Origin of the sequence: Metabacillus idriensis, assembly GCF_009674765.1 — a bacterium.
GTDB classification, from domain to species: domain Bacteria; phylum Bacillota; class Bacilli; order Bacillales; family Bacillaceae; genus Bacillus_P; species Bacillus_P idriensis.
The window spans coordinates 57,672-173,014 of the sequence record NZ_WKKF01000003.1 but is presented as its reverse complement, the minus strand read 5'-3'; the positions used below and the strand labels follow the sequence as shown (position 1 = coordinate 173,014).

Here is a 115,343-nt window from a genome sequence, read left to right as displayed (position 1 = left end):
ATAAATACAAAAAAGATAAAATTTTGTTGGATGTATTTGATGACAATTATGCAGCACTAGCATGGTATGAAAAGGAAGGTTTTAAGAAAATTTCAGCCACAAATTGGTATTTAGGGAATCAACAAGCACATGTTTCTAAGTCGTTTGAATGTTTAGTAGAGAATTATCCTAGTGCACAAGCTGAGCAGAGACTCTATTATTTCTCTAATTTGAAAATTAAAACTGATACAGCTCTTTATGATATTGGTCGAATAAAAGAAACATTTTATCGAATTACCAGCGATCGTATTTTAGAGGATACAAGTATTTTAAATGGATTATATTGGATGGACCCTGTCAGAGAACTTATAATATTAACACAAAAAACGAAACTGTCTGGTTTTATAAATATCTGCACCAGTAATAGAATGGAAAAAATAAAGGAAGGAAGAGGGAATATAAAATGAGTTATTTAACTTTTAATAGCGCAGAAGCAGTGCGCTGGTATGACTATTACAACTTATTAGATCCCAATTTCCAGGATATTTATTTCACTCCTGAATATTGTGAAGTTTATGAAAAAAATGGAGAAGGAGAAGCCGTATTATTTATTTACCAAGAAGGTGAAAAGTTTGTATACTATCCTTTTTTAAAAAGAAAACTTTCAAAATTGACGCATCTTAGTCTCTTGAAATATTACTTGAATGATTTTTTTGATATTACAACTCCTTATGGTTATGGCGGTCCATTAACAAATAAACCAGTGGATGAACAGTTCTTGAAAAACTTTAATGAACAATTCCGGCAGTATTGTGACGATATGAATATAATAACTGAGTTTGTGAGATTTCACCCGTTGATGCAAAATCATTCCTTGTATAAGGAGGTCAAGCCTGCATGTATACGAAAAACGGTATACATAGATTTAACATTAGATTACAGTGAAATTTGGATTAATTATGATTCAAAGAACAGAAATAGGATAAAAAAGTCAAAAACTTATGATTTAGAAATTAGACATCGTCAAACAAATGATCTAGATGACTTTTTAACTCTATATTACAGTACGATGAATAGAAACGATGCAGATTATTATTATTACTTCTCACGTGAATTTTTCAACAATACATCCTATTTACTGAACGAGAAGTTAGAGTTGGTAGAAGTGCTTCATAAGGGAGTCACAATCTTTTCATGCTTTATTATGTACAGCAGGAACTACCTGCATTACCATTTATCAGGATCGAATAAAGATTATCAAAGTTACGCTTCTAATAATTTTTTAATTGATTATTTAGTTCAATGGGGAAAAGAAAAAGGGATAAAATATTTTCATTTAGGAGGAGGTTACTCTGGTGATGACAGTTTGTACAGTTTTAAAAAGAAATTTAATAAAAATGGAGACTTGTCTTTCTTTATAGGAAGAAAAATTCATAATACAGAGGTGTACAATAAGATTGTAAATGAATGTAAGTATGTAAAAGGAGATTATTTTCCCCAATACAGACATCCTGATTTGTTGTCTGATGATAAGCTTAGTCAAACAATAAATTAATTCTTTTAAAACTTGTTTACTAGGAGGAAAGCATATGATCCATAATAATAAAAGAATTTATCTTTCTTCACCTCATATGAGCGGCAAGGAAAACCATTATATTGATAAAGCATTTGAAACGAATTGGATAGCTCCACTAGGTCCAAACGTTGATAAATTCGAACAGGACTTGGCAGATTATGTTGGAGTGAAAAGTGCCATAGCACTTACATCAGGCACTGCCGCTATACATCTCGCTTTAAGACTTTTGAATGTGGAAGCGGGCGATCTGGTTTTTTGTTCAACACTTACTTTTATAGCAAGCGCTAATCCCATTTTATATCAAGGAGCAACTCCTGTTTTCATAGATTCGGAATATGAAACTTGGAATATGTCCCCATTAGCACTTGAAAAAGCTTTTTTAGATGCAAAAAGGGATGGAAACCTTCCTAAAGCTGTTATTGTTGTAAACCTTTACGGACAAAGTGCAAAAATGGATGAAATCACAGAATTATGCAATTTTTATCATGTGCCTATTATAGAAGATGCAGCTGAATCTCTTGGTTCAACTTATAAAGGTGCTATGAGTGGAACATTCGGGCGGTTTGGTATCTACTCTTTTAATGGGAATAAAATTATCACTACTTCAGGCGGGGGGATGTTAGTTTCAAATGATGAGGCATCAATCCAGAAAGCAAAGTTTTTATCTACGCAAGCCCGAGATCAAGCACCCTATTATCAGCATAGCGAAATGGGGTACAATTACAGGCTTAGTAATGTTTTAGCAGGAATCGGGATCGCACAGTTGGAAATGATTGAACAAAGAGTTAGTCAAAAAAGAACTATATTCCAAAAATATGTTTCTGAGCTTGGAAAAATACATGGTGTTAATTTTATGCCAGAATTAAAGCAATGCAGGCATAATCGTTGGCTAACGACTGCTATATTGGATTTTGAGAAAATTTCGCCTTTAGAAGTCGTTAAAGTTCTTGAGGAAAAAAATATTGAGGCGAGACTAGTTTGGAAACCGTTGCATTTACAGCCCATTTTTAAAGATTGTAAATATTACCCTCACTCAGATCAGGTAAGTGTAGCTGACTATTTATTTGAAAAAGGCATTTGCTTCCCGTCCGGAACAAATATGAATAATTCCGAAATCGATTATGTCATTAAAGAAGTTACAAATCTTTTAGCTGCTCAAATCACTGTAAAGACTCAGTTGCATGCATAAACATCTATTATTGTTATCTTTTCGTTCGTTATAAAGGATTGTTGGAATCTTTTTAGTGAATACTTTATTTGAAGTGAAGGAGATGAAGCTCTATGAATCTTCATAATCGATTTCTATCATTCATGGTTATTGATTCTTTAATCGTATTTACCACTGCTTATTTATGCAGTTATTTTCTTTACTTTGATAGTGGAGTATTTACTGCTCCATTACTTATATTATCTGTAACGCTTATTACCAGTCATCATCTTTTTGCTTATCTTTATAAGCTTTACAAGCGAGCTTGGGAGTACGCAAGTGTAAACGAGATTGTTATCATCACAAAGGCTGTTACTTTTTCAGTAGTAGTTGCAGCTTTTATTCAATTCATTATTTTAAATGATGTTTACTTAAGAGTTTTAATATCCACTTGGATGATGCAGATGTTGCTAATTGGCGGATTCCGTTTTTCATGGAGGCTCTTTAGAGATAAGCATATGCTTACTAAACATGCCGCTAAAAAAAGAACCCTAATTATCGGAGCTGGCTCTGCAGGTAATTTAGTTGCCAGACAATTGAAACAAAGCAAAGATTGTGAACTTTATCCTGTAGCTTTTGTAGATGATGATAAAAGAAAACATCATTTGGAGGTATTAAGTATCCCGGTTATTGGGGGATTGGATAATCTTCCAGAGAAAGTAGAGCGCTTAGGAATTGAAAATATCATTATTGCTATTCCTTCATTAAATAAGAAAGAGCTTAACAGAATCTATTTAGAGTGTAAAAAAACGAATGCAAAAACTCAAACAATTCCTATGTTTGAAGATCTTGTAACTGGAAAGGTAACGGTTAATGAAATACGAACTGTGGAAGTTGGAGAGCTTCTAGGAAGAGAGCAGATTGAACTTGATACAGAATCTATTGCTGAATATATAACGGATAGCATTGTTTTAGTGACTGGTGCTGGTGGTTCAATCGGTTCAGAAATATGCAGACAAATATCTCAATTCAAACCATCTAAACTCATTTTATTAGGACATGGAGAAAATAGCATTTATTCTATTGAAATGGAATTAAAGAATACTTATAACAATATTGAATATGTAACTGAGATTGCAGATATTCAAGATCAAGGAAAGATGTTAAATATTATGAAACAGCATAGACCAAGAACTGTGTTTCATGCAGCTGCACATAAGCATGTTCCATTAATGGAAAGAAATCCGGAAGAAGCAGTAAAAAATAATGTTTTAGGAACTAAAAATGTGGCAGATGCAGCAGATGTCTATAAGGTTGAGACATTTGTGATGATATCAAGTGATAAAGCAGTAAATCCAACAAGTGTAATGGGAGCAACAAAACGAATGGCAGAAATGATTGTTCAAGATATGGATAAAAGAAGTCAGACAAGGTTTGTCGCCGTTCGGTTTGGCAACGTATTGGGAAGCAGAGGAAGTGTCATTCCACTATTTACGGAACAAATTAAAAACGGAGGACCTATTACTATTACGCACCCTGATATGAAGCGGTACTTCATGACTATTCCTGAAGCGTCAAGATTGGTGCTTCAGGCAGGAGCCCTCGCTAGGGGGGGAGAAGTATTTGTACTTGATATGGGAGAACCAGTGAAAATATTAGATTTGGCCAAAAATTTAATTCGCCTAAGCGGATTTCAAGAGGAAGAAATTGAGATTAAGTTCACTGGAGTCAGAGCAGGAGAAAAGTTATTCGAAGAGCTTCTTGGAGATAACGAAGTACATGAAGATCAAATCTATCCTAAAATTTACGTTGGAAAATCAGTAGAAATTGATATGGAAACATTAGAAAATCTTCTTAAGACCTATTGGTCACTAGAGAAGGAAGAGATGAGAGGACAAGTACTTGCAATAGCTAATACTAATAAAATCGTACATGAACATGAGCTTTTAGTGATTTAATAGTAGCTTATTAAGGGGGATTATTAATTGAAATCAAAGAGCAAAGATATACTTTTGGTAGCACCTTTTACAATTCTTCCAGGTGAAAAAGGATTTAACCGCTTTACTTATATAGCTGAGCAATTAAGTCAAAAAGGCCATCAAATCACATTAGTGACTAGTTCGTTTCAACATAATGATAAAGAATTTCGCAATTTAAATGATATTGAACAATTACAAAAAAAAATAACATACAAAGTAGTTTTAATTGAAGAGCTAGGTTACATGAAGAATATTGGAATTGACAGAATCAAAAGCCACAGACATTTTGCTAACCAGCTCAGCAAGTACTTAAAAACATTAAAAAACAAGCCAGATATGATTTATTGTGCATATCCGATGATGGAAACTGCTTATATAGTAGGAAAGTATTCGAAAGGAAATAAAATTCCGTTATTCATGGATATACAAGATGTTTGGCCGGAATCAATTAAAAATGCATTACCATTGCCGGAAAAAATAGTTGATGTTCTCCTATATCCCCTCACTATTTATGCAAATTCAATATATAAAATGGCAGATTACGTTGTTGCTGTTTCTAAAAGCTATATTTATAGAGTGCAGAGAGTGAACCACCACGCTAAAAGCTACTTGCCTGTGTTTATAGGTACAGATTTGGGTTATTTTGATATGAACAAACAAGAAGGTGTTCGTAAAGTCGAAGGTGAGTTCTGGATTACCTATATAGGGACACTTAGTTATAGCTATGATCTTGAGACAGTGATTAGAGCTGTTGCGGCTTTAAAGAAACGAGGAATGCATCAGATTGTATTTAAGGTAATAGGTTCTGGTCCTTTAAAGAATAAATTTGTCGATTTGGCAATCGAATTAGATGCTCCTGTTGACTTTATGGGCCATCTAACCTATGAGGACATGATACCATATTTATCACATTCAGATATTGCTGCAAATGCGATAACTAAAGGTGCTCAACAAAGTATCACAAACAAAATTGGTGATTTTCTTGCTGCAGGTCTTCCAATTCTTAATAGCAGTTTAAATGAAGAGTTCTCACAAATCATTACCGAGAAAAACATTGGATATAACTACTTGCCAGGTGATTACAATCATTTAGCTGATTTGATTATTGACCTTCAGAAAAATGAAAATAAGCGTATTGAGCTTGGAAAAAACGCTAGAAATTTGGCAGAAGACCAATTTGATAGAAGATACACATACAATGATATCTATCAATTAATTGAACAGTGTTGAATTTCAAGGCATTTATAGGTTTAAGATGATGATTAACTGTAATGATAGAGTTAGGCATCTCTTTAGTTGGGAGAAACATATGTTTATTGCTGGGCTAAGAGAAAATGATATAAAAAAGAAAAACATCTCTTTAAAAAGAATTGTATTAGTTTGGTGTTTGATTGGAACAGCTATCTGTTTTTATACAGCTGGTGATTTTTTAGTAGTAAACGAAAAACCAGAAATGGCTGATGTGATAGTTGTTTTGAGCGGAGAAGAGTTAGCTCGTATGGACAAAGCAATCTTTCTATACAAAAAAGGGTTTGCAGACACAATTATTCTATCTAATGCCCGCCATAAGAGAATGTTAGAAATTGCAGAAAAAGAGATTCCTTCAAATTCAATTATAAAAGAAACAAGTGCTGCGAGTACAATTGATAATGCGAAATTCACCAGCGAGTTAATAGAAGATTTCAATTTTAAGAAAGTAATCGTGATTTCATCAGATTACCACATGAGAAGAGTGAAGATTAATTTTGATCGAGTTATGAAAAACAAAGACATTACTATTAAGTATGTATCAAGTGATAGTCCTTATAACCATCTTCATTGGTGGAGTAGCAAACATGATGTAGGTATTACTCTTAACGAGTACATCAAACTAATAGGCAATGTCTTTGGTATACATGGATCAGAAGCCAAGGAAACATTATATCATTTAGACAATTATTTTTTCAGCGATTAAACGGGTACTTAGGAAGAGGAGGGCATTTTGTGCAAAAAAATCTAATAAATGAAATATTTATATTACGGACGTTTGCCTGTATGAGCATACTTTTGCTTCATTCACTAGCTAGAGGTTTCCTGGATGAAAATGATATGGTAACTATGTTTTCCTTATTATTAACTTTTGGTACCCCAACATTTGTTTTTATTTCTGAGTTTATCCTGTCAAGAACATATAGAGACTCTCTGCCTTCTGCTTTTTGGAGTAAAAGAGTTAAGTATGTCATTCTTCCGTATCTTATTTTTGGTACTTTTTACGCTATAGTCAAAGGTTTTGAACAAACTCTTGTAACAGGAGAACCTTTCATACAAGCTGCTGGCCAACTTTGGTGGAGGCATTTGTTATTAGGAGATTTTCATGGGTACTTCATCTTGGTTATTCTTCAATTTTATGTCCTTCACTACTTTTTGGATAAGTATCTCAAAAACATGAATCCAATCAAGGTTATATGTACTTGTCTTGTGATCAACTTACTATATTTGGGTTTTTTCAACTTTGTTCAACCTTATCCAAATGAGATAGGAATATATATTTGGGAGAAGTTTTATTGGATTCCTTTCTTAGGGTGGATCTTTTATTTCTCTATCGCTTATTATTGTGGCCGTTATTACTCCACATTTATTAACCAGCTGAAAAAACATTCGAAAATAGTAATACTAGCACCGCTCCTTTTGGGAGTTGCATGTATTTATTTATATGAAACTAATATCATTACAAGCTTTTCTTCAAAAAGAATAGATATGCTTTTTTTCTCAACCAGTTTAATTATTTCTTTGTATTATCTATCTTTGAAAATTAGACAAGTTCCAAAAATCATTATTCTAATAAGTCAGTTCTCTTTTGGAATTTATCTTTTTCACCCACTATTTATGGCGATTATGGCAATAGGATTCAATCTGATTCCATGGATTGCTGATCCAATTACAAAAACAATCTCATATTTTATGGGCAGTCTTGTTTTATCTATAATATCAACATATCTATTTAACAGAATTCCGTATGGGCATTTTTTTTCAGGGAAAATCGGTGTGGGCCTAAAGCCAATAAAACAATCTAAAACTGTTCCTATTCCACCCAAAACAGCTGAAGGGAAAATTTAATTCTTATGTAGGTGAAAAGATGATTGGAGAAAGATTGAAGAAAATTAGGCAAGCAAAAAAGATGTCAATGACGGAACTTGCAGAAAAATCTAAGGTAGCCAAATCATATATAAGTTCAATAGAAAGAAATATTAAAGTGAATCCATCCATACAAGTTTTAGAAAAGATATCAAAAATATTAGAAGTACCACTGAATTATATCCTTAGTACCGATGATACTCCTGATGAAATAGATGAAGAATGGGTTCATTTAATGCAAAAAGCAATTTCTTTAGGGGTAACAAAAGAACAGTTTGAAGAATTTTTGGTTTATAAAGAATTAGAAAAAAAGTTTAATTCATAGAATAAAGATGAGCCCTCCTAATTTACGGGAAGGGTTTTTTATGTTCGCGTTTTCATTTGAGTCAATAATTGATTAAGCTCGATCCTTCGTTTAAACTGAAACAAACCACAAACACAAATCCTAACTTGAAGGGGAATATCAAGCTATTGGAGAGAACATACAGATGAAGATTCAGCAAAATTATTCATACGAGATCATGGAGGTTTGTCTGCTTGCCGGAAAAATCATGCTGATCAGCGGAGCTGAAACGTACCGGGTCGAAGATACAATGATGCGGATTGCTGCATCTTACGGTGTGAAAAGTTCGCATAGTTACGTAACGCCGACAGGCATTATTTTTTCGATTGAGTCTGATCAGCCGACAAAGACGAAGTTAATTCGGATTATGGAACGGACAACGGATTTAGATAAGGTGACGAATGTAAATGCCATTTCAAGAAAAATAAGCAATGGCGAATTAAATGTTGATGAAGCTTATGATCTGTTAAAAGAGATTGAGGATGCAAAGTCTACGTATTCTCTTGCCTTGCAGGTGATAGCAGCAGCGATTGCAAGCGGCTGCTTTCTGATTATGTTTCAGGGGCAGTGGTCTGATTTTTTTCCCGCTGTTTTTGCAGGCGGGCTCGGCTTTATGGCTGTTATCTATTTTCATCGCCTGGTGCCGATCAAATTTTTCTCGGAATTTCTGGCATCCTTTGTTATTGGTCTTCTTGCTTATTTATTTGTAAGGACCGGCCTCGGGACAGAGATGGATAAAGTCATTATTGGTTCTGTCATGCCTTTAGTTCCAGGTCTTCTTCTTACAAATGCAGTCAGGGATTTAATGGCTGGCCATTTAATATCCGGGCTTTCAAAAGGAGCGGAAGCATTCTTAACTGCATTTGCCATCGGCTCTGGGATCGCCGTTGTTTTTTTACTATTTTAAGACAGGAGAGATGGAGACATGTGGATACTTGGACAGCTGGTGACAAGCTTTATATCTACAGCTGCATTCGGTATTATCTTTCAGGCACCCAAGCCCTCCCTTATTAAGTGTGGATTGGTGGGGATGTGCGGGTGGCTGATTTACATATCTTTGGTTGGCTATGGATTAGACGCAGTTCCAGCGACTGTAGTTGCTGCTGTTTTTGTAGCCGTTACAAGTCAGGTTTTTGCAAAAATCTATAAAACTCCGATTATTATTTTCAGCGTAGCCGGCATTATTCCATTGGTTCCTGGTGGAATGGCGTATGACGCAATGAGGAATTTCGTTGAGAATGACTATAATACCGCGATTACATTAGCTGCAAAAGCATTTATGATTTCAGGTTCCATCGCGATCGGACTTGTTTTTTCTGAAGTGATTAATCAAGTCATTAGAAGATCACAGCTTCGAACAAAGGTTAAGTAAACGGGGGGATTGACTTGAAATTGCAGACACCGCTCAGGCGACTTGGGGAGACGGAGCTTATGGTCTCCGCGCTCGGACTTGGCACGTGGCAGTTCAGCAAAGGCAGCGGCTGGTCGGCAAGTTTTGGCTGGAAGCAGATAACCAGGCAGTTGAGGAAATCGTGCAAATCAGCCTTGAGGGTGGTATTAACTGGTTTGATACAGCTGAAATTTACGGGAACGGAAAATCTGAGGAAGCCCTGGCTGACGCTTTGATAAAAATACCCAAGCTTTCAGAAGAAGCATTGATCGCTACTAAATGGTGGCCGATGTTCCGCACGGCAGGATCCATTACAAAAACAATCGATGAAAGGATTCAGGCCCTTAAAGGCAAAACCATCGATTTATATCAAATCCATCAGCCGTTTTCGTTTTCCAGTGTGCGAAAGGAAATGAAACAAATGGCCTCACTGATTGAGAGCGGAAAAATTCGGTATGCAGGTGTCAGCAATTTTGATGCGGCTAAAATGGGAGAGGCCCACAATGTGCTTAAAAGCCATGGCTTCACGCTTGCATCCAATCAGGTGAAATACAGTCTTGCAGATAGAAGAATTGAAAGAAACGGTGTTCTGAATACAGCGAAGGAGCTCGGGATTTCGATTATCGCCTACTCGCCGCTTGAACAGGGAATCTTAACAGGCAAATTTCATAAAAATCCTGATTTGATCAAAAAGATGTCTGGCCCCCGCAAGCATTTTTCTCACTTTAAACCTGCAGCCTTAAAGCGCACACAGCCGCTAATTGATCTGCTGGATAAAGTGGCGCTTGAATACAGCGTGTCAGCCAGTCAAATCGCTCTGAACTGGACTGTGCACTATCACGGTGAAACCGTGGTTGCCATTCCGGGAGCTTCAAAAAAACACCATGCCGAAGAAAATATAGGCACGCTCGCTTTTAAGCTCAGTCAGAAGCATTTAGATGAGATTGACAGAGTATCTAAAGAGTGTGCGTTGAAATAGTTCAGTACATAAGAAAAGGATACCAATTGCGCAGCAATTGGTATCCTTTTTTGTGTTTCATTGAAAAGAATTTTGAAGCAATGCTTGCTGAATGGGAGGAATCAGAGGCAAGCTATGAGTACCCAAAACAATATAGCAGTCCTGCAAGAGCATCCTGCACCCGCACTGGTCCCTAAAAATCCGCCATTTCCCAAGGTAGTTTCTAAACGATTTCTATATTTTACAAATCCCTAACATTTCCTTCATATTAATCTACATTATCTTCATACTGGGTTTACCTTGGAGAGGTATGATGAATCTCGTGAAGGACAAGTGAATATAACCAGGTTGAGATATTGAGAAACCATAAAAAAACATAGGTGATAGATAAAGCCCAAGTTTTTTTATGGTTTTTATTTTTATAGAAGGGGCTGAAACAGCCATGGATACCCACCAGGAATTCATAAAGCGTCTGCATGAAGATCGGCTGATTGCTGCGATTAAGGATCCGAAAAGCTTTGACCGGTTTATGGAAACGGATATTCAGTCCGCGTTTTTGCTCATGGGCAATATAAGTGTGATCAAGCGGTATGTTGATTTGCTGAAAAAGCATGATCGACACGTTTTTTACACTTGGAAAAGATTCCTGGCATCAGTTATGACCGTGAAGGTCTGAAGTTCATTGCGAAATTTGTAAAGCCCACTGGAATCGTCACAACAAAGAGCTCTCTGATTCAATTTGCCAAAAATGAAGGCCTGCTTGCCATCCAGCGGCTCTTTCTCATCGATACGGATGCTGTTGCAAATGGATTGAAAACCGTAAATGAAATCCAGCCGCACGCACTGGAAGTAATGCCTGGACTTATTCCTGAAATGATAAAAAAAATAAAGAAAGAAACAGATCTTCCTATTATTACTGGAGGGTTGATTCAGCATGCAAGGCATATTGAAGAGGCTTTATCAAGCGGGGCTGTCGCAGCTTCGACAGGGAGATCCTGGCTTTGGAAGAAATACGAAAACGCGGAATTAACCGGGAGGAGTGAGGATCATGAAAAAAGTAGAATTGAAGAATGTTTCTAAATCATATGACACCAAAAATAACGTCATAAAAGATATAAACGTTGTGATAGAACCTGGAGAGTTTTTCGTATTAGTCGGTCCATCAGGGTGCGGGAAAAGCACGATGCTGCGGATGATTGCAGGCCTTGAGGAGCTTTCTGGCGGAGAGTTGGTCATCGGGGACAAAAAAGCGAATTCTCTTCCTCCGAGCAAGCGGGATCTTTCAATGGTCTTCCAAAACTATGCGCTTTACCCTCATTTGTCAGTTGAGGAGAATATCACGTTTGGCCTGCACACGAAAAAAATCAAAAAGGCTGAACAAAAACAGCGATGCGAAGAAGCAGCTGAGATGCTTGGTTTATCAGATTTATTGAAGCGAAAGCCAAGGCAGCTTTCAGGAGGGCAAAGACAAAGAGTTGCACTTGCAAGGGCAATTGTAACGCATGCTCCCATCTGTTTGATGGATGAGCCGCTTTCTAATTTAGATGCAAAGCTCAGAGCAAAAATGCGCTCTGAAATCCGCCAGATTCAGCGGAAGCTTGGCATTACAATGATCTATGTGACGCATGATCAGACAGAAGCCATGACAATGGCTGATCGGATGATGATTTTAAACAATGGGGATATTCAGCAGATCGGAAAACCCCTGGAAATTTATAATCAGCCGGAGAATACGTTTGTAGCTTCTTTCATAGGAGCGCCTCCCATGAATTTAAAAACCGTAAAAATCAGCGGAGGTTCTATTCAGATTGATGGACAGAAAACCATTCCTTTTAAAGGGAATGTAATTCCTGATCAAATGGAAGCGGTCATCGGCATCAGACCTGAAAGCATCCAGCCTGCCGCATATGGTAAAGCGACGATGACAGCTGAGGTCGCAAATGTCGAGATCCTTGGCACAGAAACACTCATTTCATTCTATATCGAAGAAAACGAGCAATGGCTTGCGAAATGGAGTGGACAATGGGATGTGAAGGTTGGAGATCAAGCAGAGTTTTATATTGATGAATGTGATCTTTTTCTTTTTGACCATCAATCAGGCGATTGCATTTATTCACAGCCTAAGCAATCAGGCCGTGTTCTGAATCAGCAGGAGGCATCCGTATGAACGGTGTAAATGAGGCTCCTGCAGCGTTTGCAGAGCAAAAAGTGAATCATGAAAGCAATAGAGAGCTGCGTTCTTTTGGAGCCGGTATGCTTTATTTACTGCCATCTATTCTTTTATTCTCTGTTTTTCTTTTCTATCCTATGATTCGCACAATCTATCTAAGCTTTTTTTTAACAGACGGACAAGGGGTTCCTTTGAGTTTTACGGGTTTTGAGAATTTTACATATTTGTTTCAGTCTCCTTCTTTTCAAAATAGTATGAAGGCCACTATGCTTTTTGTGGTTTATACAGTTCCAGCAGGAGTTATTCTTGCATTATTTTTAGCATTAATCGCCAATGAAAAACTGCGGGGAATCGGTTTTTTCAGAACCGTTTTTTCATCGACGATGGGAATGAGTGTCGCCGCTTCGTCTGTGATTTGGATGTTTATGTACAACCCGGCAATCGGCGTCATAAACAAGGTTGTCGGAGGCCTCGGGCTGACTGAAATTCAGTGGCTTCTGGATCCCAAATATGCTCTTTTGGCAGTTTCTGTTTCTACGATTTGGATGAATGCCGGCTTCGCTTTTCTGATTTTGCTTGGAGGCCTTCAGAATATTGATGAACAGCTCTATGAGAGTGCAAGAATATCAGGTGCGGGCTATTTTTATCAGCTTAAAAAAATTACGATTCCCATGCTCTCCCCAACGCTGTTTTTTGTCATCACCGTTTCATTTATTAATGCCTTTCAGACGTTTGGCCAAATTGACATTTTGACAAAGGGCGGACCGATGGAATCAACAAATGTCATTGTGTATTCCATCTATAAAGATGCTTTTATTAATTACAACATCGGTTCAGCAAGTGCGCAGGCTGTTATTCTCTTTTTAGGCATTTTGGTTCTGACGGTTCTTCAATTCAAGATAGGCGAAAGGAAGGTGCATTATAGGTGAGCACAGCAAAGAAAATCGTTGTTTATGCACTGCTCGCAAGCTCTGCCCTCCTGATGATGTTCCCGATTCTTTATGCTTTTTCTATCAGCTTCATGAAGGGCGGGGAAGTGCTGCAGGGGAATCTCATCCCTGAAACGGTCACTCTTGATAATTATAAAGCGGCCTTCGAAAAAGTCCCACTACTTCACTTTTTATTGAACAGCTTTTTCGTCTCAATAGCCGTTATGCTTGGGCAGCTCATTGTATCAAGCTTAGCCGCCTTTGCTTTTGTGTTTATTACCTTTAAGGGGAGAAATGCCATCTTTATGCTTTTTATTTCCACCATGATGATTCCGTGGGAAGCGACCATGGTGCCAAACTTCCTGACTGTACAAAAGCTTGGCTGGATTAATGAGTATACGAGTTTGACGATTCCGTTTTTCGCGCTTGCTTTTGGAACCTTTTTGCTTAGGCAGCAGTTCAAAACGATTCCTCTGGAGCTTTATGAGGCTTCGCAGGTGGCTGGAATCAGCCGGTTCCGTTTCTTTTGGAAGGTTGTTCTGCCGGTGTCAAAAACAAGTTTAATTACACTGGGCATTTATAGCTTTTTAACAACTTGGAATATGTATTTGTGGCCCCTGCTTGTTACGAATAATGAGAAGGTGCGGACGGTTCAGATTGGACTGAAGCAAATGCAGTCTCAGGAAATTTCTTCACAATGGGGGGTGGTGATGGCAGCAGCAGTTGTTGTAGTACTTCCGACATTATTGATTTTATTCATAGGGCAAAAGCATTTCCAAAAAGGGTTAACTCAAGGTGCGATCAAATAAAAGGAGCGAATCAAATGAAGAAACTACTGCTTGTTTTATCGTCTTTACTTTTAATTATCTTAGGTGCATGTTCAAATTCAGCAGGCACTGATGAGGGCGGAGAAGCTTCTGCCGAAGGTTCATCCGGGAAAACGGAGGTCATCTTCTGGCATGCGATGAGCGGGGAGCTGGAAACCGTGTTAAATGATCTTGCAAAGGACTTTAACGAATCGCAGGATGAAGTCGAAGTAAAACCTGTTTTCCAAGGCACTTATGAAGAAGCATTAACGAAATTCAATACAGTTGCAGGAACAGCAGATGCTCCTTCTATTATGCAAACATTTGAAGTAGGCACGAAATACATGATCGACAGCGGAAAAATCCAGCCTGTTCAAAAGTTTATCGATGAAGAAAACTTCGATACATCACAATGGGAAAAAAACATTTCCAACTACTACACGGTTGACGGAAAGCAATATTCCATGCCATTTAACTCATCAACTCCTGTTCTTGTCTACAACAAGGATGCATTCAAAAAAGCAGGACTTGATCCTGAAAAAGCGCCAATGACTTACAGCGAGTTAAAAGAAGCAGCTGAAAAACTGACAGTAAAAGAAGGTTCGAACACATCTCAATATGGTTTCTCAATCTTAAACTACGGATGGTTCTTTGAAGAATTGCTTGCAGCACAGGGCGGAGAATACGTAGATAATGAAAACGGCAGAAAAGGAGACGCAGCAAAAGCAGTCTTTAATGATAAAAAAGGTTTAAATGTATTTAACCTTATCAATGATATGTACAAAGACGGCACATTCTATAATGCAGGACAGAACTGGGACGATATGAGAGCTGCCTTCCAATCAGGAAAAATGGCTATGTTCTTAGATTCATCTGCAGGGATTAAAGCGCTTGTAGACAATGCTCCGTTTGAAGTGGGCGTAGCTTACCTTCCAGTTCCTGATGAAGCGGAACGTGAAGGAGTCATCATCGGAGGCGCATCTCTATGGATGTCAAAAGATATCAGCGAAGAAAAGCAAAAAGGTGCATGGGAATTCATGAAGTATTTATCAACTCCTGAAGTACAGGCTAAATGGCACGTTGAAACAGGTTATTTTGCCATTAACCCTGAAGCATATGAGCAGGACATTGTAAAAGAACAATGGGAGAAATATCCTCAATTAAAAGTAACGGTTGATCAGCTTCATGACACGAAAGCAAGTGCGGCGACGCAGGGAGCATTAATCTCTGTATTCCCTGAATCAAGACAAAAAATTGTATCGGGAATGGAAAGCCTTTATCAGGGAATGGATCCTCAAAAAGCATTAGATCAGGCAGCGGAAGAAACAGATCGCGCTCTTGAAACAGCAGGAAAGAAACAAGGGAAATAATACAGCGAGCTGACGAATCAGTCTCCTCGAGATTCGTCCGTTCCTTTTTTAAAAGAATCTTAGAATGACATCATAGAAAGGAGTATAAAGCCTTGAGTAAGCGAGTTGAAATATATGCACACCGGGGATGCAGCGGAGAGTATCCGGAGAACACAATGGCGGCATTTGAAGCAGCGTGTGAAATTGGAGCGGACGGCATTGAGCTTGATGTGCAGATGACAAAGGACGGAGAAGTTGTTGTCATTCATGATGAACGGATTGACCGGACAACGAATGGGATTGGATTTGTTAAAGACTTCAGGTACAAACAATTAAAGCTGTTTGATGCGGGCAGCTGGTTTCATCCCAAGTATTCGCGGCAAATGATTCCTTCTTTACAGGATGTTTTAGATTTAATCAAAACGAACGGTCCTGAAATGAACGTAAATATCGAACTGAAAAATGACGTCTTTCCGTATGAAGGGCTAGAGGAGAAAGTACTGCAATGTATTCACCAATCTGGAATGGCGGATTCAGTCATTCTCTCATCCTTTCAATTTAAAAGCATGGGGAAAATAAGAGAGCTGGAAAGCAGCATTCAAACGGCCCTTTTATTCGAAGGAATCCCATCTAACATCATCGAAGAAGCAAGGAAGGTTCACGCGAATGCTCTCCACTCTGAAGCTTCTTTTGCCGTTTCAGCTGCTGGCAAGAGAGTTGTTGATGCAGGATATCCTCTTAGAGTGTTTACCATAAATCAGACTGAAAAACTGGAGACTTTGACAAGTTCGGGTGTTTCCGCGCTTATTACTGACTACCCAGAGTTATTTTTAGAGAATAAGAGTGTTCCTTTTTAGGTGCACTCTTTCTTTATGTCACTTTTTTTAACACGAAATGTAAGAAGAAAGAACCGCTATATATATGGGTTGTTTGCGTTTTCACCCTTCTTAAACGCGACAAATGGCACATATTCTATCAAAATAGTGATTGTACAGTTATGACTTATCCCTTATAATCTAAAAAGAAAGAAAATTCAGTATTATGAGGGGGATTTTTATTGGAGGCGTTTGTTAATAGCTTAAACAGTGTTCTCTGGAGCACGCCCGTTATTTACATTTGTTTGGCTGTAGGTTTGCTTTTCTCCATCTTGACCCGATTTATGCAAGTGCGTCATATCAAAGATATGGTGCTGCTGATGTTTCAGGGGAAAAGCTCTGAAGCAGGAGTTTCTTCTTTTCAGGCATTATCCATTGCGTTATCAGGTCGTGTAGGAACTGGAAATATCGCTGGTGTTGCCACTGCGATCGGCTTCGGCGGACCAGGAGCAGTATTTTGGATGTGGGCCATTGCCTTCATTGGAGCATCAAGTGCTTATATTGAATCAACATTGGCTCAGATTTATAAAGTGAAACAGGACGGACAATACCGCGGGGGTCCGGCTTATTATATTGAAAAAGGAACTGGATGGAAATGGTACGGCATTATTTTTGCATTCGCTGCTTTACTTGCGATGAGCTTGCTGATGCCTGGTGTTCAAGCGAACTCCATTGCGCTTGGCCTGGATAATGCATTTGGCGTAAGCCCGTTCATTACTGGTTTAGGACTTATTATTCTATTAGCACTTATTATCTTTGGCGGAGTTAAGAGAATTGCGAGTGTAGCTCAGGTAGTTGTGCCATTTATGGCGCTTGGCTACATCCTGGTTGCTCTTGTCATTATTGCTTTTAATATTACGGAGCTGCCTGCAGTTATTGCCCTTATTTTTAAAAGTGCATTTGCACTGGATTCTGCATTTGGCGGAATCGTTGGAATGGCGATTGCTTGGGGAGTAAAGCGCGGAATCTACTCAAATGAAGCGGGTCAGGGAACAGGACCTCATCCGGCTGCTGCAGCTGAAGTTTCGCATCCGGCAAAGCAAGGCTTAGTTCAAGCTTTCTCTGTTTATATTGATACTCTTTTCGTATGTTCTGCTACTGCATTTATGATTTTATTCACCGGCATGTATAATACACAGGCTCCTGATGGTACGTTCATTGCAAACGGACTTGGAGCTGAAGTTGAGCCTGGGCCAGTCTTTACACAGGCTGCAGTAGAATCGGTTATTCCAATTCCGGGATTCGGTTCAGGATTTGTTGCGATTTCCCTGCTTTTCTTCGCTTTTACAACAATCATGGCGTATTACTATATCGCTGAGACAAACATTGCTTACTTAACCAGGGGGAAAAGCAATAAAATCCCGATGTTCCTCGTAAAAGTCGTACTCCTTGGAGCGACATTCTATGGATCTGTTAAAACAGCATCATTAGCATGGGCTCTAGGAGACGTAGGCCTTGGCATCATGGTCTGGCTAAACCTAATTGCCATCCTGATTTTGGCCAAACCGGCGCTTATTGCTCTAAAAGACTATGAGGCTCAAAAGAAGCAAGGTCTTGATCCAGTGTTTGATCCAGTAAAGCTTGGCATTAAAAATGCAGATTTCTGGGAGCACGAATACAAATATGAAGACCCTGGCACAGATTCTGTGCTGGATAAAAAAGACCGGACGTTGAATTCTTAAATGGCGGGACCTCTTGTTAACGGCAAGAGGTCTTTTCATGTTGATTAAGAGATCACCAGCTTGCGAAGTACTTAATATTGACAGGCTGCTTATAAAAGTGATTAATAAATAGTAAGAATCTGAGACAGGTGGGATCATGATGAAGCTGATCATATTTGGTGCAAGCGGAAAAACCGGAAGGCACATGGTTGCCCAGACGCTTGCTGCGGGACATGAAGTCACTGCTTTTGTACGATCTCCGGAAGCATTCAGTCTGGAACATGAGCGTCTTGCTGTTGTGAAAGGAAACGCGCTGAATAAGGAAGAAACAGAAGCTGCAATTAACGGGCATGATGCCATTGCCTCTTGTCTTGGCGGAGAAGGTCTGGGAAAGTCGTCCGTATTGACAGAGATGACAGTAAACATTTTATCCGGGATGAAAAAACATTCTGTTAACCGGATTTTATATGTTGCCTCTGCAGGCATCCATCAAGAAATCCCGGGCATTACAGGCTTTCTGACACAAAAACTCATTTTGAAAAATGTGTTAAGAGATCATGCAGACGCTGTAAAAAGAATTCGGGAAACCGAGTTTGACTGGACGGTTGCAAGGCCCATGCAGCTTATTGATGGACCCCTGACAAAAAACTATCGGATCGCGCAGGAGGGGATTCCTGAAGGGGGAAGGAAAATCGCCAGAGCCGACGTTGCTCATTTCTTAGTGAAGGCATGGATTCAAAAAGGTTTTATTCATACATCAGCTGGTCTTGCCTACTAATGGATACGCTCATCTCAGCGTATCTTTTTTAGATGAGGTCAAAAACAGGAATGGAAATCTAAATATTCAAATTTTAACCAATAAAGAGTATGATAGAATAAATGAAATTCAAGATATTAGTCTGGCTAAATAAGTACATAGAATGATGCAATGTTTGGAGGCAGCCGTATGTCGAAAGTGTTTTCTTTGCTAAAGCCTTACCGTCTTGCGATGGGTGTGGCCCTGACCCTGATGCTGATTGAACTTGGGGTAGAGCTGCTGCATCCGCTGTTAATGGCGAAAATAATTGATGATGGCATCTTGAAAAATGACTTATCTGTTGTCATCTATTGGGGAAGCGTCATGGTCGGGATTTCCATTGCGGCATTTGCTGCTGGTGTGACAAATTCCTTTTATGCGGCTCATGTCAGTCAGAGCTTCGGATATGATGTACGCAAAGGTTTATTTGAGAAGGTTCAGTCCTTTTCTTTTGCAAATTTCAGCCTGTTTCCTACTTCATCTCTGATTACGAGGATGACAAATGACGTGACTCAGCTTCAGAATACGATCTTTATGAGCCTGCGGATCATGCTCCGTGCGCCCCTTTTAATAGTAGGGGGAACGATCATGGCTCTAATCGTCAATTTTAAGCTGGCCCTCATTCTCTTAATTTCGATTCCCCTTTTAATAGGATTTCTAGTATGGATGATGAAAAAAGGCAGCGGCCTGTTCAAAGCTGTTCAGGACCGGCTAGATTCTGTTAACGGTGTCATGCAGGAGAACCTGACTGGAATGCGGATTATTAAGGCATTTTTGAGAAGAAACTATGAAGTCTCAAGATTTACGCAAGCAAATGAAGAGTTGAAAAGCGGGACCGTTTCAGCACTAAGGCTGATGGAAATTGCCATGCCTGTCTTATTATTAGTCATGAATATCAGTATCCTCGCCATTCTGTGGTTTGGCAGCATCAATGTCGGCACAGGGGATGCAAAGGTTGGGGAAGTAGTGGCGATTGTAAACTATGCGCTGCGAATATCCTCTGTTTTATCCATTTTTTCTTTTATCATCATGGCTTTTTCACGTGCAAAAGCATCAGCCGGACGCATTAATGAGGTTTTAGATACAGAAGCTGATTTGACTGATTCGCTTGACGCAGAAGAAACAAGTGTGATTGAAAAAGGAGAAATTGAATTTAAATCCGTTTCTTTTATTTATCCGGGAACGAATACGGCTGTTCTGAATAACCTTTCCTTTACTGTGAATGCAGGTGAGACGATTGCCCTGCTTGGTGCAACGGGCTCAGGGAAATCGTCTATTTTCAATCTGATACCAAGGCTTTATGATGTGTCTGGCGGGGAGATTTACATTGATGGTAAGAACTTACTGGATATGAAGCTTGAAAGTCTGAGGGGACAAATTGGTTTTGTTCCGCAGGAGTCTCTTTTATTCACAGGATCGATCAGAGAGAATATTGCTTGGGGTAAAGAAGGAGCATCACTTGAAGAAATAAAGGAAGCGGCCATAAATGCACAGATTCATGAAACCATTGAAAGACTCCCTGACGGCTATGATACAAGAGTCGGTCAAAAAGGAGTCAATCTTTCCGGAGGTCAAAAACAAAGACTTTCGATAGCAAGAGCACTTGTCCGCAAGCCTAAAATTCTTCTGCTTGATGACAGCACAAGCGCTCTTGATTTAGCAACAGAGGCAAAGCTTTTAAAGGGGATAAAAGCATATGAATGCACGATCTTTATCATTACACAAAAAATCAGCACGGCTATGGAAGCGAGCCAGATCCTCCTGCTGGATGACGGGGAAATTCTCGCTCAGGGCTCTCATCATGAATTAATGGAAGAGTCTCCGCTGTATCAGCGCATCTATGAATCCCAGTTTGGAGAGGAGGCCCTGCAGGATGTTCAAAGAGCTAAGTAAGCCATTCAAGTATCCAAAAGTAAAACAGGACGAACCTGTTCAGAAAAAAACGGTGAAACCCAAAAACTGGTTTGCGACGATTACAAGAGTCTGGTCGTATCTTTCTTTGAATAAAGGCCTGCTCAGCCTGGTTCTCCTGATGGTGGTGCTCAGTTCTGCTTTGGCGCTGCTTGGTCCTTATTTAATAGGGACAGTCATTGATGATTTTATCGTGACAAAAGAAAGCAGCGGATTTGTGAAATTGCTGATTGCCCTAGTTGGTATCTATATCGTTCAGTCCATCTCTCTGCTGCTGCAGAACATCTGGATGATCGGCATCGCGCAAAATACGGTTTTTACGATGAGAACACAGCTTTTCCGTCATCTGCATAGTCTGCCGATTTCGTACTTTGATAAACGGCAGCACGGGGAACTGATGAGCAGGATAACAAATGATATTGAAAATGTCAGTTCGACCTTGAACAGTTCTGTTATTCAAATTTTCTCAAGTATCCTGACACTTGCAGGAACAATAGCAGTCATGCTCTGGCTGAGTCCGCTGCTTACGCTAATCACTCTTACCATCATCCCAATAATGTTCTTTGGGATGAGGTGGATCACAAATAGAACAGGAAAGTTATTCAAAGCACAGCAGCGGAACTTGGGAAATCTTAATGGCTATATTGAAGAAACCATTTCAGGCCAGCGTATCGTCAAGACGTTTTCACAGGAGCAAAAAGTGATTTCGGAGTTCCTGGAAAAGAGTCAGCGGCTTAAAGGAGCAGGGTTCTGGGCTCAGACGATATCTGGCTTTATTCCGAAGCTGATGAACGTCCTGAACAATTTAAGTTTTGCGGTGATAGCAGGAGTGGGGGGCATTCTCGCTCTGAATGGTCTAGTCACAATCGGGGTCATCGTGATTTTTACTGAATACTCCAGACAGTTCACAAGACCTTTGAATGAGCTTGCGAATCAGTTCAATACGATTCTGTCTGCTGTAGCAGGTGCTGAGAGAGTATTTGAAATTCTGGATGAAGACGCAGAAATGAAGGATGAGAAAGATGCTTCAAGCCTTCAGGATGTGAAAGGAGAAGTAATCTTTGACCGGGTCTCTTTCTCTTATGAAGAAGAACAGCAGACGGTTCAAAACTTGAGCTTTACAGCATCTCCCGGTGAAACGGTGGCTATCGTCGGACCTACCGGTGCAGGAAAAACAACAATGATCAACCTGTTATCCCGATTTTACGATCCTGATGATGGAAAGATTCTGATTGATGGAACGGAAAGCACGAAAATCAGGCGGAGCAGTCTGAGAGAGCACATGGCGTTTGTCCTCCAGGATCCATTCCTGTTTAAAGGAACCATTATGGAAAACATTCGGTACGGCCGTTTGGATGCCGCGGATGAAGAAGTGATCCGAGCTGCAAAAGAAGCAAATGCCCATTCTTTTATCATGAAATCAAAAAATCAATATGAAACGGTTCTCACACAGGATGGAAGCGGAATCAGCCAGGGTCAAAAACAGCTGATATCCATCGCAAGAGCGATCCTTTCAAGTCCTGTTATCCTTGTACTAGATGAAGCGACAAGCAGCATTGATACGATTACAGAGCTCAAAATCCAGGAAGCCCTTCAGAGATTGATGAAAGGCAGAACAAGTTTTGTGATCGCACACAGGCTGAATACCATTCAAAAAGCGGATCAGATTCTCGTGCTTGAGAATGGTGCACTGATTGAAAGAGGAAGCCATGAGTCTCTTCTTCAAGAAAAAGGATTTTATTACGGTCTCTATCAAAGTCAGCTGAAAGACGAGGTCGTATAAGACCTCAGTTTTTAATTAGAGAAACGGTCATGCTATACTGAAACTGGAGGTGGGACAATGCGTTTATCAAATAAAAAAGTCATTGCGCTGGTCAGCGCCGATTTTGAAGATCTTGAATTATGGTACCCTGTGCTTCGTTTACAGGAAGAAGGGGCTGAAGTTCACTTAGTAGGCGAAAAAGCAGGCGAAACCTATATTGGAAAGTATGGCGTTCCGGCAACATCGGATTATGCATTCGGCGATATCCGTTCGGAAGACTATGACGCCATTTTGGTTCCCGGAGGATGGGCGCCTGATAAATTAAGAAGATATCCAGAGGTTCTTCAAATGGTGAAGGACATGCACGAAAAAGAAAAGCCGATTGGACAGATCTGTCATGCAGGCTGGGTTTTGATATCAGCCAAAATCCTTGAAGGCAGAAATGTAACAAGTACACCAGGCATCAAAGACGATATGGAGAATGCAGGTGCAACGTGGCATGACGAAGCGGTTATTGTTGATGGACACATCGTATCAAGCAGAAGACCGCCAGATTTGCCTCCTTATGTTAAAGCATTTGCGGATGTACTTGCTGAAAAAGAATAAGAAGACAAAAACCTTCCGGATGCTCCGGAAGGTTTTATTCATAGTATGAAAATGTATATAGTCTCAGAGCGTCTATGTTCAACCTTTTCTTTTAATCCAGTACTTTTGCCTTCGTTTCTTTTCCAAGAATCAGGACAGCAAGCACCCCGACTAATATGGATACGCAGAAAATCGAGAAGATCGATGTAATGGATGATTCTGCCGCAACGAGGTATCCCACAAGCAGCGGTCCTAAGATTCCGCCGATGCGGCCGAAAGAGGCTGCCATGCCGGCGCCTGTTCCTCTGACGGCTGTCGGATATTGCTCTGGGGTATAGGCGTAAAGCGCGCCCCAAGCTCCTAAGTTAAAGAATGAAAGGAATATTCCTGATGTAAGCAGCAGGGTGAGTGATTCTGCCGTTCCAAAGAAATAAGCGCTGATTGCTGTACCGACTAAATAAGTCGTTAAAACAAATTTCCTTCCGAATTTCTCTATAAACCATGCTGCTGTAAAATAGCCCGGTAACTGAGCAAGAGTCATAATTAGTACATACTGGAAGCTTTTAATTAAACTGAAGCCTTTCAGAACCATGACACTTGGCAGCCATAAAAACATGCCGTAGTAAGAAAAGACGACACAGAACCAAAGTATCCAAAGCATAGTCGTCTGACGGATGTAATCCTTGGACCAAACCGTTTTGATATTTTCCATTATGGAAGGCTTCTGTTCTTTCTTGATCGCTAAAAACTGGGGAGAGTCCGGAAGCTTGATTCGTAAGTACAGTGCATAAAATGCAGGCAGCGCACTTAGAAGCAGAGCCGTTTGCCAACCGTAGCTAGGAATAACAAAATATGAGATAAGTGCAGCAATAAGCCAGCCTGCAGCCCAGAAGCTTTCAAGCAGGACAACAATTCGTCCCCGCTTTTCAGGTGCTACACTTTCAGATACTAGTGTTGAAGCAACAGGAAGTTCCCCTCCAAGGCCCATTCCAACAAAAAACCTTAATATGAGGAAGGCGGTTAATGTCGTTGTAAAAGCAGACAGTCCGCTCCCGATTGAAAAGAGGAGCAATGTAATAATAAAAACATGTTTTCGTCCGATCCGGTCAGATAATAATCCAAAGACGAGGGCGCCGACAGCCATTCCGATTGAATTCATGCTGCCGATCCAGGCCATTTGTTTCACGTTTAAATCCCATTCCGATTGAAGCGCGGCTATAATAAATGAGAGCATTCCAACGTCCATGGCATCAAAAAGCCAGCCAAGTCCTGCAATTCCAAGCAGCTTGCGGGTTGGAAGTGTATTCTTTTTCTCCATCGTATCCTCCTTAACAGCTTTCACCGATAATAGAATGCAGTAATCTTTCTTATTTTAGTCTACCTTCTGAATTATATCTATCTTTGAATGAGTCTAAAGGAGGTTATTTTTAAAAAATAAGTTATCTAAATTTACATATTTTTCAGATAAATATATAATGAGAGTGTGAAAAATTTGGAATTAAGGAGGGTTTGGTTTTTAAAACTTTGGCTCTTTTCGTAAACTTTGTTGCTTTTAGACTAAATGTTAAAACCTAAGTGGATTGTAGCGTAAGGCACTTTACTCCTGCGGGAAATAGAGGAAAATGGGAGACCCGCAGGCATGCCGAGGAGGCTCCCACCCGGACCGCGGAAAGCAACGGACAACATTTATAATCAAAAACAACAGTTTACGCGAAAACAGCCAAAACTATTAACTAAAGGGGGAACAGGTAGTGAGTAATGAAAAGCAGCAATTAAAGTCCGCACAGTCCTCAGTCGATTACACCAAAATTGTTCAGTCAGAATCCTTTCAAAAACTGCTTCAGGCAAAAAGAAGTTTTATCTTGCCAATGTCTTTATTTTTCTTAGCCTTTTATTTTACATTGCCGGTATTAACGGCTTATTCAACTGTACTGAATGAGTATGCAGTCGGCCCGATCAGCTGGGCATGGGTCTTCGCTTTTGCGCAATTTATTATGACTTGGACTTTCTGTATGCTTTATTCCAGCCGGGCAAAGAAGTTTGATCAGATTGTAGAAGAAATTAAAGCCGAGGCAAAAAGGTAAAGGAGGACACTTACAATGAACATGCTGGCATTTTCTCTCTTTTTAGGAATCGTAATTATGACATTATTTATCACTTATTTTGCCTCTAAGCGTACAAAGACTACCAGTGATTTTTATACCGCAGACAGCAGTTTAACTGGCTTTCAAAATGGCCTTGCCATTGCTGGTGACTACATGTCAGCTGCCTCTTTTTTAGGGATCGCAGGAATGATAGCGCTTTCTGGATTTGACGGATTCTTTTACAGCATAGGATTTTTAGTTGCGTATCTTGTGGTGTTATACATAGTGGCTGAACCTCTTAGAAATTTGGGGAAATACACAATGGCTGACATGATAGCGGCAAGGTTTAATAATAGTAAGGTGCGCGGCGTTGCGGCGCTGAATACGATCTCTATTTCGATCTTTTATATGATTGCGCAGCTAGTAGGTGCAGGAGGCCTTATTCATCTGCTGCTTGGCATTGATTATGTGTATTCTGTTTTGATTGTCGGAACGCTGATGACCATCTATGTTGTATTCGGAGGAATGACTGCTACGAGCTGGGTGCAGATTGTAAAAGCTGTTCTTCTTATGATTGGTACATTTATTATTTCGGTGATTGTGTTTGCTAAATTCGATTTCAGCATCATGAAAATGTTTTCTGAGATGCAGACGGCGACACCGCTTGGTGAGAGCTTTTTGAATCCAGGGAACAAGTTTAAGAATCCGCTGGATACGATTTCGCTGAATCTGGCGCTTGTGCTTGGAACAGCCGGACTTCCTCATATCCTGATTCGTTTCTTTACCGTGAAGGATGCCATTACAGCTCGGAAATCCGTTGTTTATGCAACATGGATTATCGGTGCATTTTATGTAATGACTGTCTTTTTAGGTTTTGGAGCTGCAGCGTTTGTCGGCTATGACAATATTGTAGCTGCCAATTCAGCCGGGAACATGGCAGCACCATTGCTTGCAGAAGCGATTGGCGGAGATTTCTTATTTGCCTTTGTTTCAGCAGTGGCATTCGCAACCATACTCGCTGTTGTAGCGGGACTAGTGCTGTCAGCTGCTTCTGCATTTGCCCATGACTTTTACAGCCATATTCTTCGCCGGGGAGAAGCAACGGAGAAAGAGCAGGTTGTGGCAGCCAGATGGGCATCCATCGGTGTGGCTGTTCTTTCAATTCTTCTCGCATTGTTTGCTCAGAACATGAACGTAGCATTTTTAGTTGCACTGGCCTTTGCTGTCGCAGCAAGCGCAAACCTGCCGATTCTCTTGCTGACGATTTTCTGGAAACGATTTAATACAGCAGGAGCAGTTACGGGAATGCTGACTGGTTTGTTCAGTTCGCTGATTCTTGTAGCCCTCAGTCCGAATGTATGGTCACCAGAGGCCGGAGCAGCGATTTTCGTTGGAGAGCCATTGTTCAGCCTGTCTAATCCGGGGATTGTTTCAATCCCGCTTGGATTCCTTGGGGCTTACATCGGAACGATCGTTTCAAGCAAAAAAGAAGATGCGAAGAAATTTGATGAGATTCTTGTGAAGGCTAATACTGGAATGAAATGAGTCATAAAAAATCCTCCTGCTTAGAAGCGGGAGGATTTTTATATAAGGCAGGTAGGAAATTGAGAGATTTGTGCTATCTGGGCTGAAAGATTAATCACTTGAAGATTGATTTTTAGTTTTATGTTTCTTTTTCTCATCTTGCAGTCCGATTTTTACTTCTTCAGTGGGGATTGCATCAACAGTCATTTCATTTTCTCGTTCGATCAATGTTTTTCCGTCACGGCCTGGAATTTGCTCAGGGTTATCCTGTTTTTGTTTATTCTTTTCGGTCATGCCAAAAACACCTCCATGTTTGTACAGATACCTGTTTTACTGGGATTTAAAACATCAATTAAACGTTTGTTTAAATAGTGTGTTAATTCGAAAAACAAAGAGGAGTTATGCGGTTTTTGTCGAATAAGAACTAATAACACAAATATAATTGGGGAAATTACGATGCTTGCAGAGAAGTTAACATTACACGTTTTGATCGTTTTGGTTCCTGTCTTAATTTATACGGTTATTCTTGAAAACAAGCGCATTACGGCATCACCTTACTTCTCCGGAATTATATACGGAATCGCTTCATTTTTGTGCATGATCTTCTCGTTTTATGATTATGGTCTTTATTGGGATTTAAGATATGTCCCAATGGTCCTCGCATTGCTTTATGGAGGTCCTGCTGCCGGCTTGATTGTCTTCATCTTCATTTTGCTCGCAAGAACATACGTAGGCGGGGAAGCAATTTTGTTTGGATATATAAGCGCCTTTCTCGCACTGATTGGACCTTTCCTGTTTTCAAAGCGCTTCAGAAAGTATAAGCCTAAAAAAAGGATTCAGCTTTCAATCATTATTGGATTTTGGCCTGCTGTTGTCCAGCTTTGCATTCTGCTTTCTTTTTTAATCACATCTGATTACACCTTCACCAGCAGTAAGAAACTATTATTTTATGTGTTCATCTTCGGGATTTTACAAGTTATTGCCATTGGGATAGCTGCTAAACTGCTTGAAGCAGGCATTGAGCGGAAGATGATGAAACAGGAGATTATCCGTACGGAAAAGCTTAATACGATCGGGGAGCTTGCCGCATCCATAGCGCACGAGGTCCGTAATCCGCTGACCGTTGTAAAAGGTTTTTTGCAGCTGATGGAAAAAGAAAAGAAGAATGATGAGCAATATATGCGTTTGATTTTGAGTGAGATTGGCCGAGCCGAGTCCATTCTGAATGATTACTTGAATTTTGCTAAGCCGAAGCTGAAAAAAATAGAAGAATTTCAGCTTTCAGAAGTAATACATAGTGTTGTCTATTTATTGAATGCGCTTGCAGTAAAGCAAGGGGTGAGGTTATCCTGCCAGCTGCAGCCGGGTCTTTATATTGAAACCGATCGAAGCCAGCTTAAACAGGCTCTTGTCAATCTGATTAAAAATGCCATTGAAGCGACTCCTGAAGGGGGGAAAGTCAGGGTGCAGCTCTTTTTTAAAAGCGGACATGCGCATACTGTCATTTCAGATACAGGCAAAGGCATGACCGCGGATCAGCTTTCCAAAATCGGCACTGTTTTTTATTCTACCAAGGATAAAGGAACCGGTCTTGGAACAACCGTGTCTCTGCGCATTATTGAAACGATGAAAGGAAGAGTAGCTTATAAGAGCGAGCTTGGTTCCGGCACTGAGGTAACCATGATTCTTCCGATTAAAAACAAAAATAAGCGAGGTGCTCCACAGTAGAATCATACTGTGGTTTTTTCTTTTATTAAACCCCATCTAAAATCCTACTATTAACCTACTAAATAATTATTTAAAAATTCAGACATCAAACGTATAATAAGTTTGTATGTTACAGAAGGGATGATGGCAGATGAAGGCTTTAAGATCGATAATTATTTGGGGGTTAGTCTCCGCACTGGGAGCTGCAGGATTTGCAGTCATCGCTCTCAATCAGGGGGAGAGCATTAACGCCATTTGGCTGCTGACAGCAGCTGTTTGTTCGTATGCGGTTGCTTACCGTTTTTACAGCCGTTTTATTGCTAATAAAGTATTTGAGCTTGATGACAAGCGGGAAACGCCTGCTGAAACACACAATGACGGCAAGGATTATGTGCCGACAAACAAATGGGTATTGTTTGGTCATCACTTTGCTGCCATCGCCGGAGCTGGACCGCTGGTAGGACCTATACTCGCTGCACAAATGGGTTATTTGCCGGGGACGATCTGGATTATTGTCGGGGTTATCCTTGCCGGAGCCGTGCAGGATTTCATTATTTTGTTTGGTTCTATGCGCCGAAAAGGAAAATCATTAGGGGAAATGATTAAAGAGGAAATGGGCAGGGTAACGGGAATCATTGCCATGGTCGGTATACTTGGAATTATGATTATTTTATTAGCTGTACTCGCTCTCGTTGTTGTGAAAGCGCTTGTAGGAAGTCCATGGGGTATGTTTACGATTGCAGCTACGATTCCGATTGCTGTATTCATGGGCATATATATGAGATATATTCGGCCAGGAAGAGTTGGAGAAGGTTCTATAATCGGGGTCGTTCTTCTTCTTTTATCGATCTTCCTCGGACAGCATGTTGCCGAAAATCCGGAACTTGCCAAGATGTTTACATATAAAGGTGAAACGATTGCTATTTTAATGATTGTATACGGTTTCATTGCTTCTGTTTTGCCGGTTTGGCTGCTGCTTGCGCCACGGGACTATCTGAGTACATTCTTGAAAGTCGGAACGATTGTCGGTCTTGCACTTGGAATTATCGTTGTAGCTCCAGACCTGCAGATGCCGTCTGTTACACCATTTATAGATGGCACAGGCCCTGTGTTTGCAGGTAATATGTTCCCGTTTTTATTTATCACAATCGCATGCGGTGCTGTTTCCGGCTTCCATGCTCTAGTATCTTCCGGTACTACGCCGAAAATGATCGAAAGAGAATCACATGCGCGGCCGATCGGATACGGCGCCATGCTGACAGAATCCTTTGTTGCTGTTATGGCGATGATTGCAGCATGTGTGCTTACGCCAGGTATCTATTTTGCTATTAATAGTCCGCCTGCCCTGATTGGCACGGAAGCTGTCCAGGCCGCAGCAACTGTTTCGAGCTGGGGTTTTACAATAACGCCAGATGATTTGATAGCGCTTGCAGATGATGTTGGGGAAGAGACGGTTCTCTCAAGAACTGGAGGGGCTCCGACGCTTGCCATCGGAATGGCTTATATCTTTTCTGAAGTCATTGGCGGTAAAGCTCTTATGGCTTTCTGGTACCATTTCGCCATCCTGTTTGAAGCCTTATTTATTCTGACAACCATTGATGCGGGAACAAGGGTCGGGCGCTTTATGATTCAGGATTTATTGGGTCATATATATAAACCTTTGGCCAGAACAGAATATCTTCCGGCAAATATTCTTGCAACTGCACTTTGTGTTTTTGGATGGGGATATTTCCTCTACCAGGGTGTTATCGATCCGTTAGGCGGGATTAACACACTGTGGCCGCTGTTTGGCATCGCCAATCAGATGCTGGCAGGAATTGCGTTGCTTCTTGGAACGACAATTCTTTTCAAAATGGGCAAAAAAGCTTACGTTTGGATCACTCTTGTTCCGACGACTTGGATTTTAATCGTGACCATGACAGCCGGATGGCAAAAGCTTTTCCATGAAAATCCGAAGATTGGATTCCTGTCACATGCAAATCTGTTTAAAGGGGCTCTTGATAAAGGAGAGGTGCTCGCACCTGCTGCGAATGCGGACCAGATGAAGCAGGTATTGATAAATGACTACGTGGATGCGGCCCTTTGCGCCATCTTTATGATTGTAGTAATAGCTGTCTTGATTTCCGCTATCCGCATCTGGATAAAGGTATTGACGAACAAGGAGACTACTTTGCACGAGGCGCCGTATATTGAGAGATCCGAAGGAGGCATAAGCCACCATGTATAAGAAACTGTCATCCATCCTTAAGTTCAGAAAACAGTTTATCAGTTTGCTCGCGGGTGTTCCAAGCTATGAAAAATATGTGGAGCATATGATGATCCATCACCCAAATCAGCCGGTCCAAAGCAGAAAGGAATTTTTCTGCGAGACACAGGAAGCACGCTACAACGCAAAAGGCGGCAAGGTTTCGCGCTGCTGTTAATTATTAAGAAATCGCTCATCTTTTGGTGGGCGATTTCTTTTTATCTCATAAGCTAACTGATAAACTAATAATAGGTGATGCCGAATGAACGAAGTGCATATATCAGTCAGAGCACTAGTAGAATATGTTTTCAGAGCGGGAAGCATAGATTCAAGGTTCAGGACTTCAGCAACGATGACAGAAGGAATAAAAGCACATCAGGCGATTCAGAAAACCTATGGGGAAGCGGATCAAAAAGAAGTATTTTTACAGACTGTCATCCTGCATAATCATCTTTCTTTTCTAATTGATGGGAGATGTGACGGTCTTTTGTTATCTGAAGAAATGCCATATATTGATGAAATAAAATCAACTGCCGGTGAACTTTCTTTATTAAAAGAGGATTCACATCCGGTTCACTGGGCTCAGGCGAAATGCTACGCATATGTTGTTTTAAAAGAAAGAGAACTTGATCAAATCGGGGTGCAGCTGACTTATGTGAGTGTACAGTCAGGTGAACAAGTCATATTCAGGAACACGTTTTCGTCTGAAGATCTTGATTCTTTCATGAAAGAATTGGTAAAAGCCTATTCTCCCTATGCTGAATTGAGAGCCAGGCATCAAAAGAAACGGGATAAAAGTATTGAAGAGTTATCTTTTCCTTTTGAAAGATATAGAGAGGGTCAAAGAAAGCTTGCTGGAACTGTCTATAAAGCAATCAGCGACAAGACGGACTTATTCGCTCAAGCTTCAACCGGAATCGGCAAAACCGTTTCGACCGTCTTTCCGGCTTTGAAAGCCATGGGAGAAGGCAAATTAGATAAACTCTTTTACTTAACGGCCAAAACGATCACAAGAAAAGCGGCAGAAGATACCTTCTCTTACATGGAAACAAAGGGACTGTGCTTTAATACGGTTACGATTACAGCAAAGGACAAAGTTTGTTTAAAGGATGAGACCCGCTGTCAAAAGGATTACTGCGAATTTGCAAATGGTTACTATGACAGGATTAACGGAGCGGTGCTTGATATCCTCTCAAATGAAACCCGTTTAACATCAAATGTCATTAAGGAATATGCACTAAAACATACAGTATGTCCCTTTGAATTTTCATTAGATCTCGCATCTGCTTCAGACGGCATGATTTGTGATTACAATTATGTGTTTGATCCGCGCGTCTCCTTAAAACGTTTTTTCGATGAACAAAAGAAAAAATCGGTCCTGCTGATTGACGAAGCTCATAATCTGGTTGACCGGGGGAGGGCGATGTTTTCTGCACACTTAAGGAAATCGGATTTTCTTCAGCTGAAAAGAGAGGTTAAACGAGGCGGCATTTTTAAACATGCGAAGAACATAAATGATTATTTTGTTGCCCTTAAGAAACTAGTTGTAAATCAGCCGATGCTGATGAAGGATTTGCCTCATGAGCTTTTGGAACTTCTGGATCCTTTTGTCCAAGAAGCGGAGAAAGAGCTTTTAATGGGAAATCCGTCGCAGCTTCTCCTGGACTGCTATTTCCAGGCTCAGACATTCATGAAAATGTCGAAGCTCTATGATGAGAGATATGTGACGACAGCAGAAGCTGATAGAAAAGAGACGGTGATTAAACTGCTATGTCTTGATCCGTCTTTTCTTCTCGGACAGATAAAAAAACCGTTTCGCTCAAGTATCCATTTTTCAGCTACGCTTTCTCCCATCCATTTTTACATGGACATGCTTGGAGGAACTTCTGATGATTATCAAGTGAAAATTCCCTCTCCATTTGCCAGAGAAAACCTGGGTGTCTTTATTAAGCCGATTTCCACCAGGTATCATGACAGGGAGAAAAGCAGGGAGCCAATCTCTCAAGTGGTTATACAGCTGCTTGAAGAACGAAGCGGAAACCACCTTATTTTTTTTCCTTCTTACGTTTATATGAAGGAAGTTTATGAGTCTTTGACAGAGGTGAATCCGCCTTTTGAAATGATGATTCAGCAGCCTCAGATGACAGAAGCAGAGAGAGAAGCTTTTTTAGATGCATTCCAAGAAAACAGCAGCAAGACAATGATTGCATTTGCCGTAATGGGAGGGATTTTTTCTGAAGGTGTTGACCTGATAGGCAGCCGGTTAAATGGGGTCATCGTTGTTGGAGTAGGTTTGCCTCAGATAGGATTTGAGAGAAATATTATGAAAGCCTATTTTCAGCAGACAGGAAAAAACGGATTTGACTATGCCTATGTTTTCCCGGGGATGAACAAAGTGCTGCAGGCGGGCGGCAGACTGATCCGTTCTGAAAAAGATACCGGAACCATTGTGCTTGTTGATGACCGTTTTTTATCCGACAAGTATCAAATGCTTCTGCCATATGAATGGAAGAACTTTGTGATTTTAAACTGATACCTCTTTTCTATTCATTCAAACTCTCTGTACAAGGGTTTTTAATCTGCGTATAGGGGTAAAAAGGGAAAAGAGGTGATAATAAATGAGTGAATTTTTAAAGGACTTCTTCCTTTTTATAGGCGGATTCTTAAATATCGGAGTCATCCTGATGTTTGTCGTACTTGTTTTTGTCGTAATTGGAGTAAAACGAAAAAATAAACGCAAGGCTGGGCATATGAAAGATCAAAATCACTAATAGGCGGAAAAGATGCACTTCAGACAGAGGTGTATTTTTTTGTGCTTATTGATACAGGGGGCACTAGTCTCATTCTCTCATCTTTTGCAAAAAAGCAGGATAATGACGTAAATTTACAAAATCATCATAAATAGTTAATGTTTCCATAGTATTCTATTTTCGTAATCAATTAGATAAATGAGGAGGAATACCATTTTGCTAAAAAACAAACATGCTGCAATGATCGTAAAACTGGCACTGATGCTTAGTTTTTTTATTCCTATGTTTCAAGTCTCGCCATCACAAGCTTCAACGGGGGACGGGATTTGGACAGCACCATATTCTGTTGCTCAGGCGAATGCCAATCAAAATGCTGCTGTTAAAACGGTTAAAGGATACGTTGTGGGCCAGCCGACTGCCACCAACACAGTAGTGACAGGCAACTATCCCAATGATTATGCACTCGCTCTAGCGGATTCCCCATCAGAAACAAGTACAACTAAAATGATTTATGTACAAATACCATCCTCTTTCAGAACACAATTTGGATTAAAAACAAACCCTTCTCTAAAAGGCACGGAAATAAAAGTAACTGGAAAACTTGCAGCCTATTTTTCGCACACAGGAATAACGGGTACTGCAGCTATGGAAAAACAAACTGGAACCACTGATCCAACGGACCCGGGAGATCCAATGGAACCGACTCCATCTCCTTATGATGACACATATTATCAGTCTGCCATCGGCAAAACAGGTGAAGCATTAAAGACTGAACTTCATAATATTATAGACGAGCATAGAGAGCTTTCTTATGACAATGTCTGGGAAGCACTCAGAAATACAGATGAAGACCCAAACAATCCGAATAACGTCATCCTGCTATATACTGGAAGATCACAAAGCGAGCTTACAAACGGCGGAAATGTGAATGATTGGAATAGAGAGCACGTTTGGGCGAAATCACATGGCGACTTTGGAACAAGTGCCGGTGCCGGGACCGATATCCATCATTTAAGACCAACGGATGTTTCAGTAAACAGCTCAAGAGGCAATCTTGATTTTGATAACGGAGGAACACAGCACTCTGAAGCTTTAGGTAACTATTATGATTCTGATTCATGGGAGCCGAGAGACGCTGTTAAAGGTGATGTGGCCAGAATGTTATTTTACATGGCTGTCCGTTATGAAGGAGACAGCGGCGAGGTGGATCTTGAGCTGAACAATAATGTGAATAACGGATCAGCTCCGCTGCATGGGAAAATGTCTGTTTTGCTTGAATGGCACAGACAAGATCCGGTTGATGCACGGGAAAGAAGAAGAAACGACATCATCTACAAAGACTATCAATATAACCGGAATCCATTCATTGATCACCCTGAATGGGCGGATGCCATCTGGAACTAAGAAATACCTTTAAGCCTCCCAAGCAGCAGCGGGAGGCTTTTAATGTTTGATGGAATAAGAAAAAGGCAAATAGATTACTATAAATGAATTGAAAAGGAGACTGGATCATGCTGAAAGCTCTCTACTTAAATTGTTCTTTAAAAAAAGGAAACGAACCTTCCAACACGGAATCCTTAATGAGACAATCGCAAAAACACATGGTAAATGAACATGTTCAAACGGAAGAATTGCGCATATCGGACTACAATATTGCATTTGGAATGGCAGAAGATATGGGACGAGGCGATGAATGGCCTCTGATTATGAAGAAAATAGCCGATGCTGATATTGTTGTGATTGGCACTCCCCTTTGGCTTGGAGAAAAGAGCAGCATTGCTTCTCTTGTTATGGAAAGACTTTATGCGTCAAGCAGTGAAACGAATGCAAAAGGACAGTCTATTTATTATAATAAGGTAGGAGGCGTGGCTGTAACAGGAAACGAAGATGGCGCGAAGGAAGCAGCCCGTTCGATTTTATACGGAATGCAGCACATCGGATTTCTTATCCCGCCTAATGCCGATGTCTATTGGGTTGGAGAAGCAGGTCCAGGTCCTTCTTACATGGAAGCAGGGAAAGAAAACCCATTTACTATCAAGAATACGAGAACGATGAGTTTAAATTTAGTTCACTTGGCGAGGCTGCTGGCCGAGCATCCAATTCCTGCTGCAGGAAATACACTATAAACTAATTGGGGTGTTTGTTATGATTCTTAATCAATCTATTCAGCATGTGAGTCTTTCTGTAACCAATCTTGAGATGGCAAAGCATTTTTATGAAAACATATTGTGTTTAAAAGAATTGGAAAGGCCGCCATTTGATTCTGACGGTGCCTGGTACGAAATCGGCTCACAGCAGATTCATCTTATTGTGGATGAAGATTCGCAAACGCTGAGAAAGCAGCATACCCTGAATTCCAGAGAAGGTCATCTTGCACTTAGGATCGGTAATTATAAAGAAGCTTTAGAATGGCTTATTGAGCATCATATAGAATATCGTGAAGATGTAAACGGAGTGAGCGGTTTTGATCAGATCTACTGCTGTGATCCGGATGGGAATTTAATTGAGCTGAATGTTGAACAAAACAAGTAAGACGGAGAGAGGCAGTTTATGTCCTCTCTTTTTTTTATTTAGGAATTTAGGAGATTAGTCCAGCTTGTGCGCTAGCCTTACCTCAATTCGACATTTCCTTGGAAATAAATAAAGGTATTTGTAGGTTCCTGTAGAAATTGGAAGGTGGAGGTGGAGAAGAAATGATGAAAGCAAAAGTGTATACAACACCCAAGTTAATAGGTTTGTTTCTTGGGCCGATCAGTTTTTTACTCTTATTTTTCCTAATACCTGAAGCAGAGCTTTCACATGCTCCGCGAGCTGTTCTGGCTGTTACAGCATGGATTGCCATCTGGTGGATTACCGAAGCAATCCCGATTCCGGCTGCATCGTTAATGCCGCTGATCCTCTTGCCTATCATGGGCGGGCTTGATATTGATTCGGCTGCAAAAGCCTACGGGAATCCGACTGTCTTTATGTACATGGGCGGATTTATTATCGCCATAGCGATTGAAAAATGGAACTTACATAAGCGGATTGCCCTATATATTTTAAAAATCATCGGGACAGAGAGTCATAGAATCGTTCTTGGGATGATTTTAGCAACAGCCTTTCTTTCCATGTGGATCTCAAACGCAGCAACTGCCTTAATGATGCTTCCTGTTGCGCTTGCCTTGATAAAAGAGGTAAAAGCAAAGGAAATATTAAAAGGAGAATCCTTTCACCAATTCAGTAAGTCCATTCTATTATCTGTTGCGTATGCCGCTTCTATAGGAGGGCTTGCGACACTTGTTGGATCTGTACCGAATGCAGTATTTGCTGCCATGTCACGGGAAATGCTCGACCGGGAAATTATGTTTTTTGAGTGGTTCTTATTTGGATTTCCAATCACGGTCATTTTGCTTGTGATTCTTTATTTCTATCTGACTAAGCTGCAATTTAAAGTGGAATTTGAAAACGGCAAGGAAACAGATTTTATTAAAAAGGACTTAAAGGCGCTTGGCTCCATGAGTACAGAGGAGAAGTGGGTAGGAATGGTGTTTTTAGTAACCGCTTTCTTATGGATGTTTAAGTTTATTTTGCCATTCGCTGTCTCGGATACTGCAATTGCCATTTTTGGAGCACTGCTTCTTTTCTTGATTCCGAGCAAAAAAGGAGAAAGGCTCCTTGAGTGGAATGACATGAAACAGCTGCCTTGGGGGCTGCTCTTATTATTCGGAGGTGGGCTGTCACTTGCGGAAGGTTTCTCTGCATCCAAACTGACAGAATGGATTGGAAGCAAATTAAATCTTCTTGAAGCTTTTCCATATTTGCTGATTATCATTATCTTAACAGCAGCAATCTTGTTTATGACGGAAATCATGTCTAATACAGCGGTTTCCAACATGATTATTCCGATCACAGTCGGTCTTGGCCTTGCAATCGGTGTTCAGCCTTACGGATTAATGGCTGTAGCTGCACTTGCGTCTTCATGTGCATTTATGCTGCCTATCTCAACACCGCCCAATGCAGCGGTATTTGGTGCAGATGTCCTGAAGATCTCTGACATGGTGCGTGCCGGTTTCTGGATGAACATTGTCTGCATCCTTATTATTGTGTTAGGCGTTTATTTCTGGCTCCCGGTTATCATAAATTAAGGAAAAAGATGTTATGCTAGTTTTTCTGCATCTAACTGCTGTACAATATAATGAAATATTGTATAAGGGCGGATACGTAAATGAGCATTCTTTCTGTAGAGAATTTATATAAAACATACGGTGAAAAAACACTGTTTGACCATATTTCTTTTTCAATTGCTGAAAGGCAGAGAATTGGCTTAATCGGGACAAACGGAACAGGGAAATCAACCCTTTTGAAATATCTTTCAGGGCTTGAGACAGTTGAAGAAGGAAAAATGATTCATGCGAATTCGTTTCATATTGAATACCTTCCTCAGCAGCCAGAGCTTGAGGAAGAATTGACTGTCCTTGAGCAGATCTATTACGGAGACTCGCTCATCATGAGGGCGATGCGGGATTATGAACTTGCTCTTTCTGAGTTGGAAGCAGATCCGGCTAATGAAAAAAAACAGTCCAAGCTTCTTTCCATGCAGCAAAAAATGGACGAAAATGATGCGTGGGAAGCAAGTACGGTTGCGAAAACTGTTCTGACCCGTCTCGGTATTTCCGATTTTTCAAAACCAGTCAGGCTTTTATCCGGGGGCCAAAAGAAACGGGTGGCCATTGCAAAAGCTTTGATTCAGCCGGCAGATCTGCTGATTCTGGATGAGCCTACAAACCATCTGGATAATGAAACAATCGAATGGCTGGAGTCTTTTTTGGCGCAATATAAAGGCTCCATATTGCTGGTGACACATGACCGTTATTTTCTTAACCGGGTAACAAACCAAATTTTCGAATTAGAATATGGCAAGCTTTATGTTTACGAGGGAAACTACGAAGTGTTTCTGGAGAAAAAGGCAGAGCGCGAGTTCAATGCCGAGCAGTCTGAAAGCAAACGCCAAAACCTCCTGCGCAGAGAGCTAGCCTGGCTTAGACGAGGTGCTAAGGCCCGTACAACGAAACAAAAAGCACGCATCGGACGTGTGGAAGACCTTCAGGATCAGGAAGGACCGGCAGCAAAACAGAGCGTGGATTTTGCCATCGGGTCAACAAGACTAGGGAAAAAAGTCATTGAACTTGAAAATGTGTCAAAAGCTTTTCAGGACCGCACCTTAATGACAAATGTAAATTATCTCGTTGTTCCGGGAGAGAGACTTGGTATTATCGGACCTAATGGAAGCGGAAAGTCGACGCTATTGAATATCATAGCAGGACGCATTCAGCCTGACAGCGGAAACGTAGAAATTGGCGAAACCGTCAAAATCGGCTATTACACTCAGGATCATGAGGCAATGGATGAAGATTTGCGCGTTGTCGAATATATCAAAGAAGTCGCGGAGGTTGTGCAGACAGTCGATCATCAGACGATCACAGCCGAGCAGATGCTTGAACGCTTCATGTTCCCGAGATCGATGCAGTGGACATATATCCGCAAGCTATCAGGCGGTGAACGCCGCCGATTGTATTTGCTTAAGGTACTAATGCAAGAGCCAAACGTTCTGTTCCTGGATGAGCCTACAAATGACTTAGACACACAAACACTAAGCGTCCTTGAAGATTATCTTGATCAATTTCCCGGTGTTGTCGTCACCGTATCCCATGACCGTTATTTTCTTGACCGGGTAGTGGATCATCTCCTTGTGTTTGAAGGCAGCGGAGCAGTCAGCCGTTATCAAGGCAGCTATTCAGACTTTATGGATGCAAAGAAAAAAATGAAAGAGGCTGAAAGTGCGGCCCCTGCTCCTAAACAGGAGGCAGCTTCAGCTCCAAAACAGCGAAAAAAACTTTCTTATAAAGAGCAGCAGGAATGGGATGTTATTGAAGATAAGATTGCAGAACTGGAAGAAAAAAGAGAAGAGCTTGAAGGCCAAATCGCTTCAAGCGGCAGCGACTATGGCAAGATTCAGCAGCTCATGGAGCAGCAGCAGGCAATTGATGCTGAGCTTGAAGCAACAATGGAGCGCTGGGAAGAACTTTCGCTTATGGTTGAAGAAATAGAAAATGCGAAGCAGCAATAAGTGGATTTAAAACAGCCCGGAAAGAATTTCTTTCCGGGCTGTTTGCTTTTTTGAGAGACCTGAGAGTGTAGTATTTTGCTGGTTGTAACCAGTCGGTTCAGCTTTTCTTATTGTCCAGCTCCACCTCCTAGCCCCTCGGCCAGAACAAATTCCCCCAAAAAGTCAACCCCGGACTTTTCGGGTGAATTCTTATCTGTCTGTCGGGTCTAACCAGTCGGTTCCGCTTTTCTTATTTCAGATCTTTTTTCGTTTCTTCACTTCGGATGTTGATCTCTTTAGAGAATTCAGCATCCTGCTTCTTGTTGTTCGGGTATTTGTTTTTGGATTCACGATTATCGTTTTTGTTAGTCAAGGTAAACCCTCCTTTTGCACAGATTAGAGGTTTATTTTGGTCCAAATGAAGCTTTTTTATCCGAAAAAACACCTTCTTTATAGAAGGTGCTGCAGGTTAAAGCAATGATTCTGCTCCATCAATATAGACTTCTGTTCCAGTGATATGACTTGATAAATCGGAGGCGAGGAAATAAACGAGATCGGCTACTTGCTCAGGAGAGCCGGCTTTCTTTTCTAAAGGCTGCTCACCCTCTGGAAACTCGACCGGAATCTCCACCTTTTCGATATTTTCTTCTTCAGCAAAGGTATTGCTGTCGATGTTCGTTTCAATGGCTCCAGGACAGATCATATTGACCCGGATTTTATATCCTGCAAGCTCCAGGGCGGCCATTTTTCCGAATCCAACCTGCCCTACTTTTGACGTGCTGTAGGCTGAGCGGCCAAATCCACGGTATAAGCGGTTGCCATTAATAGAACTGGTGATGATGATGCTTCCGCCCTTTTCTTTCATATAGGGAATCGCATATTTGACACTCAGAAAGGTGCTTCTTAAATTCGTGTTGATTGTTTGATCCCAGTCCTCGGGAGAAAGATCCTCAATAGGGGTCCATCTGCCGTTGATTCCTGCGTTAGCAAACACAATATCGATTTGTCCCCAAGTGCTGAAGACTTTTTGATAGCTGCTTTCCATTCGTTCTGCATCGGATACATCGCACTCAACGATGATGGCCTCTCCATTTTTGGCCTCAATGGCCGATTTCACTTTTTTGGCATTTTCTTCTTTTATGTCTAAGAGAGCAATTTTTGCTCCCTGTTCAGCAAGTTTTATCGCGGCAGCTTCTCCAATGCCGGAGCTTGCGCCGGTAACAATTGCAACTTTGCCAGATAGATTCATAGTGGGGATAGCCTCCTTATATAAGTGGTAGTAAGAAAATAGTGCGCTTTTATCTTATTATCCCCTTATTGGCAATTAAGGAAACCACTTTAAAAGGAGGCTGTGACCGGAAGTTTTATGTATGGATTATCTGATAGAAGTGAAGGTCTCGCCATTAATACCATTGTGTTATCTGATTTCACAGCTTGTACTTGCTGTATTTCAAATGCATCTGGAACAAAGTGAAATTCAATTTTTTGAAAAGGTTCAGGAATTTCATCGCATAATGCTGAAAGTGATGGGAGTTTGGGACCTATAACATCGTATAGGTTTAATAGCTGATTTTTCACTTCAAACACAAGCATGCAATTTAACTTGCGGGAATAATAAAGTTTTTCATGCCACGCGGGCTGATACATATTCAAGGCAAACGAAGATTCATAATGAAGCGGAAAGAACACTTCGGAAAGAGGCTGCCGGTTTTTAAATAATGCCATGAATAGGTCCTTTTCAGCAAAAAAATTCATCCTTCTAAGCTCGCTTTGCTTTGGAATATGAGCAAAGTCCAATGCAAAAGTATGTTCTTTTATCACTCTAAATCCAAAGCGGGTGTATAGCTCTGGCTCTTCTGTCATTAAAAATGAATGATCATATCTGGCATCAATTTCAGCAAGCATCATCCGAAAAAGATCCTTCATTAGTCCATTCCCGCGATAGTCTTGGTGGGTCATGACTGACTGAATCCCGGCTGTTTGGACCAATTCTCCATTGATGATGAAAGGCAACTCAAACATGGAGGTGTTTGCAGCCGCACGTCCTTCATGAAAATAAGAAAATGGCTGGTAAGTATCATTCCAATATCCCTTGCTGTAAAAGTCTTCAAGCAGGTAGGATTCAATTCCGAATACTTCTTTAAATAATGAATATAATGCTTCGCGCAGCACCGCGTCATTCGAATAGTTTAAACGAATTTCCATCATTTTTCCCCTTAGGTTGTTTCTTTCATTATAAAGGAAAAAAACAGGTACATCTCATGAAGAAATGCACCTGTTTCTGTTAAGCGCCTTTTCTTATAGCGTCATGCTCATTTTTCTTAAGAAAAAGGTAGTTGAAAACATGGTTTGTTTTTGCTGAAAAAATCGGATTTAAGATGAATAGAGTCAGGAAGTTTGCTGATAACCCCCAGAAGCCTTCATAAACTCCAAACGATAGGCCTGTACCATATACTGTGAATGTTACTGCTAATCCAACGAGCAGACCGATAATGGTTGCTTCCTTCGTCTGCTTTTGCCAGAAGAGGCTGAGTACGATTGCAGGGAAGATCTGAACCATCCCGGAAACACCAAGCAGCTGCAGTGATACAAGAGCTGTCGGAAATAATAACCCGAAGATTAAGGCTAAACCGATGACCAGAAATACCATACTTCTCGTGATTAGTGTAAGCTTTGCAGGCTTTACATTAGGATTGATTAAATCTCTATAGATATTATTGGCGAATAAATTCGATGCGCCAATAGCCATAATGGAACACGGAATGAGAGAAGCAAGGGCAATGGTTGAATAGGCAAGGCCCTGTGCTACCCCGCCATAGGATGTCTGAATCAGCGTCAGCAATGCAAAACGCGGATCCGTATCTCCGGGAAGGACAAGGAATGCAATGAATCCCAAGAAGATGACAAGGATTAAAACAACATTATATAAAGGCAGAAAAATCGAATTCTTGCGAATGGCATCTGCACTTTTTGCTGTAAATACACCTGTAGCAGCATGCGCCCACATGAACAGGGCAAGAGAAGAAACAATGGCCGCACTTGAGAACCACATTAATCCTTTTGGTCCTGATTCAGGAATCGTTAAAAGCTGAGGCGCCTCTGTCACCACTTTATCAATCATCGGTGTCCATCCCCCGAAGTGAATGATAGGAAGAGATGCAACCATGAAAAGCATGATCGCCCATACAAGAACATCTTTAATAATGGCTGTGTAAGTTGGACCTTTGATCCCGCTGAAAAATGTGTACAGTGCAACTAAGAAAAAAGAGGTAATGACAACCACTGTTACATTGATATAACCAGTACCTGCAACACGTAAAGTATCCATAATGCCGCTTAGCTGTAAATCAATATAAGGAATCAGCATAAGTACGCCGACGATGGCAATTAACGATGAAAGAAGCTTGCTGTCAAAGCGCTCGCGTGCATAATCGGCAAGTGTTGTCAGCTGAAATTCTTTTGCCACCTTCCAAAGCTTTGGAAGAAAAAAATAAGCGATAAAGTATGCCAGAACAGAATAAGGAATAGCGAAAAAGGCAATGCTTCCGGCCTGAAAAGCTGTACTGGTTAAACCTAGAAAAGTATAAGCGGTGTATAGATCGGCACCTACTAAAAACCAGACAAGCAGTCCTCCAAATTTTCTGCCGCCAACCGACCACTCTTCAACAGAGCTTCTTGAAGCTTTATCACGTCCGGCTAAAAAACCAATTAAAACAACCGTTAAAATGATGAAAATTGTAATACTGAGTGCTGTAACATTTCCTTGCTGCATTATTCAAGACCTCCCTGTTTCTTTTGAATTCTAAAGATTCCCCACGTGCATAAAGGAGTCAGGGCGATCCACAGGAAAAGCCAGAAGTGCAGGAACGGCAGCCCGAGTATGATCGGATCAATCCTGTTTACAAAAGGAAGCAAGATAATCTGTAAAAATGGGATAAAAATAAGGATTCCAATCAAATATTGTTTTTTCACAAAAATGCCTCCTGTAATTTCATAGTTGAATGTTCATTATGATAACAAGGAAATAAGTATTGGACAAGAGGGAATTTTTAAAATTATGTAAAAATTTAATATATTAGACGAGATAGTAAGGAGAAGTGTGGTCTCATGGCCTGCTACGCCTCAGGTCTTAGTTCAAAATAAAGCTCAGGCTCGTTATGGGAAAACGGCAGGGAAGGTAGGATAGAGATATAGAAAGGAGGAACAGAAAATGAAAAAATTCGGTTTATTGATCGCAGGGGGTATTGCAGCCATAGTCCTGCTTGCAAATTTGGCCCCAATGCTTGCGCTGGCCATCAGTCTTGTTATTCTCTATTACTCGTATAAAGGATTCATGAAGACGGATTCAACTGGAATGAAAGTTTTCTGGGCAATCTTCGGAATTATTGCCTTATGTGCATCGGCATCAAATCTGCCAGCCGTGCTTGGCGCAGTCGCAGCTTACATCCTGTATGTTGTCTATAAAAAGTGGAACAACAAAGAAAAGTCATCTTTTAAAGAATCAAACGACCCATTCACTAATTTTGAAAGACAATGGGCAGAAATGAAAAAAAACCAATAACAGAAAGAGGAGAGGAAATAAATGAGTCATTTATTTACAAGAATCAAGGAAACAATCACTGCAGATTTTCACGAAATACTGGATCAAAAAGAACAGAAGAATCCAATCGCTATGCTGAATCAGTACTTAAGAGAATGTGAGCAGGAAACAGATAAGGTCCGCAAGCTCGTCGAAAGACAGTATTTATTAAAAGAAGAATTCACCCGCGAATATAAGGAGGCAGAGCACCTTACTGAAAAACGCAAGCGCCAGGCAGAAATTGCAGCACAGGCCGGCGAAACAGAACTGCACGAATTTGCAGTGAGAGAACATGACCAATATCAGGAGCGGACAGTAAGACTGAACGAGTCCCTCAAAGAAGTAACCCGTCAATTAGAAGATCTTGAACGCAAGTATGAAGAAATGAAGCATAAACTAAAGGACATGTATATCAAGCGCATGGAACTGATGGGCCATGAAAATACAGCCCGGGCCTCTCACCGCATGAACAAAGTATTAGACAGCAGCAGCTATTCAGCCGGTTCCTATGGACGCTTTGACGAGATGGAAAACTATCTTGACCGCTTAGAGCACCAGGTCAACACAGGCTATCACCGCAATACAATTGATGGAAGAATTGCACAGCTTGAAAAAGAACTTAAAAAAGAAGATTCTATTGCACAATAAAAACATGGTATTCTAAAGAAGGCGTAGATTTCTGCGCCTTTTTAAAACAAGGACGCAAGGAGGTAAGCCCATATGCTCAAAAAAGCGAACGCTGATATGATGACGTATATATTGCTCATTGGAATCGTTCTGTTAATGCTTGAAGTCCTGTTTGATCATGGTGGGCTTATCTTTTTTCTGATTTTCTCATCCATCTGCATCTATCTTGGGAAAAAACGCCTTGCCAGAAAAACGGGGAAACTTCTCTTTTGGTTTGGCTTAATCAGTTTGGTTATCACAGTCATGAATTTATGGGCGGTCAAATTTCTGATTTTCGCAATCGCCATTTATTTATTGTTTCAATACCGTCAATCTAAGAAAACACCTGCGGTTATTACACCTGAAATAAAAGAGTCGATTTTACTGAAAAAAGAAGATGTCCTTTATAAGAAGCCATTGTTCAGCAACAATGTTTTTGGTCAGCAGACTTCTGCTGAAGAAATCTATGAATGGAATGATATTAATATCCAAAGCGGAATCGGAGACACAATTATTGATCTCAGCAATACCGTTTTGCCGAAGGAAGAATGCATCATTGTGATCCGGAATGTTATCGGAAATGTGAAAATCCTCCTCCCATATGAGCTTGATGCAGCGTTTCAGCATTCTTCATGGGCCGGAGCTGTATCCATCTTTGAACATCGAGAGCCAAAGGTCTTTAATCAAGTTGTTTCGTATCAGACAAAAGGCTACGAGGATGCCGTGCAAAAGGTAAAAGTGGTGACATCTTCGATTGTCGGTGATTTAGAGGTGAAAAGGATATGAGCAGCATTTTTCGCCACATGGCTTTAGGTGCAGCCATTTCTTTTTCCGTTCTCGTCTTCTTATCTGTCAGTTTTTTTGTCATGTTTCCGCTGAATGACTGGAGCATCTTATGGCAAAGTGAAATGCTTGATCTCCCTTTTATCTATTTCGTTCCTGCAGTCAGTCTGCTGATAGGCATGTTTCTTGGCCTGCTCTCGGGTATATTTCTGCGAAGCGATATTGTTCAGCTGTCAGATGGACTTTCACAGCTGGAGCAGGGAAAATTCACAGATGCCTCTTTTAACCGAAAGTCAGGAGAATTTGAAAAGCTCTGGCAGCATCTGCGCAATCTTCAAAAGCATATGACAGAGCAAACAAAGCTTTCTCAAAAGCTCGCAAATGAAAAAGCAGAAGAACAGGAGAAACGCATACAGAAAATCGTTTCCGAAGAGCGCAACCGGCTTGCAAGGGAGCTTCATGATTCAGTCAGTCAGCAGCTTTTTGCCGCATCTATGATGATGTCAGCCGTTAATGAATCAGCAGATCATCGCAGCGAAGCAGAAAATAAACAATTAAGCATGGTTGAGCAGATGATTCATCAATCCCAGCTTGAAATGAGGGCTCTGCTCCTGCATCTCAGACCGGCAGCCCTCAAGGGAAAAACGCTCAATGAAGGGATGCAGGAACTCTTAGAAGAGCTGCAGCAGAAGGTTCCGATGGAGATTTCATGGAAAATGGAAGAAATGAAGCTTGATAAAGGAATTGAAGATCACCTTTTCCGCATCCTGCAGGAATGTGTTTCAAATACACTTCGCCACTCAAAAGCAGAAACACTTGAAGTGCTTTTTATTGAACGGGATGATTTGATTTTGCTTAGAGTAATGGATGATGGCGCAGGATTTAAAGTCGATGCTGCAAAAACAGGAAGCTATGGCCTTCAGAATATGCACGAAAGAGCAGCCCTGCTTGGAGGCACGATGAAAATTGTCAGCTTCCCCGGAAAAGGAACGAAGCTTGAAGTGAAAATACCAGTTGTAAGGGGTGAGAATAATGATTAAAGTCTTATTTGTAGATGATCATGAAATGGTGCGGATCGGTGTTTCCTCCTATTTAGCCGCTCAAAGCGACATTGAAGTAGTGGGTGAAGCCGATAACGGCTTTAAAGCAATCGAACTTGCTCTCGAACTCCGTCCTGATATTATCTTAATGGATCTTGTCATGGAAGGAATGGACGGGATTGAAGCAACGAGACAAATCATTGAGAAATGGCCTGAAGCGAAAATCATTATTGTCACAAGCTTTCTGGATGATGAAAAAGTGTATCCTGCCCTTGAAGCAGGTGCAACAAGCTATATGCTGAAGACATCCAAAGCAAGCGAGATCGCAAATGCAGTCCGGAATACATTCCATGGGCAATCTGTTCTCGAACCGGAGGTCACCGGGAAAATGATGATGAAAATGCGTCAAAAACCTGTTCACCATCCTCATGACGAACTGACCGCACGGGAAATGGAAATTCTGCTGCTCGTTGCAGAAGGAAAAACAAATCAGGAAATTGCCGATGAAATATTTATTGCATTAAAAACAGTGAAAACACATGTCAGCAATATCTTAAGCAAGCTTGACGTGCAGGACCGCACACAAGCGGTTATATATGCATTTAAGCATTCCCTTGTTCAATAAAGCTTGCAGGGGTACATAAGGTGAGAACAAAGTGCAGATCGCAGAAGATTTGCGCTTTTTTTATTGTTTTCGGGACTTTAGTTTTATTTTTTTCTGCCGATAGTAGGAATAGAATGTCGTTTTTATAAATTGAACGTTATTTCACTAATTGAAAATAAGGGGTACTTAGCATGCTGACACTTTTCTCAAAAAAACAACCGGCAGAAACATTCAATCCTGTCATGGGATTTCCTGAAGATAAACATATGGTAGTTGTTGAAGATAAAGAATTGTCTTCGAGGCTTGCTTACATGGGTTATACAAATGAACAGCTCGAAACATTAAAGGAACTGAAGCCTGTTGTCATGCCTCTCCTCGATGAACTCCTTGAAACAGTGCTGAATCACTTATACAAGCAGCCTGTACTAAGCAGGATTGCGGGGGACCACTCCACAAGAGCGCGTTTAAAAGCTGTGTTTGTTGATTATTTTAAAAGCCTGCTGAGCGGTGAAATGGATGAACAGTTCTTTGAGATGAGAAACCGCATCGGAGGCACGCATAACAGAGCGCACTTGCCTGTTACATGGTTTTTGGCAACATATTCAGCAATCAGTACTCTGCTGATTCCAAAGGTCGTTCAGGTGCTTCAAACTGAGCCGCAAAAACTCTCTGTGGCACTGCTTGCAATCACTCATGCTATAAATCTTGATTCACAGCTTGTTGTGGATCAATATATGCAAAAAAGAATGAATGAGCTGAATGAGCTGAATGAAGAAAATGTAAACCTGCAAAGGGAGCTTTCTTCTATCAGCCAGGAGATGGCCGCATCTGTTCAGCTTACGGACTCTACCATGAATGAGACAAGCTCAAAGGCTGAACAAATCCGGGAAGAAATTCAATCCACTCAAAAAAGCAGCAAAAACCTTCTTAACTTGACGAACAAAAACGAAGAGCAAATGGACGAAATGGTTTCTGCGTTTGGAGAGGTTATTGCAAAAGTGGAAAGCTCACTTGAGGGAATTGGAGACCTCAAAGGCATTTCGGACAAAATCACAAGAATGACAAAAGAAATTGAAGGAATTGCTGACCAGACAAACCTGCTGGCATTAAATGCTTCCATTGAAGCGGCACGCGCAGGCGATCACGGAAAAGGATTCGCCGTTGTAGCAAGCGAAGTCAGAAAGCTTGCAGAGGATTCCAAAAGAACAAGCAATGAAATCAACGCCCTAATCTCAAACAGCAACAAGCATATGGACACAATCGTCACTATCATGAGCTCAATGAATGAGTCCACTCAAACCTCTCAATCCCAAATCCAGCAAGTACGGAGCGGGCTTGTCACAGTAAAGATGGAGATGGAGAATTACATGGAGATGTTCAGCAGAAACACAGTCGATTTGGATGCTATTGTTGATTCAATTCAGGAAATCAATAAAACAACAGAGAGCCTGTCGGACCTGGCAAATGTTCTTCTTCAAAAAGCGGAGAGTAAGATGTAATTTTGGAAGCCTGCATTTTTATATGCAGGTTCTTTTTGTTTATAAAAACGAAAAGGGGCTGTCCGATAAGTCCCTAAAATAAAGCAGGCAGGAAAACCTTCTGTTTTTCCTGCCTGCTTTTCTGTGAAAATAATTAGTGGCGTCAGTTCTAGTAGCCCTGCCACTTTTAACAGCTCAAGGTCCAGCTAGTGGCATCAAACGCCGTAGTGCTGCCACTTTTGATTGAGCAAGTTCCCAAAAGAAGGGGCTGTCCAATAAGTCAGTAAAAAATGACTTTATAGACAGCCCTTCTTTTTCACACCAAGAGTTATATTAGCGTCTACCTGCTTACACTTTATTAGTTGAAAACAATGGAAAACAACAATAAATCACACAAAACAATTTCTTAACTCCACATTAATATGTGCTTAACATTGTGGTTTTATATTGTATTTGTAAGGTAAATCACGAAACGGGGAGAAAAAACAATGAAAAACCATATTCTTAAGCTTTTCGTTTTACTTATGTCAATTATTTTGTTAACTGCTTGCGGATCGAATGCTTCTAACGGAAATGGAACAGAAGGTGAGCTGACTGTTTACACCGCAATTGAAGAGGAATTGATTCCAGAATACTTAAAATCATTTGAAGAGAAATACCCGAATATTGATTTAAATATTGTTCGGGATTCAACCGGAATTATTACAGCCAAGCTTTTAGCAGAAGGAAAAGATACTGAAGCAGATGTTGTTTGGGGACTTGCAGCATCAAGTCTGCTTGCGCTGGATGGAAAGGAAATGCTTGAAGGCTATACTCCAAAGGGCTCAGATAAAATTCTTCCGGAATATAAAGATGCCAATCAGCCAGAAAAATGGGTTGGAAACACAGCATTTATGACCGGGATCGTCGTAAACGAAGTGGAGCTTGAAAAGAAAAACCTGCCCATCCCAAAAACGTATGAAGATTTAACAAAGCCTGAGTACAAAGGGTTAATCGTTATGCCTCACCCTGCATCATCAGGAACAGGATACTTAACAGTCAATGCATGGCTGCAGATGATGGGCGAGGAAAAAGGCTATGAATATATGGAAAAGCTGCATGAAAACATAGGTACTTACACCCATTCAGGGTCAAAGCCTGCTAAGTTATCTGCAGCTGGCGAGTATCCAATTGGAATTTCATTAGTTTACAGCGGCGTTACTCAAAAACAAGATGGTGCTCCTGTAGATGTGATCCTCCCTGAAGAAGGTTTGGGCTGGGATGTTGAAGCGAATGGTCTTATTGCTAAAAATGAGATGAAAAATGAAGAAGCTGCAAAAGCTTTCTTAGATTGGGCCATTACAGAAGATGTCATGAAGAAATATTATGATGCAAATGGATTTTCAACAATGGAAAACAAGTTTGAAAAGACTGAAGCATTCCCTGAGGGTGTAGAAGACAAAATGTACAAGGACAATGACCTGAATTGGGCTGCGGAAAACCGCGATATGATCCTTAAAAAGTGGGAAGCAGAATTTGGTGAAAAAGCAGAACCAAAAGAGTAAGAAAATGAGGATTGGCGGGAACTTAGTTTCCCGCCAAATCCATTAGAAAGGCTGGGGTCAAGATGCCGAATTCCTATCTGAAGGTTGAAGGAATAAGTAAAAACTTCAATCAGTTTACAGCTCTTAACAATGTATCTTTTGATATAAGAAAAAATGAATTTGTTTGTCTGCTCGGTCCGAGCGGATGTGGAAAAACAACCCTGCTGCGCATCATTGCAGGGCTTGAAGAACCAAATGCAGGCCGTGTTTATGTGAATGGAAAAGATATGACAGAATTGCCGCCAGCTAAGCGAAACTTCGGAATCGTATTTCAATCCTATGCGTTATTTCCAAATCTAACTGCTCTTCAAAATATTGAATTTGGACTAAAAACGCGCAAGTATCCGAAAAAAGCGGTGAAAGAGAAAGCACTGGAGGCTTTGAATCTAGTTGATCTTCTGCATGTTAAAGACAAATTTCCTGCTCAGCTCTCAGGCGGTATGCAACAGCGGGTTTCGCTTGCCAGAGCGATTGCGCTTGAGCCGGACTTTCTGCTGCTGGATGAACCTTTATCAGCGCTTGATGCAAAAGTGCGTGAAAAACTGCGCTATGAAATTCGCGCCATTCAAGAAAAGATTGGGATCACAACGATTATGGTTACGCATGATCAGGAGGAAGCATTAACAATGGCAGATCGGATTGTCGTCATGAATCATGCTCAAATCATGCAGGCGGGTACTCCACAAGAAGTGTACCATCAGCCGAATCAGCCATTTGTAGCGAACTTTATCGGCTCTATGAATTTCTTGAATTCAAACACAAACCAAATGATGGCGATTCGCCCAGAGCATGTCCAGGTTACAAATGATGACGGAGCAAATGCAGTAATTCAGTCAGTTGAATTCAAAGGTCCAGTCTATCGGGTGAAAGTGAAAATTACTGAAAAAGACTCGAAGCTGTTCAATCAGAATCTGCTTGTTGATTTATCGGCTCATATGGCGCACTGCATGGATCTTTCGAAGGGGAAATCTTTGAAGATTTCGCTGCCGGATCATCGATTGTTAGCCTACAAAGAACAGGTGGTTGTCTAAATGGAGATGCGAATGGCCAATGCTCATTCAAAGCTTTCAACGAATAAACGTAAACGGCAAAAAGCAGGATTAAATGAATGGCTGCAGCGTTTGCTGTTGATCTTCTCGCTTTTAGCTATTGCTGCTGTATTGGTGCTCCCATTACTGATGTTGTTTGTACAAGCATTTATTGACAGTGATGGCATCTTTATTGGACTGCAGAATTTTGTCAGCTACTTTCAATCGGAAATTCTAGTTCAATCTCTGCAAAATACAGTCTTTGTTTCAAGCATCACGACCATCCTTGCAGTAAGTCTGGCATTTGTCTATGCATTTGCAATCACCCGGACAAACGTATATGGAAAAGCAATCTTTCGCTATTCTGCTTTGCTTCCGTTATTTGCACCTACGATGATGCACGGAATTGCCTTAATGTATCTATTTGGCAATCAAGGATTAATTACAAATGGATTTTTTGAAACGATTCCCGGGTTTAAGATCGATTTATATGGCCCAATCGGAATCATTATGGCAGAAACCATTTACACCTTTCCACAAGCATTTCTGATTTTAATGGTTGCCTTATCAGGTGCCGATCAGCGACTATATGAAGCAGCTGACTCAATGGGCGCAAGCGGGATAAACAAGTTTTTCACCATTACACTTCCATCGGCGAAGTACGGCTTAATCAGTTCTATTTTTGTCGTGTTTACTCTGAGTTTTACAGATTACGGGGCTCCTAAAATAGTAGGCGGACAATATAACGTTCTTGCGACAGATGTCTATAAGCAGGTCATCGGCCAGCAAAACATGGGGATGGGTGCCACAGTAGGCATGATTCTCATGCTTCCGGCGTTACTCGCTTTTGCCGTTGACCAGCTTACGCAGCGGAAACAACAAGGTGCCGCCAGTTCAAAAGCAGTTCCTTATCAAATAAAACGAAATCCTTTAAGAGACCGTTTAGCATTTCTCTATTGCTCTGGCATTTCATTAGCCGTTTGCGTTCTGTTTTTAGCTGTTTTCATTGCTGCCAGCGTGAAAATATGGCCATATAACATGACATTTACATTAGAGCATTTTGCCTTTGACAGTTTTACGGGCGATGGCTTAACAGCTTATAAAAATAGTTTGCTTGCAGCGGTTCTGACAGCAATCTTCGGAACGATTTTTACGTTCATTTTTGCTTATATGATTGAAAAATTCAGAGGAATGATTGGACTCCGGAAATTGAGCACCTTTTTATCTCTTATTCCTCTTGCAGTTCCTGGTCTTGTCATTGGACTTGGGTACATCTTTTTTTTCAGCAAGCAAAATCTATCAATCTTTGGATATACGATAGCAAATCCGTTTCATTTTCTGTACGGAACCATTGCCATTATTGTCATTGCAAATATTGTTCACTTTTATTCTGTTTCGTTTATTACCGCAACAACTGCACTGAAAAAACTGGACAAAGAATTTGAGCTCGTATCAGAGTCTATGGGTGTTCCGTTTTATCAAACCTTCATGAAGGTGACGATTCCAATGTGTCTGCCGGCCATTCTTGAAGTAGCAATGTATTATTTTGTGAACGCAATGGTGACAGTTTCAGCGGTCATATTCCTATATACAGCAGATTTTAAGCTTGCTGCAGTATCGATCGTCAATATGGATGATGCCGGAAATCTAGCTTCAGCCGCTGCTATGAGTATATTAATTGTTGCAACGAACATTCTTGTCAGGGTTACCTATGAACTGATTGTAAAATGGATGAAAAATCGTAAATCACTGAAGGAGGAACTATAAATGAGGAAAATTGAAGGAGTCATTTTGGATTGGGCAGGAACAACGGTTGATTATGGATGCTTTGCTCCGCTTCAGGTGTTTATAGAAGTTTTTCTGAATCGGGAAGTGAGCATTACAGCAGAGGAAGCGCGCAAACCGATGGGATTATTAAAAATTGATCATATACGAGCACTATGCGAAATGCCGCGTATTAAAGAAGAATGGGTAACTGTTCATGGGCAGGAACCGACTGAACAGGATATTGAAAAAATGTACGAAGAGTTTGAAAGGATTATATTTGACATTCTTCCGCAATTTACAACGCCGCTGCCAGGCGTGATTCAAACGATACAAAAGCTTCGAGAGCAAGACTTGAAAATTGGCTCTACTACAGGATACACAAAAGAAATGATGAAAATTGTGGCGCCTCACGCAAAGGAAAAAGGATATTTTCCCGATTATCTTTTTACTCCTGATGATGTAAAAGCGGGCCGCCCATATCCATGGATGACCTACATGAATGCAATCGAGATGGGCATTTATCCAATGAACAAACTCGTAAAAGTCGGTGATACCGTTTCAGACATGAAAGAAGGCATCAACGCTGGCATGTGGGCAGTAGGAGTGATTCTTGGAAGCAATGAGCTTGGATTGACGGAAGATGAAGTGAGCAGGCTTGACCAGGACGAGTTAAAGGAAAAGATGGATGAAGTCAGGGACCGTTTCTATGGAGCTGGTGCTCATTATGTGCTGAATGAATTTGCAGAACTGATTCCTTTACTGGAAAAAATAGAAAAGGGACTGACAGAACATGAATAATCCATACTTGCTGTTAACACCTGGACCTTTATCCACTTCAAAAACCGTCCGTGAGTCAATGCTAAAGGATTGGTGCACGTGGGATAAAGATTATAACGCAATCGTTCAGGATATTAGAATGAGATTAACAGCTCTTGCAGCACCCGGTTCAGAAGAATACACGGCTGTTCTTATGCAGGGAAGCGGAACGTTTTCCGTTGAATCTGTCATTTCAAGCGTGATCCCGAAAGAAAATGGGAAGCTCCTCGTTGCATGCAACGGAGCATATGGCGAACGAATCGCTGATATGGCGGTTATCCTGGGGATCCCTACGATCATTTACAGATCAGATGAGCAAACCGTTCTCGATATCGAATCCATACAAGAATTGCTTGAAACGCATAAAGATCTTACACATCTTGCTGTCGTGCATTGTGAAACGACAACAGGAATGCTGAATCCGATTGAAGATATAAGCCGTCTCGCAAAGGAGCATGGACTAATCACGATCGTTGATGCAATGAGCAGCTTTGGCGGAATTCCGATTGATGTCTCCGCCTTGAAAATCGATTATTTGATCAGCAGCGCTAATAAATGCATTCAAGGTGTTCCTGGTTTTGGATTTATCATTGCGAAAAAAGAAGAGCTTGCTGCATGTAAAGGAAATGCAAGATCTCTGTCTCTTGATTTATATGATCAATTTGAAACAATGGAAAAACATAATGGAAAATGGCGATTTACGTCACCGACACATGTTGTGAGAGCTTTTTTTCAGGCACTGGTTGAGCTTGAAGAAGAGGGCGGTGTTTTGGCAAGATATGAGCGCTATAAGGAAAATCAGCACCGGCTTGTTGAGGGAATGCAGAGTATGGGCTTTGCTCCATTGCTGAATCAAGAAAACCAGTCCCCGATCATTACGGCATTTTTGTATCCTAAAGGCGCTTCGTTTACATTTGAAGGATTCTATGAAGCGTTAAAGCAAAAAGGATTTGTCATTTATCCTGGGAAAATTTCTAAACTGGACACCTTCAGAATCGGAAACATCGGCGAGGTCTTCCCCGAAGATATAGATCGATTATTAACGGCAATTAAAGAGACATCATCAGAAGGGGCTGTGAAACTGTGAAAGTATTTTGTTTAGGCGGAGCTGGAAAAATTTGCAGAGAAGCGATTTTAGATTTAGTGGAGCATTCCGAATTTGAAAAAATTACAGTAGCAGATTTCAATGAAGAAGAAGGCATGAAGGTTGTTGAGTGGCTGAATGATCCGCGAGTCGATTTTGTAAAAGTGAACGTGTTTGATCATGATGATACAGTCTCCAAAATGCGGGGATATGATATTGTAATGGACGGCACCACGATAACGCTGAACGGAAAATCAACAGCTTGCATCGCAGAAGCTGGCTGTCATGGCATAAATTTAAACGGTTTTGGCGAAGAGGATTCAATGCACGAATTATTTCAGAGCAATGAAAAAACGTGTCTTCCCGGTTTTGGAATGACACCCGGCCTGACTCAAATGATGGCCATGCATGCTGCAAATCAGCTTGATGCAATAGAGTCTGTAAGAGTCAGCCACGGTTCTTTCCGCCCGATTGCGTTTTCTCGCTCAATTGCAGAAACAACGTCCTATGAATATGATCCTAATCTTCCATCACGAGTCGTTTTTGAGTATGGTGAGTTCATCCAAGTGCCTCCGTTTGCGAGACCAATGGAGATTGAGCTTCCGCAGCCATATGGAAAAGGTGTGCAGTATATTATTCCTCACTCAGAAACGAAAACACTTGCTCAAGCTTTAAAGCATAAAGACGTTCAGTTAATCGAAGTTCGAGGAACGTGGCCGCAGCAAAATATGCAGCTAGTGCGGGCATTATATGATTATGGTATTTTGCGGAATGATAAATTCATCATGAACGGTACAGAAGCAGGAATTATGGATTGTATCTCTGAATACTTATATCAATCAAAAGAAGGCTCAGAAACCGAACTCTATGGCTATGCTCTTCATATCCAGGTCATTGGCACGAAAGATGGCGAAAGAGTAGAGCACATCCTAACTCATACGCATCCTTCTTCAGATGGCACTGTCCAAGGCTGGGAAGGATTAAGAGCCTATACCCGCAACGTAGCCATTCCATTTGCCATTGCCGCAGAATTGATAGCAAAAGGTGAGGTTAAGAAAAAAGGAATTGTGATTCCAGAGGATGCATTTGCTGATCCAGTGAAAATATTTAATCAATTAGAAAATCGTGGTATATTTATCCATGAAGAGATCATTAAATTGGAAGAAAATAATCGTTAATATAGGAGTCTGAGGAATGTCTTTATTAGCAGAGGAAAGAAAACGAGTCATTGCGGAGCTAATAGAAAAACAAGGAAAAGTGAAAGTCAATGATCTTGCAAAGGATTTTGACGTATCAACTGAAACCATCAGGCGTTACTTAGAAGAGCTTGAAACTGAAAAAAAACTGAAGAAAGTGTATGGAGGCGCCGTAAAAATTTCTGAAGCAAAGGAAGAACCAGCACTTTTTGAACGGGAAATCATAAGAATTGAAGAAAAGCAGTGCATTGCAAACAAAGCAGTATCTTCCATTAATAAAAATGACGTAATTTTTATCGACGAGGGAAGTACAACCTTGCAGATGGTCAGGCCTTTATGTGACTGTTCAAATGTAACTGTCATTACAAATTCCTTTCCAGTTGCGTCGCTCTTGATATCATACGCCAATAAGAAACTGTTTGATGGAGAGGTCATTTTTATCGGCGGAAGTGTGAGAAGCAAGCATTACCGTTCCTCTGGAGCGTTGGCGGAGCAAATGGCGAAAGAATTTTACGTAAATAAAGCGTTCATTTCAATAGACGGCATCTCAGCTGAGGATGGAATTACCTGCTTTGATCTCGAGAAATCGGTTTTGTCAAAAATACTCATTCAAAATGCAAAGGAAGTTTACGTTTTAGCTGACAACTCTAAAATTGGTGAACGCGCCAACTATAAAATGGTTCCTCTTGAAAAAGTGGACAAAATTATCTCAAATGTTAATCAGCCGGATGAATGGGATGTTCCTTGCGATTGGATTCAATGTTAAACAAAGTCGACCGGATTTGGTCGACTTTTTTATTATTATTATTTTGACTGCTCAGCAATTTTAACAAGCTGCTTACCTAGATTCGTTCCTTCAAACAAGCCAAGGAATGCCTGTGGGATATTTTCAAAGCCGTACACGATGGTCTCTTCATATTTCAGCTTGCCTTCCTGCAGCCAGCCTGCAAGTTCTCTTGCGCCTTCGCTGAAGCGGGAAGAGAAATCGCCGACTACGAATCCCTGCATGAGGACACTTGATTTGATCAGTGTTGTTTCAATGCGCGGGCCTAAGTCAGCACCGTCTGAATTATAAGTTGAAATCGCACCGCACACTGGAATGCGTGCAAATTTATTCAGCAGTTTATGGACAGCTTCTGAGATTTCTCCGCCTACGTTGTCATAATAGACATCCACGCCATTTGGGCATGCTGCTGCAAGTGCTTTTCCTACATCTTCTGTTTTATAATTAATAGCAGCATCAAATCCAAGTTCATTAATCAAATACTTGATTTTTTCATCTGAACCCGCAATACCCACAACTCGTGCACCTTTGATTTTTGCAATTTGGCCAACTGCAGAACCAACTGCTCCTGCTGCACCTGAAACAACGACTGTTTCGCCTTCTTTAGGTTTGCCGATATCAAGCAGACCGAAATACGCTGTTAGTCCAGGCATGCCAAGGATGCCAAGATAGGCTGAAATGGGTGCGATGGAAGGGTCAATTTGGCGGACCTCTTTTTCCCCTGCCACAGAGTATTCTTGCCAAGGAAGATTGCCGATGACGATATCCCCCTGTTTTAAGTTGCTGCCTTTTGAATCGACAACCTCGCCAACAACTCCGCCTGAAATCGGTTCATTCAGCTGAAAAGGCGCCACATAGGATTTGCCTTCATTCATGCGGCCTCTCATATATGGATCCACTGATAAATACAGAGTGCGGATGAGGACTTGTCCTTCATCGGGTGTAGGCACAGGCACTTCTGCATATTGAAACGTCTCGGCTGTTGGTTTTCCTGATGGACGATCTGCAAGCAGTATTTGTTTTTGTGAATACGTCATTTTTTCATCCTCCTGATATCGTTTTTATTAACGTATCACCTTGCAGCGGACAAGGCAAAGAAAGAGCCTTTTAAAATGTTCTTATGAAGAAGAAAGAGGGAATAACATGATTACAATAAAACGATTGGATTCGGTAAAGACTGAAGAAATCTCAAATCTTTTAGACGAAAGTAAACGGGAGGGATTTCATTTTCTGGAAAGACTCGCTGCTGATTATCAATCAGGAGACAATACGTTTAAAAAGCCAGGTGAGATGCTGCTGGGTGCATTTCATAATGAAACACTGATTGGCATCGGAGGCATAAATCAGGATCCATATTCACAAAATGAAAAGGCTGGGCGCATAAGAAGATTTTATGTTTCAAAAGAACATAGAAGACAAGGTGTGGGCGAACTTATATTAAGAGCTCTTTTAAAGGGAACTGAAGATTTTTTCGATGTCGTTGTTCTCAGAACGGATTCTCAGGAAGCGTCCCTTTTTTACAAGCAGGCGGGATTTATAGAAGATGATCGATATGAAAATTCAACACATTCTTTAGATTTGATGCGAAAGGGGGACATTTCATGAAAACGAAGGACGAAATTCGCCAAGATAAATGGGACAGGCTTGAGACAGAGAAACTTGGGGGATTTCCGTTTCCTTTGAAAAATAGAATTCCGAATTTTAAAGGGGCAGCAGCTGCGGCAGAATATGCCGCGCAGCTTGAAGTATATAAAAAAGCGGAAGTCATAAAAATAAATCCTGATGCGCCGCAGCTTCCTCTTCGTGCCCGTGTCATAAAAGACGGAAAAACACTCCTCGTTCCGACTCCGAGGTTAAAAGCAGGCTTTATTATGCTGAAAAGAGAATGGGTCCCTGATGGGGAAGAGCGCAGAGCTGTCAGCTTAAAGAATATTAAACAATATGGGAAAGAAGTTCCGTTATCAGAGCTGCCGAGGGTTGACTTAATTGTTGCCGGATCAGTCGCTGTTCATAAAGACGGAAGAAGAATCGGCAAAGGTGAAGGGTATTCGGATCGCGAGTATGCCATCATGAGGGAGCTTGGAAATCCTCATGTTCCGGTTATATCAACTATTCACAGTATTCAAGTGACAGAGGAAGAGTTTGAAGTGGATACATATGATTTACCTGTTGATTATATCGTTACAGAGCTCGGTGTGATAGAAACGAACACACCATACAGCAAGCCGGACGGGATTCACTGGGATAAGGTGACGGAAGAGGAAAAAGGAGAGATGCCGGTTTTAAATGAGATATGGGAGCTGACGAAAAACACCTAAATTTCAGGCAGTTTTCACGTTTCTGCTTTTTTGTTAAGATAACATGTACTACAAAAGAGCATAGAAGATTAGTAAGGAGAGACGAGAATGAGTTCGAATAAAGACGAATTAGCAAGAGGACTGAAATCAAGGCATGTCACCATGATTGCCCTTGGCGGTGCGATTGGGGCCGGTATTTTTCAGGGAAGCAGTTCATCCATTGAGCTTGCGGGACCAGGTGTCATTTTATCTTATTTATTAGCGGGGATTATTTTATATTTTGTCATGCAGGCAATGGCTGAAATGGCTGTTCAGCAGCCTAAAGCGAAAACATTGAGAGATTTGATTCAGACATTTCTCGGTCCATATGCAGGATTTTTTTCAGGATGGATTTATTTCATCAGCTGGATGCTTGTTATGGCGGCAGAAATGGCAGCAGCGGCTGGGTTTTTGAAATATTGGTTTACAGATACGCCGCTATGGCTGCTGTCGTTGATTGTTTCTATCTTAATTACTGTTATTAATTTGTTTGCAGTAAACATATTTGGAGAGACAGAGTACTGGCTTTCTGCTTTAAAGGTATCCGTGTTAACCCTGTTTATATTACTTGGAGGAGTTCTGATTTTTGCAGGTTTTAATGGAGAAAGTGCTGCAGGATTTGAAAACCTTACAGAGCATGGCGGATTTCTTCCATTTGGGATATCAGGTATTGCTGCTTCCATGCTTGTTGTTATGTTTTCATTCGGCGGCACCGAAATGATCGGGATGACGCTTGGTGAAACAGAAAATCCGGAAAAGGTTATTCCAAAAGCAGCACGCAGCGTTATAATACGTATTTTAGTCTTTTACGTCCTTCCGATTCTTGTCATTGTCAGTCTGATGCCATGGAATGAGGTTGGTAAGCAAAGCCCGTTTGTCACGGTATTTGATACGCTGGGCATTCCATATATCGGAGGATTTATGAATTTCGTCCTGCTGACTGCTGTGATATCCGCGGCAAACACTGGGATGTATGCTGCATCACGCCTCCTGTACACACAGGCTTTGGACGGAAACGCACCGAAGTTTTTCTCGAAGTTATCTTCTAAACGTGTGCCTGTCAGAGCACTGCTTGCGAGTACTTCATTCTTATATATAGGAGTAATTGTTGCTGTATTTGCTGAAGGTGAAACATTTGGCTATCTAATGGTCGTGCCCGGATACGCGATTTTATCTATTTGGATTTTGCTTACTATTGCTCATTTGAAAAGCAGAAAACCAGGTGTAGCCCTAAAAGGATTTTTCGTAAAAAGCTATCCATATACATCATGGTTTTCATTAATCGCTTTACTTGCCATTCTGGCGGGGATATTAATGACTTCACCGCCAATCGGTACGATAATCACTCTGTCGATATGTATCATTTTGACACTGATTTATCTGTTTGGTGCAAAAAAATAATCCAAGGGAAATTTTCCCCTTGGATTATTTTTATTATACTTTTTGACTGGAGGAACTGGCTGGATCAGAACAATCCTTCTTCTTGTAAACAAAACGGTATAGAAGGAATAGGATAATCGCTAATCCGACAGCAATCATAATATAAGTCTGCATATCAGACATGAATGCAGAGATCGATTTTAGATTGCCGATCTGTCCAAGCCAGAGCATCGTGATATTCAGAGGGAATACCCCTAAAAATGTAAGTCCGGCAAATGGCAAAGCCTTTACTTTTGACAGCCCTGAGACGTAAGAAATATAGTTGCCGATTCCTAAAGGACGCGCAATTGCAATGCTCCAAAGACCGCATTTTTTGAACCAGCGCTGTGTTTTCTCAAAGGTTTTTTTCTTTTTGGTCAGCTTCTTTTTCATTTTATGCTCTAATTTATATCCAATCCAATAAGGAATAAAACTGAATACCGTGTAAACCGCACTGCCTAAAAAGGCAATCCAGATTAATTGGAGAATCGATAAATCCAGTAAATAGCCATACGCAAGGGTTATAAGTGAACCTGGAAAAGGCAGGGATGAGGCTTCAATTGCAAGACCCGCCATAAGACCCCATATTCCAAACTCCCGCAGCAGATTTATGATGAAATCTAACATGAGATCTCTTTTCTCCTCTCTTTCTTCTTCTTCTTACTGTGAAAATACCCGCTTCCATAAATATCAAACTGGTACATTAAGGAGAAAATCAATCCGGACAGAACTTTTTCTTTCTGCGGCAGACGCGCATGGCATTTATTTCTCCTCCAAGCAGAATGGAGAAGGCGGTGAAATAAAGCCATATGAGCAAAATAATAATGCCTCCCAAACTTCCATAAGCAGCGTTGAAGGCTTTGAAATTATCAACGTAAAAAGAAAATCCATAAGAGCTGATGCTCCAGAGTGATGTTGCAAAAAGTGATCCGAAATAGATATCAAAAAACCCGAGCTTTTCATTTGGTGCAAAATAATAAAGAGCGAGCAAAACCAAATTAATCATGAGAAATGAAATGATCCACCTTGCCTGATTCAGCAGCGGATTTATATTTTCAAGAAAAGGTGCATAGCGGGTCAGGGTGTCAATGATGACTTTTCCGAATACTGGAAGAAGCAGGGCGATTGTAATCGTAATAATAAGTCCTGCTGCTAAAAGCAGAGCATCTATGCGGACTTTGATGTAAGCACGGGTTTCCTTAATCTCAAGCGCCCGGTTGAAAGCCCGAATTAAAATATGCGTTGCATTGCTTGCAGACCAGAGCGCTGCGATCACACCGAATGCAAGTATGTAGCTGTTTGTTTCCCCAAACAGACTTCTAATCTGTTCTGTAAGCAGCTCAGCCGTTTCAGAAGGCACGTAGTGATTAATCCACGTTAATAGTGGAGTGACATCGAGCGAAAAATATGGGAACATGGCGATTAAAAAAATTAGCAGCGGAAAAAGGGATAGTAAAAAATAATAGGCAATAACTGCTGATAAGTCGTTTAATTCGTGATGGTGAATTCTTCTTAGCAAATCTTTCATAGTCGACCTCCCTATAACCTTTTTAATTTCCCCGTGAGATATATAGGATAAACGTAAAAAGAAAAAGAAAAGATGACAAAATGAAAAAAAAGCTGCCTCTTTAAAAGAAGCAGCCTTCATTTACATGCAAATCTCTGTCTCCACACCATAATGATCTGAAACGGCAGGTTTATGTTTGCCGTTGAAAATAACCTTTGATGACAGCACTTTAACCTCATCACTTGATAGAATCAAATCAATGCGCAAATCTTGTTTGTTTTCATCCCAGCCGGCAATTTTGCCTTTAACGGTTATACCTGAATCCTTATCTTCAGCGAGTGTATACGTATCATATAAACCGTTTGAAAGAAGGTAATCATATCCTTCATCTCTTATTTCAGCGCTGTTATTGAAGTCACCCAATAAGAAGAAAGGATGAGATCGGTCGAGCTTTTGAAGAAGAGAATCAAGCTGGAATTTGCACGGTTCCTCTTCGTCATGCCACCAGCCAAGATGACATGAGTAGAAGGAGACTAATTTCTCATTGTATTTGATGGTCGCGCGTACGATCGAGCGTGTTTTCCAGTAAGAGGTATCTTGTCCTTTTGTCACGCAAAAGACCTCTGAATCCACTATAGGATGTTTAGTCAGGATTGCAAGACCCTCTTCATACCCAGGGTATCCGATATGGGCAAAGCCCCAGACGAGCTCATAATCGGTTACCCCAAGCTGTTTTAATTCATCGAGAAGAACTAACGCGTAATTGTTCTTTTTAACCTGAGCATAGACGATGGCTTCATCTTCAAGCTGGCTGACTTCCTGAAGGGCAATCACATCAAATGATTTTTCCTGGATGGTTTTCGCCAGTGTTTTGATTTTCTCCATCTGGTTTTCTTCTTGCCAAGAGTGACAATTAAGCGTTAATAATTTCATGGTTAAGCTCCTAACGTATCTTGAATATCAGATTTTAAAACATCTGCTTTCGGTCCGTAGATTGCTTGTACACCTTTGTCTTTAATGATTAAGCCGAGAGCGCCATTTTCTTTCCATTTTGCCTCGCCTGCAACTTTGCCTGAATCTTTTACCGTAACACGAAGGCGTGTCATACATGCATCTACATCTTCAATATTAGCAGATCCGCCAAGTAAAGTAATGATAGCAGATGCCTGTGAATCGCTGTTTACTGCAGCAGTGCCTTTAGCAGCAGGCTCTTCAGAATCGATGTAGTTTCCATTGCGTCCCGGAGTAGGGAAGTTGAATCGTTTGATCATGAAGTTAGCGATTCCAAAGTTAAGACCGAAGAATACTAAACATGCAAGAACAAAGTTCACAATATCCATCCATAAACCAGCTTTGATGATCATTGGAGTACGGGTTAATAGCTCAATGAAACCAAATGAGTGAACACGGATGTCGATAATATCGACAATCGCAAAAACAAGACCTGTAGTAATAGCGTACACAATATATAGAAGTGGAGCAGCAAACATGAACATGAACTCGATAGGCTCAGTTACACCTGTTAAAAATACTGCAAGACCTGCAGATAAGAACATTGATTTGTATTTCGTGCGTTTTTCTTTGTCAACATTGCGGTACATAGCATAAGCAATACCGATAAGTGAAGCTGTAGAAAGAATCATTTGTCCAACTTTAAAGCGTGCTGGAGTAACGTCGTTTAACAATTGGTTATAGCTTGCAGTATCTCCTGCAGCAAGGAAGTTATTTAAGTCGGCAATCCATGCAAGCCATAAAGGATCCTGACCTGCAACTGTTGAACCGGCGCTTCCGCCAGTTAAGATTTCGTAAGTTCCGCCAAGAGACGTATAGTTCATCGGCACTGTCAGCATGTGATGCAGACCGAACGGAAGAAGCAGACGCTCAAGCGCACCGAAGATAAATGGTGCAACAATTGGAGCTGTGTTGCGTGAAGTAGCAATCCATTGACCGAAGTCATTTAATAGACCTTGAATAAATGGCCAAACTAGAGATAATACGACAGCGGTTACAACAGATCCGCCGATAACTGCGAAAGGCACAAAGCGTTTGCCGTTAAAGAAAGAAAGTGATTCTGGCAGTTTGTTGTAGTTGTAATATTTGTTGAACAGGTTTGCACCAAGGAAACCTGCAATAATACCTACAAATACTCCCATGTTTAATGCAGGAGCACCTAAAACAGATGTGAAGTAATCTTTAACAATTAATTCTTGTCCGAATAAAGAGTTTACAGTAGCTTCAGGATCTGCAAGCATTGCAGAGTTAACGCCGAAGATTGCTCCTGTAATACGGTTAATTAGTACGAATGCGATTAATGCAGCGAATGCACCGCCAGCACGTTCCTTAGCCCAGGAACCCCCGATGGCAACTGCAAACAGGATGTGAAGGTTGGTAATGATGCCCCAACCGATGTCTTCCATTACTCGTGCAATCGTTTGCACCAATGTGATGTCTCCGCCTGACATGGCGATTAACTTGCCAAGTGAGATCATAATACCGGCTGCTGGCATAACTGCTACAACAACCATTAAGGCTTTACCGAATTTTTGCCAGAAATCAAACGATAATAAGTTCTTCATCTTTTGCCCTTCTTTCCCTTAATAAATATAATTTTTGTAAACGAATTCATTACTAGGCAGAATTGCTTACTAATTTTTTAATAAATAGATTCGTGCAAATATGAGTGCAACATGTGCAATCGCTTGCATAAACCTATTTTAAATAAAGGGCTTTCATATTGCAACAAAAAAATGATAAGTTTTTCATATTTTTATAGAATATCTTTTTTGTAGTGCTAGAATCCCTTGATACATATGAATCATTCGCGATTCCTTTCATATATATTTTTTCCGTATAGAAAAGTTCATGAAAGTTTTGCATGTAGTAAAAGTATGCTTCAATAGAGATGCTATACTGTAATGATATCGGATATGATCTTTTTTCGAAAAATTTACGTAGTTCTTACTTTAAGAGATAAGAAAGTATTTATTTTGCGCTTTGATGTCTAGCTCCATCGCCCAACTCCTCGGCCAGAACGGCTCCGCCAGTAAAGGCAAAAAGCGCCTTTTCTGTCGGATCCTTATCTGTCTGTCGGAGCTAACCGGGCGATTCCGCTTTTCTTATAAGCTTGGTTATTTAGGAGGTTATCGTGGCTACTCAACTTGAATATATGATTGAAGCAGAGCAATTCATTAGGCAATGTTATCATGAGCTCGGCAAAACGGAAGAAGAAACCGTTTCCCGTCTATTGCAAATTAAATCTCTGCTCGGTCAAGAGGGTCAGTATCATTTAACGTTTGAAGAACTTGAGCACGGGGCTAAAATGGCTTGGAGAAACAGCAATAAGTGCATTGGCCGTTTATTTTGGAACACGCTTAGAGTGGTGGATGCAAGAGAGCTTGCTGCGGAAGAAGAAATCAGGGACGCACTGTTTTCACATATAGAATATGCAACAAACAACGGCCGAATCCGTCCGCTGATTACGATTTTTAAGCCAGGGGAGGATGGAACTGCGCCAGTGCGGATCTGGAATCATCAGCTGCTTAGATATGCAGGCTATGAAACAGATTCTGGAATTGTCGGCGATCCGGGATCCATCGTATTTACAAAGAAATGCGAAGAACTTGGATGGAAGGGCGAAGGGACGGACTATGATTTACTTCCTCTTGTCATTCAGGCAGAAAATAGGGAGCCGGTGTGGTTTGAAATTCCCTCTGAAATTGTGCTGGAGATTCCAATCTCGCATCCTCAATACCCGGAGTTCAGTGAGCTGAATGCCAAATGGTATGCCGTTCCGATTATCTCTGATATGAGCCTTGAAATAGGCGGGATGACATTTCCTGCAGCTCCGTTCAATGGCTGGTATATGGGAACAGAAATTGGCGCGAGGAATCTGGCGGATGAGGGCAGGTATAACATGCTTCCAAAAGTCGCTTCGCTATTGGGCCTTGCCACCTCTTCCAATGCGACACTTTGGAAAGACAAAGCGCTTGTTGAACTGAACCTTGCCGTTTTGCATTCTTATAAAGAAGCTGGTGCCAGCATCGTCGATCATCATACAGCTGCCCAGCAATTTAAGCGGTTTGAACATAATGAAATGTCAGAAGGACGCGACGTGACTGGAGACTGGACTTGGCTGATTCCTCCAGTGTCCCCGGCGACAACTCATATTTTTCATAAGCAGTATGAAAATAAAATCATCAAGCCGAACTATTTTTATCAGGATCGTGCTTACTAGGACAAGCTCTTGCGGGGGGCTTGTTTTTTTATGGTAATTAGGAGGTCGTTGGAAAAAAGAAAGTATTTGAGGCGTTTTGGAAAGTATTTCATTGATTTCCACATGTAAAATGGACATTTAAGAAAGTAAGTGAGCAGTTTTGGAAAGTAAACTCTCTTTTATCTGAAAACAGGTTGAAGAATTCCTGTTTCAGAAGGAAGGTATTTGCCAAGTGCACATAGAAAAAGACCATTCTCATGGTCATTTTTGATTAGAGTCCGTATACTTTGTTCAAGCTGTAAATTCAATGCAATATCTTAAACTCAGAAAACGTCTCAGACTGAAGCTCCCCTTTTACTGAAATGTCGTCTACCTCAGCATAACGGTTGCCTTCCTTCAAATCCTTCAGGAAATCTTCCAATTGCTTGTCCTCTCCCTGAACCATAATTTCAACAGTTCCGTCATCCCTATTTTTCACCCAGCCTGTCAGTTCATGTGAAGCGGCAATTTTCTGGGTGTGAAAACGGAAGCCGACTCCCTGTACCCGGCCAGCTGCAATCATATTTAAGGTTTTTATCATAAAAATCGCCTCCTAACGTCTCATTTCCCGTTGTTTACCTATTATAATCAAATAAAAAGAGAGAGAGGAGCTGCTGCAGGTGGAATGGCAGAAAAACGAATACCACGTGTCAGACGATCAAACCTTGCTGCAAATTGAAAAGATAGAGGCTTGGATCAGTGAGTCATACTGGGCAAAGGGCCGCTCTAGAAAAGTAATAGAAGAGAGCATTAAGCACTCTCTGAGCTTCGGATTGTACGATCAGAATGGCAGACAAATAGGTTTTGCCAGAGTCATTACAGATCAGGCAGTCTTTTCATGGATCATGGATGTCATCATTGACGAGGAATACAGAGGACGCGGGCTTGGGAAATTCTTAGTGGAATGCATCATCAGTCATCCCACGATCAAAAACACGAAAATGGGCCTTGCCACCAAGGATGCTCATAATCTTTACAGACAGTTTGGCTTTGAAACTGAAGAATACATGAGAAGACCGCTAATCTAAGAAAAGCGGAAGCACCCGTTTGAGTTAGGCGACTCCGCTTGCCATCGAAGAGCAAAAAATTTAAACTTTCGTCTCTCTAAGACATGAACCCGCGCAAATAAAAAGGCAGCGGGCTTTTTAATGGATAATGCCTTTCCTGAGTCCTACCGCAACGGCCTCAGCGCGGTGCTTCACCCCTAATTTCCGGATCACCGCACTTAGGTAATCACGCACAGTAAATTCGCTGATTTTCATGTGTACAGCCATTTCTTTCATGCAATAGCCATTTGCCAGATGCTGAAGGACTTCGGTTTCCCGTTTGCTTAGAATACGATTAGAATTTTGCGAGATAAATTCCTGGAAGTAGTAAGACAGCTGCTCTACATGACTTCTAATAGATTGCCTCCTGCCTGTATACTGGTCTGCAAGAACGCAGCCTATCACGTTATTCGAGCTGCTGATTGGAATGATGGCAAGGGTGGACAGCTTAAATTGATTGATGTACTTTTCTGGAAAAGGAACGTTGCTTTGTGTGAGGTCAATGAGCTGAAGCTGATTATTCTTAAGGGCATTGTATACTGGCGGGATGTAGCGGACATCTTCTTTTATCCAGTGCATGGATGTGATTTTTCCTTTGTCTGCCTGAATTAAGCCTTCTCCTACATAACTGAAGGATGAGTATGTAAAAATTGAAGCGCGCTTGAAAGGGAAAAACTGAACACAGCCGAGGACCATCCTCTCGGTCCTTTTCGTAAAATCGTGAATTTGGGAAGCTTCACGAATATATTCTCTTACTCTAGCATCTAGCATTCGACAATTTCCTCCCCTACCTTTTCAGTACTATTTCACCTTCATCTCTCATTGTAAAATAAAAATGTAAGCACTTACAAATATAAGAGCATCGCATTTAAAAATAATTCAAATCAGGAGGGAACGATGAACAAACGCGAAATCATTACGACAAGCAGCAGAGGTATTAATGAAGAGTTACTGCCGTACCGGCTTTTTCAGAAGGCGAAGCGATTTGGGATTTGGAATCCGTCAGATATTGATTTTACACAAGATACAAAAGATTGGAAGAGTCTAAGCGACGCGCAGAGAAACGAAGTCCTTCGCCTCATCTCGCAATTTCAGGCAGGAGAGGAAGCAGTAACGCTTGATTTGCTGCCGCTTATGATGGCCATTGCAAAAGAAGGGCGTATTGAAGAAGAAATGTATTTGACAACGTTTCTGTTTGAAGAAGCAAAGCATACCGAGTTTTTCCGTTTGGCTCTTAATGCCATTGGCGAAACAGGTGATCTCTCAATCTACCACACCGACACTTATAAAACGATTTTTTATGAGCTGCTGCCGCAGACGATGGATCGTCTCATCCATGATCAATCCCCTGAAGCGATAGCTGAAGCATCCACTGTCTACAACATGTTTGTGGAAGGTGTTCTGGCTGAAACAGGTTATTTCTCTTTTTACAGGACGCTTGAGGAAGCAGGCATTATGCCGGGATTGTTACAAGGAGTAGGGCTTTTGAAAAAGGATGAATCAAGGCATATCGGCTACGGCACCTTCCTGCTGCAGCGCCTGATCAGCGAGCATGAGCATATTTTTGATCTCGTTTCAGAAAAAATGAAGCAGCTGACTCCATATGCAATCAAACTAAATCATGAAGGCATGTCAGGTGAGCAAAATGCATTCGGCCATACCATTGATGAAACAATGGCCTTCACAATGAGACAGCTCTCTGTCCGCATGGATATTCTTGCAAGGGCGCGAGGAAAGAGAATGGAAGAGATTTACCGAATGACAGAAGACGAGGTTGGCGTTGTTTAATCGACTTTTAGAGGAGGAAGAATCATGAGTGTAAATGTAGATGTCCTAACCCTGCCGCTGTTTATTAATGGGAAGTGGGAAGAGTCGATTTCTGGAGAAACGTTTGATATTTTCAATCCTGCAACAGGAGAACTCGCTGCAAAGGCAGCTAAGGGAACGAAAGAGGATGTGGACAAAGCGGTGCTTGCAGCAAGGCACGCATTTGATCATACAGAATGGAAAAGCATGAAGCCGAAAGAACGTTCAAAGGTGCTGAACGCGATAGCATATCAGATCATTCAGCATGCGGAAGAGCTAGCGTTTTTAGAGTGCATCAGTTCTGGAGGAACAATCAGGCGCATTACGTCGAATGATATTCTGCAAATGGCCGACCTATTTCAGACGTTCGGCAAATTTGTGCTGGATTATCCATACTCTGAAACGCTGCCAAATCCTCCGTTTCCGGGCCCTGCTCACAATTTCATCTGGAGAGAGCCAATCGGGGTTTGTGCGGCCATTACACCATGGAATATGCCGATGCTGATTGCCGCATGGAAAATAGCCCCTGCACTTGCAATGGGAAATACCTTGGTCATTAAGCCAGCAAGCTATACGCCTTTATCTACATTAAAACTTGCAGAGATTATTTCGAAAGTTGTTCCGCCTGGAGTCATCAATGTCGTATCTGGACCTGGAGCAGAGACCGGCGAAGCACTTGTCTGTCATCCCAAAGTCGATAAAGTGGCGTTTACCGGATCAACTGAAGTTGGCCGCAGTATCATGAAGCTTACCGCTGAAACGGTTAAAAACACAACACTTGAGCTTGGAGGGAAATCGCCGAATATTATTTTTGAAGATGCCGATCTTTCTCTTGCTTTACCAGGAAGTTTATTCGGAGTTTTCCTGCACTCAGGGCAGCTGTGCGAATCAGGAACCCGCTTGTTTGTGCCTGAGAGCATGCATGATGAAATTGTGGAAGGGCTGCTTGCACTGACAAAGAAATTGAAGCTTGGAAACCCGCTTGAAGCATCAACAGATGTGGGTCCTATTATTTCTAAAAAGCAAAAAGATTCGATTCTTGCCTACATTCAGTCTGGTTTAGAAGAAGGAGCCACACTCGTATGCGGAGGAAAAGAAGTGACTGTTCCTGGATGTGAGGGAGGATCATTCATTGAACCGACCATTTTCACAAACGTGACGAATGAAATGAAAATTGCGCAAGAAGAAATCTTTGGGCCTGTTTTATCTATTATCAAATATTCGGATGAAGAAGAAGCAATCAGACTCGCAAATGACACAATCTACGGATTAGCGGCAGGTGTCTGGACAAGGGATGTCAACAAAGCGTACGTTGCTGCAAGAAAGCTTCAGGCAGGAGTTGTCTGGATCAATGACTGGCACATGCTCCGCAATGATGCGCCATTTGGAGGCTATAAGCAAAGCGGAATCGGGCGTGAAATGGGCAAGCATTCCCTTGATGCTTATACACAAGTAAAACATGTTCACACATCGATGGTATCTGATCTTCATAAGCGAAACTGGTACGGTATTTTGTTTTCTGAACAAAATCAAACGGATAGAGGTGAAGACTGATGCTGACAACAACATTTTCACAGTTCATGCTGCGCTCCGGCATCTACAGCGGATCGAATACAAGGGCAATGGTGCCTGATCTGTTTAGAGGTCTTGGTGCAAAAAGAGTGGTTCTTTTCAGTGATCGCGGTCTTGAAAAAGCGGGAATTGTCGAAAAGACGGCACAGATCTTTGAATTAACCACACACGGTATTGGGCCTGAACTTGCAGGTATCTATCTCGATATTAAGCAGGATGCAGAAAGCAGCTGTGTAAATGATGCTGTCCGCTATGCAAGGGAGGTTGGTGCAGATGCGCTGCTTGCAGTTGGCGGCGGAAGTGTCCTGGATACAGTTAAAGGCGTAAAGTATTGTCTGCATAAAGGGCTGACGAATATTAATGACGCCATCCCCGGTGGCTTTTTAATGGAATCTTTTCCTGAAGCAGCCCATATTCCGATTCCGCATATTGCGATACCGACAACAGCAGGCACGGGATCTGAAGTCTCTCCGATTGCGGTAATCTACAACGAAGAATTAAAACTGAAGACAAACATCATCAATCCGTTTATCAGTGCGGATATCGCAGTCCTTGATCCTGACCTGACAGTTGGATTGCCTTCAAATATTACAGCGTTTACAGGTTTTGATGCACTCACACATGCGATTGAGGCATTCGCATCGCCAAATGCAACTGCACTGACAGATGCTTATGCCCTGCACGCCGTTCGGCTGATTGAAAAGAATCTGCTGACTGTTGTTGCAGACGGGGAAAACCTTCAAGCGAGAATGGACATGCTGCATGCAAGTTTAATGGGAATCACAGCGTTCAGCTTTGCCCTTAATGCAATACCCGTTCATAATTTCGCACATGCCTATGGCGCGATGTTCCGCATTCCGCATGGTCTCGCAAATGCCGTCTTTTTGCCTGCTGTTATGGAGGGAATCCCATCGTTGTACCTGCCAAAAATACATCAGCTGGCTGAAGCACTGAATGTAGAAACGAAGAACGAAGACGCACCGACAGTATTAAATAAGGTCATTGATAAAATCAAGCTGCTTCAGCATAAAGCGGGACTTCCAGCTGACTTTTCAGACTACAGCATTTCAGAGGGGGATTTAGAGAAAGTCATTACGGCTGTTGCCCTGGACCCGGCAGCTGTATCTTTTCCAATGCCGCCTGAATTGATTTACGCTATCAGTCAGAAGGTAGTGCCTGCGGGGGTGAAATGATAAGTAGCCTAAGGGCTGTCCAGAAAGTCTGTTTTCGATTATAAATGTTGTCCGTTCCTTTCCGCTGCAGGAACTTGCTTTCCGCGGGGAGCGTGGAAGCCTCCTCGGCGAGCCTGCGGGGTCTTCCATTTCGCTCTATTTTCCCGCAGGAGTCAAGTTCCTTCCGCTGCAATCCACTTAAGGTTTTTAACATGGAGTCTAAAAACAACAAAGTTTACGAAAAGAGCCTACAGAAAAAGCATGCAGGAAATAACATTGTTTTTCCTGCATGCTTTATTTTAGGGACTTATCGGACAGCCACTTTTCATGGTTTTTAGGTAATCTTATAGTGTCTATGATACCCTGTAAGCAGGAAAAAACCGGATTTTAGGTACTAACAAATTGCCAAAAAGCCGCCAACTCATAAGAAATACAATTACCAATAAATAACGGATACTAAACTGCTGTGCGTTTTTAGTATCCGATTTCCTGTGTATTCATTAAATCTCCTGATCTTTTTTCTTATACAAAATCTTTCTTCTGACTGAATCCCATTGACCCAGGGCCAAACAAATAACTCCGGCAATCAGCGCAGCTGCTGTCCAAATAGTGATTCCTGTTTCAATCGAATCATATCCGCCGCCAAAGTAATTGGTGTTTACCGAGTTAATGTTTGAAATCATAACAGCTGCTGTGAGATGCTTCGCTGCATAAAGAAAAGCCGCCACAGCAATAAAGAAAAGTCCAATTTTTGAAGAGTTGTTCATTTCATCACCTGCATTCATTGATACTTTGAATGTACCATAAATTAGGATGAAGGTGTCTTTTAATTAAAGAAAGGATAGCTTCTGTCTTTTTCCTGTACACCGATCCATTTGACCGTTGTAAATTTATCAAGCGCCCATTCCCCGCCAAAACGGCCGAGACCTGAGTCTTTTTCTCCGCCGAAGGCAACGTGAGCTTCATCGTTGACCGATTGATCATTGACGTGAATCATGCCTGTTTCAATTTGCTTGGCAACAGCCACTCCGCGGTGAAGATCCTTTGTGAAAACAGAGCCGCTCAGACCATATGGAGATCCATTCGCAAGCTTGATTGCTTCCGCTTCATCTCTCGCTTTAAGGATAGGAGCGACAGGACCGAAGATTTCATTTTTGGCAATCGGCATGTCGTTTGTGACGTTTGTCAGGATGATTGGATGCATCACATTGCCGTCAATTTTTCCTCCGTAAATCTTTTCAGCACCAGCTTCAAGACTCTCTTCCAGGTCTTCTTGGATCCTCTCTATTTGGTCGTGATTAATCAGCGGTCCTACAGCTGTTTTTGCATCGGATGGATCGCCTGCCTGAAGCATACTGACTTTTTCTTTGAAAAGTCCGACGAATTCTTCATGAACGCTCTCTTCCACAATAATGCGGTTCAGAGCCATACAAATCTGACCCTGATGCAGGAATTTTCCAAAGGCTGCGGATTCGGCCGCCTTTTCAAGATCGGCATCTGCAAGAACGACCATGACATTGTTTCCGCCGAGCTCTAAAGCTGTATCCTTCAAATGCTTTCCTGCAAGCTCGCCGATGTGTCGGCCTACCTCTGTTGAACCGGTAAATGAGATTAATTTAGGTACCTGATGCTCGATGAAAGCATCGCCAATCTCAGAGCCTCTGCCTGCCACTACATTAACCGTACCTTTAGGGGCACCTGCCTTTTCAAAAAGCTCGCCGATTAAAAATCCGGATGTAATCGGTGCTTCGGAAGCAGGCTTAATCACAACCGTATTCCCGGCAGCAAGAGCGGGCGCAACTGAGCGCATTGCGAGGTGCAGAGGGAAGTTCCATGGTCCGATGACTCCGATGACTCCGATGACTCCTTTGGCTGTACGGTAGACTCTATTTTCTTTTCCCGGAATAGTAGAAGGCAGAATTTTTCCTTCCATACGGTATGGGAAAGTGCTTGCTTCTTTAACGATGCGAAGTGCAGCAGCCCATTCAACTTCAGCCTTCACTTTAGTGCTTCCTGATTCATGAACGAGCATATCAATAATTTCTTCTTTCCGCTCTGTTAATGCCAAAGCTACCTTGTCCAGAACTGTCTGTTTTTCCTGCGGCAGCGTGGCACCCCACTCTTTTTGGGCATGTTCTGCCGCCAGATAAGCGCGGTCAAGGTCTCCTTCATCTGCAGAGTTAAATTCATTTATCAAATCGCCATTAAACGGATTTGTATTTTTAATTGTTTTATCGCTTGCGCCATTTATCCAATCACCGTTGATAAATTGTTTTGTATAGTTGTTCATTTTTATTCCTCCTATCTGGATACTCACGTAATATTCCCGCTAGGTGCAGGGTCTAAAACTTTTAAATGTGCCGGAACCATTTTTGTGGGAAAATAATGATATGAAAACAAAGACAGGGTGGGGACAAGGTGAAAAATATAAAATTTGCACTGGAATCACTGAATGTTGGTTTGCCAAGGATGGTTTTGTATAACGGAAGAGAAATTGAAACAGGAATCTATAAGGAGCCTGTGGAGCATCCGCTTTTTCTGTCAAAAACGAATTTAGAAGGAGACGGCCAGGCAGATCTCGTTCATCATGGAGGAGAGGACAAAGCCGTTTGCGTGTATTCATTTGATCACTATTCTTATTGGGAAGATGCCCTGGGTGTACAATTAGAGCCGGGAGCTTTCGGAGAAAATCTCACAATCAGGGGACTGACCGAAGAAAATGTCTTTCTTGGCGATGTCTTTCAATTTGGAGAAGCAATAGTAGAAGTAAGCCAGCCGCGCCAGCCGTGTTTTAAGCTTGCGATGAAGCATCAGGTGAAGGATCTGCCTGTCCAAATTCAGAATACGAAGTTCACCGGCTTTTATTTCCGTGTTTTGAAAGAAGGCAGAGTCAGCAAAAAAGATGGGTTGGAGCTGATAGAATCACAAGCAAACGGTGTTTCCATTACGGCTGCCAATCAAATAAAATACCACGATCAACAAAATACAGAGGCAATAAAGAGAATCCTAGAAGTAAAAGCATTGTCAGACAGCTGGAGGTCCTCTTTTGAAAAAAGACTTTAGAGAACAGGAAAAAGCACACGGACTTAAGACCGTGTGCCAGCTGTCCTTTTTTTCTCATAAACTGAAAACATCATCCAATAGAGAAGCGCGCTTGCCAATGCTAGAATCCCCAGTATGGCAAATGTCCATTGAAAACCAAACCAGACGGTCATTGGGATGGAAAGCGGGGCAATCGTCCGCCCTATTGTATACCTGAGACTGGCTGCGGCAAAGTATTGTCCGCGCATGTGTTCAGGTGCAAGCTTTGAGACGAAGCTTTGCTGCAATCCTGCTGTCATCAATTCGGCAAATGTAAAGAGCGCCATAGCGAATATAAGTCCCCAGATAAAGCCGAACTGGCCAAAAAGGAAAATCGAGACTCCATATAAGACAGAGGACAGGATGAAAACGTTCCTTTCTTTATAAGCTGTCATCCACTTTGTCACGGATATTGTCAGAATGGCTACAAGCAAGCCGTTTTCTGAAAGCAGAAATCCGAATGCCTGCTCACCGCCAAGAGAAACGGACCAATCACCAAGTGAGAACAGCTGTGCGTTTTGCACGGTTTCTTTTGTATACACAGGAATCAGCATATCAAGCTGCATAAAGGTTTGAGCTGCAAGCACGCCTGCACCGATATAAAGCAGAAAAGCTTTATCCCTGAAAATAATCTTGTACTCCCGTATCTGATGAAGCAGAAATTCATACCACTTAGAACCGATGGCAAGCTTGCTGCCAGTTGAAGGCGCGGTTTCCCGAGTCCACAGAAATAACAGCCCTGCAAGCAAGAAACAAACGAATCCTGCGATCACTAATAATTCAAAGAAATAATTCACATAGAAAATGGCACCTAAAATCGGACCAATAACAACTGCGAGATTAATGGATGTGTAGAAAACGGCAAACACATTGCTGCGGTCTTTTTCTTCTACGACATCTGCGATCATGGCCTGGCTAGCCGGCCAGTAAAAGGACCCGAAAACTCCTGCAAACGCAAAGCAGATAAAACCTAGCAGAGGAGCTTCAAACCAAGGGGAAACGGATAGAGCAAATGTAAGAAACGACAGACCCTGTCCAACAGCAGACAGCACCATCATTTTTTTTCTTCCGAAACGATCCGCGCAGTAGCCTCCCATTAAATTAGCCATAACTGAAAAAATCTGCGAAAACACAAGCAAAAATCCTGCCTGTACTTTCCCGAATTCCTCCGCAAAATAAATCGTCAAAAACGGGAAAAACATCCAATATGTAATATTCATCAGCGCTTCGCCAAATAAGCGTATTTTTAAATTTCGATCCCAATCTTTGAGTCTCATGCTGTTATCCTCGTTTTTTCAAAGTCACACCTTCTCTATGATACCTCTCAGCTGAATAGAAGAGCAACGTATTCATGCTTGTGAATACATGGAAGAGATGATAGTTTTTAATGAAAGACCGTTTTGCACATTTTATAGAATGATAGAGATTTCGTTAAGAAAAGGAGTGAATCTATGGAATTCAAACTTGATCACATCGTGCACTTTGTAGACAGGCATCCTCTAGAATCTGCAAATCTTTTCATAAAACAAGATTTAAAGGCTGTGATGGGAGGCCGTCATGAAAACTGGGGATCTCACAACAGCTTATGTTATTTCAGTGATCTGGCTTATTTGGAGTTTCTTGCTGTCGAAGACCGTAAAAAAGCTAACGGAACAAAGAATCCGCTGATTCACCGCCTGTTAAAGCAGCCTGATGAGGGATTAGGCCAGATAGCGATTCGGACAGACCGAATTGAGGCAGTAAAAGAAGAGCTTAATGAAAAAGGGCTTGAAACAGGTGAAGTCATTGAAGCCAGCAGAAAAAGAGAAGATGGCAGCTTATTAGAATGGAAAATGCTTTTTATTCAGCAAAGCGATGAAGACTGTCCGCTTCCTTTTTTTATTCAGTGGAAACAGACAGATGATGAACGGAAGCAGGACTTACATAAGAACGGGGCATTGTCGGACCTGAACCTGGACGTGTCCATTTCAAAAGTGCACTATATCGTAAAAGATTTAAATTCAGCCGTTACTAAATGGAGAAAATATTTTGATCTTCCGAGGGGAGAGGAAACGGTGAATGATGAGTGGAGAGCGAGAAGCTATGCCATCAAGCTTGAATCCTTTCAGCTCATCTTTACAGAAGCATCCGGAGCAGGCATCGTAAAGCAAATGCTTGCGAAAAAAGGCGAAGGTCCATACCTGGTAGAGTTTGATCCGCCGGTTTTTAAATCCTACTATCAGATTTTCGGCGCCATGTATAAATAAAAGATCCGCTTCCTAATTAGGAGGCGGATCTTGTGTTTATTCGTACAATTGTTGATCTTTGTTCAGCTTTGGAGAATAAGTCTTTAGTTTATATTTAATATAGACAGGATTCAGCTTATTCGATAGACGATTTGGACGTCTTAATTTAAATGTTTTTCTTGTATGTTCTTTAGTCAGGTAATCTTCATATTTCCGGTTCCAGTGTTTGAGTGAAGCAGCCACAAGAATAGCTGTCACAATGAAGAGTCCAATTACAGCAGGCAAGAATCCGGGTGATACAATTCCCTCCGCATAAGCGAGGCCTATAGGCGAAAAGACAATGTAAGTTGCGCAAACTAGAGATAATAGAATAATAGATGTAGGGATCGTATATTTCCATGGCATCATATTAACTGAAGCTTCGGTTTTATAAATATAAGCTTCTTCTCTGGGTTTAATCATTCCGATAATAAGCATCATAAACACTTCGATAAAGAAAAGAATCGCATAGATGTGAATGAAGTGAATATCTACCGTAAATCCAAAGAGGTGATTCGTACCCCATACAAGCATGTAGTAAGTGATGACGTGAAAAATAATCACGACTTTAGCTGCAGTAGCAGGAACAAATTTGGATAAAAGACCGACAAGGACAATTGTAATAATCGGGATATTGAAAAAGCCGGTGAATTTTCGGATTAAATCCCATAATCCATCCGGTGCGTACATGAGCAGAGGAGAAACAAATAACGCAACCACTGCAAGCAGCGTACCGAACAATTTGCTGACACTGATGAGTTTTTTATCATCAGCCTTTGGGTTGAATTGAACTTTATAAATATCAAGGGCAAACATTGTGGCAGCACTATTCAACAACGAATTAAATGAACTGAAAACCGCACCGAGCAATACTGCGAGGAAAAAGCCTGATAAGTAAGCCGGCAAAACATCTGCAATCAATGTAGGATATGCAAGATCAACGGATTTCAGGCTGTCTCCGTACTGATGAAAGACAATAACTCCTGGAATCATCATAAAAAGAGGAATTAAAAGTTTATAAAATCCTGATAATATAACTCCTTTTTGTCCTTCAGCAAGATTTTTGGCGCCAAGTGTGCGCTGAATGACGTATTGATTGGAAGCCCAGTAAAACAAGTTTGCGAAAATCATGCCTGTGAAGATCGTTCCGAAGGGGACAGAGTCTTCTTTTGAGCCGATGGCGTTAAGCTTCTCTGGATTGGATGTCGTGATTTCTTTCATGCCATCAAGCATATTCCCATTTCCAAGAGCTATAAATCCTAAAATAGGAACCAAAATACCGATGATAAGCAGTCCAATACCATTTAGTGTGTCAGATACAGCAACAGCTTTTAAACCGCCGAAAATCGCATAGACAGCACCGATTATGCCGATGATCCAAATGACAAGCCAGATCGACTGAATATAGGAGATGCCAAACAGATCAGGGACATCAAACATTTGCAGAACCGCTAACGCCCCTGAGTAGAGCATAGATGGAATCGTTACCAGTATGTAGCCAAGCATAAATAAAATAACCGTATATCTTCTCACGCCTTCATCAAAACGCTTGCTTAAAAATTCCGGAAGCGTTGTAAAGCTTCCTCCAAGATACTTTGGAAGCAGATAGAGAGCCATGACAACAATGGCAAAAGCAGACGTAACTTCCCATGCCATATTCGACAGGTTTGTCCGGTAGGCTTGTCCATTTAAACCGACAAGCTGTTCAGCAGATAAATTTGTCAGCAGCAGCGACCCGGCAATAAAGCCTCCAGTTAATCCTCTTCCTGCCAAGAAATAGCCTTTTGAATCTTCGTTTCCGCCTTTCGTTTTCAAATAGGAAATCCAAGCAACAAGACCCATGAAAAATGCACAGGATAAGAGCGTAAACCAAATTCCTCCCATATATATTTTCCTCCTAAAATATAAAATAATAGTTTTCTAGAATAAATGACTAACCATTAAATAACCTTATTTTTTAAAAGATAAACCTAAAATAATAGAAGATGGGAAAAACGGACGAATAAAAAGTCTGATTATTTTATTAAATCAGACTTTTTTCTTAGTGCTTATTTAATTGGCTTAACCACAATTGCCTGAGAGCTTTTTCTGATCAGACAGTCTTTTAATTCTTCTGGAGAAAGCATACCAAGTGTAAGAGCAGCATCAATTTTTTGTTTATCAGGTTGTTTTACTGAAATAATACAGTCCGTTAAGTTTAAATCTTCTAATACCTTGACTGTTTTCTCGGGATGATATTGCTCTGAGTGCCGGATTTGCCTTTGAATCTTGTAATCACCGATTCTCTCTTCGCCTTTGCAAAGCTTTCCGTGCGTATGATCGAAAAAGGAATTGAAGATTTTTTTCATCTCTGCAAGTTCCTCTTCTATTTTCTTCGCCTTCTCATTTAATGAAGCATATCGTGCAACCATTTCTTCAGGAATCTGAAATGTTTTTGAATCGCTCATTTGGATGCCTCCATTTTACTTGTGATTCTAAATGATATGCTGCACAGCCTGGCTGTAGAACGTTTGTTTGATTCTTTGTCATGAAACATCTATATTTTAAGAAGGAATATTGAAGCTGATTGTATAACCTAATTTAAAGAAGGATTTGGCTCTTTTCGTAACCTTTGTTGCTTTTAGACTAGATGTTTAAGACCTTAAGTGGACTGCAGCGGAAAGCAAGTTCCTGGAGCGGAAAGGAACGGACAACATTTGTAATTGAAAACAACAATCTTTGCGAACACAGCAAAAGATGTTTGGGAGGGTTAAGAATGGATCTTTTCACGATTCTGTCGGAAGATAAAATAAAACAAGCGATAAAAGATGGCGAATTTAAACAGATTCCCGGTATGGGAAAGCCGCTGCAGCTTGAAGATTTGTCCCATATCCCGCCTGAGCTCCGAATGTCCTATAAAATGATGAAAAACGCGAACATGATGGACGAAGACATCGAGCTGAAAAAAGCGATTCATACACTAGAGCAGCTTCTTGCCCAATGTCCGGATGAAATGGAGAAAGAGAAGCTGCAGGTGCAGCTGAACGAGAAAGCCTTTCAGTTTGATAAAATATTGAAGAAGCGAAATACTTTCAGTTCAAGAGCCTCTGCTTTTTATAAAGATAAAATTTACTCGAAATGGTCCTAATAGACATCGATGATGGAGTGATTTCATGAACGTCGTCTGGTTTAAACGTGATTTAAGAATCGAGATCATAAGCCGCTTGCGGATGCGGCTTTATATGGAGAAGTTCTCCCGCTGTATGCAGCCGAACCGTCTATATGGTCAGGAGAAGACTATTCTGCAAGGCACTTTCAGTTCGTGCGCGAAAGCTTGGACGACCTGCAGAATTCGTTGGAAGATAGAGGAGGCAGATTATTCACCTTTATGGGAGAAATGGAAGAGGCACTTTCTGCAATCTTTAAAACATACGGCAAATTCACTTTGTATGCTCATGAAGAAAAGGCGGGGCGGGCTGCTCATGAGAGGAATAAAAGAGTAAGAGAATGGATGAATGAGAGAGGTCTCAGATTTTTGGAGTATCCCGTTAATGAAAAAAACAGCGGGAGAAAATCTCAGGAAAGATGGAATGAACTTCGCCAGAGTGAACCTGTCAGAAGTCCTGAACAAATTCGGGCACCAGAAGATTTTCCGGCAAGCTTTAACATGGGTGCTGATAAACTGGGATATTTTTCTGTTTCAGGCGATGCAATCAGATTTGGCCAGCAGGGCGGCGAACAGCAGGCAGTTGAAACGCTAGAAACCTTTTTGCAGGAGCGGTTTCAATCATATGAAGAGAATGGATCCAACCTTCTTCAATCAACGGTATCTTCAAGCAGACTTTCGCCATATTTGGCATGGGGAAACATTTCGTTTCGCACAGTCGTCCAAAAAACGTCGATAAAGATAGAAAATTGTGATAATTTGTTTCTTGTGAAACAATTAACATCTTTTCAGGAGCGTCTTAAGGAACGGTGGAAGCTGATGGAGCAGGGAAATATCCTTGAATCTGCGCATAATTCATTTAAAAAAGATGATTTGTTTTTGAGATGGTTTAATGGAGAAACCGGGATTCCCATGATAGATGCAGCAATGAATTGTCTTCATAAAACGGGCTGGATTCCATCGAAATATCGAGGCGTGCTTGTTTCTTTTGCCGTTAATACGCTTTCACTGAACGTGCAAATGTGCTCGGATGCACTAGCTTCCCTTTTTCTGGACTATGAGCCTGTCATTCATGTTCATCAGATTCACAAGATGTCGCAGAAAGTGCAGGATCCCGTAAAAATAGGAAAGAAAGAAGATTCAGACGGGGTTTTTATCAAGAGATACTTGCCAAGTCTTTCAAATGTACCTTCTAAACATATCCATGAGCCTTGGCATTATCCGGGTTTTTTCCACTTAGACTATCAGGCGCCAGCCGTGGATGTGAAGAAAGCAAATCAGGCAGCAAGAAAATCCAGGTCTGGCACGGCTGCACGTTCTGCAAAAGCCTCGGACCATGAACAATTGAAATTTGATTTGTGAAAGGAGATTTCTTTTGCACGTAGTAGGAATAGATTTGGCCGGACCCGCAAATCATCAGGACACAGCAATGGCGATTTTTAAGAGGGAAGGGAATGTCCTTAGCCTTCAGAATCTTGCCTTTAATAATAGTGACAGAAAGATCATTGAAACAATTGCAGCTCTTTCTTCTTGCGGAGAAGAGGTCATAGTAGGAATTGATGCTCCATTATCCTATCAGGACGGCGGCGGAGATCGTCCCTCAGATAAAGAGTTAAGAAATACAATAAAAGCGGCTGGGCTGTATCATGGCTCCATCATGCCGCCCACCTTTCATCGAATGGTGTATCTGACTCTGAGAGGAATCGGCCTAAGCAGATCTCTGCAGAACCTGACGGCCTCCATTGTTGAAGTTCATCCTGGAGCTGCTTTGGGGCTCAGGCTGAAGGAAGAAGATCGCCATCTTGCTCTTACTTATAAAAAGAATGAAGAATCAAGGTTTCATCTCCTTCCTTATTTTAAAGAATGGGGGATGGAGGGAATAACTGCTGATGCAGCTGAAACAAATCATGGACTGGATGCATGTGCAGCTGCCCTGGCCGCATGGCATTGGGGAGATCCTGTTCATACTCCCAAGTGGAATGTGCCTGCATCCCCTCCGTTTCACCCGTTTGATTTTTGCTGCTGATTTTTTGACCACGCTTAAACGAGCGTGGTCTCTTTTTTTGTTCGAGGCTAAGTGGAGGTATTTGGCTATGCGGTCATAAATGGTGAATAAAAGTAAATAGAGTGGTATTTTGCTGAAGAAAAGGGTATGGATAAATTATTCGGATAATTATAATAAGGCGGGTGAAGGAAGGGCTGCAGATTATGTACGTTTGATTCTTCTGTCTTCGTACGCTTTTTTATGAAGCGTGGTCACAAAATCACAATAACAAAAATCTGGATGAATTTGGTGATAGCCTGAATAACAGGGGGAGTAGCTTAAACCGTGAAAACGATTACTCTTTTTTGTTGACAACATGTATATACAGGAATACAATATGTTTGTAACTTGTATATACAGGAATGTGGAATGAGATAAATGGAAGCCCTTTTTTAGGCAATACTAGGCTATTAATGAAAACGATTACGGGAGGTTGAAATAGATGAGTGTGAACAAAGAGGAAGTCCGCGATATCGTTGATGCTGTCGGCGGCAAGGACAACATTGCCGCAGCTACACACTGTGTCACTCGTTTGCGCTTCGCTTTGAAAGACGAAAGCAAAGTGGATAAAGAAAAACTCGATCAGATTGATATGGTAAAAGGTTCATTTTCGACAAATGGGCAGTTCCAAGTTGTGATTGGACAAGGCCTTGTTGATAAAGTTTACAAGGAAATGGCAGAACAAACAGGAATGGGCGAATCTTCAAAAGAAGACGTAAAAGATGCAGCTTCAAGCAAATTGAATCCTATCCAAAAAGCGGTAAAAATGCTGGCTGATATTTTCATTCCAATTTTGCCGGCGATTGTAACAGCTGGTTTACTGATGGGAATTAACAACATCCTGAGCGGTGCCGGAATTTTCTTTGATGATAAATCTCTTATTGACGTTTACCCGCAATGGGCTGATTTATCAGGCATTATTAACTTGATTGCGAATACGGCGTTTACTTTCCTTCCTGCCTTAATCGGCTGGTCAGCAGTGAAACGCTTTGGAGGAAGTCCGCTGCTTGGGATTGTTCTTGGGTTAATCCTCGTGCATCCGGATCTTCTGAATGCATGGTCATACGGTGAAGCTCAGGCCAAAGGCGAGGTTCCTGTGTGGAACTTATTCGGACTTGAGGTTGAAAAGATCGGCTATCAGGGACAAGTTCTTCCGGTTCTGTTTGCCTCTTATTTACTCGCTAAAATTGAAGTGTTTTTAAATAAAAGAGTACCTGATTCAATCAAGCTATTAGTGGTTGCCCCAATTACATTATTGGTTACTGGGTTTGCAGCTTTTATCGTCATTGGACCAATTACATTTGCAGCAGGAAACTTTATTACAGACGGTGTAATTGCTATTTTTGATAACTTTGCAGCTCTTGGCGGCTTGCTCTATGGAGGATTATATTCATTGCTTGTTGTAACAGGCATGCATCATACGTTCCTTGCAGTTGACCTGCAGCTGGTAGCAAGTGCTGGCGGCACATTCTTATGGCCGATGCTTGCTTTATCAAACATTGCACAGGGTTCAGCAGCTTTTGCCATGATGCGCATTGTGAAAGATGAAAAACAAAAAGGTTTGGCGCTGACTTCAGGAATTTCAGCTTACCTTGGTATTACAGAGCCTGCTATGTTTGGTGTAAATCTTAGATACCGCTATCCATTCATCGCCGCGATGATCGGTTCAGCAATCGCAGGTATCTTTATTACAATCAATCATGTTAAAGCTTTCTCCATCGGTGTTGGAGGAATTCCTGGATTCTTGTCCATTCAATCCGAATACTGGACGGCATTCTTTATCGGAATGGCCATCGCAATTGTTGTGCCATTCGTACTGACTTATGTATTTGCCAAGTTTAATTGGAAGAAAAAATAAAAACAAAAAGGACAAGCCATTGTCCTTTTTGCCGCTTAAATCTAAAAGATGGTGGTGCATGTAAATGAAACAGCCTTGGTGGAAAAAATCAGCGGTTTATCAAATTTATCCGAAAAGCTTTAATGATACGAATGGGAACGGAGTAGGCGATATTCAGGGCATCATAGAAAAACTGGATTATTTAAGAGAGCTCGGCATTGATGTTGTATGGCTGACACCGATTTATGAATCTCCTCAAAAAGACAATGGATATGACATCAGCGACTATTATTCCATTCATGAAGAATATGGAACAATGAAGGATTTTGAATCTCTTTTACAAGAGGCTCACGATCGCGGGATTAAAATCATCATGGATATTGTGGTCAACCATACTTCTACTGAGCACGCATGGTTTAAGGAAGCACAATCATCAAAAGAGAATCCTTACCGCGATTTCTATATTTGGAAAGAAGGAAAGGAAGACGGCTCTGAACCGACGAACTGGATTTCAAAATTCGGCGGCTCGGCATGGAAGCTTGATGAAAAAACAGGCGAATATTATCTGCATCTGTTTGACGTGACACAAGCCGACTTGAATTGGGAGAATGAAGAAGTCCGCAGAAAAGTCTATGAAATGATGCAGTTCTGGTTTGAAAAAGGGGTAGATGGCTTTAGACTTGATGTCATTAACCTGATTTCAAAAAACCAGGATTTCCCGGATGATGATGGAAGCACAGCTCCTGGCGATGGCCGCAAGTTTTACACAGACGGTCCGCGCGTGCATGAATATATGAAAGAAATGAACAAGGAAGTTTTTTCGAAATATGACAGCATGACGGTTGGGGAAATGTCTTCAACGACGATTGAAAATTGCATTGAGTATTCAAATTCGGAATCAAAAGAACTAAGCATGACATTCAATTTCCACCATTTGAAAGTGGATTACCCGAACGGGGAAAAATGGGCATTGGCTGATTTTGATTTTGGTGCATTAAAGCAAATTCTTTCAACATGGCAGGTGGAGATGCATAAAGGCGGGGGCTGGAACGCCTTGTTCTGGTGCAACCATGACCAGCCGCGGATTGTTTCAAGATATGGAAATGACGGGGAATACCGCATCGAATCAGCTAAAATGCTTGCGACAACGATTCACATGATGCAGGGAACTCCTTACATTTACCAGGGAGAAGAGTTTGGAATGACGAATCCTAAATTTGAAAGCATCAATGAATATCGTGATGTGGAAACCCTGAATACATTCGAAATTTTGAAAAATGCAGGGAAGTCAGAAGAAGAGATTATCGAGATTTTAAAAAGCAAATCAAGAGATAACTCACGCACTCCCGTTCAATGGAATGATTCCAAGCATGCCGGCTTTACTGCAGGAACACCTTGGATCAAGCCTGCAAGTAATTATCCTGAAATCAATGCAGAGAATGCCCTTCAAGATGAAAACTCTGTTTTTTATCACTATCAAAAATTGATTCAGCTTAGAAAAGACATTGATTTAATCACTTACGGGGATTATGAACTGATCCTTGAAGATCACGATCAGCTGTTTGCATACGTGCGAAATGGAGATGGAGAGAAGCTGCTGGTTATCAATAACTTCTATGAATCGGAAACCGTCTTTACTTTGCCGGATCATGTTGATGCAGATGGATATAGCAGCGAAATTCTGATCTCCAACTATCCTGATTCTGCGCAAACCTTTAAAGAAGCAACATTGCGCCCGTTTGAGTCCATCGTTTATCATCTTAAGAAGTAATGGTAAACTAATGGTGGTGGTTAAAGATGAAAACAAACAATAAATATTTGGCGATTTATCAGGAGTTATCAGAAGGGATTAAACAGGGACTTGTTAAAGTGAATGAAACTCTGCCCTCTGAAAACGAGCTCGCCGTGCAATATGAAACTTCAAGGGAAACGATCCGCAAGGCCCTTAATCTGCTTGCCCAAAATGGGTACATTCAAAAGGTTAAAGGAAAAGGATCAATTGTTCTCGATGTCACCAAAATGAGCTTTCCCGTTTCGGGTCTCGTCAGTTTCAAAGAGCTTTCGCAGAACTTAGGAAGAACCTCGCATACAGTCGTCGAGAAGTTCGGTCTCATCAAACCAGGCGATTTTATTATGCAGCAGCTGAACCTGGGTGCGCATGACGAGGTCTGGGAGGTTGTCAGGTCAAGAAAAATTGACGGCGAGAACATTATCCTAGATAAGGATTATCTTAATCGCAGGCACATTCCTTTTTTAACAAAGGAAATCTGCGAGGACTCGATCTACCGCTACATTGAAGAAGAATTGAAATTGAAAATCAGTTTTGCAAAAAAAGAAATCGTCGTAGAAGAGTGCACAGAGGAAGATTTCAACTACTTGGATTTAAAAAACTTCCAGCATATCGTCGTTGTAAAAAATCATGTTTATCTTGAAGACACAAGCCTGTTTCAGTACACAGAATCACGCCACAGACTTGATAAATTCAGATTTGTTGATTTTGCTAGAAGAGGACATTAAAAAAGTCAGGCTTACTATGTAAAGGGTTCCGTTTTCGGGTTCTTTCTTGATAAATGACTTAAGAAATGACGTGTGAATTGGCACACGTCTTTTTCCTTATTAATTAGAGTTTTTCAAGCAAATTTAAAAAGCTTTGACATAGCTAATGACATCAGTAACTATGCTGGGCAATAAGTATTGTGCAATCAAAAGAGAATGCCAAAACTACTGTCAATATCATTGTCATTTGGTTGCCGATCTTCTTCAACTAAAGGTGCAGGTTAGTAAAACAATGTGAAACCTTCTTTACAATTAAGTCGTATAAAATTATACAATATCATTCAAGTTTTGATTAAGCTAAAAGAGGGATTTAAATTGGGAAATCAAGAAATCTTCTTGTATTATTTAATACTCATACTTGGAGTCTTGTTTGTTTTAGGGGCAATGTTTATCTTTAGTGCTATGTATAGTAACAAGGATTATTCAATATTAAATGTAGGTAAGAGCTTAGGAATCTTTTTACTTGGTGTTTTATTTTTAGCCATTACTCTCCCAAGCATAAAATATATGGTTCTAAAGGAATATGATGTCGTCGCAGGGAAATGTGTTATCGACATAGATTCATCAGCTCGTTCATCTGAAGCGAGCTTTAGAATACTCGATTCAGATGAAATATTTACCTTCAGAGATATTCCTGCACTTGATGCTTATGGAAAGTCAATTCCTTATTATTGTGAGGTCACAGTTACAAAAGACCATATGTTTGAAATTAGTTATAAAATATACGATGTTAAAACACGAAAATTAATCATAACAAATCAATAGGAGGTTCTTTCTTCAACTATCGGATGCGTTGATCCAGGAAGAATTAGCGGCCTTTTTTTATAATTCCTTATTGAACAAACGGGGCAGGTTAGTTGAAGAAGGATTTTTAAACTAATAAGCACAGATAAGGGGCATAAAATACAATAATTATTCACTTATTGTATAATGTTTTTAGTTGGAAACTTATAGCTTTTGGTAAGGAGGAGTGGATTTTCATGGGAAATAATACGGATGAAAAATTGTATCGTCAAATCGTGGAATCGACCACGGAGGCAATTATTATTCAACAAGATGGGAAATTTAAGTATATAAACCCTTCAGGAGTAGACTTTTTACGGGCCGCTTCCAGTGAGGAAGTTATAGGTAAATCTGTATTCGATATCGTACCCGAGGAGTATAGAGAGCTGACAGTAAGGCACACAAAATCGATCCTTGATGAAAATAAACCAACTGGAACTATCGAAAAACAATTAAGACGGTTTGATGGTTCACTAGTTGATGTAGAAACAAACTGTACTCCTGTTTTGTATGAGGATAAAAAAGCGATTCAATCTGTCGTCAGAGATATAACAAAGCGTAAAGAAATCGAAAGATCACTCGAAAAAGTGTCCAAAGAAATTAACACACTATCAGCTCCAGTCGTCCCTATATTGGAAGGGGTCGCTGTGTTACCCCTAGTAGGTTCTATCAATTCTGAAAGAGCGAATTATATTTTAGAACATGTGCCTTTAAAAGTACAGGAACAAAGTGTCCATACTTTGATTAGCGATTTTTCAGGCATCTATGAACTTGATGCAATGGTAATCCAATGTCTGTTTGAAACTAGTGCCGTACTTGGTTTGCTTGGTGTTCGTTCTATTGTAACGGGAATAAGACCCGAAATTGCCCAAAGTGTTGTTCAGCTCGGAGCCGATTTATCCCTAATACAGATATTTGGAACTTTACAGCAGGCAGTACTTGATTTGGTGTTAAAAGATAGCTTCGTAAGTGTTTGAATAGGATATCAACTATATTCCGTGATATATTGTTATCCATCTTCATTACAGGTTCGTTCTCTGGAGTCAGAGCCGTCATGAGACGGCTTTTTCTTATTGTGCTAATGGGGCAGGATAGTGGAACAAGGGCTTTTTTGAGGATTTGTTTAATGTATTAGTTTTTCAACACTAAAAAAGGCAGCAGTTTCGCCGCCTTTACCTTAATATCATTTGGAAGTAACTTTGGCTTGAACTTCAATTTTAACATCTGCTTTTTTCAATATATTGCCGACATCACACCCTTTATCTGCTGCTTCTGTGGCTCTTTGTGCTGATTGAATCTGTTCTTCAGTTGCTTCAGCAGATAAAACGATGTTAGGATAATGGGTAATTTTAAACTCATTATCAGATATATTTGCCTCAGAGTTCACTGTAAGTTCCGCCACAGGCAGTTTTCTGCTTTCGAGTACAAACGTAAGTGTTGCTGCATAACAAGTCGTTACAGAAGCAACGAGAATCTCTTTTGGATTCGCTCCGTTACCACTACCTCCTAAGGATGTAGGAATAGCGATTTTTGTATCAAGGTACTCCGCTTTAAGTGTTCCATTTCCTGTTACCCCACCATCCCAAAAAGCATTCACATTTATTTTCATATCAGCCATATTATCACTCCTTAAAATTAATAATTTGCATATATATAATGCCCACTTTTCTAGTGAGTTAACAAGAAAACTCCATTCAAAATTTAGTAGGAGATTGTGAAAAGTTGCACTTAAAGTAACGTGGTGGCTTTAGTAAAACAACAATTGGACTGCTGTTTCACAATCCTTTTTCATTATCGTTATTCAAGTAAAGGGGCAGAATAGTTCAATAAGGAATTGTATTTTAATGGGGTTATTTTTATAATAAAAACGAACATACGTTTTAATAAAAGGGAAAGTTAATACGGTTTATTTATTGATTAATTATTCAGGAAATTCAAAGAATGTTCATTTTAGAATCTATGCTTTTTATGACAGACCTCAAAAACAATAAGGGGAAAATAAAAGTGCTCACTAATGAAACTAAAACACTAAGAATAGAAGAATTTGATAAGGAGGATATTCCAGGGATTCTTGACTTATCCGCCTCCGTTAATTGGGATTATGATGAATATGAAATTGGAACCGTTATGTCTTCTGGAAAAATATACGGGCATAAAAATGCTGAAGGGAAAATTGTATCTAGTGCGGGAATAATCCCGTATGAGAATAATTTAGCTTCAATTGGTATGGTGATTGTTAATAAAGATTTCAGAGGATTGGGATTAGGGAAAGAGGCAACTCAAAAATGTTTAGATTTTGTTTCAAGTGACACTTCTGTTATGTTAATTGCAACCGAAGAAGGAAAACCCCTTTATGAAAAATTGGGTTTTCGTGTAGTAGACAGGGTTCATAAGTATCTTTGTGATAGCTATACTGCTGTTAAACCTAAACTGTTGGTTAACAGCGGTGTTTCCTTCAATGAATTTGATGAAAGAGATTTTACCGAAATTTTAAATTTAGATACGGCTGCCTTTGGAGATAAAAGGAGCAATTTTCTTCATAATAGAATAAATCAATCAAAACAATGTTTAGTAGTAAAAGATAATACAGGAACTATTATTGGTTATGGAATATCTATATTAGGACCAATAAATTTAATATTGGGACCTATTGTAGCACCTAATGTTCAAACTGCCGTGTTATTGCTAGATAGGTTAGCTTTTAGACACCAAGGAAAATTAAGGATTGATGTACCATCAGGTAATGAGGACTTAATGTTGTTCTTGGAGCAAAGTGGATTTAAAAAAGTGAGTAATCCTCCAATAATGATAACTAATTCTGTTAAGATGCCACATAGAAATAACACCTTATTCGGCATCGCTGCCCAAATTTTTGGGTAAAAGAAAATTCTTATTGAACTAACGGGTAGCTTTAGTTAAAGAAGAGTCGGAATTCAAAACAAAGAAAACTCGCCAATTTTGTGTCGAGTTTTGCTTTTTTATAGGCCATTTACGATGTCAAAATGACTGTCATTTAGGGGATTACTGATAAAATTGTCATTTGGACTGATAAAAACCGCCGCTCTGACCCGATTTGGCAGGATGTGAAGTGAACGTCTAACTTGAAAATAGCCTTTTTTAGCTGAAAAACCGCGCAAAACCGCAGACTACTGTCCCAATCATTCCCTCTCCGCTTTCCGAATATCAGCCAAAACCGACTGATAAGCATGATATCCGCTTACCGATACGGCAATCGTGCCCGCTCCAGGAAAGACGCTGTCCCCGCATAAGTAAATCCCCTTAATTCCAGTCCGATGGGAAAGACTTTTGAATAAGGCGTGATCAAGTGTCTGAGGATAGCCGCCAACCATACCCGATGGCCGCTTTGTGAACCGTTCCCATGCTTTTGGGGCGCCTGTCATCATGTCTATTAAGTTTACCCGAAGACCAGGCAGAGCCATTTCAATGAATTGCAGCATCTTTTCAGTGAGAACTTCTTTATAATAATCATATTTTTCTTTCGTATCCCAATTTCCAAGCTCTGTGTGCGTGCTTGATGTCATTGTCCGGAAACCGGCCGGTGCACGAAGCGTGTCATTTTTCTTTGAGATGGAAAGGAAGATATGGTGACCTTCAGCCAATTTGCCTGAATGATTATCTATGACTTGATGAAAAAGCGGGAAGTTTTCCGGTATGAGTTCTTCTTTCACCGTCATGTAAAGAGTCATCGTTCCCCATTGGGAATGAGACTTTTTCTTGGCATAGGATTTGCTTAAAGATTGCTGCAGGTCTGGTGACAAGATCTTGGTGAAGCTTGGCAAGGGGAGGTTGCATATAACGTAGTCAGCGTAAGAGGTCCGTTCTCTTTGATCTGTCACCATATAGCCGTTTTTTTCCCTGTGGATTTGCTGAACCCAGGAGCGCTTGCGCAATGTACCTCCACCAGTTTCAACTGATTCTGCCAGACGCTCCGCAATTTGATACAGGCCTCCATTTATATAAAAAGCACCCTCATGGTAGACAGTCAGTGCGTAAGCACCGAGTATGGCCGAGCAATCGCTGCTTGATGTCTGCATGGAATCGATCAGCTGTGCATCGATGATATGAACAAATTCACGCTCATCGTTCAATCTGTGCTTTTTCAGAAGTGCGCTCAATGTTTTTTTAAAATAGGGAAGGAGCCTCAAGGTAGACGGCTGTAATGACTGCAGCAATTTACTCCATTCCGAAGCTGTTTTTGGAGGGAGAACAGGAAGCGGATCAATCAGTTTTTTTACCTCTGCTCCCATTTGCCATATTTCCGTGTAAAATGAATCAATTTTATTGCTCAAATCCGGAAAGTGGCTTTTCAGTTCATTGATGTAAGCAATGCGGTCACGGCAGTAGCTCACCGTTCTTCCCGGCAAATGAATGTCCATAACGGTATCAAGCAGAGAATGTTCTTCAAAAGGAAGATGAAGCACTTCAAAGATTTTTTGGTGAACGCCGCCTTTTTCAAAACCCATACCAAGTGTTGCTCCGACAGGAAATAAGGAATGACCGCGCTTAAATTTTCCTGCACATCCGCCCCATTCATTAGAAGCTTCAAGCACTGTCACTTCGATCTGATTATCAGCAAGCAATGCAGCAGCTGTCAGCCCTCCGATTCCGCCTCCAATCACAACAACCTTATGCGTCATTTTCCACACCTCATTCAACCTGATTTCTGTCATTGTACTGTTAGCATTCACAGACACCCAAGTTTCAATATGCTCTGCATAATTAAAAAAACTTTTACAGAACTTAAAACATCAGCTTTACATTTTTCACCTATGATGGAAGGAATTAATATGATGGGAAAAAGGGAAGTGAAGGTGATTTCATGTGGATTGTTATTTGTTCTATCCTTGCCGTTTTTTTAACGATCCTCGCTGTGTCCTATTTTTTCAGCAGCCTGATTACCGTTCCAAGAAAAGTGGCATACGAAAAAACGTATTTGCTTGGAGTAGAGAGCGGGGAAATCAATACGGATATATTTGAAAGCGCTCAAAAAGAAGAATGGTTTATCGACTCTTTTCACGGCTATCAAATTCACGGAATGTGGTTTCCTGTTTCAGAAAGCAAAAAAGCAATTATCATCGCACATGGCATTACCTGGTCACTGTTCGGGAGCTTCAAATATGTGGATATGTTTCAAAAAAAAGGATTTAACGTGCTTTTATGTGATCATCGTTTTCATGGTCTGAGCGGCGGTGACCACACCTCTTTCGGCTATTACGAGAGTGATGACTTAAACGCATGGGTGGACTGTCTTCATGAAAAACTGGGTGAAGATGCTTTTGTAGGAATTCTTGGTGAATCACTTGGAGCAGCTTCTGCTCTTCAATATGTAAAAAAAGATCCAAGAGTTGCGTTTTGCATTGCTGATTGTGCATTCAGCGATTTGACGGAATTGCTGAAAACGAGACTAAGAATTGATTTCAAAATAAAGTTTTACCCGCTGATCTCCTGGACCAGTATTGTGACGAAACTCCGTTATGGGTGGGGGTTTGAAGAAATCAAGCCTGTCAGGGATCTTGAGCATACGAAAACGCCGATTCTTTTTATTCATGGAAAAGAAGATCGTTTTATTCCGATGAAAATGACGCTGGATATGTATCATTTGAAAAAAGGGATGAAACAGCTTTATATAGTCCCAAAAGCAGGTCACGCGCAGGCCTTCTTAACAGACCCGAAAGGATATGAAAGAAAGGTACTGGAATTTATTTCATTGATCGAAAGCTATAAAGAGAGTGCAGCGGAAATGTGAAATCCTGCAGATTTGCTCTCTTTTGGTTATCCTATATCCGGTATGGGTAAAGATATTTTAAAAGAAAGGCTCTTTTCGTAAATATTGTTGCTATTAGACTAGATGTTAAAAACCTTTAGTGGATGGCAGCGGATAAACTTGACTCCTGCGGGAAATAGAGAGCAAATTGGGAGACCCCACAGGCAACGCCGAGGAGGCTCCCATGCTCCCCGCGGAAAGCAAGTTCCTCTCGCTGCAAGGAACAGGCATTATTTGTATTGAAAAACAACAATCTATGCGAAAACAGCCAAATGAAAAGACAAGCAGGTGACAGGATGTATGACGTAATAGGAATTGGCATTGGGCCTTTTAATCTTGGAATGGCAGCATTAATTGAGGACATTCCTGAGATAAACGCTGTTTTTTTTGACAAAAGCGAGGAATTTGTATGGCATCCGGGTATGCTCATTGAAGGATCTGATCTGCAAGTTCCCTTCCTGGCAGACTTGGTTACATTCTGCAGCCCGAGAAGCAAATATACATTTCTTAACTATTTACATACTCATAACAGATTATATCCATTCTTCTTTTTTAATCGATTTGATATTCCCCGGAGAGAGTACAGCGAATATGCAGCATGGACCGCTTCAGAGCTTGATAGCTGCACATTCAGTTCATGCGTCACTCATGTAAAATATAAAAAAGATCATTATGAAGTACATGTTGAACATGACGGGGAAGCTGCTGTCTATAGAACAAAACATGTATCACTCGGCACAGGGAGCATTCCGCTCATACCGATTGAAATAGATACAGGAGACTATGTGATCCATTCAAGCGACTACTTATATAAACAGGAAAACATAAAGAAGAAAAACGCCATAACAGTTGTAGGGTCTGGACAAAGTGCAGCTGAAATCTTCCTTGATCTGCTGCAGTCGGAGGATCGTTTTAACTACGAACTGAGCTGGTTCACCCGTTCAGCAGGTTTTATGCAGCTTGAATCTGCGAAGCTTGGCCAGGAGGTTTTTTCCCCGGACTTTGTTAACTATTTTCAGGAGCTAAGCTTTGAACAAAGAACGAAGGCGCTTCCTGAGTTAGAGCACCTGAGGAATGGCATTGACAAAAAAACGCTCGTTTCCATTTATGATCTGCTTTATCACCGTTCCATTCACGGCAAGGATGCGCGTGTAAAAATTATGCCTCTGACCGAGGTGAAGGACTTGAAAGAGGATGAAAGTGGGTTTACTTTGAAATGCCATCAGTGGCAAAAGGAAGAATCCTTTCTGCATCAGACAGAAGCCGTTATTTTTGCAACTGGATATAAGCCGAATCTTCCTGACTGGATTGAGGAAATGAGGGATGACATTGTCTGGGAGGACGAAAAAAGGTATAAGGTTGAAGCTGATTACAACCTTGTTTTTAAAGATCAAAGAGAGCAGAACATTTTTGTCCTGACTAACCTTGAGCATTCTCATGGAACAGGAGCAACAAACCTTGGATTATCTGTCTACCGAAATCAGCAGATTATTAATTCCATTTTAAACAGAGAGCATTTTAAAGATCAGGGAAGAACGGTGTTTCAGCAATTTGCGCCATAATATGCTAAATACATGTTTTATATGTGTTCCAAAGGGTAATTTAAATAGTGTTAACAATTTGAGGAGGTTCTAGGATATGAGTAAAAAAATTGCTGTCGTTGTAACGGATCATTTTGTGGACTCTGAATATACGGAGCCTGCAAAAGCATATAAAGAAGCAGGTCACCAATTGACTGTTATTGAAAATGAAAAAGGAAAGACCGTAAAAGGCAAACAAGGACAAGAGTACATCAAGGTAGATGCATCGATTGATGAAGTAAATGCAGATGACTTTGATGCGCTGTTTATTCCGGGAGGTTTTTCTCCTGATATTCTGCGCGGTGATGATAAGTTTGTCACATTCACGAAGAAATTTATGGATGACAACAAACCTGTATTCGCCATTTGTCACGGGCCGCAGCTGCTCATTACAGCGGAGACCCTTAAGGGCAGAGATGTTACAGGATTTAAATCAATTGCCGTTGATTTAAAGAACGCCGGTGCAAATTTCCATGATAAAGAGGTTGTTGTATGCGGCAATCAGCTTGTAACAAGCCGCACACCTGATGATCTGCCTGCATTTACACGTGAATCGCTCAATCTTTTAAAATAATAAAAAAATAGCCCGCGCAAAGCGCCGGGCTATTTTTTATCTTCCAAATCTGGATTTTCAGCACTTGGAAGCGGATCTACATTTATTGCATCTTCTGTATGAATCGCAGTCTTAAGTGCATAAATAACAAAAACAATACAAGTAATAAGCAACAGGAATAAAACAATTGTTGCAAGCCACCACATTGCAGCCATTTTTCAGCCCCCTTTGTACACATATATGCAAAAGGGGACGTGCTGAGAATCTATTTATCCTTTTTCTAAAGGAAGAAATGAATTAAACTTTTCTCAGGTTGCCAAGCTCTTCAACAATAGCCTGCATTTCGTTTGGTGAAAATGTATTTTTCTTCATGACTAAATCGTAGATATCCTTCAATTCTTCATACATCTCTTCGTCAAAATGCGAAGGTTTAATCGCACCAATATTAATGACGCGCAATTTTTCTTTAATTTGTTCAATCATGTATTCTACGTTTTCAACCGATTTTTCTGATAGATTATTCAACTGAATTCATCCTTTCAAACTTTCCCTTTTAAGTATTATTTATTGTACCATGTTTTATATCAATAAAAGCTGCTTATTATGAAATCACTTATGTAAAGAATAGAGAAATGTACCATAAATAGAGCAAGGGGAAACATACATATTAAAAAGACTTGTTTTTTATCCCGTAAAAGCCCGATTGGTTCAACTAACCATCACCGAGGATAAGGGATACCCCCAATGATGGAAGTTTCACTTTATGGTAATTGTCTTATCCGGCAGGAGGAAAATGATGATTAAAGTAGTATTTGTTTGTTTAGGGAATATATGCCGTTCTCCGATGGCAGAAGGAATTATGAGGCATTTAATTGAAGAAGAAGGTTTGAGCAAAGCGATTATAACGGATTCAGCCGGCACCGGGGACTGGCATATTGGCCATCAGCCGCATGAAGGAACAAGGAAAATCCTTGATCATCACAAAATTGGGTACGAAGGGATACAGGCAAGAAAGGTGACCCTTGATGATCTCCTGAACTTCGATTACATTATTGCGATGGACAATGAAAATCTTGGTTACTTAAGGAGGCTTGCGGGGTACTCTAAAACAGGATATGTCGGAAGGCTGATGGACTTTGTGCCGGATTCAGATCTAGCAGACGTACCTGATCCTTATTTTACAGACAACTTTGATGAGGTTTACGAAATGGTGCACACAGGATGCTGTCACTTGCTCGATCGTATTAAAATAGACCATAACTTATAAGAAGAGGGGTTATTTAGAATGAGTAATGAATCAAACAGTTTATTTCTAAAAGGGCTATTCGCCGGAGCTGCGGTTGGAGGAGCCCTTACACTTCTTCATAAGCCGACAAGAGAACAGTTTGTCGCACAGGGAAAATCTTTAAAAGATAAAACAGCTCTATATATTGAAAATCCATCTCTTTTAACTGAAGAGATCAAACAGCAGATTGATCAGGCAAAGGGCGTAATCCAGGAAGCTAAGGATGATATTGAATTTATCAATGAAAAAATAAATGAACTTAAAGAAACAACACCTCAAATGATTGAAATGATAGAAGAAACAAAAGAAAGGTTTCTGAGCGATCCAAAAGAGAGGTGAATAAATGAAAAGCGTGAAACAGCATAAGCAGACCCCGAAATCCATCCTAAGAGACCTGTTTGAGCGTTTTTCAAAAGATGAAATCATCGGCCTTTCGGCAGAACTCGCCTATTTCTTTTTACTTTCTCTGTTTCCGTTTTTAATCTTTTTAATTACGCTTATCGCCTTTCTGCCGCTTTCTCAGGCAGATATCTTAAACTTTCTTGCGCAATATGCACCAGGGGAGTCTGTAGAGATTATCAAAAACACCCTGGCTGAAATCGTCAGCAATTCAAGTGGAGGATTGCTTTCGTTTGGGATCCTTGCCACTTTGTGGTCTGCCTCAAATGGCATTAATGCCATTGTCCGTGCTTTTAACCGCGCATATGACGTCCCTGAGAGCCGATCATTTATAGTAGCGAGGGGAATGGCGGTTTTACTTACAATTGCAATGGTTTTTGTGATTTTAGTTGCTCTGCTTTTGCCTGTATTCGGGAAAGAGATCGGGATGCTCCTTTTTTCTGTGTTTGGACTGTCAGAAGAGTTTTTAACCGTATGGAATATGGGAAGATGGATTGTCAGTGCGATTATTTTATTTATTGTTTTTACAGCACTCTATTTTTTTGCCCCGAACAAGCGTTTGCATCTGAAGGATGCGATGCCGGGCGCCGTTTTTGCAACAATCGGCTGGGCCTTTGTGTCATTCGCCTTTTCTTATTATGTCGGAAGCTATGGCCATTACAGCGCTGCCTATGGCAGTTTGGGCGGAATCATTGTTCTGATGATCTGGTTTTATCTGTCCGGAATGATCATCATGATTGGCGGAGAGCTAAATGCCATTCTTTACAAAAGAAAAGGAACCCATTAATATTTCCAATGATTGTGTGTGATAGAGAGCGGGAAATAGTGAAACAGTAAAGAAGAAGATCATGATCTTCAAATCTTGCTGGGCAGGTGAATCTTCATGGCAAAGCATTCGAAAAAAGGCGGGAGCCATAACAAGCAGAATTCAAAAAGCAAGCCGCAGCATAAAACAAGTGGCAGTGCAAACGGTCAGAACGGCTACCACTAAACCAAAAAAGCAAACCGCATCTCTGCGGTTTGCTTTTTTATAACGGTTAAGTTATTCGTACTATTCAGCCAACTGAATGTAACTGTGATAAGCCGATGAATAAATATGCTCAATATCCTCATCCGTCATATACATCAATGTCTCTGTCTCGATATCCTTCATTTTTGAAATAAATTCGATCATGTTTTTGCGCTCTTGTCTTTTCATAATAATAATTCCTCCTGTTATAGTATTGTTATGATACAGATTGTATTTGTTAATGCTATTATATAACAGACAATTCAAAATGTTCAACCTATATTTTAAAAAAACCGCCAATTTTTTAATTATTGGCGGTTTTAAAAGCAGGCTGCTTAAAGAAAGCAGTCGTTATAAAAATCAGAAGCAGGATAAAGCTCACTACGTGAAAAAAATTGGCCGATGTAACATGTTCAATGTATAGTCCGCCTAAAAATGGACCGGATATGCTTCCAATGCTGAAAAAGATGCCGCACAGCAGGTTTCCTGCAGGCAGCAGATTTTTAGGAAGCAAATCAGCCATAAAGCTGATGCCAAGTGAAAAAGTTGACCCGACAACCATACCGGCTATGAAGAAACAGATTACAAGCGGAACGAGCGTATCGGCAAAGCTTGCGGCCATAAAACTGATAAAGCCAAACAGCATAACGAACATGATGGTGTTTCTTCTGCCAAACCTGTCGCTTATGATCCCGAGAGGAAGCTGAAAAACAATCGCCCCGACAGCAAAAGAGGATAAAATGATCGATACAGATGAAACGTCTATTCCTGTCCGAAGTGCATACACAGGATAATTTCCGTTTAGCGAAGCTTCCAAAAAACCATATCCGAACGTTGGAAGAAATGCGACCCATGCAAGCTTCGATGCTTTTGCAAAGCGTTTAGCTGTCCCGAAAAATGAAGTGGATCCCATGTCCTGTTCAGGAAAGTCATTCTTCAGGAAAAAGACGAAGGCCCATGCAATCAGACTAATGCTGCCAGAAAGGATAAATGGCAGGCTTGAGCTTATTTCAGCAAGCGGAACCATAAGCGGACCTGCTGCAAAGCCAAGCCCAAAAAACAATCCATAAAGAGAGATATTTCGTCCGCGCTTTTCTTCAGAAGATATGGATGTAATCCAAGTTTGGGTTGAAAAATGCAGCATATGGTCTCCGACACCGATTAAAAGTCTAAGCAAAAACCAGAACCAAAATGACTGAATCCATAGAAATCCAAATAAACTGATCGCAACCATGATTCCTCCAACTAAAATCAGAGGCTTAAAGCCAAACCGCTTTAAAGGACCTTCCATAAAAGGAGAGGCAATTAAAACACCTATGTAGAGTCCTGTGGCATGAAATCCATTGACAGAAGAGGAGTACCCATCCTGCTCAAAGATAATAGCGATCAAAGGGAGAAGCATTCCCTGTGAAAATCCTGAAATAGCAACAATACTGACGAGAATAGCAAATTTGAATTTCGGCATAATCCTGACTCCTAACTCTATTTTCCATCCTGAATGTTACACCCATTATTCATGCCAGACAAGGAAAATTGCATATCGTTTTCGAACAATTGTTTTTTCGGGTATGATGGCATAAAGAAAGGATGATCACAGTGGAATTTAAAATGAGAGAAGTAGGATTTACCGCTGACTTTGAATACGGGGAACTTCATGTTGCGGGAAATGAAGAATACGGTTTTCGCCCCTATCAGCTGATGGTTTCATCCATTGCCGTATGCAGCGGAGGCGTTCTTAGGGGAATCCTTGAAAAGAAAAGATTAGTTGCTGAAGACATTAAGATTCAGACATCTGTAACGAGAAATGAAGAAGAAGCGAACCGGATTGAGAGCATTGCCATCCATTACATTATTAAGGGCCAAGACCTTCCGGAGGAGAAAGTGGAGCAGTCGATTAAATTGGCCAGAAAAAATTGCCCAATGGTACGTTCAGTGGAAGACAGCATTCAAATAACGGAAACCTTCGAAATAATAAAATGAGACTGTGCTAATGCACAGTCTCATTTTTGATTTAAAACTCAATGATTTCCGGTTTGCTACCTGCCTTTTGATAATATCTGATTGATTGAGGCGTTATTTTTAACAGTAAGTAGTTTGGATCGTCAGGTCCGGAAATCCATTCTTTTAACTCCCTGTTCCAGAATTTTTCTTTTAGTTCGGCAGATTCTTCAACAGATGCATTGCCTTCAATCTCCGCGTAATCATTTTTCCAGCCGTCGCCTTCAAAGCCAAGAAGAACATGTACGTTTGGATTGCTTTCAATATCTTCTGCTTTGTGGGTATCTTTGTTTGTGGCAGTATATAAGGTCAGTTCATCGTGGAAAAACAGCATAAACCTCGAAAATGGCTTGTTTTGACGGATTGTAGCAAGTGTTCCGATTTTATGTTCTTTAAACATTTGCAGAACTTTTTCTTTTGCTTCACTCATATCCAATCACTCCTTTCATATCTATCATTAATCTGCATCAAATTGATGTTTTCATACGCAGCAGAAGCATGTGGTTTAATTTTTCCCGAAATAGAGAAAGAATAAGGAGAAGAAAGGGTGAGAATGGAATGAATCGAATCTTTTTTATTGTTGTAATGGCAGGTGTTCCTCTTTCTGTTATAGGGAGTCTGATGCACTGGCCGCAGCTCATCATGTTTGCCGTTTACTGTATAACGATTATTGCTCTTGCGGGTTATATGGGAAGAGCGACTGAAAGCCTGGCGATCGTGACAGGTCCGAGAATTGGAGGCCTGCTGAACGCAACCTTTGGAAATGCTGTTGAACTGATCATTTCTATTTTTGCATTAAAAGCAGGTTTAATTGGAGTTGTTCTTGCTTCTTTAACAGGCTCTGTCCTTGGGAATTTACTGCTAGTAGCGGGACTGTCCTTTTTCGTTGGCGGATTAAAGTTCAAAAGACAGGAGTTCAATATATATGATGCGAGGCATAATTCAGGTCTTTTAATTTTTGCTGTTGTTGTAGCATTTGTGATCCCTGAAATTTTTGCAATGGACATGGATGAGGCAAAAACGTTAAACTTGAGTATAGGCATTTCCGTTATTTTAATTATTTTATATTTAGCAGCCTTGTTCTTTAAGCTTGTTACACACCGTGGTGTTTATCAGCATGATACAGATGTGGCAGAGGAGCATGAAGAACCGGAATGGTCGGCTAAAAAAGCCCTCACAATCCTCTTGCTTGCTACAATTGCAGTAGCTTACGTTTCGGAGAGTCTCGTACATACATTTGAGGCTGTTGGCGAGAGCTTCGGCTGGAGTGAACTCTTCATCGGGGTCATTATTGTTGCAATTGTCGGAAATGCTGCAGAGCATGCATCTGCAATCATCATGGCTTATAAAAATAAAATGAATATAGCAGTCGAGATAGCGGTGGGATCCACCTTGCAGATCGCCATGTTTGTAGCGCCGCTTCTTGTCCTGATCTCCTTATTGTTCACAAAAAAAATGCCGCTTGTCTTTACAATGCCGGAATTGATTTCAATGGTAACCGCCGTTCTCCTGACCATTTCGATTACGAATGATGGGGACACGAACTGGTTTGAAGGGGCAACCTTGCTTGCAGCCTACTTGATCATGGGCATTGGCTTTTATCTTTTGTGAAAAAAAAAGGGACTCTGTGCTTAGCACAGAGTCATTTTTACGTGTAGGACGAAACAATTAATAAGAAGCTAACCCTCATGAAATCATGGGAGTTATTATTAATGTAGCATATTATTTAAAATTTGTAAATATTCAGTTTTTAATTCTTTGCTGCAAAAAAAGGACATACATATAGAGATTAAAGGGGATGGAGAGCATGATTTATCGATTGGCCTTTTTTGTAATCGGTTTATTTGTATTGGCATTTGGCGTGACACTGACAATTAAAGCAAACCTGGGAGCAGGAGCATGGGATGCACTGAACGTCGGACTGACAGATCAAATCGGTTTAACAGTCGGCAGCTGGATTTTTATTGTAGGGATCTTAATTATTCTTTTAAATGCCGTTATTATGAGAGAAGCGCCAAAAGTACTCGGCGTGTTTACCATTTTATTAATCGGTTTTTTTGTTGATTTCTGGATGCTTTCTATTTTTCAGGACTTCAATACACAAAATATCTTTTTCAAAGGGGTCATTTTATTTTTAGGAATTTTATTAATAGCCATTGGCGTTTCTATTTATCTTCAAACCAGCTTTCCGGCAAATCCAATTGACCAGCTCATGATTACGCTTCATCAGAGGTTTGGACTAAGCCTTATGGCTGCAAAAACAATTGGCGAAGTCGGTGCTCTTCTTCTGGCTCTTTTATTTGCAGGCCCTATTGGTCTTGGGACAATCATTATTACCTTCGCAATCGGACCGCTGATTCAGCTGTGCAATCCTCCTGTAAACGCGGTTATTGGTAAATGGATGGGAAAACTTAAATAAAATGTTGGATAAAGAAGTAAGAGCTTGAAAACAATAATTGTAAAGCAACCGAAAGGGGTTTAGGAAATGAGAAAATGGATGCTCGTTTCAATGGCTTTGCTCTTATCAATTGGTTTTTCAAGCTCTGCTTTTGCTGTGAACAAAACGAAGGTGCCAAGCTCTGTTCTGGATATCTCGAAGGAGAATACGTATCCGAACCCAACTCAGGATCTCCCGTATCTTCAGCCGAGCGAATTTGCACAAAGCCTGATTAAAACATCTAAAATTCCAATTGAAAATCCTAATTTAATTCGTCTTCTGAATGAATCGACAATCTCTGATAATCCGCTCTCAATCGGATACAGAGCAACGATTTTCCTCGGGCAATGGGCATTAAATTACGAATCAGGCGAAACCGCAGTTAACTGGGAATACCGGAAAATCAATACCAATTTCTTTGATAACCGCGGCGGCAAAGCAACAACTCAAATTCATTACAAGCAAGAAGCGCAAAAGCAGGTAAAAGGCGGCTTAACCGCCCATATTCCGAGTGAAGAAGATGTGAAAAAAATGATGCTCCTAAAGGCAATGAAAAAGACAAGCCTGCCTTTATCATTTCAGACAATCATCGGAACGGGATCAAAAAAAGAACAGATCTATAACATTCCCCCAAAAAGAGTCGGATATTTAAATGCATACGCACCGGCAGTCAATGAAAAGGGCAAAGTAACATACGGCGAAGTTTACTTAGTGTTAAAAGGAAATAAACGAAAAATTGTTGTTCAAAATGTAACATCTCAAGGAATTGGCGCCTGGATTCCTGTTCAGGATCATGCTTCTTTCGGATTTACCGTTTCGGAACAGCCGAGATAATCAGAAAAGCGAGCCTTTAACGGCCCGCTTTTTTTATATGACGGATTTCCTTTTTTGAAAATCTATCTCCTGATAATAACTATTTTTCACCAAAAGGTTTGGACCAAGGCATGAAACAGCGGGGCAATGGCAGTTAAGCTCCCGTGCAAGCTTGGATTCATTCCAGCGGTCATAGGCTGATTGGAGGGTATCTGTTTGAATGTTTCCAAGCTCAGGTGTATCCCCAAAGTCTGTTACGATAATTTCTCCGTTAAATATATTGACATTAAGTCTTGAGCGGCCGTCAGGGTCATTGCGCACTGTTACGTTTTTGCTTTCCCGAAGGCGTCTGATCAGCTTTATGTCTTCATCTTCATCACTGCAGGCATAAAAAGGCAGTGTGCCAAACAGCATCCACACATTTTCATTGCGAATATCGAGCAGCTGATGAATCGAAGCTCTGACTTCTTTTAATGAAAGGGTCTCAAGGGCACTTGCGAAATCTGAGGGATACATAGGATGAATTTCATGACGCTGGCATTTCATATCATTCACGATTTGTTCATGTATTTTTTGAATATGAGGCAATGTCCGCTTATTCAGCATCGTTTCAGCAGAAACCATCACTCCTGCATCCACCAGAGCACGGCTGTTTTCAATGATCCGGTCAAAATAAGCAGTCCGCTGCTCATAAGTCGGCTTCCGGTCCATCATCGCAAATCCGCCTTCTGCAAAATCATCCTGCGTTCCCCAGTTATGAGAGATATGTAAAACATCCAGGTAGGGAGCAATTTTTTCGTAACGCGCCAAATCCAGTGTCAAATTTGAGTTTATCTGCGTACGAACCCCCCGTGCACGGGCATACTTTAGTAAAGGAAGCACATAATTGTCCACTGATTTAAGCGACAGCATAGGTTCCCCGCCTGTAATACTGATTGACCTGAGCGTTTCTACTTCGTCTAACCTTTTCAGGATTAAATCAATCGGCAATGCTTGCGGATCTTTTGGAGAGAGCGTATAGCCAACCGCGCAATGCTCACAGCGCATATTGCACAGGGTCGTAGTCGTAAATTCAACATTCGTTAAAGTCAATTTTCCATACTGCTTTATATCTAAATAAGCCTCCCAAGGATCATGGGAAGGTGTAATGGGATGTAGTGTATTTGCTGCTGATGCATTCATTCATAAAACTCCTTTTTCAAGTTCACATAGAGAACATTCTATCATGAACATCATATTTTAGAATACCTTATCGGCTCGTGCTGTTGTCAAAGCATAGCGAATAAGCTACGATATCACTATCAGTGAAAGGAGAGATACATCTTGGGCAACGCCGTTCATGATAAAGACTCACAGTTAAAATATTTAAAAACACGCTTAAATATGTTTATGAATGTTATCGATTCAATGGATCCTGAGTCAACAGACGTAGAGGATATTGATCGTTTAATTAAAATGCTTGATGAGCTTGAAGTAAAGCAGGAGCAGTTTAAAAAGGACTGGGATAAAGAATAGATGATGGAAGGGCACCTGATGAGGGTGTTCTTTTTTTGTTTTTATCTTATTGAGCTCCAGTGGATTGCGGTGGAAGGAAATGGTGATGATTGCAAAAAAAGGAAAAAGGTACCATAGAAACAAAGAATAAATCAGATCCATAGCCTCCTCATACCAAAGACCTGAATGGAACAAAATTCTCTTCTATCATACGTAGTCCATACATCCCTCATTTACACTAAATCTACATTTAGCGGTACTTTTAGACCTGTAAAATTTACAAGCATTAAAAAAAACACCAAATCCTATCAACAATCGCCTTCTATAATAGAGAAGTACTTACTACGATCCGGAGGTGCAAGATGAAAGGGAAAAACAAGCTTGCCGTCATGCTGATGGCCTGCACGCTGCTGATTCAGCCGGTTTCCGTTCTTGGAGAAGAAACGGTCCCGTCAGAAAAAAGCACAGTGTTAAAAGCGGAGCAGATTTCTTCAGGCATTACACACACTGAAAAGCAAATCGAGAATTTCGGGGTAACAGCGGGAAACAGCCAGAGAGTGAACGTTCTTGAGGCAGATCTTGCGAACCCGAATGTATCCGTTGTCACATCGAAGGCACTTGAACGAGTCGTTGCTGCAGAGACCCTCCCGTCACAGGCTGCAAGAGAGGAATTCAAGGGGAAAGACATTGTTGCAGGCGTGAATGCAGATATGTTCAATATGCAGACCGGCATCAATATGACGCTCCAGGTGCAAAACCGCAATCTTCTTATAAATCACAGCTATCCTTCAGGCGTTGCTCTTCATCCTGTTTTTGCGATTGACCAAGACAAAAAACCTTTTATTGGAGAAGTTGAAATGAGGGGCTCGCTGTCATACAGCGGCAAAAATGTAAAAGTGGATACACTGAACCGCAATGAAAACGCGGGAGAAAAGCTTGGCATTTTCACACCAAAGCTAAACCAGAAGGGCATTTTGACCTTTGACGACCGCAATGAGACCTTCATTAAAAATGGTGCCATGGCAGTCGTAAGAGAGGTAAAGGACGCTTCTGCCATCAAGGCAGGACAGGCCTACACAGGAAAAATCGAAAAGATCTACCCATCTTATGAGAGCATTGATATTCCATCAGACAGCGTCATTATTGCCGGATTCGGGTCAAAAGCGGAAATGATCCGAAATGATTTAAAAGAAGGCATGGAGATCTCCTTCCAGTTTGATCTTTTCACAGGAGAAAACAGAGTCCTCAAAAACGATCTTACAGAGGCTACAGGCGGCTATAACTGGCTTGTTAAGGACGGAAAGGCCCTTTCAAAAGACGAGCTTGTGTCCAAGTATGGCAGCCACGTGCTGCTGAAAAGTGCCAGAACCGCGATTGGGATTACAGCAGAACAAAAGGTCATCACAATGACGATTGATAAACCAAGTACCCTTTTTGATAAAAGCCAGGGGGTAACGCTTGTTGAAATGGCTGAAATCATGGAGGAGCATGGGGCAGTCTCGGCTCTTGGTCTTGACGGCGGAGGATCGACAGAAATGATCGTCCAGCAAAAAGGAAAAAGCGCGCTTGAGACGGCCAATCATCCGAGTGACGGGCAGTCAAGGTCGATCACAAACGGCATTCTCTTTGTCAATCATTCAACCAAGACAGGTGAAATCGGGGAAGTCATTGTAGAAAGAGATCTTACGATTTTCAAAAATGCAGCTTTTCCATTCGGGGTAAAAGCAACAGACAGCAACGGCAATCCTGTCATGATTGCCAGCCGCTCCATCCAGTGGAAAGCTTCAAAGGGCACCATTGACAAAACGGGTCTGTACAAGGCGCCTGCACAGGCAGGGACAGATACAGTGGAAGCTGTCATCAACGGAGTAAGCGGGCAGGCATCTGTTAACGTCATCGACCAGGTGGACGACTTCCAATTTGCTGATCAGGGACCGGTTATTCTTCAGCCGGGTGAGGAAAAGAAACTAGAGGCTGAAGCCGTGAAAGACGGAAAAAAGGTCATCCTCACGGGAGATGCGATTGACTGGGAGATGGACATCCAGTTTGGTGAAATCACTTCAGACGGCACCATCCAAATAAGAGAAGATGTCCCTGAAGGAACAAGGACAACCGTAACTGCAAAGCTTGGCTCAATTGAAAAGGAGATTGAGTTATTAATAGGGCTTAAAGAACAAGTCATCGATGACTATGAAAAATATCAAAAAGAAGGGTATGAAGTATCAGGCTTCATGGGCGGCACACATCAGCTGACCGGGGACGAGGCTAAATTCGGAGAGCGCAGCTTGCGTGTGGATTACGATTCGAGAAAGTGGGAACGCAAATACAACGGCACGATTAATGTCATCCCCCACTGGTACAAATCAGCATCAGGAGTATGGCCGGACGAGCTTGCTGATTCCATGTATGAAACCTATAAAACAGATATCCGACCGAAGAAATTCGGCGTATGGGTGTACGGTGACGGAAAAGCGCCGTGGGCACGCCTGATTTTCAAAGCAAATGGTGTCAACAAAACGCTGGATCTTGCACCGAAATTAGACTGGACCGGCTGGAAATACCTTGAGGTTGAGCTTCCGCAGGACTGGGCGCTGCCGATCGTTTTCAACTATCTCTATTTTGTAGAAACGAACAAAAGCATCCCTGACTACAGCGGAACCGTTTACCTGGATCACATGAGATATATTTACACGAACGAAACAGAAGACTTTAACGGACCGGAATTCAAAGAGATTACACCTGCGGGAAATACCGTCTATGAAAACAGGATTGCTTTTTCTTCCCTCCTGATTGACGAAGAATCAGGCGTGGATGCTGATTCAATCGAAGTGAAACTAAACGGGGAAAAACTTCCGCACACATATGATGCTCAAACTGGAAAAGTAGAAGCTGCAGCTGAAAACCTGACAGAAGGCACCTATCACTTGACGGCTTCAGCACGCGACACAAACGGAAGTGTTTCTGTTCCGTCTGTCGATAAAACGATCAAAGTAGACTTGAGCGATGACACAGAAAAGCCGGTGCTTTCAAATGTGACACCAACAGGAAAAGCGGCTGAAAAAACAGCAGAACCGCGAATCACGTTTAAACTCACAGATGAAAAAAGCGGCGTGAAGAAAAATAGTGTTGCTGTAAAAATTGACGGCATACCTGCTCCTGTCCACTACGATGAAAAAACGGGCTGGGCATATGCCGTTCCTGAAAAACCGCTTAAAGACGGCAAGCATTCCTTTATCATTGAAGCAAAAGACCAAAGCGGGAATGTCATGACACCATTCGTGAAGGAATTTGAAACAAAACAGCTTCAGCAGCCGGAAAAGGCCAATCAATTTGCCATTTCTGTCCTGCCTGATACTCAAGGGTTTATGTACTCAAAACGCCTGTTTGACAGAGCTGCAAAAGAAGAAACGGACTTCGTGATGCATGTCGGCGACATCGTGGATACTTCGTCACAGGCTGAATGGGACAGAGCCGTGAGTGACCTTGCCCTTCTTGGAGAAAAACCGTTTTTCGCAACGCCCGGCAACCATGAATCGTTCCAGGGAAACATTGATTTCTATTCAGACATCATTGGTTCCCCAACCTACCACTTTGAATATGGAAACACTCTGATCATCAGCCTGAACAGTGCGTTCGGACAGAGCATTTCAGCCTCTGACCCGACTCAGTTCCATTACCTTCAAAAGCTCCTGAAGGAAAACAAAAAGAAGAATGTCCTTGTCGTCACCCACAATACGACAAAAGATGATTTCGGCACAAAGCATGAAATGAACCCGGCTGATGCCAAGCAATTTGAGGACATTCTCGGAGCCTATAAAAAGAAGAACAGCGGCGTGAACATTCAGGTGCTGTTCGGTCACCTGCATCTCCTGCAGTCATGGAAAAAAGACGGCGTCAACTATACAATTACAGGCAACGGCGCAAGCAAAGGATATGTCTCAAACGACAAAGGAAATATCCTTGGAAGCGGAGTCCTTGAAGTGTCTAAGTCTGGAATGGACTACAAATTCAACCCGTTGCTGACGGAAGTATCCATCGTCGATGATGCCCTCAATGAACAGCGCGAAATGAAAATGGCAGCAGGGGCAGAACGCACTCTCAACCTTTTCGGCGATTTTAGAGAAATCTATGGAAACTATCTTGTCAACCTGAGCTCTTTTGAAGATGTACACACAGTCTGGACCTCTGATAATGAAAAAGCCGTTAAAGTGCTTGAGGACGGAGCCATTCAGACAATCAAGCCAGGTACAGCAAACATCACAGCCGTTTCAGGAGGGAAAAGCAGCACGATTAAAGTGACAGTGGTGGATCCGAACACAATCAAGCCCGTCAACATTGAACTCAACCCAAATAACGAAACAGTTATTGAAGGAAAGAACATCCGCCTGACAGCAACAGCCATCGACAAAGACGGCAACCGATTTGCCATGGACCCGGACAAGCTCTTTATGGAGCTTTCACCTCCGGACTTGGCAGAATGGAAAAACGGAAAAATCAAAACGAAGAAAAGCGGAACCTTGACAGTTTCTTATCAGTATCTGGATATAAAGAAAAGCATGCAGATTGAGATTCTTCCCAAATTAGAAAAGTAGGATAAAGAAGCTGCCCGGGACATTGGCCGGGCGTTTTTTTGACTTTATCAAGACTTTGTAAAATTAAAGTTGCTTACAATCAGGATAATGCTCCAGTGGATTGCAGCGGAAGGAACTTGACTCCTGTCGGATGGAGAGGGAATGGGAGATCCCGCAGGCTGGCCGAGGAAGCTCCCATACCACCCCGCAGAATGGAACGGGTAACAATCCAAGTGTATTCATACGGAAACAGTCTTTATAAAGAAAGAAAAGGCATTCAAACTGTAAGCCTTTCCAACCAAATCACAAAGGAGTATAATAAAAATTGAATGAAATTGACCGAATTCTATAGACAATAAGGGGAGAAACAGGATGGATCGTTTTTATGAAAGTATGTATGAACTAATCGTGGAAACATCAACGAAGCTTCCGAAGGATGTCCGCCGCGCCATTTTGAGAGCAAAGCAGCAGGAAAATGCAGGCACGCGTGCTGCCATGTCTCTCGCTACTATATCCGAAAATATCAAAATGGCTGATGATAATGTATCGCCGATTTGCCAGGATACAGGACTGCCTACATTTAAACTGAAGGTTCCCGTTGGAGCCAACCAGCTAAATATGAAGGAAGACATCTACCGTGCGATTGCACAGGCAACAAAGGACGGAAAGCTGCGTCCGAATTCCGTTGATTCGCTAACTGGCGAGAACAGCGGAGATAATCTTGGGTACGGCACCCCTGTCATAAAATTTGAGCAATGGGAAAAAAATTACATTGATGCCCGCTTAATTTTAAAAGGCGGAGGCTGTGAAAATAAAAACATTCAATACAGTCTTCCATGTGAGCTTGATGGACTTGGAAAAGCAGGAAGGGACCTGGACGGGATCCGCAAATGCGTTCTTCATTCTGTTTACCAGGCGCAAGGACAAGGCTGCAGTGCAGGCTTTATCGGGGTAGGTATTGGAGGAGACCGTACTTCTGGGTATGAGCTTGCAAAAGACCAGCTTTTCAGAAGTTCAGAGGACGTCAATCCAAACCCGGATCTTCAAAAGCTTGAAGAATACATTGTGGAAAAAGCCAATCAGCTCGGTATTGGAACGATGGGCTTTGGCGGAGAAGCAACTCTATTAGGGTGCAAGGTGGGCGTGATGAACCGGATTCCTGCCAGCTTCTTTGTATCTGTAGCATATAATTGCTGGGCATACCGCCGCTTAGGGGTAAACATTGATGCTGCAAGCGGTGAAATTCAAAACTGGCTGTACCAGGAAGGTGAAATGCCAAACCTGAATGATGCAGATCAAGCGGGCGAAGCACCTCAATCTTCGCGAGAAGTTGTGCTCGAAGCGCCAATTACAGAAGAGAAGATTCGTGATTTAAAAGTCGGGGATGTCGTTCATATCAATGGCATGATGTACACAGGCCGCGACGCAATTCACAAATACTTATCTGACCATGATGCTCCAGTTGACCTTGATGGTCAAATCATCTACCATTGCGGGCCGGTCATGATGAAGGATGAAGATGGGAATTGGCACGTTAAAGCCGCAGGACCGACAACAAGTATTCGCGAGGAGCCATATCAAGGCGATATTATGAAGAAATTCGGCATCCGCGCGGTCATTGGAAAAGGCGGCATGGGGCCAAAAACACTGAAAGCCCTAAATGAACATGGCGGAGTTTATCTGAATGCCATTGGCGGAGCTGCACAGTATTATGCAGATTGCATAAAATCCGTTGAAGGCGTTGATCTGATGCAATTTGGTATTCCAGAAGCGATGTGGCACTTGAAGGTTGAAGGATTTACAGCGGTAGTGACAATGGACTCACATGGAAACAGCCTGCATGCAGATGTTGATCAATCGTCTCTTGAAAAGCTTTCACAATTTAAAGAGCCTGTTTTCAGTTAAGGAGAAGCCGGATTTATTCCGGCTTTTTTCAGTTGGTTCCATATGTTACCTTCTAAAAAACAGTATGTAATCTCCGCTCTTTCCAACACTATAAATAGAAACTATGTCAGGGGAGCGATTTCTTTGAAATACTGTTGTGCTATTTTTAGCTTTCTGATGTTTTTATCATTCGGAATACATGCAGCTGAAGCGTCCGTTTCCAACCAGCCAATTAACTGGGGCTTTGAAAAAAGCAGAAACCACAAATCAGCCAACCCCGGTGAGCCGCTTATGAAGCTGCTTAGTAAATATGATGCTTTTTTTATGGGAGATCCCAGCCAAAAATACATTTATCTCACCTTCGACAACGGCTATGAGAACGGGTATACAGAAGGGGTTTTGGATGTTCTGAAAAAACAGAAGGTGCCGGCAGCCTTTTTTGTGACCGGACACTACCTTCTTGACCAGCCGGACCTTGTAAAGCGGATGGCAGATGAAGGACATATTGTCGGAAACCACTCATGGCATCATCCGGATCTGACAAAAGTCAGTGATGAAAGGCTGAAAAATGAACTGGATTCCGTAAAAGAAAAGACTGAAAAGCTGACAGGCTATCAGGGAATTCAGTATCTCCGCCCGCCGAGGGGCGTTTTCAGCGAGCGGGTGCTGGCTAAATCAAAAGAGCTCGGGTACCAGCCGGTTTTCTGGTCGCTTGCTTTTGTAGACTGGCACACAAATGCTCAAAAGGGCTGGAGATATTCCTATGATCAGATGATGAGCCAGATTCATCCCGGATGCATTCTTCTGCTGCATACCGTTTCAAAAGACAATGCAGAGGCGCTTGACAGAGCAATCACAGATTTGCGGAAACAGGGTTATATCTTTAAAAGTCTGGACGATCTCATGATAGACAGGACATTCCATCAGCCGCATTTTTTCTCCCTTTGACCAAGGTCACAGGGAGTTTTCCCTTTTCACAGTGCGTTTCATGATATAATATTCAGTATCAAAAATAAGGGGTTTGAGAACGAATGTGGGAAGAGCGAGTAAAGGTAGATCCTCCATATGATTTTGACCGTGTCCTTGACCGTTTATCCATGGATCCGCTGCATCATGTGAAGATGGCTGAACGGGAAGTGTCCATTCCGATGAGAGATCAGGAAAAAAAGCCGTTTGTTGTTAAGGTGAAGGCTCTTGGAACAAAGGATTCACCTGAGTTTTTAGTGAGCGGAAGCACAAACCGGGAGGCTGCGCTGAAAGAGACGATGCGCATTTTTCAGTGGGATACTTCCCTGCTTGACGTTCAGACCCATTTTCGTTCCTCAAACATAGCCGGTATTTTTCAGGAGCATGACGGCACGCCGCTCGTTCTGGAATTTGGCCTGTATGAGTGTCTGATGAAATGCATCATCCACCAGCAGCTGAATCTGAAGTTTGCCCATACACTGACAGAGCGGTTTGTCCATGCATTTGGCGAGCAGGTGGACGGAGTCTGGTTCTATCCGCTTCCTGAAAAAGTGGCGGCACTTGACTACAGTGACCTGCGGGAGCTTCAGTTCAGCGGACGCAAATCAGAGTATGTCATTGATACATCAAAGCTGATTGCAGAAGGCAAAATAAACCTTGAAGAATTGAAAGATCAGCCGGATGAAGAAATCCTGAAAGAACTCGTGAAAATCCGCGGAGTAGGGCCATGGACGGTTCAGAACCTGCTTCTATTCGGTCTCGGGCGGCCCAATCTGTTTCCGATTGCAGATATCGGCATTCAAAATGCGATGAAAAAGCACTTTGGCCTCGACCGCAAGCCTACTCTGGAAGAGATGCAGGAGCTGAGCAGGGAGTGGGCCCCTTATTTAAGCTATGCTTCCCTTTATTTATGGAGAAGCATTGAATAGAAATGGAGCGTCAAACATGAAGACCAATGAAAAAAACAAAGGCATACCTCTGGAAAAGGGACAAACCTTTCCATTAACCATAAAAAGACTTGGAATCAACGGAGAAGGAGTCGGCTATTTTAAAAAGCAGGTCGTATTTGTGCCAGGTGCCCTGCCGAATGAAGAAGTAGTTGTGGAAGCAACGAACATCAGCGCGAAATTTGCCGAGGGCAAAGTGAAAAAAATCAGGAAGGCATCCCCGCACAGAGTAGACCCGCCATGCCCGATTTATCACGAATGCGGAGGATGCCAGCTTCAACATTTATCATACGAAAAACAATTGCATGAAAAAAGAGACATTGTGGTTCAGGCCATGGAGCGCTTTTCCGGACTTGATCTAGGCAAAACCGACATCAGACAGACGATCGGCATGGAGGATCCGTGGAATTACCGCAACAAAAGCCAGTTCCAGACAGGACTTAGAAACGGAAAAGTCATCGCGGGATTGTACAGTAAAAACTCCCACCACCTTGTCAACATCGATCACTGCATCGTGCAGCATGAAGCAACCAACAAAGCGGTTCAGACAGTCAAACAAATTCTGCAGGACCTGAAAGTATCCATCTACGATGAGCGAAAACGCAAAGGAATCGTCCGAACCATCGTATGCAGGGTGGGCTTCAAAAGCGGACAAGTTCAAATTGTCCTCATCACGGCACAGGAAAACCTGCCGCGCAAGGATCTGATTGTCAGCGAAATCAAAAAGCGTCTCCCTGAAGTCAAATCCATCATGCAAAACGTCAATGGCGAAAAAACATCCCTGATCTTCGGAGACAAAACCGTCCATCTGGACGGAGAAGAAGTCATCCAAGAACAGCTCGGTGACCTGACCTTTGACCTCTCTGCACGGGCCTTCTTCCAGCTTAACCCCGTCCAGACAGTCAAACTCTACGACGAAGTCAAAAAAGCCGCACAGCTCACCGGCAAAGAAAAAATCGTCGACGCATACTGCGGCGTAGGCACCATCGGCATGTGGCTCGCAGACGGAGCCAAAGAAATCAGAGGCATGGACACCATCGCCGACTCAGTCGAGGACGCCAAAAAGAACGCCAAAAAACACGGCTTCAAAAACGCCACCTACGTAAAAGGCACTGCCGAACACTGGCTTCCAAAATGGCTCGGCGAAGGGTGGAGACCTGACGCTGTCGTCGTCGATCCGCCAAGAACAGGCTGCGACCAAAAGCTGCTTGGTGCAATATTAAAGGTGAAACCGAAGAAGTTTATCTATGTGTCGTGTAATCCGTCTACACTGGCGAAGGATATTAAGACACTTTCGAAGGCGTATAAGGTTGAATATATTCAGCCTGTGGATATGTTTCCGCATACTGCGCATGTGGAGTGTGTAGTGCAATTTACATTAAAAAGAGACAACTAACCCTTGAGGAGTTGTCTCTTTTGTTTATTGAAATGTTTTAACAAAGCTATATCTGAGTTGAATTAAAATGATCCCTTAAATAGATACTTACGAAAAAATCAACAACCTCCACTTTTGTATACAGGTAAACGTAGAAATTCTTATAAGGTATAGAATATCGTTTGATATAAATATTTATTAATAGAAGACGTTATTTGTTTTAACTAATAGCACAGTTGCTCATTGTAATTCGATAAAGTCCAACTCTTTTTCTTCTGATTTCTAATTTAT

108 protein-coding genes and 2 pseudogenes (1 of these 110 only partly in view) are annotated in these 115,343 nt (G+C 41.3%); 83 read left to right on the top strand and 27 right to left on the bottom strand.

Annotated features, from left to right (window positions below; all coding sequences use genetic code 11):
* The 22 genes and pseudogenes from GJU41_RS13795 to GJU41_RS13690 form a co-directional block, all read left to right on the top strand.
* Positions 1 to 446, top strand: the 3' portion of a protein-coding gene (locus tag GJU41_RS13795; RefSeq protein WP_070879608.1) for a GNAT family N-acetyltransferase. 325 nt of this gene lie to the left of the window's left edge; the window shows 446 of its 771 coding nt (coding positions 326-771); the start codon falls outside the window, past its left edge; its stop codon occupies positions 444 to 446.
* A complete protein-coding gene (locus tag GJU41_RS13790; RefSeq protein WP_070879609.1) occupies positions 443 to 1,534 on the top strand; it encodes a GNAT family N-acetyltransferase in 1,092 nt (363 codons plus the stop codon). Before GJU41_RS13795 ends, GJU41_RS13790 begins: the two co-directional genes overlap by 4 nt.
* A gap of 34 nt (positions 1,535 to 1,568) precedes the next feature.
* Positions 1,569 to 2,744: an aminotransferase class I/II-fold pyridoxal phosphate-dependent enzyme gene (locus tag GJU41_RS13785; protein ID WP_070879610.1), complete on the top strand. Its 1,176-nt coding sequence runs from the start codon at positions 1,569 to 1,571 to the stop codon at positions 2,742 to 2,744.
* 92 nt (positions 2,745 to 2,836) lie between these two features.
* Positions 2,837 to 4,660, top strand: coding sequence for a polysaccharide biosynthesis protein (locus GJU41_RS13780; protein WP_070879611.1), 1,824 nt, complete (start codon positions 2,837 to 2,839; stop codon positions 4,658 to 4,660).
* A gap of 27 nt (positions 4,661 to 4,687) precedes the next feature.
* Entirely contained in the window at positions 4,688 to 5,911 is a 1,224-nt protein-coding gene (locus GJU41_RS13775) for a glycosyltransferase family 4 protein (RefSeq protein ID WP_070879612.1), read from the top strand.
* Between the two features lie 79 nt (positions 5,912 to 5,990).
* The gene (locus tag GJU41_RS13770) at positions 5,991 to 6,635 is read left to right on the top strand and encodes a YdcF family protein (protein ID WP_070879613.1); all 645 of its coding nucleotides are present in this window, start codon (positions 5,991 to 5,993) and stop codon (positions 6,633 to 6,635) included.
* 29 nt (positions 6,636 to 6,664) lie between these two features.
* On the top strand, positions 6,665 to 7,777 hold the full coding sequence (locus GJU41_RS13765; RefSeq protein WP_070879614.1) for an acyltransferase family protein: 1,113 nt from the start codon (positions 6,665 to 6,667) through the stop codon (positions 7,775 to 7,777).
* A gap of 19 nt (positions 7,778 to 7,796) precedes the next feature.
* A complete protein-coding gene (locus tag GJU41_RS13760; RefSeq protein ID WP_070879615.1) occupies positions 7,797 to 8,120 on the top strand; it encodes a helix-turn-helix domain-containing protein in 324 nt (107 codons plus the stop codon).
* Positions 8,121 to 8,283: 163 nt separating this feature from the next.
* Positions 8,284 to 9,045, top strand: a complete 762-nt coding sequence (locus GJU41_RS13755) for a threonine/serine exporter family protein (RefSeq protein ID WP_070879616.1) — start codon at positions 8,284 to 8,286, stop codon at positions 9,043 to 9,045.
* Between the two features lie 18 nt (positions 9,046 to 9,063).
* Positions 9,064 to 9,510: a threonine/serine exporter family protein gene (locus GJU41_RS13750; protein ID WP_070879617.1), complete on the top strand. Its 447-nt coding sequence runs from the start codon at positions 9,064 to 9,066 to the stop codon at positions 9,508 to 9,510.
* Positions 9,511 to 9,595: 85 nt separating this feature from the next.
* Positions 9,596 to 10,507 (top strand): aldo/keto reductase, encoded by a 912-nt coding sequence (locus GJU41_RS13745; RefSeq protein WP_318185819.1) that lies wholly within the window; start codon positions 9,596 to 9,598, stop codon positions 10,505 to 10,507.
* A gap of 421 nt (positions 10,508 to 10,928) precedes the next feature.
* A pseudogene (locus GJU41_RS13740) lies at positions 10,929 to 11,566 on the top strand (glycerol-3-phosphate responsive antiterminator).
* A complete protein-coding gene (locus GJU41_RS13735) occupies positions 11,535 to 12,653 on the top strand; it encodes an ABC transporter ATP-binding protein (protein WP_154318974.1) in 1,119 nt (372 codons plus the stop codon). The pseudogene GJU41_RS13740 and the gene GJU41_RS13735 overlap by 32 nt, the downstream one beginning before the upstream one ends.
* Positions 12,650 to 13,585, top strand: coding sequence for a carbohydrate ABC transporter permease (locus GJU41_RS13730; protein WP_154318972.1), 936 nt, complete (start codon positions 12,650 to 12,652; stop codon positions 13,583 to 13,585). Before GJU41_RS13735 ends, GJU41_RS13730 begins: the two co-directional genes overlap by 4 nt.
* Before the next feature lie 53 nt (positions 13,586 to 13,638).
* Entirely contained in the window at positions 13,639 to 14,394 is a 756-nt protein-coding gene (locus GJU41_RS13725; protein WP_154319022.1) for a carbohydrate ABC transporter permease, read from the top strand.
* Between the two features lie 14 nt (positions 14,395 to 14,408).
* Positions 14,409 to 15,761, top strand: coding sequence for an ABC transporter substrate-binding protein (locus GJU41_RS13720; RefSeq protein WP_154318971.1), 1,353 nt, complete (start codon positions 14,409 to 14,411; stop codon positions 15,759 to 15,761).
* A 92-nt stretch (positions 15,762 to 15,853) separates the two neighbouring features.
* Positions 15,854 to 16,597: a glycerophosphodiester phosphodiesterase gene (locus GJU41_RS13715; RefSeq protein WP_224771430.1), complete on the top strand. Its 744-nt coding sequence runs from the start codon at positions 15,854 to 15,856 to the stop codon at positions 16,595 to 16,597.
* A 200-nt stretch (positions 16,598 to 16,797) separates the two neighbouring features.
* On the top strand, positions 16,798 to 18,297 hold the full coding sequence (locus GJU41_RS13710) for an alanine/glycine:cation symporter family protein (RefSeq protein ID WP_070879624.1): 1,500 nt from the start codon (positions 16,798 to 16,800) through the stop codon (positions 18,295 to 18,297).
* 136 nt (positions 18,298 to 18,433) lie between these two features.
* On the top strand, positions 18,434 to 19,054 hold the full coding sequence (locus tag GJU41_RS13705) for an NAD(P)-dependent oxidoreductase (RefSeq protein WP_224771429.1): 621 nt from the start codon (positions 18,434 to 18,436) through the stop codon (positions 19,052 to 19,054).
* Positions 19,055 to 19,222: 168 nt separating this feature from the next.
* Positions 19,223 to 20,965: an ABC transporter ATP-binding protein gene (locus tag GJU41_RS13700; protein ID WP_154318969.1), complete on the top strand. Its 1,743-nt coding sequence runs from the start codon at positions 19,223 to 19,225 to the stop codon at positions 20,963 to 20,965.
* On the top strand, positions 20,946 to 22,766 hold the full coding sequence (locus GJU41_RS13695) for an ABC transporter ATP-binding protein (protein WP_154318967.1): 1,821 nt from the start codon (positions 20,946 to 20,948) through the stop codon (positions 22,764 to 22,766). Before GJU41_RS13700 ends, GJU41_RS13695 begins: the two co-directional genes overlap by 20 nt.
* Before the next feature lie 57 nt (positions 22,767 to 22,823).
* Positions 22,824 to 23,351 (top strand): type 1 glutamine amidotransferase domain-containing protein, encoded by a 528-nt coding sequence (locus GJU41_RS13690; protein WP_070879628.1) that lies wholly within the window; start codon positions 22,824 to 22,826, stop codon positions 23,349 to 23,351.
* Positions 23,352 to 23,442: 91 nt separating this feature from the next.
* Here the strand turns inward: GJU41_RS13690 and GJU41_RS13685 are convergent, their stop codons facing one another.
* A complete protein-coding gene (locus GJU41_RS13685; protein ID WP_070879629.1) occupies positions 23,443 to 24,648 on the bottom strand; it encodes an MFS transporter in 1,206 nt (401 codons plus the stop codon).
* Positions 24,649 to 25,081: 433 nt separating this feature from the next.
* Here GJU41_RS13685 and GJU41_RS13680 point away from each other — a divergent pair, with 433 nt between their 5' ends.
* A complete protein-coding gene (locus GJU41_RS13680) occupies positions 25,082 to 25,414 on the top strand; it encodes a DUF485 domain-containing protein (RefSeq protein WP_070879630.1) in 333 nt (110 codons plus the stop codon).
* A 15-nt stretch (positions 25,415 to 25,429) separates the two neighbouring features.
* Positions 25,430 to 26,959 carry a solute symporter family protein gene (locus GJU41_RS13675; protein ID WP_154318965.1) on the top strand — a complete coding sequence of 510 codons (1,530 nt, stop codon included), beginning with the start codon at positions 25,430 to 25,432 and terminating at the stop codon, positions 26,957 to 26,959.
* Between the two features lie 90 nt (positions 26,960 to 27,049).
* Here GJU41_RS13675 and GJU41_RS13670 read toward each other — a convergent pair whose 3' ends face one another.
* Positions 27,050 to 27,232: a hypothetical protein gene (locus GJU41_RS13670; protein ID WP_070879632.1), complete on the bottom strand. Its 183-nt coding sequence runs from the start codon at positions 27,230 to 27,232 to the stop codon at positions 27,050 to 27,052.
* Positions 27,233 to 27,394: 162 nt separating this feature from the next.
* Here GJU41_RS13670 and GJU41_RS13665 point away from each other — a divergent pair, with 162 nt between their 5' ends.
* From GJU41_RS13665 to GJU41_RS13620, 10 genes are all read left to right on the top strand, one after another.
* Entirely contained in the window at positions 27,395 to 28,666 is a 1,272-nt protein-coding gene (locus GJU41_RS13665; RefSeq protein WP_070879633.1) for an ATP-binding protein, read from the top strand.
* Positions 28,667 to 28,796: 130 nt separating this feature from the next.
* Complete coding sequence (locus tag GJU41_RS13660; RefSeq protein ID WP_070879634.1) at positions 28,797 to 30,872, top strand: carbon starvation CstA family protein; 2,076 nt, start codon at positions 28,797 to 28,799, stop codon at positions 30,870 to 30,872.
* Positions 30,865 to 31,068, top strand: a complete 204-nt coding sequence (locus GJU41_RS13655) for a YbdD/YjiX family protein (RefSeq protein ID WP_154318964.1) — start codon at positions 30,865 to 30,867, stop codon at positions 31,066 to 31,068. Before GJU41_RS13660 ends, GJU41_RS13655 begins: the two co-directional genes overlap by 8 nt.
* 84 nt (positions 31,069 to 31,152) lie before the next feature.
* Entirely contained in the window at positions 31,153 to 33,423 is a 2,271-nt protein-coding gene (locus GJU41_RS13650) for an ATP-dependent DNA helicase (RefSeq protein WP_154318962.1), read from the top strand.
* A gap of 85 nt (positions 33,424 to 33,508) precedes the next feature.
* Positions 33,509 to 33,661, top strand: a complete 153-nt coding sequence (locus tag GJU41_RS13645; protein ID WP_083328397.1) for a hypothetical protein — start codon at positions 33,509 to 33,511, stop codon at positions 33,659 to 33,661.
* 261 nt (positions 33,662 to 33,922) lie between these two features.
* Positions 33,923 to 35,044, top strand: coding sequence for an endonuclease (locus GJU41_RS13640; RefSeq protein ID WP_396653225.1), 1,122 nt, complete (start codon positions 33,923 to 33,925; stop codon positions 35,042 to 35,044).
* Positions 35,045 to 35,151: 107 nt separating this feature from the next.
* Positions 35,152 to 35,766 carry a flavodoxin family protein gene (locus GJU41_RS13635; RefSeq protein WP_070879638.1) on the top strand — a complete coding sequence of 205 codons (615 nt, stop codon included), beginning with the start codon at positions 35,152 to 35,154 and terminating at the stop codon, positions 35,764 to 35,766.
* Positions 35,767 to 35,785: 19 nt separating this feature from the next.
* The gene (locus tag GJU41_RS13630; RefSeq protein WP_070879639.1) at positions 35,786 to 36,172 is read left to right on the top strand and encodes a VOC family protein; all 387 of its coding nucleotides are present in this window, start codon (positions 35,786 to 35,788) and stop codon (positions 36,170 to 36,172) included.
* Between the two features lie 164 nt (positions 36,173 to 36,336).
* Complete coding sequence (locus GJU41_RS13625) at positions 36,337 to 37,767, top strand: SLC13 family permease (protein WP_070879746.1); 1,431 nt, start codon at positions 36,337 to 36,339, stop codon at positions 37,765 to 37,767.
* Positions 37,768 to 37,847: 80 nt separating this feature from the next.
* Positions 37,848 to 39,749: an ABC-F family ATP-binding cassette domain-containing protein gene (locus GJU41_RS13620; protein ID WP_154318960.1), complete on the top strand. Its 1,902-nt coding sequence runs from the start codon at positions 37,848 to 37,850 to the stop codon at positions 39,747 to 39,749.
* A 229-nt stretch (positions 39,750 to 39,978) separates the two neighbouring features.
* On the opposite strand, the gene GJU41_RS25245 is transcribed toward GJU41_RS13620, so the two are convergent.
* The 5 genes from GJU41_RS25245 to GJU41_RS13600 form a co-directional block, all read right to left on the bottom strand.
* Entirely contained in the window at positions 39,979 to 40,101 is a 123-nt protein-coding gene (locus tag GJU41_RS25245) for a hypothetical protein (RefSeq protein WP_263596925.1), read from the bottom strand.
* A 96-nt stretch (positions 40,102 to 40,197) separates the two neighbouring features.
* Positions 40,198 to 40,977 (bottom strand): SDR family oxidoreductase, encoded by a 780-nt coding sequence (locus GJU41_RS13615; RefSeq protein ID WP_070879641.1) that lies wholly within the window; start codon positions 40,975 to 40,977, stop codon positions 40,198 to 40,200.
* An 89-nt stretch (positions 40,978 to 41,066) separates the two neighbouring features.
* Entirely contained in the window at positions 41,067 to 41,936 is an 870-nt protein-coding gene (locus GJU41_RS13610; RefSeq protein ID WP_154318959.1) for a GNAT family N-acetyltransferase, read from the bottom strand.
* Between the two features lie 76 nt (positions 41,937 to 42,012).
* On the bottom strand, positions 42,013 to 43,500 hold the full coding sequence (locus GJU41_RS13605; RefSeq protein WP_070879643.1) for a sodium:solute symporter family protein: 1,488 nt from the start codon (positions 43,498 to 43,500) through the stop codon (positions 42,013 to 42,015).
* Positions 43,500 to 43,700, bottom strand: a complete 201-nt coding sequence (locus GJU41_RS13600; RefSeq protein ID WP_070879644.1) for a DUF3311 domain-containing protein — start codon at positions 43,698 to 43,700, stop codon at positions 43,500 to 43,502. Before GJU41_RS13600 ends, GJU41_RS13605 begins: the two co-directional genes overlap by 1 nt.
* A gap of 238 nt (positions 43,701 to 43,938) precedes the next feature.
* On the opposite strand from GJU41_RS13600, the gene GJU41_RS13595 reads away from it, so the two are divergent.
* The 13 genes from GJU41_RS13595 (at position 43,939) to GJU41_RS13535 (ending at position 57,118) form a co-directional block, all read left to right on the top strand.
* Positions 43,939 to 44,289, top strand: coding sequence for a lmo0954 family membrane protein (locus GJU41_RS13595; protein WP_070879645.1), 351 nt, complete (start codon positions 43,939 to 43,941; stop codon positions 44,287 to 44,289).
* Positions 44,290 to 44,310: 21 nt separating this feature from the next.
* The gene (locus GJU41_RS13590; RefSeq protein WP_154318957.1) at positions 44,311 to 44,955 is read left to right on the top strand and encodes a PspA/IM30 family protein; all 645 of its coding nucleotides are present in this window, start codon (positions 44,311 to 44,313) and stop codon (positions 44,953 to 44,955) included.
* A 72-nt stretch (positions 44,956 to 45,027) separates the two neighbouring features.
* Positions 45,028 to 45,759 carry a cell wall-active antibiotics response protein LiaF gene (gene liaF, locus GJU41_RS13585; protein WP_070879647.1) on the top strand — a complete coding sequence of 244 codons (732 nt, stop codon included), beginning with the start codon at positions 45,028 to 45,030 and terminating at the stop codon, positions 45,757 to 45,759.
* Positions 45,756 to 46,796: a sensor histidine kinase gene (locus GJU41_RS13580; RefSeq protein WP_154318956.1), complete on the top strand. Its 1,041-nt coding sequence runs from the start codon at positions 45,756 to 45,758 to the stop codon at positions 46,794 to 46,796. The genes liaF and GJU41_RS13580 overlap by 4 nt, the downstream gene beginning before the upstream one ends.
* A complete protein-coding gene (locus tag GJU41_RS13575) occupies positions 46,789 to 47,421 on the top strand; it encodes a response regulator transcription factor (protein WP_154318954.1) in 633 nt (210 codons plus the stop codon). The genes GJU41_RS13580 and GJU41_RS13575 overlap by 8 nt, the downstream gene beginning before the upstream one ends.
* Positions 47,422 to 47,591: 170 nt before the next feature.
* A complete protein-coding gene (locus GJU41_RS13570; RefSeq protein WP_070879650.1) occupies positions 47,592 to 48,899 on the top strand; it encodes a globin-coupled sensor protein in 1,308 nt (435 codons plus the stop codon).
* A gap of 467 nt (positions 48,900 to 49,366) precedes the next feature.
* Positions 49,367 to 50,422: a putative 2-aminoethylphosphonate ABC transporter substrate-binding protein gene (locus GJU41_RS13565; protein WP_083328399.1), complete on the top strand. Its 1,056-nt coding sequence runs from the start codon at positions 49,367 to 49,369 to the stop codon at positions 50,420 to 50,422.
* 62 nt (positions 50,423 to 50,484) lie between these two features.
* Positions 50,485 to 51,492, top strand: coding sequence for an ATP-binding cassette domain-containing protein (locus GJU41_RS13560; RefSeq protein ID WP_070879651.1), 1,008 nt, complete (start codon positions 50,485 to 50,487; stop codon positions 51,490 to 51,492).
* Positions 51,493 to 51,498: 6 nt separating this feature from the next.
* Positions 51,499 to 53,256 (top strand): putative 2-aminoethylphosphonate ABC transporter permease subunit, encoded by a 1,758-nt coding sequence (locus GJU41_RS13555; protein ID WP_070879748.1) that lies wholly within the window; start codon positions 51,499 to 51,501, stop codon positions 53,254 to 53,256.
* Complete coding sequence (gene phnX / locus GJU41_RS13550; RefSeq protein WP_070879652.1) at positions 53,257 to 54,054, top strand: phosphonoacetaldehyde hydrolase; 798 nt, start codon at positions 53,257 to 53,259, stop codon at positions 54,052 to 54,054. It begins immediately after the preceding gene.
* Positions 54,047 to 55,159, top strand: a complete 1,113-nt coding sequence (gene phnW / locus GJU41_RS13545; RefSeq protein WP_154318952.1) for a 2-aminoethylphosphonate--pyruvate transaminase — start codon at positions 54,047 to 54,049, stop codon at positions 55,157 to 55,159. Before phnX ends, phnW begins: the two co-directional genes overlap by 8 nt.
* Entirely contained in the window at positions 55,156 to 56,334 is a 1,179-nt protein-coding gene (locus tag GJU41_RS13540) for a saccharopine dehydrogenase family protein (RefSeq protein WP_070879654.1), read from the top strand. The genes phnW and GJU41_RS13540 overlap by 4 nt, the downstream gene beginning before the upstream one ends.
* 16 nt (positions 56,335 to 56,350) lie before the next feature.
* On the top strand, positions 56,351 to 57,118 hold the full coding sequence (locus GJU41_RS13535; protein WP_070879655.1) for a DeoR/GlpR family DNA-binding transcription regulator: 768 nt from the start codon (positions 56,351 to 56,353) through the stop codon (positions 57,116 to 57,118).
* 38 nt (positions 57,119 to 57,156) lie between these two features.
* Here GJU41_RS13535 and GJU41_RS13530 read toward each other — a convergent pair whose 3' ends face one another.
* Entirely contained in the window at positions 57,157 to 58,173 is a 1,017-nt protein-coding gene (locus GJU41_RS13530) for an NADP-dependent oxidoreductase (protein WP_070879656.1), read from the bottom strand.
* Positions 58,174 to 58,279: 106 nt separating this feature from the next.
* On the opposite strand from GJU41_RS13530, the gene GJU41_RS13525 reads away from it, so the two are divergent.
* The 3 genes from GJU41_RS13525 to GJU41_RS13515 all read left to right on the top strand — a co-directional run bounded on the left by GJU41_RS13525 (position 58,280) and on the right by GJU41_RS13515 (position 60,873).
* Positions 58,280 to 58,741, top strand: coding sequence for a GNAT family N-acetyltransferase (locus GJU41_RS13525; RefSeq protein WP_070879657.1), 462 nt, complete (start codon positions 58,280 to 58,282; stop codon positions 58,739 to 58,741).
* Complete coding sequence (locus GJU41_RS13520) at positions 58,738 to 59,454, top strand: 5-formyltetrahydrofolate cyclo-ligase (protein WP_070879658.1); 717 nt, start codon at positions 58,738 to 58,740, stop codon at positions 59,452 to 59,454. The genes GJU41_RS13525 and GJU41_RS13520 overlap by 4 nt, the downstream gene beginning before the upstream one ends.
* Positions 59,455 to 59,541: 87 nt before the next feature.
* The gene (locus GJU41_RS13515) at positions 59,542 to 60,873 is read left to right on the top strand and encodes an amino acid permease (protein WP_070879659.1); all 1,332 of its coding nucleotides are present in this window, start codon (positions 59,542 to 59,544) and stop codon (positions 60,871 to 60,873) included.
* A 33-nt stretch (positions 60,874 to 60,906) separates the two neighbouring features.
* Here the strand turns inward: GJU41_RS13515 and GJU41_RS13510 are convergent, their stop codons facing one another.
* From GJU41_RS13510 to GJU41_RS13495, 4 genes are all read right to left on the bottom strand, one after another.
* Positions 60,907 to 61,518 (bottom strand): DedA family protein, encoded by a 612-nt coding sequence (locus GJU41_RS13510; RefSeq protein WP_154318950.1) that lies wholly within the window; start codon positions 61,516 to 61,518, stop codon positions 60,907 to 60,909.
* Between the two features lie 88 nt (positions 61,519 to 61,606).
* The gene (locus tag GJU41_RS13505; RefSeq protein ID WP_170292800.1) at positions 61,607 to 62,419 is read right to left on the bottom strand and encodes a YihY/virulence factor BrkB family protein; all 813 of its coding nucleotides are present in this window, start codon (positions 62,417 to 62,419) and stop codon (positions 61,607 to 61,609) included.
* A 120-nt stretch (positions 62,420 to 62,539) separates the two neighbouring features.
* Entirely contained in the window at positions 62,540 to 63,331 is a 792-nt protein-coding gene (locus GJU41_RS13500) for an endonuclease/exonuclease/phosphatase family protein (protein WP_154318946.1), read from the bottom strand.
* A gap of 2 nt (positions 63,332 to 63,333) precedes the next feature.
* Positions 63,334 to 64,974 (bottom strand): PTS transporter subunit IIBC, encoded by a 1,641-nt coding sequence (locus GJU41_RS13495; RefSeq protein WP_154318943.1) that lies wholly within the window; start codon positions 64,972 to 64,974, stop codon positions 63,334 to 63,336.
* Positions 64,975 to 65,564: 590 nt separating this feature from the next.
* On the opposite strand from GJU41_RS13495, the gene GJU41_RS13490 reads away from it, so the two are divergent.
* Positions 65,565 to 66,632, top strand: coding sequence for a nitric oxide synthase oxygenase (locus GJU41_RS13490; RefSeq protein WP_154319018.1), 1,068 nt, complete (start codon positions 65,565 to 65,567; stop codon positions 66,630 to 66,632).
* Between the two features lie 283 nt (positions 66,633 to 66,915).
* Here the strand turns inward: GJU41_RS13490 and GJU41_RS13485 are convergent, their stop codons facing one another.
* Positions 66,916 to 67,191 (bottom strand): acylphosphatase, encoded by a 276-nt coding sequence (locus tag GJU41_RS13485; protein ID WP_070879664.1) that lies wholly within the window; start codon positions 67,189 to 67,191, stop codon positions 66,916 to 66,918.
* Positions 67,192 to 67,270: 79 nt separating this feature from the next.
* Here GJU41_RS13485 and GJU41_RS13480 point away from each other — a divergent pair, with 79 nt between their 5' ends.
* Positions 67,271 to 67,678 carry a GNAT family N-acetyltransferase gene (locus tag GJU41_RS13480; protein WP_070879665.1) on the top strand — a complete coding sequence of 136 codons (408 nt, stop codon included), beginning with the start codon at positions 67,271 to 67,273 and terminating at the stop codon, positions 67,676 to 67,678.
* Between the two features lie 117 nt (positions 67,679 to 67,795).
* Here the strand turns inward: GJU41_RS13480 and GJU41_RS13475 are convergent, their stop codons facing one another.
* Positions 67,796 to 68,467 carry a response regulator transcription factor gene (locus GJU41_RS13475; protein ID WP_154318940.1) on the bottom strand — a complete coding sequence of 224 codons (672 nt, stop codon included), beginning with the start codon at positions 68,465 to 68,467 and terminating at the stop codon, positions 67,796 to 67,798.
* 90 nt (positions 68,468 to 68,557) lie between these two features.
* On the opposite strand from GJU41_RS13475, the gene GJU41_RS13470 reads away from it, so the two are divergent.
* From GJU41_RS13470 to GJU41_RS13460, 3 genes are read left to right on the top strand one after another with little or no spacing between them, the layout of a single operon-like run.
* Complete coding sequence (locus GJU41_RS13470; RefSeq protein WP_224771201.1) at positions 68,558 to 69,484, top strand: R2-like ligand-binding oxidase; 927 nt, start codon at positions 68,558 to 68,560, stop codon at positions 69,482 to 69,484.
* A 24-nt stretch (positions 69,485 to 69,508) separates the two neighbouring features.
* A complete protein-coding gene (locus tag GJU41_RS13465) occupies positions 69,509 to 71,056 on the top strand; it encodes an aldehyde dehydrogenase family protein (protein WP_154318939.1) in 1,548 nt (515 codons plus the stop codon).
* Positions 71,056 to 72,267 carry an iron-containing alcohol dehydrogenase gene (locus GJU41_RS13460; protein ID WP_154318937.1) on the top strand — a complete coding sequence of 404 codons (1,212 nt, stop codon included), beginning with the start codon at positions 71,056 to 71,058 and terminating at the stop codon, positions 72,265 to 72,267. Before GJU41_RS13465 ends, GJU41_RS13460 begins: the two co-directional genes overlap by 1 nt.
* Positions 72,268 to 72,746: 479 nt before the next feature.
* Here the strand turns inward: GJU41_RS13460 and GJU41_RS13455 are convergent, their stop codons facing one another.
* Together GJU41_RS13455 and GJU41_RS13450 are read right to left on the bottom strand one after the other, a co-directional pair.
* Positions 72,747 to 73,013, bottom strand: coding sequence for a hypothetical protein (locus GJU41_RS13455; protein WP_070879750.1), 267 nt, complete (start codon positions 73,011 to 73,013; stop codon positions 72,747 to 72,749).
* 59 nt (positions 73,014 to 73,072) lie between these two features.
* Positions 73,073 to 74,536 (bottom strand): aldehyde dehydrogenase family protein, encoded by a 1,464-nt coding sequence (locus tag GJU41_RS13450; RefSeq protein ID WP_154318936.1) that lies wholly within the window; start codon positions 74,534 to 74,536, stop codon positions 73,073 to 73,075.
* A gap of 179 nt (positions 74,537 to 74,715) precedes the next feature.
* Between GJU41_RS13450 and GJU41_RS13445 the strand changes: the two genes are divergently transcribed.
* On the top strand, positions 74,716 to 75,309 hold the full coding sequence (locus tag GJU41_RS13445) for an MOSC domain-containing protein (RefSeq protein ID WP_154319017.1): 594 nt from the start codon (positions 74,716 to 74,718) through the stop codon (positions 75,307 to 75,309).
* Positions 75,310 to 75,332: 23 nt separating this feature from the next.
* Here GJU41_RS13445 and GJU41_RS13440 read toward each other — a convergent pair whose 3' ends face one another.
* Positions 75,333 to 76,604 (bottom strand): MDR family MFS transporter, encoded by a 1,272-nt coding sequence (locus tag GJU41_RS13440; protein ID WP_070879671.1) that lies wholly within the window; start codon positions 76,602 to 76,604, stop codon positions 75,333 to 75,335.
* Positions 76,605 to 76,778: 174 nt separating this feature from the next.
* Here GJU41_RS13440 and GJU41_RS13435 point away from each other — a divergent pair, with 174 nt between their 5' ends.
* Positions 76,779 to 77,573 carry a VOC family protein gene (locus tag GJU41_RS13435; protein ID WP_154318934.1) on the top strand — a complete coding sequence of 265 codons (795 nt, stop codon included), beginning with the start codon at positions 76,779 to 76,781 and terminating at the stop codon, positions 77,571 to 77,573.
* Between the two features lie 36 nt (positions 77,574 to 77,609).
* On the opposite strand, the gene GJU41_RS13430 is transcribed toward GJU41_RS13435, so the two are convergent.
* Positions 77,610 to 79,475, bottom strand: coding sequence for a solute:sodium symporter family transporter (locus GJU41_RS13430; protein WP_154318932.1), 1,866 nt, complete (start codon positions 79,473 to 79,475; stop codon positions 77,610 to 77,612).
* A 164-nt stretch (positions 79,476 to 79,639) separates the two neighbouring features.
* Positions 79,640 to 80,038, bottom strand: coding sequence for a hypothetical protein (locus GJU41_RS13425; protein WP_070879674.1), 399 nt, complete (start codon positions 80,036 to 80,038; stop codon positions 79,640 to 79,642).
* 308 nt (positions 80,039 to 80,346) lie between these two features.
* Between GJU41_RS13425 and GJU41_RS13420 the strand changes: the two genes are divergently transcribed.
* From GJU41_RS13420 to GJU41_RS13385, 9 genes and pseudogenes are all read left to right on the top strand, one after another.
* A complete protein-coding gene (locus GJU41_RS13420; protein ID WP_070879675.1) occupies positions 80,347 to 80,718 on the top strand; it encodes a DnaJ family domain-containing protein in 372 nt (123 codons plus the stop codon).
* A gap of 72 nt (positions 80,719 to 80,790) precedes the next feature.
* A pseudogene (locus GJU41_RS25240) lies at positions 80,791 to 81,099 on the top strand (deoxyribodipyrimidine photo-lyase); the annotation flags it as partial.
* Positions 81,082 to 82,098 (top strand): FAD-binding domain-containing protein, encoded by a 1,017-nt coding sequence (locus tag GJU41_RS25415; protein ID WP_318185823.1) that lies wholly within the window; start codon positions 81,082 to 81,084, stop codon positions 82,096 to 82,098. The pseudogene GJU41_RS25240 and the gene GJU41_RS25415, both read left to right, overlap by 18 nt.
* A 13-nt stretch (positions 82,099 to 82,111) precedes the next feature.
* The gene (locus tag GJU41_RS13410; RefSeq protein WP_070879677.1) at positions 82,112 to 82,762 is read left to right on the top strand and encodes a DUF429 domain-containing protein; all 651 of its coding nucleotides are present in this window, start codon (positions 82,112 to 82,114) and stop codon (positions 82,760 to 82,762) included.
* Between the two features lie 460 nt (positions 82,763 to 83,222).
* Positions 83,223 to 84,638, top strand: a complete 1,416-nt coding sequence (gene treP / locus GJU41_RS13405) for a PTS system trehalose-specific EIIBC component (protein WP_070879678.1) — start codon at positions 83,223 to 83,225, stop codon at positions 84,636 to 84,638.
* A gap of 64 nt (positions 84,639 to 84,702) precedes the next feature.
* Entirely contained in the window at positions 84,703 to 86,388 is a 1,686-nt protein-coding gene (gene treC, locus GJU41_RS13400) for an alpha,alpha-phosphotrehalase (RefSeq protein ID WP_154318929.1), read from the top strand.
* A gap of 26 nt (positions 86,389 to 86,414) precedes the next feature.
* Complete coding sequence (treR, locus tag GJU41_RS13395; protein ID WP_070879680.1) at positions 86,415 to 87,134, top strand: trehalose operon repressor; 720 nt, start codon at positions 86,415 to 86,417, stop codon at positions 87,132 to 87,134.
* A 354-nt stretch (positions 87,135 to 87,488) separates the two neighbouring features.
* Positions 87,489 to 87,938 carry a hypothetical protein gene (locus tag GJU41_RS13390; protein ID WP_154318927.1) on the top strand — a complete coding sequence of 150 codons (450 nt, stop codon included), beginning with the start codon at positions 87,489 to 87,491 and terminating at the stop codon, positions 87,936 to 87,938.
* A gap of 215 nt (positions 87,939 to 88,153) precedes the next feature.
* Positions 88,154 to 88,933, top strand: coding sequence for a PAS domain S-box protein (locus GJU41_RS13385; RefSeq protein WP_070879682.1), 780 nt, complete (start codon positions 88,154 to 88,156; stop codon positions 88,931 to 88,933).
* A 206-nt stretch (positions 88,934 to 89,139) separates the two neighbouring features.
* Here GJU41_RS13385 and GJU41_RS13380 read toward each other — a convergent pair whose 3' ends face one another.
* On the bottom strand, positions 89,140 to 89,574 hold the full coding sequence (locus GJU41_RS13380; protein WP_154318926.1) for an OsmC family protein: 435 nt from the start codon (positions 89,572 to 89,574) through the stop codon (positions 89,140 to 89,142).
* A 323-nt stretch (positions 89,575 to 89,897) separates the two neighbouring features.
* Here GJU41_RS13380 and GJU41_RS13375 point away from each other — a divergent pair, with 323 nt between their 5' ends.
* Entirely contained in the window at positions 89,898 to 90,836 is a 939-nt protein-coding gene (locus GJU41_RS13375) for a GNAT family N-acetyltransferase (protein ID WP_224771428.1), read from the top strand.
* Positions 90,837 to 91,114: 278 nt separating this feature from the next.
* Here the strand turns inward: GJU41_RS13375 and GJU41_RS13370 are convergent, their stop codons facing one another.
* Positions 91,115 to 92,614 (bottom strand): phytoene desaturase family protein, encoded by a 1,500-nt coding sequence (locus GJU41_RS13370; RefSeq protein WP_070879683.1) that lies wholly within the window; start codon positions 92,612 to 92,614, stop codon positions 91,115 to 91,117.
* 182 nt (positions 92,615 to 92,796) lie between these two features.
* Between GJU41_RS13370 and GJU41_RS13365 the strand changes: the two genes are divergently transcribed.
* The 3 genes from GJU41_RS13365 to GJU41_RS13355 all read left to right on the top strand — a co-directional run bounded on the left by GJU41_RS13365 (position 92,797) and on the right by GJU41_RS13355 (position 95,895).
* On the top strand, positions 92,797 to 93,723 hold the full coding sequence (locus GJU41_RS13365) for an alpha/beta hydrolase (RefSeq protein ID WP_154318925.1): 927 nt from the start codon (positions 92,797 to 92,799) through the stop codon (positions 93,721 to 93,723).
* 314 nt (positions 93,724 to 94,037) lie between these two features.
* A complete protein-coding gene (locus tag GJU41_RS13360; protein ID WP_154318923.1) occupies positions 94,038 to 95,303 on the top strand; it encodes a lysine N(6)-hydroxylase/L-ornithine N(5)-oxygenase family protein in 1,266 nt (421 codons plus the stop codon).
* A gap of 76 nt (positions 95,304 to 95,379) precedes the next feature.
* On the top strand, positions 95,380 to 95,895 hold the full coding sequence (locus tag GJU41_RS13355; protein ID WP_154318921.1) for a type 1 glutamine amidotransferase domain-containing protein: 516 nt from the start codon (positions 95,380 to 95,382) through the stop codon (positions 95,893 to 95,895).
* Positions 95,896 to 95,924: 29 nt separating this feature from the next.
* On the opposite strand, the gene GJU41_RS13350 is transcribed toward GJU41_RS13355, so the two are convergent.
* Positions 95,925 to 96,089, bottom strand: a complete 165-nt coding sequence (locus GJU41_RS13350; protein ID WP_154318919.1) for a hypothetical protein — start codon at positions 96,087 to 96,089, stop codon at positions 95,925 to 95,927.
* 82 nt (positions 96,090 to 96,171) lie between these two features.
* On the bottom strand, positions 96,172 to 96,399 hold the full coding sequence (locus GJU41_RS13345; RefSeq protein ID WP_083328402.1) for a DUF1128 domain-containing protein: 228 nt from the start codon (positions 96,397 to 96,399) through the stop codon (positions 96,172 to 96,174).
* Between the two features lie 271 nt (positions 96,400 to 96,670).
* On the opposite strand from GJU41_RS13345, the gene GJU41_RS13340 reads away from it, so the two are divergent.
* The 3 genes from GJU41_RS13340 to GJU41_RS13330 are packed head-to-tail and all read left to right on the top strand — an operon-like array spanning position 96,671 to position 98,345.
* Positions 96,671 to 97,141, top strand: a complete 471-nt coding sequence (locus GJU41_RS13340) for a low molecular weight protein-tyrosine-phosphatase (protein WP_154318918.1) — start codon at positions 96,671 to 96,673, stop codon at positions 97,139 to 97,141.
* An 18-nt stretch (positions 97,142 to 97,159) separates the two neighbouring features.
* Positions 97,160 to 97,498 (top strand): YtxH domain-containing protein, encoded by a 339-nt coding sequence (locus GJU41_RS13335; RefSeq protein WP_070879688.1) that lies wholly within the window; start codon positions 97,160 to 97,162, stop codon positions 97,496 to 97,498.
* A gap of 4 nt (positions 97,499 to 97,502) precedes the next feature.
* Complete coding sequence (locus GJU41_RS13330) at positions 97,503 to 98,345, top strand: YihY/virulence factor BrkB family protein (RefSeq protein ID WP_070879689.1); 843 nt, start codon at positions 97,503 to 97,505, stop codon at positions 98,343 to 98,345.
* Positions 98,346 to 98,609: 264 nt separating this feature from the next.
* Here GJU41_RS13330 and GJU41_RS13325 read toward each other — a convergent pair whose 3' ends face one another.
* Together GJU41_RS13325 and GJU41_RS13320 are read right to left on the bottom strand one after the other, a co-directional pair.
* Entirely contained in the window at positions 98,610 to 98,756 is a 147-nt protein-coding gene (locus GJU41_RS13325) for a BH0509 family protein (protein ID WP_070879690.1), read from the bottom strand.
* 115 nt (positions 98,757 to 98,871) lie between these two features.
* Positions 98,872 to 100,032, bottom strand: coding sequence for an MFS transporter (locus GJU41_RS13320; RefSeq protein WP_154318917.1), 1,161 nt, complete (start codon positions 100,030 to 100,032; stop codon positions 98,872 to 98,874).
* A gap of 131 nt (positions 100,033 to 100,163) precedes the next feature.
* Here GJU41_RS13320 and GJU41_RS13315 point away from each other — a divergent pair, with 131 nt between their 5' ends.
* Positions 100,164 to 100,547 carry an OsmC family protein gene (locus GJU41_RS13315; RefSeq protein WP_070879691.1) on the top strand — a complete coding sequence of 128 codons (384 nt, stop codon included), beginning with the start codon at positions 100,164 to 100,166 and terminating at the stop codon, positions 100,545 to 100,547.
* Positions 100,548 to 100,578: 31 nt separating this feature from the next.
* Here the strand turns inward: GJU41_RS13315 and GJU41_RS13310 are convergent, their stop codons facing one another.
* Positions 100,579 to 100,995 carry a pyridoxamine 5'-phosphate oxidase family protein gene (locus GJU41_RS13310; RefSeq protein ID WP_070879692.1) on the bottom strand — a complete coding sequence of 139 codons (417 nt, stop codon included), beginning with the start codon at positions 100,993 to 100,995 and terminating at the stop codon, positions 100,579 to 100,581.
* 128 nt (positions 100,996 to 101,123) lie between these two features.
* On the opposite strand from GJU41_RS13310, the gene cax reads away from it, so the two are divergent.
* From cax to GJU41_RS13295, 3 genes are all read left to right on the top strand, one after another.
* Positions 101,124 to 102,176, top strand: a complete 1,053-nt coding sequence (gene cax, locus GJU41_RS13305; protein WP_070879693.1) for a calcium/proton exchanger — start codon at positions 101,124 to 101,126, stop codon at positions 102,174 to 102,176.
* A gap of 196 nt (positions 102,177 to 102,372) precedes the next feature.
* Positions 102,373 to 102,984, top strand: a complete 612-nt coding sequence (locus GJU41_RS13300; RefSeq protein ID WP_224771427.1) for a YczE/YyaS/YitT family protein — start codon at positions 102,373 to 102,375, stop codon at positions 102,982 to 102,984.
* 66 nt (positions 102,985 to 103,050) lie between these two features.
* Entirely contained in the window at positions 103,051 to 103,836 is a 786-nt protein-coding gene (locus GJU41_RS13295) for a YfkD famly protein (protein WP_070879695.1), read from the top strand.
* 33 nt (positions 103,837 to 103,869) lie between these two features.
* Here the strand turns inward: GJU41_RS13295 and yfkAB are convergent, their stop codons facing one another.
* On the bottom strand, positions 103,870 to 104,997 hold the full coding sequence (yfkAB, locus tag GJU41_RS13290) for a radical SAM/CxCxxxxC motif protein YfkAB (protein ID WP_070879696.1): 1,128 nt from the start codon (positions 104,995 to 104,997) through the stop codon (positions 103,870 to 103,872).
* A gap of 141 nt (positions 104,998 to 105,138) precedes the next feature.
* On the opposite strand from yfkAB, the gene GJU41_RS13285 reads away from it, so the two are divergent.
* From GJU41_RS13285 to rlmD, 6 genes are all read left to right on the top strand, one after another.
* The gene (locus tag GJU41_RS13285; protein WP_070879697.1) at positions 105,139 to 105,330 is read left to right on the top strand and encodes an SE1561 family protein; all 192 of its coding nucleotides are present in this window, start codon (positions 105,139 to 105,141) and stop codon (positions 105,328 to 105,330) included.
* Positions 105,331 to 105,671: 341 nt separating this feature from the next.
* Complete coding sequence (locus tag GJU41_RS13280) at positions 105,672 to 109,901, top strand: phosphodiester glycosidase family protein (protein WP_154318913.1); 4,230 nt, start codon at positions 105,672 to 105,674, stop codon at positions 109,899 to 109,901.
* Between the two features lie 351 nt (positions 109,902 to 110,252).
* Positions 110,253 to 111,785, top strand: a complete 1,533-nt coding sequence (locus GJU41_RS13275) for a fumarate hydratase (RefSeq protein WP_154318912.1) — start codon at positions 110,253 to 110,255, stop codon at positions 111,783 to 111,785.
* 156 nt (positions 111,786 to 111,941) lie between these two features.
* Positions 111,942 to 112,712: a delta-lactam-biosynthetic de-N-acetylase gene (pdaA, locus tag GJU41_RS13270; protein WP_070879754.1), complete on the top strand. Its 771-nt coding sequence runs from the start codon at positions 111,942 to 111,944 to the stop codon at positions 112,710 to 112,712.
* Positions 112,713 to 112,795: 83 nt separating this feature from the next.
* On the top strand, positions 112,796 to 113,659 hold the full coding sequence (locus GJU41_RS13265) for a DNA-3-methyladenine glycosylase family protein (RefSeq protein WP_070879699.1): 864 nt from the start codon (positions 112,796 to 112,798) through the stop codon (positions 113,657 to 113,659).
* 16 nt (positions 113,660 to 113,675) lie between these two features.
* Positions 113,676 to 115,073, top strand: a complete 1,398-nt coding sequence (gene rlmD, locus GJU41_RS13260; protein ID WP_070879700.1) for a 23S rRNA (uracil(1939)-C(5))-methyltransferase RlmD — start codon at positions 113,676 to 113,678, stop codon at positions 115,071 to 115,073.
* Positions 115,074 to 115,343: the final 270 nt, after the last annotated feature.

Coding starts and splice junctions, on each gene's coding strand:
- GJU41_RS13335 (WP_070879688.1), top strand. CDS start 97,160: ATGAGTAATGAATCAAACAGTTTATTTCTAAAAGGGCTATTCGCCGGA.
- GJU41_RS13445 (WP_154319017.1), top strand. CDS start 74,716: ATGGTTTTGTATAACGGAAGAGAAATTGAAACAGGAATCTATAAGGAG.
- GJU41_RS13320 (WP_154318917.1), bottom strand. CDS start 100,032: ATGCCGAAATTCAAATTTGCTATTCTCGTCAGTATTGTTGCTATTTCA.
- GJU41_RS13620 (WP_154318960.1), top strand. CDS start 37,848: ATGAGCATTCTTTCTGTAGAGAATTTATATAAAACATACGGTGAAAAA.
- GJU41_RS13515 (WP_070879659.1), top strand. CDS start 59,542: ATGAGTTCGAATAAAGACGAATTAGCAAGAGGACTGAAATCAAGGCAT.
- GJU41_RS13370 (WP_070879683.1), bottom strand. CDS start 92,614: ATGACGCATAAGGTTGTTGTGATTGGAGGCGGAATCGGAGGGCTGACA.
- GJU41_RS13430 (WP_154318932.1), bottom strand. CDS start 79,475: ATGGGAGGAATTTGGTTTACGCTCTTATCCTGTGCATTTTTCATGGGT.
- GJU41_RS13340 (WP_154318918.1), top strand. CDS start 96,671: ATGATTAAAGTAGTATTTGTTTGTTTAGGGAATATATGCCGTTCTCCG.
- GJU41_RS13760 (WP_070879615.1), top strand. CDS start 7,797: ATGATTGGAGAAAGATTGAAGAAAATTAGGCAAGCAAAAAAGATGTCA.
- GJU41_RS13730 (WP_154318972.1), top strand. CDS start 12,650: ATGAACGGTGTAAATGAGGCTCCTGCAGCGTTTGCAGAGCAAAAAGTG.
- phnX (WP_070879652.1), top strand. CDS start 53,257: ATGAGGAAAATTGAAGGAGTCATTTTGGATTGGGCAGGAACAACGGTT.
- treR (WP_070879680.1), top strand. CDS start 86,415: ATGAAAACAAACAATAAATATTTGGCGATTTATCAGGAGTTATCAGAA.
- GJU41_RS13360 (WP_154318923.1), top strand. CDS start 94,038: ATGTATGACGTAATAGGAATTGGCATTGGGCCTTTTAATCTTGGAATG.
- GJU41_RS13435 (WP_154318934.1), top strand. CDS start 76,779: ATGGAATTCAAACTTGATCACATCGTGCACTTTGTAGACAGGCATCCT.
- GJU41_RS13665 (WP_070879633.1), top strand. CDS start 27,395: ATGCTTGCAGAGAAGTTAACATTACACGTTTTGATCGTTTTGGTTCCT.
- GJU41_RS13265 (WP_070879699.1), top strand. CDS start 112,796: ATGTGGGAAGAGCGAGTAAAGGTAGATCCTCCATATGATTTTGACCGT.
- pdaA (WP_070879754.1), top strand. CDS start 111,942: ATGTTTTTATCATTCGGAATACATGCAGCTGAAGCGTCCGTTTCCAAC.
- GJU41_RS13295 (WP_070879695.1), top strand. CDS start 103,051: ATGAGAAAATGGATGCTCGTTTCAATGGCTTTGCTCTTATCAATTGGT.
- GJU41_RS13525 (WP_070879657.1), top strand. CDS start 58,280: ATGATTACAATAAAACGATTGGATTCGGTAAAGACTGAAGAAATCTCA.
- GJU41_RS13670 (WP_070879632.1), bottom strand. CDS start 27,232: ATGACCGAAAAGAATAAACAAAAACAGGATAACCCTGAGCAAATTCCA.
- GJU41_RS13330 (WP_070879689.1), top strand. CDS start 97,503: ATGAAAAGCGTGAAACAGCATAAGCAGACCCCGAAATCCATCCTAAGA.
- GJU41_RS13615 (WP_070879641.1), bottom strand. CDS start 40,977: ATGAATCTATCTGGCAAAGTTGCAATTGTTACCGGCGCAAGCTCCGGC.
- GJU41_RS13605 (WP_070879643.1), bottom strand. CDS start 43,500: ATGCAGCAAGGAAATGTTACAGCACTCAGTATTACAATTTTCATCATT.
- GJU41_RS13325 (WP_070879690.1), bottom strand. CDS start 98,756: ATGAAAAGACAAGAGCGCAAAAACATGATCGAATTTATTTCAAAAATG.
- GJU41_RS13510 (WP_154318950.1), bottom strand. CDS start 61,518: ATGTTAGATTTCATCATAAATCTGCTGCGGGAGTTTGGAATATGGGGT.
- GJU41_RS13535 (WP_070879655.1), top strand. CDS start 56,351: ATGTCTTTATTAGCAGAGGAAAGAAAACGAGTCATTGCGGAGCTAATA.
- GJU41_RS13365 (WP_154318925.1), top strand. CDS start 92,797: ATGTGGATTGTTATTTGTTCTATCCTTGCCGTTTTTTTAACGATCCTC.
- GJU41_RS13560 (WP_070879651.1), top strand. CDS start 50,485: ATGCCGAATTCCTATCTGAAGGTTGAAGGAATAAGTAAAAACTTCAAT.
- GJU41_RS13490 (WP_154319018.1), top strand. CDS start 65,565: ATGATTGAAGCAGAGCAATTCATTAGGCAATGTTATCATGAGCTCGGC.
- GJU41_RS13610 (WP_154318959.1), bottom strand. CDS start 41,936: ATGATGGAAATTCGTTTAAACTATTCGAATGACGCGGTGCTGCGCGAA.
- GJU41_RS13475 (WP_154318940.1), bottom strand. CDS start 68,467: ATGCTAGATGCTAGAGTAAGAGAATATATTCGTGAAGCTTCCCAAATT.
- GJU41_RS13720 (WP_154318971.1), top strand. CDS start 14,409: ATGAAGAAACTACTGCTTGTTTTATCGTCTTTACTTTTAATTATCTTA.
- GJU41_RS13595 (WP_070879645.1), top strand. CDS start 43,939: ATGAAAAAATTCGGTTTATTGATCGCAGGGGGTATTGCAGCCATAGTC.
- GJU41_RS13695 (WP_154318967.1), top strand. CDS start 20,946: ATGTTCAAAGAGCTAAGTAAGCCATTCAAGTATCCAAAAGTAAAACAG.
- GJU41_RS13660 (WP_070879634.1), top strand. CDS start 28,797: ATGAAGGCTTTAAGATCGATAATTATTTGGGGGTTAGTCTCCGCACTG.
- GJU41_RS13635 (WP_070879638.1), top strand. CDS start 35,152: ATGCTGAAAGCTCTCTACTTAAATTGTTCTTTAAAAAAAGGAAACGAA.
- GJU41_RS13485 (WP_070879664.1), bottom strand. CDS start 67,191: ATGATAAAAACCTTAAATATGATTGCAGCTGGCCGGGTACAGGGAGTC.
- GJU41_RS13675 (WP_154318965.1), top strand. CDS start 25,430: ATGAACATGCTGGCATTTTCTCTCTTTTTAGGAATCGTAATTATGACA.
- GJU41_RS13770 (WP_070879613.1), top strand. CDS start 5,991: ATGTTTATTGCTGGGCTAAGAGAAAATGATATAAAAAAGAAAAACATC.
- GJU41_RS13300 (WP_224771427.1), top strand. CDS start 102,373: ATGATTTATCGATTGGCCTTTTTTGTAATCGGTTTATTTGTATTGGCA.
- GJU41_RS13700 (WP_154318969.1), top strand. CDS start 19,223: ATGTCGAAAGTGTTTTCTTTGCTAAAGCCTTACCGTCTTGCGATGGGT.
- cax (WP_070879693.1), top strand. CDS start 101,124: ATGAATCGAATCTTTTTTATTGTTGTAATGGCAGGTGTTCCTCTTTCT.
- GJU41_RS13575 (WP_154318954.1), top strand. CDS start 46,789: ATGATTAAAGTCTTATTTGTAGATGATCATGAAATGGTGCGGATCGGT.
- GJU41_RS13590 (WP_154318957.1), top strand. CDS start 44,311: ATGAGTCATTTATTTACAAGAATCAAGGAAACAATCACTGCAGATTTT.
- GJU41_RS13530 (WP_070879656.1), bottom strand. CDS start 58,173: ATGACGTATTCACAAAAACAAATACTGCTTGCAGATCGTCCATCAGGA.
- GJU41_RS13505 (WP_170292800.1), bottom strand. CDS start 62,419: ATGAAAGATTTGCTAAGAAGAATTCACCATCACGAATTAAACGACTTA.
- GJU41_RS13385 (WP_070879682.1), top strand. CDS start 88,154: ATGGGAAATAATACGGATGAAAAATTGTATCGTCAAATCGTGGAATCG.
- GJU41_RS13725 (WP_154319022.1), top strand. CDS start 13,639: ATGATGTTCCCGATTCTTTATGCTTTTTCTATCAGCTTCATGAAGGGC.
- GJU41_RS13655 (WP_154318964.1), top strand. CDS start 30,865: ATGTATAAGAAACTGTCATCCATCCTTAAGTTCAGAAAACAGTTTATC.
- GJU41_RS13650 (WP_154318962.1), top strand. CDS start 31,153: ATGAACGAAGTGCATATATCAGTCAGAGCACTAGTAGAATATGTTTTC.
- liaF (WP_070879647.1), top strand. CDS start 45,028: ATGCTCAAAAAAGCGAACGCTGATATGATGACGTATATATTGCTCATT.
- GJU41_RS13310 (WP_070879692.1), bottom strand. CDS start 100,995: ATGAGTGAAGCAAAAGAAAAAGTTCTGCAAATGTTTAAAGAACATAAA.
- GJU41_RS13465 (WP_154318939.1), top strand. CDS start 69,509: ATGAGTGTAAATGTAGATGTCCTAACCCTGCCGCTGTTTATTAATGGG.
- treP (WP_070879678.1), top strand. CDS start 83,223: ATGAGTGTGAACAAAGAGGAAGTCCGCGATATCGTTGATGCTGTCGGC.
- GJU41_RS13520 (WP_070879658.1), top strand. CDS start 58,738: ATGAAAACGAAGGACGAAATTCGCCAAGATAAATGGGACAGGCTTGAG.
- treC (WP_154318929.1), top strand. CDS start 84,703: ATGAAACAGCCTTGGTGGAAAAAATCAGCGGTTTATCAAATTTATCCG.
- GJU41_RS13750 (WP_070879617.1), top strand. CDS start 9,064: ATGTGGATACTTGGACAGCTGGTGACAAGCTTTATATCTACAGCTGCA.
- GJU41_RS13555 (WP_070879748.1), top strand. CDS start 51,499: ATGCGAATGGCCAATGCTCATTCAAAGCTTTCAACGAATAAACGTAAA.
- GJU41_RS13790 (WP_070879609.1), top strand. CDS start 443: ATGAGTTATTTAACTTTTAATAGCGCAGAAGCAGTGCGCTGGTATGAC.
- GJU41_RS13735 (WP_154318974.1), top strand. CDS start 11,535: ATGAAAAAAGTAGAATTGAAGAATGTTTCTAAATCATATGACACCAAA.
- rlmD (WP_070879700.1), top strand. CDS start 113,676: ATGAAGACCAATGAAAAAAACAAAGGCATACCTCTGGAAAAGGGACAA.
- GJU41_RS13690 (WP_070879628.1), top strand. CDS start 22,824: ATGCGTTTATCAAATAAAAAAGTCATTGCGCTGGTCAGCGCCGATTTT.
- GJU41_RS13645 (WP_083328397.1), top strand. CDS start 33,509: ATGAGTGAATTTTTAAAGGACTTCTTCCTTTTTATAGGCGGATTCTTA.
- GJU41_RS13280 (WP_154318913.1), top strand. CDS start 105,672: ATGAAAGGGAAAAACAAGCTTGCCGTCATGCTGATGGCCTGCACGCTG.
- GJU41_RS13495 (WP_154318943.1), bottom strand. CDS start 64,974: ATGAAGAACTTATTATCGTTTGATTTCTGGCAAAAATTCGGTAAAGCC.
- GJU41_RS13780 (WP_070879611.1), top strand. CDS start 2,837: ATGAATCTTCATAATCGATTTCTATCATTCATGGTTATTGATTCTTTA.
- GJU41_RS13275 (WP_154318912.1), top strand. CDS start 110,253: ATGGATCGTTTTTATGAAAGTATGTATGAACTAATCGTGGAAACATCA.
- GJU41_RS13625 (WP_070879746.1), top strand. CDS start 36,337: ATGAAAGCAAAAGTGTATACAACACCCAAGTTAATAGGTTTGTTTCTT.
- GJU41_RS13375 (WP_224771428.1), top strand. CDS start 89,898: ATGTTCATTTTAGAATCTATGCTTTTTATGACAGACCTCAAAAACAAT.
- GJU41_RS13685 (WP_070879629.1), bottom strand. CDS start 24,648: ATGGAGAAAAAGAATACACTTCCAACCCGCAAGCTGCTTGGAATTGCA.
- GJU41_RS13440 (WP_070879671.1), bottom strand. CDS start 76,604: ATGAGACTCAAAGATTGGGATCGAAATTTAAAAATACGCTTATTTGGC.
- GJU41_RS13355 (WP_154318921.1), top strand. CDS start 95,380: ATGAGTAAAAAAATTGCTGTCGTTGTAACGGATCATTTTGTGGACTCT.
- yfkAB (WP_070879696.1), bottom strand. CDS start 104,997: ATGAATGCATCAGCAGCAAATACACTACATCCCATTACACCTTCCCAT.
- GJU41_RS13785 (WP_070879610.1), top strand. CDS start 1,569: ATGATCCATAATAATAAAAGAATTTATCTTTCTTCACCTCATATGAGC.
- GJU41_RS25415 (WP_318185823.1), top strand. CDS start 81,082: ATGAATGAGAGAGGTCTCAGATTTTTGGAGTATCCCGTTAATGAAAAA.
- GJU41_RS13565 (WP_083328399.1), top strand. CDS start 49,367: ATGAAAAACCATATTCTTAAGCTTTTCGTTTTACTTATGTCAATTATT.
- GJU41_RS13425 (WP_070879674.1), bottom strand. CDS start 80,038: ATGAGCGATTCAAAAACATTTCAGATTCCTGAAGAAATGGTTGCACGA.
- GJU41_RS13640 (WP_396653225.1), top strand. CDS start 33,923: ATGTTTCAAGTCTCGCCATCACAAGCTTCAACGGGGGACGGGATTTGG.
- GJU41_RS13350 (WP_154318919.1), bottom strand. CDS start 96,089: ATGGCTGCAATGTGGTGGCTTGCAACAATTGTTTTATTCCTGTTGCTT.
- GJU41_RS13705 (WP_224771429.1), top strand. CDS start 18,434: ATGATGAAGCTGATCATATTTGGTGCAAGCGGAAAAACCGGAAGGCAC.
- GJU41_RS13570 (WP_070879650.1), top strand. CDS start 47,592: ATGCTGACACTTTTCTCAAAAAAACAACCGGCAGAAACATTCAATCCT.
- GJU41_RS13455 (WP_070879750.1), bottom strand. CDS start 73,013: ATGAACAACTCTTCAAAAATTGGACTTTTCTTTATTGCTGTGGCGGCT.
- GJU41_RS13420 (WP_070879675.1), top strand. CDS start 80,347: ATGGATCTTTTCACGATTCTGTCGGAAGATAAAATAAAACAAGCGATA.
- phnW (WP_154318952.1), top strand. CDS start 54,047: ATGAATAATCCATACTTGCTGTTAACACCTGGACCTTTATCCACTTCA.
- GJU41_RS13630 (WP_070879639.1), top strand. CDS start 35,786: ATGATTCTTAATCAATCTATTCAGCATGTGAGTCTTTCTGTAACCAAT.
- GJU41_RS13380 (WP_154318926.1), bottom strand. CDS start 89,574: ATGGCTGATATGAAAATAAATGTGAATGCTTTTTGGGATGGTGGGGTA.
- GJU41_RS13450 (WP_154318936.1), bottom strand. CDS start 74,536: ATGAACAACTATACAAAACAATTTATCAACGGTGATTGGATAAATGGC.
- GJU41_RS13460 (WP_154318937.1), top strand. CDS start 71,056: ATGCTGACAACAACATTTTCACAGTTCATGCTGCGCTCCGGCATCTAC.
- GJU41_RS13500 (WP_154318946.1), bottom strand. CDS start 63,331: ATGAAATTATTAACGCTTAATTGTCACTCTTGGCAAGAAGAAAACCAG.
- GJU41_RS13755 (WP_070879616.1), top strand. CDS start 8,284: ATGAAGATTCAGCAAAATTATTCATACGAGATCATGGAGGTTTGTCTG.
- GJU41_RS13580 (WP_154318956.1), top strand. CDS start 45,756: ATGAGCAGCATTTTTCGCCACATGGCTTTAGGTGCAGCCATTTCTTTT.